The organism is Streptomyces sp. NPDC101178, from assembly GCF_044767965.1.
Taxonomy (GTDB): domain Bacteria; phylum Actinomycetota; class Actinomycetes; order Streptomycetales; family Streptomycetaceae; genus Streptomyces.
Window position 1 is genome coordinate 134,291 of sequence record NZ_JBIWOZ010000011.1, and the last position, 93,157, is coordinate 227,447.

Consider the following 93,157-nt stretch of genomic DNA (forward strand, 5'->3'; position numbering starts at 1 on the left):
GGCGCCGTCGACGTCGGGCTGCGCCATGATGGCGGCCACGTTGCCGGACTTCACCGAGCCGCCGTACTGGATGCGGACGGCGTCGGCCAGCTCCTGCGAGTACAGCTCGGCCAGCCGGCGGCGGATCGCACCGCAGACCTCCTGGGCGTCCTCGGGGGTGGCGACCTCTCCGGTCCCGATGGCCCAGACCGGCTCGTAGGCGATGACGATGGTCTCTGCCTGCTCGGCCGGGATGTCCTTCAGGGCGCCGTCGAGCTGCGCGAGGGTGTAGGAGACCTGGTCACCGGCCTTGCGGATGTCCAGGCCTTCGCCGACGCAGAGGATCGGGGTCAGGCCGTGCTGGTAGGCGGCCTTCACCTTGGCGTTGCAGATCTCGTCGTTCTCGCCGTGGTACTGGCGGCGCTCGCTGTGGCCGACGGCCACGTACGTGCAGCGCAGCTTGGCGAGCATCGGGCCGGAGATCTCGCCGGTGTACGCACCGGACTCGTGCGCCGAGATGTCCTGGGCGCCGTACTTGATCTTCAGCTTGTCCCCGTCCACCAGGGTCTGCACGGAGCGCAGGTCGGTGAAGGGCGGCAGGACGGCGACCTCGACGGCGTCGTAGTCCTTGTCGGTCAGGGCGAAGGAGAGCTTCTGGACGTGGGCGATGGCCTCGAGGTGGTTGAGGTTCATCTTCCAGTTGCCCGCCATCAGCGGGGTGCGGGTGGTCATTGAGGTTCAGTCCTCCAGTGCGGCGAGGCCGGGAAGCGTCTTGCCCTCAAGGTATTCGAGGCTGGCGCCGCCACCGGTCGAGATATGTCCGAAAGCATTCTCGTCGAAGCCCAGGATGCGAACGGCCGCGGCGGAGTCGCCACCGCCGACGACGCTGAAGGCCGGGGAGTCGACGAGCGCCTGGGCGACCGCGCGGGTGCCGTCGGCGAAGTCGGGGTGCTCGAAGACGCCCATCGGGCCGTTCCAGAAGACGGTGGCCGCGTCGGCGAGCTTCGATGCGTAGAGCTTGTTGGTCTCCGGCCCGTTGTCCAGACCCATCTGACCGGCCGGGATGGCGTCGGCGGCGACGGTGGTGGCGTCGGCCGGGGCCTTGGTCTTCAGGTCGGGGAAGGCGGGGGCGACGACGACGTCGACCGGGAGGACGAACTCCACGCCCTTCTCCTCCGCGCGCCGCAGGTACTCCTGCACCGCGGGGATCTGGTCCTCCTGGAGCAGCGAGCTGCCGACCTCGTGGCCCTGGGCCTTGAGGAAGGTGTACGCCATGCCGCCGCCGATCAGGATGCGGTCGGCCCGCTCCAGCAGGTGGTCGATGACGCCGAGCTTGTCGGAGACCTTGGCCCCGCCGAGGACGACGGCGTACGGCCGCTTGACGTCGGTGGTGAGCTTCTTCAGGACGCCGACCTCGGTGGCGATGAGGTAGCCCGCGTAGTGCGGAAGCCGCGCCGGGAGATCGTAGACCGAGGCGTGCTTGCGGTGTACGGCCCCGAAGCCGTCGCCCACGTACACGTCCGCCAGCTCGGCCAGCTGGTCGGCGAAGGCGCCGCGCTCGGCGTCGTCCTTGGAGGTCTCACCGGCGTTGAAGCGGAGGTTCTCGACGACGGCGACCTGGCCGTCGGTGAGGCCGGCGACGACCGAGCGGGCGGAGTCGCCGACGGTGTCGGTCGCGAAGGCGACGTCCGCACCGAGGAGTTCACCGAGCCGCGCGGCGGCGGGCGCCAGCGAGAACACCGGGTCCGGGGCGCCCTTGGGGCGGCCCAGGTGCGAGGCGACGACGACGCGCGCGCCGGCCTCGGCGAGCTTGGCGACGGTCGGCAGGACGGCGCGGATGCGGCCGTCGTCGGTGATGGTGGTGCCGTCGAGCGGCACATTGAGGTCGGCGCGGACGAATACCCGCCTGCCGGCGACCCCTTCGGTGAGAAGTTCGTCGATCGTCTTCATCTGGTCTTCCGTTACTCCTTGCAAGGACGGATGAACATGCTAAGAGGCTCGACCGGCGCCTCGTTGCGCCGGTCGAGCCCCTTCACTCACATCGTTGTGCCTGCCGACCCGAAGGTCAGAGCTGCTCGCCGACGAAGACCGTGAGGTCGACGAGGCGGTTGGAGTAGCCCCACTCGTTGTCGTACCAGCCGAGGATCTTCACCGTGTTGCCCTCCTGGACCATGGTCAGGGAGGAGTCGAAGGTGCAGGACGACGGGTCGCCGACGATGTCCGAGGAGACGATCGGGTCCTCGGTGTACGTCAGGAAGCCCTTGAGGGCGCCGTCGTCGGCGGCCTTCTTGAACGCGGCGTTGACCTCGTCCTTGGTGACCTCGCGGTCCAGGGTGACGACGAGGTCGGTGGCGGAGCCGGTCGGGACCGGGACGCGCATCGCGATGCCGTCGAGCTTGCCCTTGAGCTGCGGGAGGACCAGAGCGGTGGCCTTGGCGGCACCGGTCGTGGTCGGGATGATGTTCTCGGCGGCGGCGCGGGCGCGGCGCAGGTCCGAGTGCGGGAAGTCCAGGATGCGCTGGTCGTTGGTGTACGCGTGGACCGTCGTCATCAGGCCCTTGACGATGCCGAAGTTCTCGTCGAGAACCTTGGCCATCGGCGCCACACAGTTGGTGGTGCAGGAGGCGTTGGAGATGACGTGGTGGCTGGCCGCGTCGTACTTGTCCTGGTTGACGCCCATCACGATGGTGATGTCCTCGTCCTTGGCCGGAGCCGAGATGAGGACCTTCTTGGCGCCACCGGCGATGTGCTTCTCGGCGTCGGCCTTCTTGGTGAAGATGCCGGTCGACTCGATGACGATGTCGACGCCCAGCTCACCCCAGGGGATGTCGGCCGGGTTGCGCTCGGAGAGCACCTTGATGGTGTGGCCATCGACGGTGATGGTGTCGGCGGTGTGGCTGACCTCTGCCTTGAGACGACCCAGGATGGTGTCGTACTTCAGCAGGTGGGCCGTGGTCGCAGTGTCACCCAGGTCGTTGACAGCCACGATCTCGATGTCCGCACCCTGCTCCAGCAGCGCGCGGAAGTAGTTACGACCGATGCGGCCAAAGCCGTTGATGCCTACGCGGATCGTCACGAACCGATCTCCTCGTATAGGTACGCCGGTTTATGACGCCGGCGAGGGTGTATAGGGATGTCCCCGACCGCTGTCGACCCTACCTCTACGAGGGCCCGGGGGTGACATCGACAGGGGCCGTACGCGCCAGCGGAATACGACGGGAGGCCCGTACTCCCCAGTAGGGTGCACGGGCCTCCGCACGGCCGCGGGACCTTCGCCCCGGTACGGCCCGGGACCTTGGTCCCGGGCCCGCCGACGGATCAGCCGACCAGGCCGTCCGCCAGCTCCTCGCTGAGCGTGGCTTCCGTGCCCGGAATGCCGAGGTCCTGGGCGCGCTTGTCGGCCATGGCCAGCAGGCGGCGGATCCGGCCGGCGACGGCGTCCTTGGTCAGCGGCGGGTCGGCGAGCGCTCCCAGCTCCTCCAAGGAGGCCTGCTTGTGCTCCATGCGGAGCCGGCCGGCCGCCGCGAGGTGCTCGGGGACCTCCTCGCCGAGGATCTCCAGCGCGCGTCCGACCCGGGCGCCGGCGGCGACCGCCGCGCGGGCCGAGCGGCGCAGGTTGGCGTCGTCGAAATTGGCCAGCCGGTTGGCCGTGGCGCGGACCTCGCGCCGCATCCGGCGCTCCTCCCAGGCCAGCACCGACTCATGGGCGCCGAGCCGGGTGAGCAGGGCGCCGATGGCGTCGCCGTCGCGGACGACGACCCGGTCCACGCCGCGGACCTCGCGGGCCTTGGCGGCGATGGAGAGCCGACGGGCCGCGCCGACCAGGGCGAGGGCGGCCTCCGGGCCGGGGCAGGTGACCTCCAGCGAGGAGGAGCGGCCGGGCTCGGTGAGCGAGCCGTGGGCCAGGAAGGCCCCGCGCCAGGCGGCCTCGGCGTCGCAGGTGGCCCCCGAGACCACCTGCGGCGGCAGACCGCGGATGGGGCGGCCGCGGCCGTCCACCAGGCCGGTCTGGCGGGCCAGCTGGTCGCCGCCCGCCACCACCCGTACGACATAGCGCGAGCCGCGCCGCAGTCCACCGGGTGCCATCACGATCAGCTCCGAGCTGTGCCCGAAGATTTCGAGGATGTCGCGCTTGAGCCGGCGCGCCGCCATCGCGGTGTCCAGCTCCGCCTCGATCACAATGCGGCCGCTCACCAGGTGCAGCCCGCCCGCGAACCGAAGAATCGCCGAGACCTCTGCTTTCCTGCAGCAGGTCCGGGTGACGGGAAGCCGAGAGATTTCGTCCTTCACCGCTGGCGTCATCGCCATGGGCCGATCCTTCCATGCATCCGAAAAATACGGTCGTACGCGGCGGCCAACAGCTCCTGATCATGGACCGGAACGCCGTCGGGCGATGCCACCGGCGCCAGCTCGACCGCCGCCCCGAGCCGCTGGGCGGCGTCGTCGAGCGATGCGCGGTCGGGCACGGCTGCCTCGTCGGCCAGCACCACGTCCAAGGCGAGTTTAGGGGCGTGTCGTCCCAAAACCTCCAAATGACGCTGCGGTGAGAACCCCTCGGTTTCACCGGGTTGTGGTGCGAGATTCAACGACAGGACCTTGCGTGCCTTCGTGGTGACCAGAGCGTCGAGCAGATCCGGCACCAGCAGATGCGGGATCACCGAGGAGAACCAGGAGCCCGGGCCGAGCACCACCCAGTCCGCGTCGAGGACCGCCGCGACGGCCTCCGGGACGGCCGGCGGGTCGGGCGGGACGACGTGCACGGACTGCACCTCGCCCGGCGTGAGCGCCACCGTGGCCTGCCCGCGCACGGTGACGATCGCGTCGGGCAGCTCCGGGTCGTGGCCCTTGACCAGCGCCTGGAGTTCCAGCGGCACAGCGGACATGGGCAGCACGCGGCCCTGCGCGCCGAGCAGCTTGCCGACGAGGTCGAGGGCCTGGACATGGTCGCCGAGCTGCTCCCAGAGAGCCACGATCAGCAGGTTGCCGACCGCGTGCTCGTGGAGGTCGCCCTTGGACTCGAACCGGTGCTGGATGACCTGGGCCCAGGTGCGGCCCCAGTCGTCGTCGCCGCAGAGCGCGGCGAGCGCCTTGCGCAGGTCTCCGGGCGGCAGGACGCCCAGCTCCTCACGGAGCCGGCCGCTGGAGCCGCCGTCGTCGGCGACGGTGACCACGGCCGTGAGGTCGCCGGTGATCCGGCGCAGCGCCGCCAGGGACGCCGAGAGGCCCATGCCGCCGCCGAGCGCGACGACCTTGGGCTGTGCACCGCGTTTGCGGCCGGAGAGCGCCGAGGTGGCGCGGCTCAGCCGCCGCATCCGCAGATTGCGACCGGTCACTCTCGCCCCATGTCCCGGTGGACGAGGACGGTCTCGATGCCTTCGGCGGCCAGGCGGGCGGAGAGCTTCTCCGACATGGCGACGGAGCGGTGCTTGCCGCCGGTGCAGCCCACGGCGATGGTCACGTACCGCTTGCCCTCGCGGCGGTAGCCGGCGGCGATCAGCTGGAGCAGCTCCGTGTACTGGTTGAGGAACTCCTTGGCCCCGGGCTGGTCGAAGACGTAACCGGAGACCTCCTCGTTGAGGCCGGTGAAGGGGCGCAGCTCCGGGACCCAGTGCGGGTTGGGCAGGAAGCGGCAGTCGACGACGAGGTCGGCGTCGACGGGCAGGCCGTACTTGTAGCCGAAGGACATCACCGTGGCCCGCAGCTCCGGCTCGGACTCGCCCGCGAACTGGGCGTCCATCTTGGCCCGCAGCTCGTGCACGTTGAGGCTGGAGGTGTCGATGACGAGGTCGGCGTCGCCGCGCAGCTCGCGCAGCAGGTCGCGCTCGGCGGCGATGCCGTCGACGATGCGGCCGTCGCCCTGGAGGGGGTGCGGGCGGCGGACGGACTCGAAGCGGCGGACCAGCGCGTCGTCGGAGGACTCCAGGAAGACGATCCGCCGGGTGACGTGCTTGGCCTCCAGGTCGGCGAGGGACTCGCGGAGGTTGTCGAAGAAGCGGCGGCCGCGCACGTCGACGACGACGGCGATCCGCGCCACGTTGCCCTGCGAGCGGGCGCCGAGCTCCACCATGGTGGGGATCAGCGCGGGCGGCAGATTGTCGACGACGAACCAGCCGAGGTCCTCCAGACACTTGGCGGCGGTGCTGCGTCCGGCGCCGGACATGCCGGAGATGATCACCAGCTCGGGGATGGCCGGCGCGATTGCCTCGCCCGTCTCGTTCGTGGTGTTCGTACTCACGTCTGCTCCGTCTGCTCGGTCTGTTCGTTCGTGCTGCTGGTGGTGCTGGTCGTGGTCGCCGGGGTGGGCGCCGCCTTGCCCGGTGGCCCGGCGGGTGTGCTCGGTCATGGCGTGCCCCCGTCGTCCTCTTCCATGATCTCTCCTGTGGCCGTGTTCACGGCAGGGGCCGCGGGAGCGGCCGAGGCGAGGGCGGCCGCCACCGATTCGGCCGTCCTGCGCCCTATCCCGGGGACCTCGCAGATCTCCTCGATTGTCGCCTGCCGGAGCTTCTTCACGGAGCCGAAATACTTGATCAGGGCCTGTTTACGGGTCTCGCCGAGCCCGGCCACGTCGTCCAGAGGGCTCGTACGGATGCGCTTGGCCCGCTTGGCGCGCTGGTAGGTGATGGCGAAGCGGTGGGCCTCGTCCCGGACGCGCTGGAGGAGGTAGAGGCCTTCGCTGGAGCGCGGCAGGACGACGGGGTCGTCGTCATCGGGGAGCCAGACCTCCTCCAGCCGCTTGGCCAGGCCGCAGACGGCGATGTCGTCGATGCCCAGCTCGTCGAGGGCGCGCTTGGCGGCGGCGACCTGCGGCTGACCGCCGTCGACCACGACGAGCTGCGGCGGGTACGCGAACCGCTTGGGGCGGCCGTCGTCCTCACGGGGCTCGATCTCGTCGGCCGGGGAGGCGGGGGTGAAGGCGGGGGCCTCGACGGGGCCGGTTGGAGCGGGGCCGGTGACCTCGGCGACGGGGCCGGGAGCGGCCTCCTGCGGCACCTGGTCCCACTCCCCCGTGCGCTCCTTCTCCTGGAGGTAGCGCTTGAAGCGGCGGCCGATCACCTCGTGCATCGAGCGGACGTCGTCCTGGCCCTCGAAGCCCTTGATCTGGAAGCGGCGGTACTCGCTCTTGCGGGCCAGGCCGTCCTCGAAGACGACCATGGAGGCCACCACGTCGTCGCCCTGGAGGTGCGAGATGTCGTAGCACTCGATGCGCAGTGGCGCGGTGTCCAGGCCGAGCGCCTCCGCGATCTCCTCCAGGGCCCGGGAGCGGGTGGTGAGGTCGGAGGCGCGCTTGGTCTTGTGCAGGCCGAGTGCCTGCTGGGCGTTGCGCTGGACCGTCGCCATGAGGTCCTTCTTGTCGCCGCGCTGCGGGATGCGCAGGCTGACCTGGGAGCCCCGGCGCTCGGCGAGCCACTGGGAGACCGCCTCGGTGTCCTCGGGCAGGGCCGGGACCAGGACCTCCTTGGGGACGGCGTCGCCGCGCTCCTCGCCATACAGCTGCTGGAGCGCGTGTTCGACGAGGCCGGCCGTGTCGACCGCCTCGACCTTGTCGGTGACCCAGCCGCGCTGGCCGCGCACCCGGCCGCCGCGCACGTGGAAGATCTGGAGGGCGGCCTCCAGCTCGTCCTCGGCGACGGCGATCAGGTCGGCGTCGGTGGCGTCGGCGAGGACGACGGCGCTCTTCTCCATGGCCCGCTTGAGGGCCCCGGCGTCGTCCCGGAGGCGGGCGGCGCGCTCGTACTCCATCTCCTCGGCCGCCTGCGCCATGTCCTTCTCCAGGCGCCGGATGTACGTGCCCGTGCGCCCGGCCATGAAGTCGCAGAAGTCCTCGGCCAGCTCCCGGTGTTCCTCGGGGGTGACGCGGCCGACGCAGGGGGCCGAGCACTTGTCGATGTAGCCGAGGAGGCAGGGGCGGCCGGTGCGGGCGGCGTTCTTGAAGACGCCGGCGGAGCAGGTGCGGACGGGGAAGACCCGGAGCATCAGGTCGACGGTCTCGCGGATCGCCCAGGCGTGCCCGTACGGACCGAAGTAGCGCACGCCCTTCTTCTTGGCGCCGCGCATCACCTGGACGCGGGGGAACTCCTCGTTCAGCGTGACGGCCAGATAGGGATAGCTCTTGTCGTCCCGGTACTTGACGTTGAACCGGGGGTCGAACTCCTTGATCCAGGTGTACTCCAGCTGGAGCGCCTCGACCTCGGTGGAGACCACCGTCCACTCCACGGAGGCGGCGGTCGTGACCATCGAGCGCGTACGCGGATGGAGATTGGCCAGGTCCTGGAAGTAGTTGGCCACGCGCTGGCGGAGGTTCTTGGCCTTCCCGACGTAGATCACCCGGCGGTGCTCGTCGCGGAACTTGTAGACCCCCGGGGAGTCGGGGATCTGCCCCGGGCTGGGGCGGTAGCTGGAGGGGTCTGCCATGGTTCACACCCTACTTGCGGGGTGTGACAGGACGTCGTCCGCGAGGTGACCGGTGCGCTCCGGGCCCGCCGGTGGTACCGGCGGGCCCGGAGCGCGGCTTCATGAACGGCCGCTCCGGGGCGTGCGCGCCCCGGAGCGGTCCGCTCAGGCGTCCGGCGCGGGGTTGCGCCGGGCGCGGGTCCGGTGGCGTACGGCGGCGGCTCCGCCGAGCGCCAAGGCGAGCAGGGCCCCGGCTCCGGCCATCGTGGAGACGGCGGTCAGCGCGGTGTCCGGGGTGCCGGTGCCGGCCGCGTCGGCGAGCGCGGGGCCGGGGGCCGGCGCCTGCCCGGTGTCCGCGCCCGCCGCCCCGGGGCCGTAGCCTCCCGCCTTGCCGGACTCCGCGTATCCGGAGCCGGGCAGCTTGTCGCCGTACGCCTCCCGCACGCGCGCCCGGTACGCGTTCAGGCTGGTGCCCTTCGCGCCCACGGCCGCCGCCGCGTCCTCGTCCAGCGGCAGCACGCGGTAGGCGTCGTGGACGTACCAGGCGTCGATCTGCGGCTCCCGGAAGACCGTGCCGCCGGGGAGCGCGCGGGCCCCTTGCGCGGTGTAGCGGGCCTCGTCGTCGCCGGTGGCGATGTTCACCACCTGCCACTCCCCGCTGCCGCCCGAACCGGGGACGGTCCACAGGGAGGCCTTCTGGCCGTCGGAGGAGACGGCGGTCGCGGCGAGGTAGTCCAGGGTGCTGGGCTCGGCCCCCGGCTTCCCGGCGACGAACGCGGCCGAGAGTGTGCGTACGGGAACGGTCCTCGCGTCGATGCGCGGCGCGGCCGCCGTACGCGCCACCGCCCCCTCCCGGGCGAAGAACCGGGACAGGGTGTCCAGGGTCGCCGGTGCGGAGGCGGCCTCGTGGGCCGCTTCGAGGGTGGCGGCGGTCAGCTTCGGCGGGGCGGGCGCCTCGTCGGCGGAGGCCACGGGGGCCGCGGCGAGCAGGGCGGTGGCGGCGAGTGCGGTGGCGACGGCGAGGCGCCGGGTGGTCGCGGTCATGTCCTCACGCCCCGATCCGGTAGAGCGAGTGGGTCCAGGAGAACTGGTTGTTGTTCACGTACCAGGAGTGCGAGGCCCAGTTGTAGCGGTCGCTGGAGGGCCACGGGTCGCCCCAGTAGACCCAGCTGTTGGCGTCGTCGTAGCCGTAGATCACGTGCATGTGGCCGCCGCCGGACGACCACTGGATGCGGGTCTCGATGGGCCGCTGGGCGGCTATCTCGGCCTGCACGGTCGGGTAGCGCAGCCAGCCGGTGACGTAACTGCCGGGCCGCACACCGGCCCAGGAGAGGCCGGTCTGGACGTTGCCGAGGGTGGCCTGCGAGTTGGGGCACTCGGTGTTCTGCGAGCGGTTGAAGGAGGCGTTGCAGAACTGGTTCTGGGAGTAGCTGCGGCCGAACCAGGCGGCGATGGTGTTGCCGCCTGCCGCCCAGCACCAGTTGCTCTTCGCTTGCGCCTGCATGGTGATGTCGAGGCGCTGCGCGGCGGCGACGGAGACACCGTCCCGGGACGCGGGCTCGGCTGCCGTGGCGGTGGCGGTGGCCGCGGGGACGGCGAGGAGGGCGGCGGCCAGAAGGGCGGTGAAGGACAGCCTTCGGGGACGGATTCTTCGGTTGCGCATGGCGTTCCTCCCAAGGCGGGGGGCGGGGATCGGAGGAGCGCGTCCGGACGCTGATGAGGAGCATCGACCGTTGTCCGGAACAGGTCAACACGCTTCAATGCGGAGTGACATCACGGTGTGAACGGCGCGACGCCCGTGTGAACGGCGCAGCCCCGTCACCTGCTCCCCCGCATCTCCCGGGGCGGTGTCGCCTCTCCCCCACGTGAACGTTCACCGGAGGCCCCCATGCGGCACACCGAGAGAGAACTGGACCGGGTGCTGGACACCGGCCCCTTCCATCTGGCCCTGCGCACCGCCCTCTCGGTGCGCGGGCTGCCGCTCCACCGGGTGCAGCACCATCTGGCGCACCGGGGCGTCAAGCTCGGGGTGACCAGCCTGAGCTACTGGCAGCAGGGCGTACGCCGTCCGCGCCGCCCGGAGTCGCTGCGGGCCGTCCGCGCGCTGGAGGACGTGCTCGCGCTGCCGGGCGACTCCCTGCTGCGGCTGCTGCGGGACGACGGTTCCGGTGGCACGGACGGGGAGCGCCCGGCGGCACGCTCGTACCGCTCGCTGCTGGAGTCCTCCGGCGCGGTGGAACGGCTGCTGGCGGCGATGGAGTCACCGGTGGACGGCGGGCTGCACACGGTGGACCACCAGGAGCGGGTCCGGATCGGGGCGCGGCGCGAGCTGGCGGGCCGCACCTCGCTCCACGTCGTACGCGCGCACCGGGACGGCGTCGACCGCTATCTGGCGGTCCACCGGGGCGATCCGGGGTGCGACCCGTCGCGGATCGCGGTGCGGGCGGGAGAGAACTGCCGGACCGGACGGGTGCGCTGGGACGCGGAGGCGGGCGTGCTGGTGGCGGAGCTGCTCTTCGACACCCGGCTGCGGTCGGGCGAGACGTACGTCTTCGGCTACGGCTTCGAGGACGGTACGGGCGGCCCCAGCGGCGAGTACGTGCGCGGCTTCACCTTCGGCGGCGGGCAGTACGTGCTCCAGGTCGGCTTCGACGGCACCGCGCTGCCGGTGCGGTGCCGCCGCTTCGAGCAGTCGTCGGCCGCCGCGGCCCGCGCGGCCCGCCGGGACCTGACGCTCACCGGCCTGCACCGGACGGTGCACGTGGTGGAGGAGGGGGTGCGGCCGGGGCTCGTGGGGATCGACTGGGACTGGGAGTGAGGACAGGCGGTACGGGGGTGGGGTCAGGCGGCGTGGCCGTACGGCTCGTCAGACGTCGTACGGCTTGTCAGGCCTCGTACGGCTTGTCAGGCGTCCGGGCCCGCGACGAGCTTTCCGCCGTCGGCCGTGACCGGGACCGCGGGCAGCGGGACGGTCGCCGGGCCCTGGATGACCTCGCCGGTGGTCGTGTCGAAGCGGCTGCCGTGGCAGGCGCAGTGGCCCTCGGTGCCCTCGATCTTGGTCAGGACGCAGCCGCCGTGCGTGCACTGGGCGCTGAACGCCTTGTACTCGCCCTTCGCCGGGCAGCTGACGACCAGGCGCTGCTCGCGGTAGAGCTTGGCACCGCCGACGGGGACCTCGGAGGCCTCGCCGAGCGCGACGGGTGCCGTGGGCGTGGGCGACTTGGCGTGGCCGAGCTTGGACTCGGTGGAGCAGGCGGCCGCTCCCAGCCCGGCGGCACCGGCGAGCGCGGCGCCCTTCAGCACGGTACGGCGGGCGGCGGGCAGGCCGGGCATGCGGACTCCACGGATCGTTGTTCGGGGTGGGACGGGTGTCGCCGGGCGGGGGCGGAGGTTGGTGCGGCCGGTGACGGAACCGACGATACCGGCGGCGAACGGACGGCCTGCGGCCGGGCCCGGCCCTGGTCCTGGTTCATGGCGGTGGCTCACCGGTCGCGGCGGTAGCTCCCGGTCTCGGCGGTGGGCTCACCTGTCATGGCGGTGGGCTCACCTGTCATGGCGGTGGCCCCCTCCCGGGCGGGAGGGGGCCACCGCCATCGGCTCATGCCTTGCGGGCGCGCGTCGCCTTCTTCGCGGGGGCGGCCTTGGTCGCCTTGGTGGCGGTGGCCTTCTTGGCCGCCGTCGCCGTGGTCTTGGTGGCAGCCGCCTTCCCGGGCGCTGCCGCCTTCTTCGCCGTGGTGGTCTTCCGGGCGGCGGCCTTACGAGCCGTCCCCCGTCCCGACGGCACCGCGGCCTCGCTGATCCGGTCCGCGTCCAGGATCCCCTGGAGGAACTTCCCGGTGTGGCTGGCCGGGACCGAGGCGACCTGCTCCGGCGTGCCCTCGGCGACGACCAGTCCGCCGCCGTTGCCGCCTTCGGGGCCCATGTCGATGACCCAGTCGGCGGTCTTGATGACGTCCAGGTTGTGCTCGATGACGATCACCGAGTTGCCCTTGTCGACCAGGCCGGAGAGGACCGTGATCAGCTTGCTGATGTCCTCGAAGTGGAGCCCGGTGGTCGGCTCGTCCAGGACGTAGACCGTGCGGCCGGTGGAGCGCTTCTGGAGCTCGCTCGCCAGCTTGACCCGCTGCGCCTCACCGCCGGAGAGGGTCGGCGCGGACTGGCCGAGCCGGACGTATCCGAGGCCGACGTCGTTCAGCGTACGGAGGTGGCGGGCGATGGCCGGGACGGCCTCGAAGAACTCCAGGCCCTCCTCGATCGGCATGTCCAGCACCTCGGCGATGGACTTGCCCTTGTAGTGGACCTCCAGGGTCTCCCGGTTGTAGCGCGCACCGTGGCAGACCTCGCACGGAACGTACACATCGGGCAGGAAGTTCATCTCGATCTTGATCGTGCCGTCGCCGGAGCAGTTCTCGCAGCGGCCGCCCTTGACGTTGAAGGAGAAGCGGCCCGGCAGATAGCCGCGCACCTTCGCCTCCATCGTCTCCGCGAACAGCCGGCGGACGTGGTCGAAGACGCCGGTGTACGTCGCCGGGTTGGACCGGGGCGTCCGGCCGATCGGCGACTGGTCGACGTGGACCACCTTGTCGACCAGGTCGTCGCCGTCGACCCGGGTGTGGCGGCCGGGGACCGACTTGGCGCCGTTCAGCTCGCGGGCCAGGTGGGTGTAGAGGATGTCGTTGACCAGGGTCGACTTCCCGGACCCGGAGACGCCGGTGACCGCCGTGAGCACGCCGAGCGGGAAGGAGACGTCGATGTTGTGCAGGTTGTTCTCGCGGGCACCGTGCACCGTGAGGCTGCGGGCCGGGTCGACCGGGCGGCGGATGTCCGGCGTCGGGATGGCCCGCTTGCCGGACAGATACTGGCCGGTGATCGACCCCTTGTTGGTCAGCAGCTCCTTGAGCGAGCCGGAGTGGACGACCTTGCCGCCGTGCTCACCGGCGCCGGGGCCGATGTCGACGACCCAGTCGGCGACCTTGATGGTGTCCTCGTCGTGCTCGACGACGATGAGCGTGTTGCCCATGTCGCGGAGCCGGACCAGGGTCTCGATCAGCCGGTGGTTGTCGCGCTGGTGGAGGCCGATGGACGGCTCGTCCAGGACGTACAGCACGCCGACCAGGCCGGAGCCGATCTGGGTGGCGAGCCGGATGCGCTGGGCCTCGCCGCCGGAGAGAGTGCCGGCCGCGCGGTTCAGCGAAAGGTAGTCCAGGCCGACGTCGACCAGGAACTTCAGCCGCTCGTTGACCTCCTTGAGGACCCGCTCGGCGATCTTCTTGTCGCGGGCGTTCAGCTTGAGGCGGCCGAGGAACTCGGCGCACTCGCTGATCGACATCGCGGAGACCTCGGCGATGGACTTCTCCATCACCGTCACAGCGAGGACGATCGGCTTGAGCCGGGTGCCCTCACAGGTGGGGCAGGGCACCTCGCGCATGTAGCCCTCGAAGCGCTCCCGGCTGGAGTCGCTCTCGGCCTCGGTGTGGCGCCGCTTGACGAACTGGACCGCGCCTTCGAAGGCGGGCGTCGTGTAGGCGCGCTCGCGCCCGTAACGGTTGCGGTAGCGGACCTCGGTCTGGATCTTGTGTCCGTACAGCAGGGCCTTCTTGGCGCGCTGCGGGAGTCCGGCCCACGGGATGTCCGTGCGGAAGCCGAGCGCCTTGGACAGCGCGCCGATCAGCCGGCCGAAGTACTCCTTGGTGTGGCCGTGCGACCAGGGGTGGATCGCGCCCTCGTCGAGCGACTTCTCCTCGTCCGGAACGATCAGCTCCGGGTCGACCTCCATGCGCGTACCGATACCCGTGCAGTCGGGGCAGGCGCCGAAGGGCGAGTTGAAGGAGAAGGAGCGCGGCTCCAGCTCCTCGAAGGAGAGGTCGTCGTAGGCGCAGTAGAGGTGCTCGGAGTACATCCGCTCGCGCTCGGGATCGTCCTCGGGGAGGTCGACGAAGTCCAGGACGACCATGCCGCCGGAGAGGCCGAGCGCGGTCTCGACCGAGTCGGTGAGCCGGCGCTTGGCGCTGTCCTTGACGGTGAGGCGGTCGATGACCACCTCGATGGTGTGCTTCTCCTGCTTCTTGAGCGTGGGCGGCTCGGAGAGCTGGATGGTGGTGCCGTCGACCCGGGCGCGGCTGTACCCCTTGGTCTGGAGGTCGGCGAAGAGGTCGACGAACTCGCCCTTGCGCTCGCGCACGAGCGGCGAGAGCACCTGGAAGCGGCTGCCCTCGGGGAGGCCGAGGACCTTGTCCACGATGGCCTGCGGCGACTGGCGGGCGATGGGACGGCCGCACTCGGGGCAGTGCGGCTTGCCGATCCGGGCGAAGAGCAGGCGGAGGTAGTCGTAGACCTCCGTGATGGTGCCGACCGTCGAGCGCGGGTTGCGCGAGGTCGACTTCTGGTCGATGGAGACGGCCGGGGAGAGACCTTCGATGAAATCGACGTCCGGCTTGTCCATCTGGCCGAGGAACTGCCGGGCGTACGAGGAGAGGGACTCCACATAGCGCCGCTGGCCCTCGGCGAAGATCGTGTCGAACGCGAGGGACGACTTGCCCGACCCGGAGAGCCCGGTGAAGACGATGAGGGAGTCACGGGGGAGATCGAGCGAGACGTTCTTCAGGTTGTGCTCGCGCGCGCCACGGACGATGAGACGGTCGGCCACGCCGGTCCGCACCTTTCTAGAGAGAAACGGGGAACTCAGCCCCCGGTCCAGGTTATGGGGGGCGCCACAGCGATGTGGGAAGCTTTGACTTCTCCGAGCGTATAGCACGCACATTCGATTTACGGTCGCGCTAGGACACCTTCACCCGAATGAGTGGCGGAGCTAGGCTCGGCCGCATGATGGATCATGCGCATGACCTGGGAGCCGTACGCGAAGCGACCGATCGATTGCTAGACGAAGCGGGTAAGTGGGACAACGCCGCACTCGCCGAGCCGTCACGGCTGCCGGGATGGAGCCGGGGCCATGTCCTGACCCACTTGTCACGTAACGCCGACGCGATCGGAAATGTTCTCCGGGGACTGCCGATGTACGCGAGCAGCGAAACGAGGGACGCCGACATCGCGGCCGGCGCCTCGCGCCCGCTGGACGAGCAGCTGGCCGATTTCCGGGAGAGCGCGGACCGTCTGCGGGCGGTGGCCGACGAACCGGCCGACTGGTCCCGTACGGTCGCCCTCCGCAACGGCGTGACGGACTCCGCGTCCCGGGTCCCCTTCCGACGCCTGATCGAGGTGGAGATCCACCATGTCGACCTGGACGTCGGCTACGAGCTGGAGGACCTGCCGGCGGACTTCACGGAGCGGGAGATCGCCTTCCTCACCGACCGCTTCGCCGGCCACCCGGACGTCCCCGCCACCACGGTGACCGCAGAGGACGGCCGCACCTGGACCACGGGCGGCGGAGCGGACGGCCCGGCCGTGTCGGTACGGGGTACGGCCGCCGATCTCCTCGGCTGGCTGGCCGGCCGCCGCGACGGCTCGGCGCTGACCGTGAGCGGTGGCGCGCTGCCGGGGCTGCCGCCGTTGTAGCGGCTGTCCGGACTCCGTCCCCGCTGTACGTCGTACGGATTAGGGTGATCCGTATGACGTACAGCGGAGCGGTGAAGGTCGGCGGACCGGCGAGCGTGCACGAACTGACGGATCTGATGATCTCCAAGGTTGCCGTCGGCGCGATGAACAACAACGCCTATCTGCTGCGCTGCCGGGCCACCGGCGAGCAGCTCCTGATCGACGCGGCGGCCGAGCCCGCCACCCTGCTGGCGCTGATCGGCGACGACTCCATCGCGTCCGTCGTCACCACCCACCGCCACGGCGACCACTGGCAGGCGCTGGCCGAGGTGGTGGCGGCGACCGGCGCCCGGACGTACGCGGGCCGGTACGACGCCGAGGGCATCCCGGTCGCCACGGACGTGCTCGTGGCGGACGGCGACACGATCACGGTCGGCCGGGTGGAGCTGACCGCCCGCCACCTGGTCGGCCACACGCCCGGCTCCATCGCGCTGGTCTACGACGACCCGCACGGAGCCCCGCACCTGTTCACCGGGGACTGCCTCTTCCCGGGCGGCGTCGGCAACACGCACAAGGACCCCGAGGCCTTCGCGAGCCTGCTGCACGACGTGGAGACGAAGCTGTTCGACCGGCTTCCGGACGAGACCTGGGTCTACCCGGGCCACGGCAACGACACGACCCTCGGGGACGAGCGGCCGCACCTGCCGGAGTGGCGGGCGCGCGGCTGGTAGTCGACGGCCCCCTTGCGCTGCGGGCCGCGTCGGACCCGCACAGCAGGGTCCCGGCATGGCCTTCACCGTCCACGGTGTCCGCAGCTCCACCCTCTCTCCCGGGCACGCCCAGGCCATGGCGGACCGCCGCCCGCACACCGGCCTTGTCCACCTGCACGCGTCACACGGTCCACGAGACCGATCCCGTGGGCTTCGCCGTCGCTGTCCGTGCGTTCCTCGGAGAGCTTCCGCTCCTCGGGGAGCTCTGACGGAGGTGCACGCACAGCGGCCGGGGTGGTCGGGCTCGCGCCCTTCCGCCCCGGCCGCTGCCGGTGAGTCCCTGTGCCGCCCTCGGCGGCCCGGGGTCAGCTGCTGACGCTCTCCGGCTGCTCGTCGGACGCGTCGATGCTCTTCGCCTTGGCCGCCGCCTCGGCCTCGGCCGCCTCCTGCTTCTTGTTGGCGATCAGGCTGGTGATCGTGGTGACCACCAGGACGCCGCAGATGACGGTGAGGGAGAACGGGATGGAGATCTCGGGCACGTGCACCCCGGACTCGTGCAGGGCGTGCAGCACCAGCTTCACGCCGATGAAGCCGAGGATCACCGACAGGCCGTAGCTGAGGTGGACCAGCTTCTTCAGCAGACCGCCGATGAGGAAGTACAGCTGGCGCAGACCCATCAGCGCGAACGCGTTGGCCGTGAAGACGATGTACGGGTCCTGGGTCAGGCCGAAGATCGCCGGAATCGAGTCCAGCGCGAACAGGACGTCGGTCATACCGATGGCGAGCATGACCACCATCAGCGGGGTCATGATGCGCTTGCCGTTCTTCTGGATGAAGAGCTTCGTGCCGTGGTACTGGTCGGCGACGCCGAAGCGCTGCTCGATCTTCTTGAGAAGACGGTTCTCCTCGAACTCCTCTTCCTCCTCGCCGGCCCGGGCCTCCTGGATGAGCTTCCAGGCGGTGTAGATCAGGAACGCGCCGAAGATGTAGAACACCCACGAGAAGTTCGCGATCACGGCCGCACCGGCGGCGATGAAGATCGCCCGGAGCACCAGGGCGATGAGCACACCGATGAGCAGCACGCGCTGCTGGAGGTGCGAGGGCACCGAGAACTTCGCCATGATCAGGACGAAGACGAAGAGGTTGTCGACGCTGAGCGACTTCTCGGTGATGAATCCGGCGAAGAACTCTCCGGATGCCTGGCTGCTGCCGAACACCAGCAGGCCGAGTCCGAAGATGATGGCCAGGGCTATCCAGACGGCCGTCCAGATACCGGCTTCCTTGGTCGACACGTCATGGGGCTTGCGCCCGATGAAGAAGTCGACGGCGATCAAGGCTGACAGACCAATGATGGTCACAGCCCAAAGGGTCCATGAAACGTCCACTGCGCCTCCGGCAGTTCGCTACGGCTACTGATCAGCGTCGTCGCTGCCGGAGGTCTCTTCCGCCCTGGCACACGGGATGCGTGCCGGGCCGACGCCCCGGGACCGGTCACGGTCCGTACTGACGGGAACGTCGCGTAAGGAGTACTCCCCTCCGTGGTCAGTACAGTACATGTACTGCCAAGGATAGGTAAAGAAAAAGGTAAAGATAAGGCAAAATAACCAGGTCAGATGCGGTTCTGCGGTCAACGGCCGGCGGCTCTGCGCGCGGCTGTGACCGCCGCGAGGACTTGCTCCAGGACCCGGCTGCCCGGTGGTGTCACCGGCGGCTCGTATGTCCAAGCGTGACCGACCCAGGGGTCGGCGAGGTGGCTGTCGGCGACCGGAGTGATCCGCAGCAGCGACCGCCAGAGCGGGTCGAGCACCGGACCGTACGCACTCGCATCTTCGCGGTCCGCCACCATCAGCAGATGTACGCCGACGGCCGGGCCCTCGTCCGCGAGGTAGCGGAGCTGGGTCACGGCCCGGTCGTCGAAGCCGTGCGGGAAGTCGTTGACCACCAGGAGCTGCTCGCCGGTGTCCAGGTCGGGCGGGAGCGAGTCGGCCGCGCCGGCCCGCACCGCCATCTGCACCAGGTCCACGCGGCGGGTGAGGTGGGCGAGGACCGCGGCCACGCCCTGAGGTCCGGCGGCTGGTGGTCCGGCGAGGACGCCCGCGTCGACCAGCGGCGCCAGCGGTCCCGCCGCCGAACCGGCCGGGTCGATGACGTGCACCGAGAACTCGCCGGGCGGATACACCGCGAGCAGCCGGGCCGCGTGCAGGACGGCGGTCTCCATCGCGAGGCGGCGGAGCCGGTCGCCGTCCATGAGCGCTGCGGCCTCGGAGGCCGTACGCCCGCTGTCCACCCACATCCCCCGCTCCAGCGGCAGCCGGACCAGCAGCGGGATGCGCAGGTCGGTGCGCTCGGGCAGATGGAGGTCGCCCAGGCGCAGAGCCATCGGCAGCTCCATCGGGATGCGGTGGGCGTGCCAGACGGGGTTGTCCCAGCCGGCGTACGCGGCGGGGAGCGCGGGTTCGACGACGGCGGCCTCTGCGGCCAGCTGGGCGAGGTCGCGGTCGAGGACCTCACGGGCCCGGGCGGTCAGCTCGTCGCGTTTGGCACGGGCCTCCTCGCGGGCGCGGTCGCCCGCGCCGCCGATCCGGTTGCGCGGGTCGGAGAGCGACCGGTCGAGTTCCTGGTCCATACGGGACTCGGCGAAGTCCACGGCGCTGCGGTAAGCCGCGGCGGCCCGTGCCAGGTCCTCGAACATGCCCCAGATCTGGTTGTAGAGCCGCTCGTCCATCGACCAGCCGGTGGCGTCCCCTGCCACCGGCTGCGCGGCCTGCCCGGGCTGGGCGGGGGGCGCGGCGGGCGGCGGCGACGGCGGGGCGGCGTGCTGGCGTCGCGGGTGCGCGTAGTTGATGGGGCCGCCGGCGCTGGGGGCGGCGGCCGTGTCGGTGCTGATGGCGGCCGGCGGTTGCGCGGGGGTGGCTGCCGGTGGCGTGGCGGGCGCGGGGCCGGGGTCCGGCGGCCCGGACGCCTGTCGTACGCGGTCGCCTTCGGGTGTGCGGGGCGGTGGCGGGGCCACCGAGCGGGCCAGGGAGCGGGCCACCGCCTCCTGGATGGACGCGGCCAGCTCGGCCGCATTGGACAGGCCCTGGTCGGCGAGCATCTCGGCCAGCCCGGCCGCGTACCCCTGGCCGACGGCCCGGACCTTCCAGACGTCCTGGCGGCGGTAGATCTCCAGGGCGGTGACCGCCGACTCGGTGTCCAGGCCGGTGAGGGTGAAGGTGGCGATCTCGGTGCCGTCGAGCCCGGTGACGGCGACGAAGGGCGCGGCGGTGGCGCCGAACCGGGCCGGGCCGCCCACACCGACCGGGAGGGCGAGCAGCACGGTGACCCGGTGCACGGCCTCTGGCAGCGCCTCCAGGTCGACGGCGAGGCGGTGGCCGGCCGCGGCCTGCTGGGAGACTTCGAGGCCGGGGAGCTGGGGCGAGCCGGGGTGGGCGATCCACTCGGCGCCGCGCACCACGCCCCTCTCGTCGCCGAGGGTGGCGCCGGCCACGACGGGTGAGCCCGCGGACACCCGGATCTCCAGACGGGTCCGGGGCAAGGTGTGGTTCTGCCCGCGGACCAGTTCGGCCGTCATTGCGCTGTCCCCCTCGACGATGTGTGCTGTGCCCGCGCACCACGCGCGGTGCGGCTCCCGGAGGCGGGTGCCTCCGGGAGCCGCAGGTGCCGGTGCCGGCCTGAATCCGGTCCGGCCGTCCTACAGGTGGGGCAGGATGGACGGCATCAGGTCCTGGAAGGTGCGGCCGTTGGCCGGGTTCCCGAGGGCCGTCATCTGCCAGCCGCCGCCCGCGCGGTGCACCTTGGCCATGATCTGGGCGGTGTACTGGCCGCCGCCGTCCAGCGTGTACCGGGCGAGCTCCTGGCCGTTGGTCTCGTCCACGATGCGACAGAAGGCGTTCTGCACCTCCTGGAACGTCTGGCCGGTGAAGGAGTTCACCGTGAAGACGATCTGGTCGATGTGGACCGGGACGCGCTGGAGGTCGACGAGGATCGCCTCGTCGTCGCCGCCGGAGCCGGCGCCGCCTACCAGGTTGTCGCCGGTGTGCTTGACCGAGCCGTCGTCGCTGACGAGGTGACGGAAGAACACGACATCGACCGGCTGCTTGTCGGCGAAGAGCACCGCCGAGGCGTCCAGGTCGATCTCGCGGGTGCGTGAGCCGAACAGACCGCGGCGCGGAGCCGCCTGCCAGCCGAGCCCCATCCGTACCGCCGTCAGGGTCCCCCCGTCGCTCTTCTGCAGGCTGATGGCCTGACCCTTGGTCATGTTGACCGTCACGCGCTGTCCCCTCTCGGCATTGCCCCGCAACCGTCGGTGTGCGGTTTCCCCGCACCCTACGCATTCCCCCCGGCGCGGCAGCAGGTTCGGTCCGTTTTTGTGTCGGTCTTGCAACACACCGGGCCCTGGGCCTCAGGCGAGGCCCGCCTCCTTCATCTGGCGGAGCTCCTTCTTCAACTCGCCCACCTCGTCACGCAGCCGGGCGGCGACCTCGAACTGCAGGTCGGCGGCGGCGGCCCGCATGCGGTCGGTCATCTCCTCGATGATTCCGGCCAGTTCGGCCGCGGGACGGTCGCTGACGACCGCACCGGCCGAGGCGCCCTTGGCCTTCGCGCCGCCCTTGGCCGCCTTGGCGCCGAGCGTCGGCACCGGCGTCTTGGCCTCCTTGCCCTGCCGGTAGCCGGTGCCGAGGAGCTGCTCGGTGTCGATCTCCTCGCGGGCGATGGTGGCGACGATGTCGTTGATCTTCTTGCGCAGCGGCTGCGGGTCGAGGCCGCGCTCGGTGTTGTACGCGATCTGCTTCTCGCGGCGGCGGTTCGTCTCGTCGATGGCCTGCGCCATCGCCGGGGTGACCTTGTCGGCGTACATATGGACCTGGCCGGAGACGTTTCGGGCGGCGCGGCCGATGGTCTGGATGAGCGAGGTGCCCGAACGCAGGAAGCCCTGCTTGTCGGCGTCGAGGATGGCCACGAGGGAGACCTCGGGGAGGTCGAGGCCCTCGCGCAGCAGGTTGATGCCGACCAGGACGTCGTACTCACCGGAGCGCAGCTCGCGCAGCAGCTCGATGCGGCGCAGGGTGTCGACGTCGCTGTGGAGATACCTGACCTGGATGCCGAGCTCCAGGAAGTAGTCGGTGAGGTCCTCCGACATCTTCTTGGTGAGCGTGGTGACCAGGACCCGCTCGTCGCGCTCGGTCCGCTTGCGGATCTCGTGCACCAGGTCGTCGATCTGGCCCTCGGTCGGCTTGACGACGATCTCGGGGTCGACCAGGCCGGTGGGACGGATGATCTGCTCGACGAAGCCGTCGCCGCGCGAGAGCTCGTACTTGCCCGGGGTGGCGGAGAGGTAGACGGTCTGGTCGATGCGCTTCAGGAACTCCTCCCACTTCAGCGGGCGGTTGTCCATGGCGGACGGCAGCCGGAAGCCGTGGTCGACGAGCGTCCGCTTGCGGGAGGCGTCGCCCTCGTACATCGCGCCGATCTGCGGCACGGTGACGTGCGACTCGTCGAGGACGAGCAGGAAGTCCTCGGGGAAGTAGTCGAGGAGGGTGTTGGGTGCGGTGCCGGGGGCCCGCTCGTCGAAGTGCATCGAGTAGTTCTCGACGCCGGAGCAGCTGCCGATCTGGCGGAGCATCTCGATGTCGTACGTGGTGCGCATCCGCAGCCGCTGGGCCTCCAGCATCTTGCCCTGCTTCTCCAGCTCGGCCAGGCGCTCCTCCAGCTCCTGCTCGATGCCCCGGACGGCCTTCTCCAGCCGCTCGGGCCCGGCCACGTAATGGCTGGCGGGGAAGACGTGGAGAGACCGGTCCTCGCTGATGACCTCGCCGGTCAGCGGGTGGAGCGTGGAGAGGGCCTCGATCTCGTCGCCGAACATCTCGATGCGGACGGCGAGCTCCTCGTAGACCGGGAAGATCTCGATGGTGTCGCCGCGCACCCGGAAGGTGCCGCGGGTGAAGGCGAGGTCGTTGCGCGTGTACTGCATCTCCACGAACCGGCGAAGCAGTTGGTCGCGGTCGATCTCCTCGCCGACCTTGAGCTGGACCATGCGGTCCACGTACTCCTGGGGCGTACCGAGGCCGTAGATGCAGGAGACGGAGGCGACCACGACGACGTCGCGCCGGGTGAGCAGCGAGTTGGTCGCGGAGTGGCGCAGCCGCTCGACCTCCTCGTTGATCGAGGAGTCCTTCTCGATGTAGGTGTCCGACTGCGGGACGTACGCCTCGGGCTGGTAGTAGTCGTAGTACGAGACGAAATACTCCACCGCGTTGTTCGGCAGGAGCTCGCGGAACTCGTTGGCCAGCTGGGCGGCGAGCGTCTTGTTCGGCGCCATCACCAGGGTGGGGCGCTGCAGCTTCTCGATCATCCAGGCGGTGGTCGCCGACTTGCCGGTGCCGGTCGCGCCGAGCAGGACGACATCCTTCTCGCCTGCGCGGATACGCCGGTCCAGCTCGGCGATGGCCGCCGGCTGGTCGCCGCTGGGCTGGTAGGGACTGACGACCTCGAAGGGCGCCACCGAACGTTCGATCTTGGAAACGGGCCGCATGCAACCACCGTACGGTCCCCCACTGACAACGGCCTCGGATCGGCGCGACAAGGACCGTCCGGTGGCCTCGCGGGGGTGCGGCGGGAGGCGCTCAGTCAGGTGTGTGGTGGTCGGAGGTGAGGCCGGGAGCGGTCGGGTGCAGCTGCACACCGAGCGCGGCCATCCCGGTGTAGTGCATACCGGTCACCGCGACGGCCATCATGGCGCCCGCGCCCAGTCCGGAGAGGAGGACGCGGGCGGAGAGGGCGGCGCGGAGCGCGGCCGTGGCGGCGGTCGCGGCGATCAGGACCGAGAGGACGACGAGCGGCGTCTCGTACGTGAAGTGCCCCCGGAAGCGGATGCCCGCCATGCCCAGGTAGTGCGTGGAGGCGATGCCGAGGCCGGTGAGGGTGCCGCCGGTGATCAGCGCCATGCGGGTCGCGCCCCGGTACCCGACAATGAAGAGGCCGACGCCGGCCATCACGACGGCCACGGCCAGACCGGCGAGGACGTGGGGCTTGTCGTGCGAGAGCGGTGCCTCCACGACGGTGAAGCCCGTCATCGCCACGTAGTGCATGGTCCAGATCCCGGAGCCGATGGACAGCGCACCGAGCGCCAGCCGGCCGGCCTTGAAGGAGCGCGTCGTGCGGGGAGACCTGACGGTGAAGCGGAGCCCCAGAGCGGCTCCCAGGCAGGCCACGAGGAAGGCCAGGACCGGAATGACCGGGCCATGGGTGAATCCGTCAACCGTTCCCTGCACTCCGGCACGCCCTTCGAGAAAGCCCGGGTTCGATGGGGATCTCCCAGGGCCCGACAGGCATATGTAGGGAACACATTTTATCGGCACGGGACGGTGCTCCTGGCCGTCGGGTGTGTTCCCCGTGCCACTCCGGTGGCTCTCTTTCCCGGTCGCTCCGGTGACTCTGCTTCCTGGTCACTCAGGTAGCTCTCTCCTGGCCGGTGCGGCGGCACGGATCCCGTGATTCCGTTCACCCCGCGGCCATCGCCGCCCCGCCCGGCGTTGGTGGGCCGCTGCCAGTCTCGTCGTGTCCGCACACTCCGATACGAGGAGTCCACGTGTCCGTACGCACCGCAACCGCCTCCGCCGCCGCGGCCGTACTCGGCGCCGGCGCCCTGCTGCTGCCCGCCGCCGCCCAGCCGCAGGAGACGGCGACCACCCTGACCTCCGACCGTCGGACGGGCCCGGTCGTCGTGGCCCACCGTGGCGCGTCGGGCTACGCGCCGGAGAACACGCTCGCCGCGGCGGACGCAGCGAAGGCGCTCGGGATCGAGTGGGTGGAGAACGACGTCCACCGCACCAGGGACGGTGTGCTGGTCGTCCTGCACGACACCGACCTGAAGCGCACGACGAACGTCGAAGAGGTCTTCCCCGGCCGCGCGCCCTGGGCGGTCAAGGACTTCACCGCCGCGGAGATCGCGAAGCTCGACGCCGGCAGCTGGTTCGGGGAGCAGTTCGCCGGAGCCGGGGTGCCGACGCTCACCCAGTTCGTGGACCGTCTGGAGCGCAACCGGCAGAAGCTGCTCCTGGAGATCAAGAGCCCGGCCGTCTACCCGGGCATCGAGCGGGACATCCTGCGCGTGCTGCGCCAGGAGGGGTGGCTGGACCGCTCGCACGTACGGGACCGGCTGGTCATCCAGAGCTTCGGTGCCGACAGCGTCAAGAAGGTGCACGCTCTGCGCCCCGACATCACCACCGGCTTCCTCGGCACCCCGGCGGTGGCCGACCTCCCCGGGTACGCGGCGTTCACCGACCAGATCAACCCCTCGTACACGACGATCGACGCCGACTACGTGGCGGCCGTCCAGCGGCTCAAGGGCCCGCACGGCAAGCGGCTGCGGGTCAACACCTGGACAGTCAACGACGCGGCGAACGCGGCCAAGGTCCACGCCTACGGCGTGGACGGCATCATCACCAACTTTCCCGACGTGGTGCGCGACGCGACGCGCTGACGCGGCGGAGGCGGGCGCCGGGCCCGCCGGTCTCCGCCGGCGGGCCCGGCGTTGTCAGTGGCCGGTCGTACCGTGGACGGCATGAACAGTTACCGGTCCGGAGAGCCGGCCGTCGAGTGGTCCGTCGCGGAGAGCGCGATCGGGCCGCTGCTGCTCGCCGCGACCTCCGCCGGTCTGGTGAGCGTGGCCTTCCACGCCCGTCCCGACGTGCGGGACGCGGCGCTCGCCCAGCTCCGGACCCGGCTCGGCACGGAGCCGGTGGAGGCGCCCGGCTCGGAGCGGCTCGCCGAGCCGATACGCAGGCTCGCGGCCTACTTCGCGGGGGATCGGCAGGACTTCGGCCTGGAGCTGGACTGGTCGCTGACGGCCGGTTTCCACCGTGAGGTGCTCCGCGAGCTGGAGTCCGGAGTGCCGTACGGGACGGTCGTGGGGTACGGGGAGCTGGCCGCGCGGGTCGGACGACCGGAGGGCGCACAGGCGGTGGGGGCCGCGATGGGGTCGAACCCGTTGCCGGTGGTGGTGCCGTGCCACCGGGTGGTGGAGAGCGACGGCGGCCTCGGCGGGTTCGGGGGCGGGCTGGAGACGAAGCGGCGGCTGCTGGCGCTGGAGGGGGTGCTGCCGCAGCCGCTGTTCTAGGGCCCACTGCTCCAGGCCCCAATGTTCCAGGCCCCGCCGCTCCAAGGCCCGCTGCTTCAGGACTCGCGGCTCCAGGGCCCGCCGCTCCGGCGCATCGGCCGCCGGTTCACTCGTACGGGTGCAGCACGCCGTTCGTCTGATGGCACACTGCGCCGGTGACACCATCACTCCCCCGGCCCACCGCACCACCGCTCACCGCCGCCGAACTGCCCGCGCTCCAGCGCCGGACCTCGGCCGTGCTCGTCGTCAGCCAGATACTCGGCGGCCTCGGTGTGGCCATCGGCATCGCGCTGGCCCCGATGCTGGCCACCGAGGTGACCGGCTCCGAGGCACTCTCCGGGCTGGCTCCGACCGCGTCCGTCGCCGGTACGGCGCTGCTGTCGCTGCCGCTGGCCGCCCTGATGACCTCGCGCGGCCGGCGCCCCGGTCTGGTGCTCGCCTATCTGATCGGCGCGCTCGGCGGCGCTCTGGTGGTCCTCGGCACGGTGGTGCGCAGCTTCCCGCTGCTGCTGCTCGGGATGGCCGCGTTCGGCGCCGGGTCCTCCGCCAACCTCCAGGCCCGGTTCGCTGCGGCCGACCTGGTCGGGCCGGAGCGGCGGGGCCGGGCGATCTCCACCGTCGTCTGGGCCACCACCATCGGCTCGGTGGTGGGCCCCAACATCGCGGCCCCGGCGGGCCGGGTGTTCCGCGGCGGTCCGGTGCCCGAGACCGCGGGCCCCTACCTCTGGTCGGCCGTCGCCTTCCTCCTCGCCGGAGTGATCGTGGCCGTACTTCTGCGCCCTGACCCGCTGCTCACGGCCCGTGCCCTGGCCCCGCAGAGCCCGCGAGGAGTGCGGAAGCCGTCCCTGCACGCCGGGGTCGCGGCCGTCCGCGAGTCGCCGATGGCCAAGCTGGCGCTCGGGACCGTCACCGTGTCGCACACTGCGATGGTGTCGATCATGGTCATGACCCCGGTCCACCTGGGCGGGCACGGCGCCGGTCTCCAGCTGATCGGGCTGGTCATCAGCGGCCACATCGCGGGCATGTACGCGTTCTCGCCGGTGATGGGATGGCTGGCCGACCGATTCGGCCGGCTCTCCGTGATCGGCCTCGCGGTCGGTCTGCTCAGCTGCGCCGCGCTGCTCGCCGGCACCGCCGGGCCCCGGCACGGCCAGACCGCGCTGGGCCTGTTCGTGCTCGGTCTCGGCTGGTCGGCGGGCATGATCGCGGGTTCGGCGCTGCTCACCGACTCCGTGGCGCAGGACGACCGGGCCGCCGTCCAGGGCCTGTCGGACCTGACCATGAACGCGGCGGCGGGCGTCGGCGGAGCGACGGCCGGAGTGATCGTCGCCCAGTGGGGGTACGGCCCGCTCAACGCGGTCGGCGCCGCCCTGCTGCTGCCGGTGGCCGCGCTCGCGCTGCGCCGGAGCGTGAAGCCACCGGCCGCCGGAGCCTGAAGCCGTCCCGCCGCGGAAGCCTGAAGCAGCCCGCCACGGGAGCCTGGACCACCCGAGCCTCAGAGGCTGATGTGGTACGCCTTGCGGAGTGTCTCGTGGACCGTCCACGTCGTCCGGTCACCTTCCCGCAGGACGCAGGCGTCCCCCGGGCCGATCCGCAGCGTCGCGCCGCCTTCCACCGCCACGGTCGCCCGCCCGCTGACGACGACGAACAGCTCGTTCGCCTCGGTGTCGGTGACCACGCCCGGCGTGATCTGCCAGATCCCGCGGATCTGCGTGCCGTCGGCGGACTCCCACAGCACCTTGCCCGTCACCACGGGCTCGCCCGAGACGATCTGGGCCGGATCCAGCGGCTCCGGTTCGAGCTCGGCGTCCGGGATGTGTACGGCGAAGGAGGCGGGGGCCTGGTCGTTTGTCGTCATGGCCGGTCACCTTAGCGACCACTTCCGGCCGACCCGTCACCAGGACCGGCCGGAACCCGCCTCTCCATGGTTTGCGGCCCACCCGCCCGCGACAGGGATGGGGACATGCCACAGAACAGCGATACCTCGTACGAGCCGGTCCTCTCCGCCGAGGTACGGGCGGCGCTGGTCGGCGGACTGCCCGTCGTGGCCCTGGAGTCGACGATCATCGCGCACGGGCTGCCGCGCCCGCGCAACCTCAAGGTGGCCATCGAGCTGGAAGGGATCGTCCGGTCGGCCGGCGCCGTCCCGGCCACCATCGCCGTCCTGGAGGGACGGGCCCATGTGGGTCTGGAGAAGGACCAGTTGGAGCGGGTGGCCGGGGACCCTGCGGTCCGGAAGCTGGGCCACCGCGATCTCGCCCCCGCCCTCGCGCTCGGGGCGAGCGGAGCGACGACGGTCTCCGCGACGGCGTTCCTGGCGGCGCGGGCGGGCCTGCGCTTCTTCGCCACCGGCGGACTCGGAGGCGTACACCGTGAGTGGGCCGACAGCCAGGACGAATCCGCCGACCTGCGGCTGCTCGCCCGCACCGGGATCACGGTGGTCTGCGCGGGCGTGAAATCGATCCTCGACGTCCCCGCGACGCTCCAGCGGCTGGAGACCCTGGGAGTGGGCATCCTCGGTTACGGCACCGGCCACTTCCCCGGCTTCTACCTGAGCAGTTCCGGGCAGCCGGTCGACTGGACCGTGCACAGCCCGGAGGAGGTGGTGGAGGTGGTCCGGGCGAGGGAGGCGCTTGGCGGCCCGGAAGCGGCGCTGATCGTCGCCAACCCCGTACCGGAACAGGACCAGTTGGATCCCGCGCTGCACGACCGGGTGCTCGCGGAGGCGCTCGACGCGTGCCGGGAGCGCGGGATCTCCGGGCAGGGCGTCACCCCGTTCCTGCTGGAGGAGCTGATGCGGCGGACCGAGGGGGCGTCGCTGGAGGCGAACCTGGCGGCGGTACGCGGGAACGTGCGGCTCGCGGCGCGGATCGCGGCGGCCGTACGGTGACCGACGCCGGCCCCTCGACCGGGCGCGGGCTCCTCGTGGTCGGCGAGGTGGTCACCGACGTCGTGGCGAGGCACAGCTCGCCGCTCGTCCACGGCACGGACACCACCGCCCGCATTCGGAGCGTGCCGGGCGGCGCGGGGGCCAACGTGGCGTGCTGGGCGGTGCGTTCGGGTTGCCGGGACGTGGCGCTGGTGGCGCGGGCCGGCGTGGAGTCCGCCGACTGGCACCGGGAGGCGCTGGAGCGGGCCGGGGTGCGGGCGCTGCTGGCGGTGGACGACGAGGTGGCGACCGCGACCGTCATCGCGCTGGTGGACGCCGCCGCCGAGCGGACGTTCCTCACCGACAGCGGGGCCGTACTGCGCCTGGCCACCGAGGACTTCGCGCCGTCGATGCTGGACGGCGTGGGGCGGCTGCACCTGTCCGGCTACCTCCTGTTCGCCGCGGGCGGCCGCGCAACGGCGCTGCTCGCTCTGCGTACAGCCGTGGCACGAGGCGTTCCGGTGAGCGTGGATCCGGCGTCGGCGGGATTCCTCGCGGAGCTGGGGCCGAAGCGGTTCCTGGAGCTCGCGGAGGGGGCCGAGCTGCTGCTGCCGAACGCGGACGAGGCCCGGCTGCTGACCGGGCTGCCCGAACCGGAGGAAGCGGCGGCCGAGTTGAGCCGTACGTTCCCCCGGGTCGCCGTCACCTTGGGCGGGCGGGGTGCGGTGGTCGCCGCCGGGGGTGTGGTGACGGGGCGGGTCCTGGCCCGGCCCGTCCGGGAGCCGGTCGACTCGACGGGCGCGGGCGACGCGTTCACCGGCGGGTTCCTCGCGGCTCTGCTGGCCGGGGCCGACGACGAGGCAGCGGCGGCGGAGGGCTGCCGGGCCGGGGCCGAGGCGGTGACCACGGTGGGCGGCCGCCCGCCCCTCAGCTAGGGCCTTTCAGCCCCGACCACGCCGGATGGCCCGGGTCGTCCGCGCGCACGACCACGTCCGCCGCGTCGGCCGGCGCCACCTCCTCCTCGTACCGCGCGAAAGCCGGCAGCGTCCACCGCGCCGCCTCCGCCGTACGCCGCCGCAACGCGCCCGGTGAGAGCCGCACGTGGACGCTCAGCGCGAACGGGAACCAGTGGCCGAGCAGCAGCGGCCCGTGCACGATCACCACGCCGCCCTGCGGCAGTCGGTGGTACGGCGTGCGCGTGGCCCGGTCCGTCACCGGGTCCCACAGATCGGGCAGCACCCGCCCGGTGCCGCCCGCCTCCAGCGGCCCGAAGACCTCGCGCCAGAGCGCGCCCGTGTCGAACCAGCTGTCGGCGTACGCGTCCGGGTCCTCCTTCCCGTACTCGAACCGCAGGCTCGCCGGCCGCAGGAAGCCCTCGGTGGAGACCACGAGCACCGAACGGCCGCGCAGCCTCAGCTCATCGGCGAGGCGTTCCGCCAGGTCACCGGTGCGGGCGGCCGGGGCGCCGTCGATGCCGACGGCGAGCCAGGGTGATCCGTCGGCGGCGGTCAGGCCGTCGCTGTGCCGGGCCAGCTCGCCGGCCAGCCGCTCCCAGGTGATCGGTTCGAGTCGCACGCCTCCATCATCCACGCCGGAGCACACCGCCCCGGAAGCCTCACCCGCCCCGCAGCTCGGCGGCGAGCGATCCATCGCCCGTCACCTCGATCCGCCCGTCCTTGACCGCCTGCGCGAACGTGACCTCGCCGCGTCCCAGCTCCAGGCACAGCTCCGCGTCCAGGGTGATGCGGGCGTCGGGCCGCGGAGCCGGACCGAACCCGTACGGCTCGACCGCCGCGCCCACTCCCGTACGGACATGGAACTCACCCTCGTCCAGCCGCACTTCGAGCACGCCCTCCTGAGTGAGTCCGGTCAGCGCGCGCAGCAGCGGCAGGGCGAACCAGTGGGCGCGTACGGCGTCGGTGGGACGGCGTTCGGTGAGCGCGGGCGCTCCCCACTCGGCCAGGGCGGCGAGGACCGGGAGCAGGCCGTGGCCGCGTTCGGTCAGCTCGTACACCGAGGCGGCGGCGGGCGGCGGGAGTCTGCGGCGTACGGCGAGGCCGCCCTGTTCCATGTCCTTGAGGCGGGAGGCCAGGACGTCGGTGGAGACGCCGGGCAGGTCGGCGTGGAGGTCGGTGTAGCGGCGGGGGCCGGCGAGCAGTTCGCGGACGATCAGCAGCGTCCACCGGTCGCCGACGGAGTCGAGGGCGCGGGCGGAGGCGCAGAACTGGTCGTAGCTCCGGCGTCTGACGGGGCGTTGGGCGGCGGGCTGCTGACGTGGCATGCGACGCAGTCTAGACATGTTGTTGGACTTTCCAAGCTCTCACTTGGTAAAACCAAGTATCGCAGTTCGGCTCGGGGAGGCACCGCATGGAGTTCCGGCAGTCCAGCAAGCTCAACGAGGTCTGTTACGAGATCCGGGGCCCGGTCATCGAGCACGCCAACGCCTTGGAGGAGGCGGGCCACAGCGTGCTCCGGCTCAACACGGGCAATCCGGCGCTCTTCGGGTTCGAGGCGCCGGAGGAGATCGTCCAGGACATGATCCGGATGCTGCCGCGGGCGCATGGCTACACCGATTCGCGCGGCATCCTCTCCGCGCGGCGGGCGGTGGCCCAGCGCTACCAGGCCATGGGGCTGACCGAGGTCGGCGTGGACGACATCTTCCTCGGCAACGGGGTCTCCGAGCTGATCTCGATGGCCGTACAGGCGCTGCTGGAGGACGGCGACGAAGTGCTGATCCCGGCCCCGGACTTCCCGCTCTGGACGGCGGTGACCACGCTCGCGGGCGGCAAGGCCGTGCACTACATCTGCGACGAGGAGTCCGACTGGAACCCGGACCTCGCCGACATGGCGTCGAAGATCACCGACCGGACCAAGGCCGTCGTGATCATCAACCCGAACAACCCGACCGGCGCGGTCTATCCGCGCGAGATCCTGGAGGGCATCCTCGATCTGGCCCGCCGGCACGGGCTGATGGTGTTCGCCGACGAGATCTACGACCAGATCCTGTACGACGGCGCCGAGCACCACAGCGCCGCCGTCCTCGCCCCGGACCTGGTCTGCCTCACCTTCAGCGGGCTCTCGAAGACGTACCGCGTGGCCGGGTTCCGCTCCGGCTGGATGGTCGTCTCCGGTCCGCGGCAGCACGCGCGCAACTATCTGGAGGGCCTCACCATGCTGGCCTCCATGCGCCTGTGCCCCAACGCGCCCGCGCAGTACGCCATTCAGGCCGCGCTCGGCGGACGGCAGTCGATCCGCGAGCTGGTGGCGCCGGGCGGCAGGCTGCACGAGCAGCGCGACCGGGCCTGGGAGCGGCTGAACGAGATCCCCGGCGTCTCGTGTGTGAAGCCGAAGGGCGCGCTGTACGCGTTCCCGCGCATCGACCCGAAGGTCCATCCGATCGTCGACGACGAGAAGTTCGTCCTGGACCTGCTGCTGCGCGAGAAGATCCAGGTGGTGCAGGGCACGGGCTTCAGCTGGCCGCGCCCGGACCACTTCCGCATCCTGACCCTTCCGTACGCTGATGATCTCGACGCGGCGATCAGCCGCATCGGCCGCTTCCTGAACGGATATCGCCAGTGACGTGTGCTCTCTGCCCCCTCCCCGTCCACACGCAGTTCGCCACGGCCGAGTTGGTCGGGGCGATCGTGGAGGGCGGGCTGGATCCGGCCGAGGACCCGGGCTGGGCGGAGTCGGGAGCGGGTTCGCGTGAGGAGTACGCGCGGTGGGCAGGTCATCTGTGCGGTATGACCTGCCTGCGCATGGCGCTCGGCGCCGACGCGCCCCCGCTCTTCGAACTGCGCGACGGAGCGCTGAAGTACGGGGCGTACACGGAGGACGTGGAAGGTGTGATCCGGGGCCTGGTCTACACGCCCTTCGCGGAGTACGTCAGCGAGGTGTACGGGCGTGAGGCCACGGTCCACCGGCATCTGGAGGTGGACGAGATCCCTGAGCTGCTGGACGCGGGCCGGACGGTGCTGGCCTCCGTCCACTACGGGATCCGGCATCCGGAGCGGCCGGCTCCGGGACGCGGCGGGCATCTGGTGCTGGTGACCGCGCGGACGGCCAACGGGGCCGGCCTCCACTTCCACAACCCGTCGGGGACGGACGCCGGGACGCGGGCGGCCGTACTGCCGACGGCGGAGTTCGAGCGCTTCTTCGCGGGGCGGGGCGTGTCGCTGGGAGCAGCGGAGGTGCCGGGATGGGGAGCGGGCCCGGAGGCGTAGCCGGCCTCCGGGCCCTGGGTTGCCGCCCATCTCGCACGCCGGCACGTTTAAGGGTCCGGGTCAGTCATGATGTCGTCGCGTCCTGCCTTTGGACCACCGCAGATCGGAGCTCTGCGGGCCGGACTTGAACCGGCATCTCGACGCGCGCGGGCCCGGGCCCGTTCGATCCGGCGATCGGCGGCGAATGCTGAGTCTGGAGCAAGAGTCTGAGATTGACGGCGGTCTGCCTCTGCCTGCTTGGGCTACTCCGGCCCGTGCCGGAGGGAGGAGTCGAACCTCCACTGGAACCGCGCCTTCACGACAAGCTTCAGTTTCAGCTTGCGCTCCTCGCGCACCCCGGTCACCGTCATCGGCGGCCGGGGAATCCATGGTCGGTCACCCGAGGAGATGACCGAGGCCGGTCACCCGAAGAGGTAACCGAATACCGCATCACCCACCCGCTGGTCGGTGACCTCGACGCCGTTGGCCTCCTCGCGGGCGAACTTCACGGCCTGCTGGAGCTTCTCGACCCGGTCCAGCAGCTCGTTGACGCGCCGCGCGGGCAGTGCGCCGGAGAACTTGACCGTCGTCCAGTAACCGATCGGGATGTCCTCGTAGTACACCTCGACCTGCGCCGGGTGCTTCTCGGTGGCCTCCGCCTTCACATGGTTGCGGGGCACCTTCTTCGTCCGGAGCGTGCGGACCGGCTCGGTCTTCCAGGAGTCGGTGGACGGGTCCTGCACCCACGCCTCGGCGGCGTCCAGCACCGGCAGCTTGCGGATGAAGGTGTTGAGGTCGGTGAGCTGCTTCTCCAGGAAGAGCAGGTAGGACACCGGCACCTCGGCCACCAGCACCCGGCCGTCGACCTTCACATCGGCCCGGGCCGAGCAGTTCGCCCAGTCCTTCGTGGCGGTCACATCGAAGAGCCGGGTGAGGGTGCTCGCGGTGTCCCGCAGCACGTCCTCGGCCTTGACCTGGACCAGCGTCGACTCGGGCGGAAGCTGCTCGCCCTCCTCGTCCTTGGGCTGGTAGGTCCGGGAGATCCCGGCGAGCAGTCCGGCCTTCTGCAGGCCGTGGTGGGCCGCCGTCAGGTCCTGGTGCGCCTTGGACTTGACGCCCTTCTCCACTGCGATGATCTGATTGAGTTTCGCCACGTCGAGGACGGTAACAGCGCCCACTGGGCCATGGCCAAAGGTTTTGTCGTCCGTAGGTGTCATCTGACGTACGACGGGTCGATGCCGTCCGGGGCCGTGGTGTCCGTGTCGCCGGCCAGCAGTCCTTCGAGGGCGGCGACCGGGTCGGGGTCCGGCGTGGCACGGGGCCACCAGTCCTCGGCGCCGGGGTCGGACTCGTAGCCGTACCAGCGGGCGTCGTGGCCGAAGCGGAGCTGGAGCGTGCCGGCCGGGTGGGTGAGGTGGTTGCGCCAGGGTGTGAAGCGCGGGAACTCGGCGGCGGCCAGCAGCGGCCTGGCCCGGTCGAACGGGCCGGCCGGCGGGTCCCAGGGCTCCTCCAGGACCGCGAGGCCCTCGGCGCCGCCCTGCCGCCAGGCGGCCACCGCGCGGGCCAGGTCGGTGGTGTTGCGGCCGGTGGCACGGGCCAGCTCCCGGTAGAGCGCGCGGGTGGTGGCGGTGAGCCCGGCGGTCGGTCGGGAGGCGGCGATCCGGACGGCGTCCTGCCAGGCGGTGAGCCCGGCGAGCGGGTCGCGGCCGGTGGTCAGGAGCGCGTGGGCGCGGGCGGCGGCGTCGGTGGCGAGGTGGTCCAGGCCCAGCGGGTCGCGTGCGCCCGGCAGGTTCGGGTAGGACGGCGGCTGGCCCGGACACGGCGGTACGGGAAGGGGCGGCGGGAGCGGCGGCAGGTAGCGGTCGGCGAGGGCGTCCGCCGCCGGGACCGAGGGGACAGCGGGGGCTGCGGGGCGCTCGCGGGCGGTGTGGACGGCGTTGCGGCGGCCCAGCTCGTCCAGCAGCTCGCGCTCGCCCCGGCCCCGCATCAGCAGCAGGACGAACGGGTCGCTGTCGAGCAGCCGTGCGCTCTGGTAGCAGAGGGCGGCGACATGCTTGCAGGGCCGGCCGTGGTCGGGGCACGTACAGCTCGGGTCCAGGTCGTCGGAGCCGGGCAGCAGCCGGACGTCGGCCTCCCGCGCGGTGTCGGCGAGGGAGTGCGGCATCTCCTTGGCCAGCAGCGCGGAGAGGTGTCCCGGGTGGGCGGCGACCGCGTCGAGCAGGGTGTCCCAGCCGGTGTCGGTGAAGGTGCGCAGGCGCAGCTCGGCGCGGTAGGGACGGGCGCGGCTGCCGTGCACATAGGCGACGACGCGTCCGGGGGTGACGGTGATCGCGGCGACCTTGCCTTCGTCGGCGTACGCGCGGCCGCGGGCGAGCCGGGCCTCGTCCATCGACAGGGACTCCAGCGCGGCCACCCAGGCGCGGCCCCACCAGCTGTCCGCGAAGGGCTCGCCCTCCGGGGAGGTACTGGCGGGCACCGCTTCGAAGGTACGCCGCAGATCGTCGGGGCCGGGGCGGGCGCGGGGGGCCGACCTCCGGGCGGCCGGGCCGGTGGTCGGGCGCGGGCTCACGCGGGCCTCCGCGGTGACGGGCTCATGCGGGCCTCCGCAGGGAGACGAGGTCGGCGAGGTCGCGATCGCTCAGCTCGGTGAGGGCGGTCTCGCCGGTCGAGAGGACCGCGTCGGCGAGGGCGCGCTTGGACTCCAGCAGCTCGGCGATCCGGTCCTCCACCGTGCCCTCGGCGATGAGGCGGTGGACCTGTACGGGCTGGGTCTGGCCGATGCGGTACGCCCGGTCGGTGGCCTGCTCCTCCACGGCCGGGTTCCACCAGCGGTCGTAGTGGATGACGTGCGCGGCGCGGGTCAGGTTGAGCCCGGTGCCGGCGGCCTTGAGGGAGAGCAGGAAGACGGGGATCTCGCCGGCCTGGAAGCGGTCCACCATCCGCTCCCGCTCGGCCACCGGCGTACCGCCGTGCAGGAGTTGGGAGGGGATCGCGCGGGAGGCCAGGTGCGCGGAGAGGAGCTTGGCCATCGTCACGTACTGCGTGAAGATCAGGACCGAGCTGTCCTCGGCGAGGATCGTGTCCAGCAGCTCGTCCAGCAGGGCGAGTTTGCGGGAGCGGCCGGTGAGCCGGGTGGGCTCCTCCTTCAGATACTGCGCCGGGTGGTTGCACACCTGCTTGAGCGAGGCCAGCAGCTTCATGACCAGCCCGCGGCGGGCGATGCCTTCGGCCGCCTCGATCTGCGCCATCGTCTCGCGCACCGCCGCCTCGTAGAGCGTTGCCTGCTCGCGGGTGAGGGAGACGGGGTGGTCGGTCTCCGTCTTGGGCGGCAGCTCGGGGGCGATACCGGGGTCGGACTTCTTGCGGCGGAGCAGGAAGGGTCGGACCAGCCGGGAGAGCCGCTCCACGGCCTCGTCGTTGCCGAGGCCGGCGGCCGTACCGGTGTTCTCCACGATCCGGGCGTGCCGGGCCCGGAACGCCTTGAGCGGGCCGAGCAGTCCGGGGGTCGTCCAGTCGAGCAGGGCCCACAGCTCGGAGAGGTTGTTCTCCACCGGGGTGCCGGTCAGGGCGACCCTGGCCGGGGCCGGGATGGTGCGCAGGGCCTTGGCGGTGGAGGAGTGCGGGTTCTTGACGTGCTGGGCCTCGTCGGCGACGACCAGACCCCAGGTGTGCGCGGCGAGTCGGGGCGCGCTGGAGCGCATGGTGCCGTACGTGGTGAGGACGAAGCCGCCGTCCATCTCGCCGAGGGTCCGGTCGGTGCCGTGGAAGCGGCGGACCGGGACGCCGGGGGCGAAGCGGTTGATCTCCCGGTGCCAGTTGCCGAGGAGGGAGGCCGGGCAGATCACCAGGGTGGGGGCTTTCCGCGCGCGGTGGAGATGGAGGGCGATGAGGGTGATCGTCTTGCCGAGGCCCATGTCGTCGGCGAGGCAGCCGCCGAGGCCGAGCGAGGTCATCCGGTCCAGCCAGGCCAGGCCGCGCAGTTGGTAGTCGCGCAGCGTGGCGCCGAGGCCGGGCGGCGGTGCGATCGCCGTGTCGTCGGCGAGGATCCGCGTACGGAGCGCGGCGAGGGCTCCGACCGGAACGGCCTCGACCTGCTCCCCGTCCACCTCGGCACTGCCGGTCAGGGCGACGGCCAGCGCGTCCACCGGGTCCAGCAGCCCCAGCTCCCGCTTGCGCGCCTTCCGTACGAGGGCGGGGTCGACGACCACCCACTGGTCGCGCAGCCGGACCACCGGGCGGTGGGCCTCGGCGAGGGTGTCCATCTCGGCCTCGGTGAGCCGCTCGTCGCCCAGGGACAGCTGCCAGTTGAAGGCGAAGAGCTGCTCGGCGTCGAAGAACGAGGTGCCGTCGGTGGCCGATCCGGGCGCGGGCCGCACGACGGCGGCCGCGGTGAGCGAACGGGCCAGCTCGCGGGGCCAGTGGACATGAACCCCGGCGGCCGCCAGCCGGGCTCCCGCGTCGCTCAGCAGCTCGTACAGCTCGTCCTCGGTGATCGCGAGCACATTGGGCACGTCCTGGTCCAGCAGCCGCTCCAGCGCTCCCCAGACCCGGGCGGCCCGGCGCAGCGCCAGCACCGCGTCGACCCGGGCGCGCGGCCCGAACGGCTCGCCCGCGAGCCCGTTCCAGAGGGCGGCGGCGTCGACCACGTACGTCGGGTCGGCGAGGCTGTGCACCTGGACGACGGCCGCGGCGGCGTGGCGGAGCGCCGGGTCGGCCGGGTGTGCCGGGGCGCTCTCGTCGCCCCCCTCACCGGAGGCCGTGACGGCGTAGGTGTCGGCGGTGTCGAACAGCTCGTAGGCGGAGAGGTCGAGCCGGAGCGAGACCCGCACCCCAGCGTCCAGGCCGGAGGCCACCTCGACGGCCCAGGCGGCGGCGTGGGGCAGGTGCTGCGGCTCCCGGGCGGCGAAGGGCGCACCCATCGCGAAAGCGGCGGCCGGGGTGCGCGGGAGCGTGTCGGCGACCGCGTCCAGGAAGGACCCGATCAGCGCCTCCGGGTCGGGGAGCCGGGGCGGGTCCTGCTCCGGGAGCGGCGTCGCGTACCCCTCGTACGGCATCGCCGCCGCGGTGGCCCGCAGGTGTGCCACGTCCTCGGCGTCCCGTGGGCCCGCGCGCCAGGCGTCGTGGCCGTCCGCCGTGAGTCCGGGCAGGAGCCTGCCGCGCGCGACCAGGTGGAGTGCGTGCAGCGCGGCAGCGCCCCAGCAGCGGGTGGCGGGATGCGCGGACGGCTGGTGGCGGGCGCGGACGAGCACGGGGAGCGCGTCGGCCACGGAGAGCAGCGCGGCGGGCACCTCGGCGCTCCGGATACCGGGGGGTGGCGCGGCCCCGTCCCGCCGGAGGACGGCGAGCTGGTCCGGGATGTACGGCACGGCGTCGGCCGGGGCCCGGTCGTCGGCGTGGGCACCGTCCGCGTAGGCGAAGGAGGACCCGCCAGGCGCGTCCGCGTGCGGGTCCCAGAAGGCGATCCGGCCCTCACGCGGGACCGGGCCCGGCAGGAAGACCGCCGCACAGCGCAGCAGGCGGCCGACGTCCGCGGTGCGCGGCCCGCCGCCGCGCGGGTCCTTCGCCGTCATTCCGGCCACCCCCTCCCACCTGCTCCGATGAGTCAGTCAGCCAGCACCGTTCATGCTGACTCTGCGAGTCTAGGCGGGAGGTCTGACAACGCTTCCCGCGGTCACGTCATCGCAGCTCAGGGCCGTATGCGGGGCTCCTGCGGCCGACCCGGCACCGGTCACGCCCAGTGATGGACGAGCGGCTCCCGGTCCAGGTTCGAGGTGCGCTCCCCCGTTCCGGCCCTCGCCCGGTCGGCCGCGCACCGGATGCCGGGGCGGTGGGGAGCGGGCAGGGTGGCCAGCGCCAGCACGTCTTCCCGGCGTTTCGATGAGGGCCGGAGACGTACCGAACGAGCCGGACGAGCACCGGTGAGAGCCGGACGAGCACCGGACGAGCAGACGAGGACCCGCCCATGTCCGTGACCGCGCCCGATCCCCGCCGACGCCGTCTCGGCGCCGTCGCCGCCGCCTCGCTCCTCGCCCTCACCGTCTCGGGCTGCTCCGGTCTCGGCCGCACCGCGGTAGGCCCGGTGACCTACCACACCGACCGCGACGCGGTGGTGCAGGTGAACAGCCCCTCCGTGCGCGGCTGCCACCGGCTGGCGCCCGCCGGAGCCCGTGAGCTGGAGAACGGCACGCTGGTCGACATCGTCCTCTACCCGACCCGCGACTGCTCCGGGCAGGGCACGGCGTACGTGGCGACCCGGTTCAGCGACGTGGCGCCCGAGAGCGGCCCGCCGTGGCGCAGCTACACCTTCGTGCACTGAGCGATTCACCCACCGGGACCTGGGAAGGACCAACGGTCCACGCCGGGTATCGGTTCCCGCCGCAGGGCTCACGGGTCCATGCTGGAGGTGAGGTGGTGGCCATGCGTACCGGCAGTGAGCCCGCGACCGCCCGCAGTCCGCTGCGGATGCGGCTCTGGCTGAGTCTCTGGGGGACGTTCTGGGCGCTCTTCGGCCTGGTGGCGTTCTTGCTGGTCGGGCGGGTGGGATGGGCGGCGGCCTGCGCGGTGCTCCTGGCCCTCACGCTCCTGGACCTCTGCGTGGTCACGTACCGCATGCGCCAGGGAGCGCACTTCCAGCCGGGCCGGGACGTGCCGCCGTACGAACCCGACCGCGGCGGGCGTCCTCGGTGGCGGAGGCCGGACCCCGGGGACCGTACGAAACCGCCGTGACGGCCCCGGGACCTCCGCGTCGGGCCCGGCCCTGGGCGCTCACTCGTCCGCGTCGAACCTGGCCGCCTTCAGGTACTCCGGCTTCGGATCCAGCGCCGCCGCGAGCCGGAAGTGACGCGTCGCCGCTTCCGGACGGCCCGCCCGCTCGAAGGTGCGGGCCAGTGCGTAGTGGGCGAACGCGTTGTCCGGTTCGCGCTCCAGCACCAGCTCGAACTCCAGCTCGGCCGGGCGAAGTTGGGCGGCGGCGAAGAAAGCGCGGGCCCGGAGCAGCCGGGCGGCGGTGTTCTCCGGGTGGGCGGCGATCACCGAGTCGAGCAGTTTGACCGCGCCCCGGGGGTCCCGGGCCTCCAGCAGCTGCTCGGCCGCGCGGAAGTCGATGACATGGGTTTCCGGGTTGCTCTCGGGCACGGTCGCATCCTTCCCTTCGCTTCCGGATTTCCAACGTCCACCCGGGAGCGGGTATTCCGGTACGGCGGTCAGCGCGTGGCGGCGGCCCTGCGGAGCAGTTCCTCCCACACTCCGCGGACCTGCGGCTCCAGCGCCTCCAGCGGCCCGTCGTTGTCCACGGTCAGATCGGCGACGGCGAGGCGTTCCTCGCGGGTCGCCTGGGCGGCCATCCGGGCGCGGGCGTCGGACTCGGTCATTCCGCGTACGTTCACCAGCCGGTCCAGCTGGGTGCCGGGCGAGGCGTCCACGACGACGACCAGGTCGTAGAAGGACGCGAGGCCGTTCTCAGCCAGCAGCGGTACGTCGTGGACGACGACGGCGTCCGCAGCCGCCTCCCGCTCCAGCTCGGCGGCGCGGGCGCCGACCAGCGGGTGGATGATCGCGTTGAGCGCGGCCCGGCGGTCCGGGTCGGCGAAGACGATGCGGCCGAGCGCCGGGCGGTCCAGCGTGCCGTCGGCCGCCAGGATGTCCGGCCCGAACTCCTCGACCACGGCCGCGAGCCCGGGGGTGCCGGGCTCGACGACCTCGCGCGCGATCCGGTCGGAGTCGATCAGGACGGCACCGTACGCGACGAGCCGCCGTGACACTTCGCTCTTGCCGGCGCCGATCCCGCCGGTCAGGCCCACTTTCAGCATGGGCCGCAGCCTACGGGCCCCACCGGGACCCCCGACCGCCGCCCTCCCGGTCACAGGCGGCCCGGCAGCTCAGCCGTCGCCCTCCCGCTCCGCGAGGAAGCGCTCGAACTCTCGGCCGATCTCGTCGGCGGACGGCAGGTCGACCGGTTCGGCGACCAGGTTGCCCCGGGTCTCGGAGCCGGCGACCGCGTCGTACTGGTGCTCAAGGCCCTCGACGAGCGCGACCAGCTCCTCGTCGCCCTGGCCGATCTGCCGGTCGATCTCGGTCTGCGTGCGGTGCGCCTCGGTGCGCAGGGAGTGCGCCAGGGCGGGCAGGACCAGGCCGGTCGCGGCGGTGATGGCCTCCAGCGCGGTCAGGGCCGCGTCCGGGTAGGCGGAGCGGGCCACGTAGTGCGGGACGTGGGTGGCGACTCCGAGGACGTCGTGGCCGGACTCCATCAGCCGGTACTCGACGAGGGACTCCGCCGAACCCGGGACCTGCGCCTCGTCGAAGGGGCTGCGGTGGCCCGGCATCAGGTCGGTGCGGTTGCCGTGCGGCGTGATGCCGACGGGCCGGGTGTGCGGGACACCCATCGGGATGCCGTGGAAGTTGACCGTGAGGCGGACGCCGAGGCGCTCGACGATCTCCTCGACGGCGGCGGCGAACCGCTCCCACTCCACGTCCGGCTCCGGGCCCGACAGCAGCAGGAAGGGCGCTCCGGTGGCGTCCTGGACGACCCGGACCTCCAGGGTCGGGGCCTCGAAGGAGGTCCAGCGGTCGCGCCGGAAGGTCAGCAGGGGCCGGCGGGCGCGGTAGTCGACGAGCCGGTCGTGGTCGAAGCGGGCCACGACCTGGTGGGGCAGCGTTTCGAGCAGGCCCTCGACGATCTGCTCGCCGGTCTCGCCCGCGTCGATGTATCCGTCGAAGTGGTAGAGCATGACCAGGCCGGCCGACTCCTGGGCCAGCGCCATGTCGACGACGGCCAGGCCCTTCGGCTCCCATTCGTACAAACTCTGCGGATCAGGCACGGTTACCGCTCCTCCTCGTGTTCCCTGAGAAGAACACGGCCGGCCGCATGAGCATTCCCCGCGACCCCACTTTCCGGCAACGGGGCTTCACGGCGCGTCAGTTGCCGATCCGGGCCGGGAAGTTGTTGGTCCAGACCTTGACGGGCCCGATCGCCGTCCCTACCGTCACTGGGCGACACGTTCAGAGATGCGACCTCTATTCACGTACAGGAATGTACGGGAATGTACGGGCCGCCTCTGGACCCCTCCGACGGGAAGGCCTCCCCCCATGCGCCCCCGCACTCCCCTCACCGCCCTGCTCGCCGCCGTCCTCGCCTCCGGCGGGCTGGTCCTGACCGGTGCCGGGCCCGCGCACGCGGCCGTCATCGACGTGTCCACCGCGGCCCAGCTCAAGTCGGCGCTCACCACCGTCTCCCCCGGCGACACGATCCGGCTCGCCGACGGCACGTACACCGGCAACTTCAAGGCCACCCGCCCCGGCACCTCCGGCGCCCGGATCATCCTCACCGGCTCCAGCAGGGCCGTCCTGACGGCGGGCGGCGGCTACGGGCTGCACCTGAACGGCGCCTCGTACTGGACGGTCCACGGGGTCACGATCAAGGGCGGGCAGAAGGGGATCATGGCCGACGCGGCGAACGGCGTCGTCATCGACTCGGTGACCGTCCACGACCTGGACATGGAGGGCGTCCACTTCCGCAAGTCCAGCCGCGACGGCGTACTGAAGAACTCCCGCATCCACGACACCGGGCAGAACGGACGGGGCATGGGCGAGGGCGTGTACGTCGGGACGGCGAACGACCTCTCCGACCGGAGCGACAACGCGCAGATCCTGAACAACACGATCGGGCCGGATGTCCGCGGCGAGAACGTCGACATCAAGGAAGGCACCACCGGCGCCCGCATCGTCGGCAACACCTTCGACGGCAACGGGCTCACCGGGGCCAACTTCGACGACTCCTGGGTCGACGTGAAGGGCAACAACGTCCTGGTGGAGGGCAACCGGGGCTCCCGTACCACCAACAACGGCTACGAGACCCACACCCAGCAGAGCGGCTGGGGCTGCGGCACGGTCTTCCGGAACAACACCTCGAACCTGACCGGCGCCACCGGCGACCGGCAACTCGCCATCAACGTCACCAACAACAGCGCCACCTGCCGCACCACGGTCCACGCGAGCAACACCGTCACCGGCGGCAAGGGCCTCACCAACGTCACCATCGCCCCGTAGACGTCTCCTTACGCGAGTGAGGCCCGCCCCCCGAAGGGAACGGGCCTCACACTTACCGCTCTACAGCTTTACCGCAGCCGATGAGCCGTCGGGATCCGGAGCGTCAGCTCTGGCCGCCCGCCAGCTTCTCGCGCAGGGCAGCGAGGGCCTCGTCCGACGCCAGGGCGCCGGAGTTGTCCGCCGACTCCGAGGAGTACGAACCGCCACCGGAGCCACCCGAGGCGGCCGGAGCGGCGCCGGCCGGGGCGGCAGCACCCTCGGCAGCGGCGGCCTCGTCGGCCTCGCGGGACTTGATGACCTGGGCCTGGTGCTGCTCGAAGCGCTGCTGCGCCTCGGCGTACTGCGTCTCCCAGACCTCACGCTGCGACTCGAAGCCCTCGAGCCAGTCGTTGGTCTCGGGGTCGAAGCCCTCGGGGTAGATGTAGTTGCCCTGGTCGTCGTAGGACGCGGCCATGCCGTACAGGGTCGGGTCGAACTCGACCGAGGCCGGGTCGCCACCGAAGGACTCGTTGGCCTGCTTCAGCGAGAGGCTGATGCGGCGGCGCTCGAGGTCGATGTCGATGACCTTGACGAAGATCTCGTCGTTGACCTGGACGACCTGCTCCGGGATCTCCACGTGGCGCTCGGCCAGCTCGGAGATGTGGACCAGACCCTCGATGCCCTCGTCGACGCGGACGAACGCACCGAACGGAACGAGCTTGGTGACCTTACCCGGGACGACCTGACCGATCTGGTGCGTCCGGGCGAACTGCTGCCACGGGTCTTCCTGCGTCGCCTTGAGCGACAGGGAGACGCGCTCGCGGTCCATGTCGACGTCGAGAACCTCGACGGTGACTTCCTGGCCGACCTCGACAACCTCGGAGGGGTGGTCGATGTGCTTCCAGGAGAGCTCGGAGACGTGCACGAGACCGTCGACGCCACCCAGGTCCACGAAGGCACCGAAGTTGACGATCGAGGAGACGACGCCGGAGCGGACCTGACCCTTCTGGAGGGTGGTGAGGAACGTCTGGCGCACCTCGGACTGGGTCTGCTCGAGCCAGGCACGGCGGGACAGGACCACGTTGTTGCGGTTCTTGTCCAGCTCGATGATCTTCGCCTCGAGCTCCTTGCCCACGTAGGGCTGGAGGTCGCGGACACGACGCATCTCGACGAGCGACGCCGGGAGGAAGCCACGGAGGCCGATGTCGAGGATGAGACCACCCTTGACGACCTCGATGACGGTACCGGTGACGATGCCGTCCTCTTCCTTGATCTTCTCGATGGTGCCCCAGGCACGCTCGTACTGAGCGCGCTTCTTCGAGAGGATCAGGCGGCCTTCCTTGTCCTCCTTCTGGAGAACCAGGGCCTCGATCTCGTCGCCGACCTTGACGACCTCGTTCGGGTCGACGTCGTGCTTGATCGAGAGCTCGCGGCTCGGGATGACACCTTCGGTCTTGTAACCGATGTCGAGGAGAACCTCGTCCCGGTCAACCTTGACGATGACACCGTCAACGATGTCGCCGTCGTTGAAGTACTTGATCGTCTCGTCGATCGCCGCGAGGAACGCGTCCGCGTCGCCGATGTCGTTGACCGCAACCTGCGGAGTGGTGGCGGTGGTCTCGGTGCTGCTCGTCATGTGGGAAAGGGCTCCGGTACGGACAGAGAGTCGTAGGTACTGCTACGCCGAAAGCCCGTATCGCCTCTGCAGAAGCCGGACAGCCTGGAAAGCGCGCAATCCGTTTCCGGAGAGACGCCTCGACAACCGAGGGGACATGCAACAGACGCGAGCGCGGCCTGCTAGGTCTGAGGCGCGCAGGCTCGCAGCGCAACTTGTAGCATACGGGGGCAGCCGGACAGGGTCAATGCGCGCAGGCGCGAACCGGGGGCACCACGGCCCCGTAGCGGCCCTGTACCGGAGCAACTCCTGTTCTCCGAGGCGCGTTCGGGCCGATCGACCCGTACACAATACGGCAGTGCGGCAAGGCGTCGCGCACACACGTGTCCGACCCGGTACCACCTCTGGTCCGTACCGCGTGCGGCGAGTGAAGGCAAACTACAACGACGGGCACGATGAGCCAAGAGATCCACGGGACCTACACAGAGGAACCCGCAGAACCCGAAGCGACCCGCCGCGCGGCGGACGAGGCCGAGAGCAGCCGGGCCAGCCGCGGCTGGTGGGACCGGAACGCCGACGAGTACCAGATGGACCACGGCGGCTTCCTCGGCGACGACCGCTTCGTCTGGGGCCCCGAGGGGCTCGACGAGGCGGAGGCCGGCCTGCTGGGACCCGCCGCCTCCCTCAAGGGACTCGACGTACTGGAGATCGGTGCCGGGGCCGCGCAGTGCTCGCGCTGGCTGGCCGGACAGGGCGCCCGGCCGGTGGCGCTCGACCTCTCCCACCGCCAGCTCCAGCACGCGCTGCGCATCGGCGAGGGCCTGCCGCTGGTCGAGGCGGACGCGGGCCGGCTGCCGTTCCGCGACGCCTCCTTCGACCTGGCCTGTTCCGCGTACGGGGCGGTGCCCTTCGTCGCCGAACCCGTACAGGTCTTCCGCGAGGTGCACCGGGTGCTGCGGCCCGGCGGGCGCTGGGTCTTCTCCGTGACGCACCCGATCCGCTGGGCGTTCCCGGACGAGCCGGGGCCCGAGGGCCTCTCCGTCGCCGCCTCCTACTTCGACCGCGTCCCCTACGTCGAGCAGGACGAGGCCGGTGACGCCGTCTACGTGGAACACCACCGCACGCTCGGCGACCGGGTGCGGGATGTGGTGGCGGGCGGGTTCCGGCTGGTCGACCTCGTCGAACCGGAATGGCCTGAGTGGAACGACCAGGAGTGGGGCGGCTGGTCGCCTCTCCGGGGCAACCTGATCCCGGGCACAGCGATCTTCGTGTGCGAGCGGGACTGAGGTTGTTCGGGTGCGGGCGGGACTGAGGTTGTTCGGGTGCGGGCGGGACTGACCGTCCGTACCGGAGGCTCCCGTACGACACTGGGACCGTGATCCGCACCGAAGCCCTGGACCGCCTCCCCGTCCGCACCGCCGTCCCCGCCCTCCGGCGCGCGCTCGACGACCGTGGCGTCGCGGTCCTCTGCGCCCCGCCCGGTACCGGCAAGACGACCCTCGTGCCGCTGGTCCTGGCCGGGCTGACCGGCGACGGACCGGTGCGCCGCGTCGTGGTCGCAGAGCCGCGCCGGATCGCCGCACGGGCGGCGGCGCGGCGGATGGCGTGGCTGCTCGGCGAGCAGCCGGGCCGGCGGATCGGCTTCACCGTGCGCGGCGAGCGCGTGGTGGGCCCGGAGACGGTGGTGGAGGTCGTGACCACCGGGGTGCTGCTCCAGCGGCTCCAGCGGGACCAGGAGCTGGCCGGGGTCGATGTGGTGATCATCGACGAGTGCCATGAGCGCCACCTGGACGCGGACACGGTGGCCGCCTTCCTCCTGGACGTACGGGAGGCGATCCGGCCCGATCTGCGGCTGGTGGCGGCCTCCGCGACGACGGACGCGCAGGGGTGGGCGCGGCTGCTGGGCGATGCGCCGGTGGTCGAGGCCGAGGGGGTCTCGCACCCGGTGGAGGTCGTCTGGGCCCCGCCCGCGCGGCCGGTGAGGCCTCCGCACGGGATGCGCGTCGATCCCGCGCTGCTGACGCATGTGGCCGCGACCGTGCGGCGGGCGCTGGCCGAGCGGGAGGGGGACGTGCTCTGTTTCCTGCCCGGTGTCGGGGAGATCGCGCGGGTGGCCGGACAGCTCGCGGGGGTGGACGCGGAGGTGCTCCAGGTGCACGGGCGCGCTCCGGCCGCCGTGCAGGACGCGGTGCTGGCCGGGTCGTCCGAGAGGCGGCGGGTGGTCCTGGCGACCTCGGTGGCGGAGTCGTCGCTGACGGTGCCGGGTGTGCGGGTCGTCGTCGACTCGGGCCTGGCCAGGGTGCCCCGTACCGACCATGCCCGGGGCCTGAGCGCGCTGACCACCGTACGGGCCTCGCAGGCGGCCGGCCGGCAGCGTGCGGGCCGGGCGGGGCGGGAGGCGGCCGGGGCGGTGTACCGGTGCTGGGAGCAGGCCGAGGACGGGCGGCTCGCGCGGTTCCCGGCCCCGGAGATCAAGGTGGCCGACCTCGCGGCGTTCGCGCTCCAGGCCGCGCGCTGGGGCGATCCGGATGCCTCCTCGCTCGCCCTGCTGGACCCGCCGCCCGCCGGGGCGATGGCCGCCGCCCGCGAGGTGCTGGGCGCGATCGGCGCGGTGGACGAGACGGGCCGGGTCACCGACCGGGGCGTACGGATGTCCCGCCTCGGGCTGCATCCCCGGCTGGCGCGGGCGTTGCTGGACGGCGCCTCGGAGGCCGGGGCGCGGCGGGCCGCGGAGGTGGTGGCGCTGCTCAGCGAGGAGCCGCCGAGGGAGTACGGGGACGATCTGGCGGCGGCGCTGCGGACGGCCCGCCGGGGCCAGGACGGGTACGCGGCACGCTGGAAGCAGGAGGTGCGGCGGCTGTCGGCCCAGGTGAGCGGGGCTTTTGGACATGGCTCCGACGACGCCGTCGTCGGGCTCGTCGCCGCCCTGGCCTTTCCGGAGCGGGTGGCGCGGGCCCGGGGTGACGGGGCGTTCCTGATGGTGTCGGGTACGGGCGCGGAGCTGCGGGAGACCTCGCGGCTGCGCAGCGCGCCCTGGCTGGCCGTCGCCGTCGCGGACCGGCCCTCCCACGCGGCCTCGGCCCGGGTGCGGCTGGCGGCGGTGGTCGACCAGGAGACCGCGCTGCTGGCCGCCGGGGAGCTGCGGGTGCGGGGCGAGGAGGTCCGCTGGGTGGACGGCGAGGTGGTGGCCCGGTCGGTGGACCGGGTCGGGGCGGTGGAGCTGGCGGTGCGGCCGCTGAGGCAGCCGGATCCGGAACTGGTGCGCGGGGCACTGGTGGAGGGGCTCGCGCGGGAAGGGCTCGGGCTGCTGCGGTGGAGCCGGGACAGTGAGCAGGTGCGGCTGCGGCTGGCGTTCCTGCACCGGGTGGTGGGCGCGCCGTGGCCGGATGTGTCGGACGGGGCGCTGCTCGCGGACCCGGGGGCCTGGCTGGAGCCGGAGCTGTCGCGGGCCCGGCGGCGCGCGGACCTGGGCCGGATCGACGCGGGGCAGGCGCTGCGCCGGCTGCTGCCGTGGGCGACGGGTGAGGCGGTGCGGCTGGACGAGCTGGCGCCGGAGCGGATCGAGGTGCCGAGCGGCTCCCGTATCCGGGTCGAGTACGGCGGCGAGCAGCCCGTACTCGCCGTGAAGCTCCAGGAGTTGTTCGGGCTGAGCGAGACGCCCCGGGTGGCCGGCGTGCCGGTCCTGGTCCATCTGCTCTCCCCCGCCGGCCGTCCCGCCGCCGTCACGGCCGACCTGGCGTCGTTCTGGCGGGACGGCTACACGGCCGTACGGGCGGAGCTGCGCGGCCGCTACCCGAAGCATCCGTGGCCGGAGGACCCCGCGACCGTACCGGCGACGCGCTACACCTCGGCGCGGCTCAAGCGCTCGTAGCGCTCCCAGGGGCCGCCGGGCTTTCAGGGACCGGCGGGCTCTCAGCGACCGTGGCGCTCTCCGTAGCCGCCGGCCGCCGCGACCGCGCCTCCAGCCACAGCGCGAGCGCCAGCAGGCCGATGCCGAGGCCGAGGAAGCCCCACGGCAGGTACGAGGTGAGCAGGAGGACCAGGACGCGCTGGGACTTCACCAGTTCGACGGTGTCGACGATGTAGTCCTCGCGCATCTTCACATGGCCGGAGAACGCGGTGACGGTGTCCTCGGACATGCCCATCTTCTTCGCGTTCCGCAGCTCCTCCTGGTGGATCTCCTCGCCGTTGACCGGGGCTCCGGTGACCGGCTCGACCCAGAACATGCGCTGGGTGGTGTACCAGCGGGTGATGCCGGTCTGCGCGATCTGCTCGGCGGTGACGCCTTCGATGGGCATCTTCTTCGGCATCGGGACCTCGGTCCACGGGATGGTCTGCTCGAAGTAGTAGACCTCCAGGCCGCGGAAGGTGCGGGTGCCCTTGTAGTGGATGGGCGCGGTGGTACGGGACTGGGCGTCGAAGTACTCGTAGTCCCGCTTCTCGGTGAGGAAGGGCCACTTGAACTCGATGCCGGTGCGGCGGACCGGGTCGCCGTCGACCATCTCACCGGTGGCGTTGACCGGGTCCTGGGTGTGGGCGTCGAAGATGTAGCGCTCGGGGATCTCGGAGACCATCTCGCCGTCGGGGCCCTCGATGTAGGAGAGCGCGTCCCAGACGACGACGTCCCGTCCGGCGCTGCGTTCAATCTTCTCGGACTCCTCCACGTTGCCTTTGAGCGTCTGGACGATGGTGACCTTCTCGACCTCCTTCGCCTTGAGCGTCGTGTAGTCGAGGAGCGTGGCGGGCTTCGCCTCCAGCACGACCTCCTGGTACTGGTTCGGCGGCACCTTGGCCAGGCGGGGAAAGGCGTACCAGCGCAGCAGCGGGGACAGGGCGGCGAAGAAGACGGCGAAGGCCAGGAGTACGAGACCGGCTCGGCGGCGCATGGTGGTGGTGACCTCTCCCTCTGCGGTACTACCTCTTGGGGCCCGGGACCGTGGTGAGCAGGGGTTTCGGCGAGGTCTCGCCGGGCGGTGAGCCGACGGCGGAGAGGGTGGACACGAGCGCGAAGGCTGCGGCCAGCCCGATGGCGGCGGCGACGAGGGCGCGCATGCTCGACCTCCCGGGACGGTGGGCTGACGGCGCGTCAGGGGTGGGGCACCGTAGCAACCGGGGCGTGAGATGAGAACAGCGCGGACAGCCCCCGCGCCGGGTGGGCGCGGGGGCTGTCGGTGGGAGCGGTGAGATCTTCGGGCGGCCGGGTCAGGCTTCGGGGGTTGCGGTCTCCTCCGGGGCCGTCTCCTCCGGGGCCTGGACGGTCAGCTCGATGACGACCGAGCCGCCGCCTTCGGTGGTGAGCCGCAGCTTGTACGTGCCCGGGTTCTCGTCGGCGAAGACTTCCGGGAGCTGGAGCAGGCCGTCGGCGTCGGTGGTGAGCTCCAGGGTCCGCAGCGGCTTTCCGGCCGCGTCCTTGAAGTACGGGCCCTTGTCGTTGTCGATGAGCCCGAGGCTGTCCTTGACCATGGTGGCGGTGACGGCCACCCCGGCTGCGGCGGCGCCCTTGTGGGTGGCCTTGACGGTGACGGCGTCGGCGAACTTCTCGCCGGGCGCGGTGACGAGCGCCTCCTCGCCGACCCGGACGATCGTGTCGGCCTGGCGGGCGGTGACGCTCGCCGCGTACGTCAGGGTGCGCGGCCGGGTGGTGCCGGCCGTGGCGGTCACGCTGAACTCGCCGGTCTTCTCGCCCGCCTTGAGCACCGGTGCGGTGGCGGTGCCGTCGGCCCTGCTGACGACCGTGACCGTCTTCCTGCCGCCGTCGAAGAGCGTGCCGGTGGTCCCGGTGACCGTGAAGGTGACGGGCACCTTGGCCATCGGTGCGCCGAGGGCGTTGCGGGCGCGGACGGAGATCCGCTGCTCGAACGAGGAGCCGGCGGTGGCGCGGAGGGGGCCGGTGCCCGCGTTCTCCAGGGAGCCGAAGGTGTCGGACGGGGACGGGGACGGGCTCGGCGGCGGTGTCGGCTTCGGGGGCGTGGTGGGCGGCACCGGCGTCGGCGTCGGGCTGGTGGAGCCGCCGCCGGGCTTCGAGGGGCCCGGGCTCGGCTTCGTACCGCCGGGCGTGGACGGGGACGGGGAGGGCGTCGGGCTCGTCGTCCCGCCGGGGGTGGGGATCGGGCTCGGCACCGGGGTGCTGGGCGCGGTCGGGAGGACACCGCTGCCGTCGGGTACCTCGTGCGTACCGCGCTGGTAGTACGCGAACCAGGACCGGACCGTACGCAGGTACTCCGTCGACTGGTTGTAGCTCAGCACCGCCCGGTCGAGGTCGGCGGCGACGGCGAGGTTGCGGCCGCCCGCGCAGAGGTAGCGGCCGGCGGCGAGCGCCGCGTCGTAGATGTTGTTGGGGTCCTTGCGTCCGTCGCCGTTCGCGTCCTGGCCCCAGACCGCCCAGGTCGACGGGATGAACTGCATCGGGCCGACCGCGCGGTCGTGGACGGCGTCGCCGTCGTACGCACCGCCGTCGGTGTCCTTGATGAGCGCGAAGCCCTGGCCGTTGAGGGCCGGGCCGAGGATCGGGGTGGGGGTGGTGCCGTTCGCGTCGACCTGGCCGCCGCGGGCCTGGCCGGACTCGACCTTGCCGATCGCGGCGAGCAGCTGCCAGGGCAGCCGGCAGGCCGGGTCGGTGGTCGTGACGGTCCGCTCGGCCTGCTTGTACGCGGCCAGGACCGAGGCCGGAATGCCCGCTTCCGCACTGCCGGTGGCGGCCGGGAGATTACTGGACGAACCGGGCCGGTTGGGTGTGACGAGGGGCGGGAGGTCGGTGTAGTACGGCGAGTTGCCGGTGGCGGCGCCGTCGTCCGGGCCGCCCGACTCGCCGCCGGCGGTCTGCTGGTCGCCGCCCGCGGCCACCTCGGCCAGCGGGGCCGCGGGTGCCTGGGACGCCGCGAGTGCCGCCACGGCGGCCGCCGCCACCGCGGTGGTCGTCGCTCCCTTGCGCAGCCGTCGGCGCATGTGCGCTGCCATACGTTCCGGTCCCTCCCCCTCGAAGGCTGATCGCGCTCCCCAGCGCAGGACTCAAGCGACCCTACGGCACCTCGTGGCGCCCGGGCACCGCACCCTGACCGCTTCTTACTGTTTTTTCACGTTCCGGCGCACACGGTGTCCGGGAGGGCAACGGAGGCTGCCCCCGCCGTCCGGTTACGGCGCTCCCGCATACTTGCCGCCATGCCGTTCACCCTCAGCCATGCCGCAGCCGTGCTCCCGGCGATCCGCCGGAACGGGACCGCCCGCTCGGGGCTGTTTCCCTCGGCCCTGATCGCCGGTTCGTTCGCGCCCGATGTCACCTACTTCGCGGACACCGTGATCCCCGGGGCCATGAGGTTCGGCGACTTCACACACACCTTCCTCGGTGTCGTCACGGTGAACGTGCTGATCGCCGCCGTGCTGGTGGCGGTCTGGGCGGCGCTGCGCGAGCCGCTGGTGGCGCTGCTCCCGGTACGCGTACGGGGCCGCGTCCACACGCTCGTACGGGGACAGCGGTGGAACCGGGAGTCGTTCGGGCCGCACGCCTGGCTGGTGTTCGTGGGATCGGCCGCACTCGGCGCGGCCACGCACGTGGTGTGGGACGCGTTCACCCATCACAGCCGGTGGGGCACGGAGTTGCTGCCCGTCCTGAACCGGAGCGTCGGCGGCTTCCCGCTCTACCAGTTCGCGCAGTACGGCAGTTCGGTCCTGGCGCTGGTGGTGCTCGGCTGGTTCCTGCTCACCGCGCTGCGGCGCACGGTCGTGACCCCGGTGCCGGAGGCGCTCCCGGAGCTCGGCCGGGGCGAGCGGTGGGGTGCGCTCGGGCTGCTGGGCGGCTGCATGGCGGTCGGGATCCTCCACCGGTGCCTGCGCTTCTACGCCCACTTCGGGCGCATCGAGAACCCGCTCGACATCATCCCGACCGCCTGCTTCGGCGCGGGCGCGGGGCTGGCGGGCGGACTGCTGCTGTACGGGGTGTGGATGCGGCTGCTGCGCGGGCGCCGGCGGCCGGGGAAGAGCCCGGAAGCCCTATCCGTACCGTCCGTGGCGGACGGATCCCGTGCGGAGCGGTCCGCCGCCGACCGGGCGTAGGGCGTGTCCGGCGGGAAGCCGCAGGGCCCGGAACCGCGTCCCGGTTCCGGGCCCTGCGCCGTCGGTCAGTGAGCCGCCGACTCCCAGTCCTTGCCGACGCCGACCGAGACGTCCAGCGGGGCGCGCAGCTCGACCGCGCCCGCCATCTCGCGGCGCAGGATCTCCTCCACCTGCTTCCGCTCGCCCTTGGCGATCTCCAGCACGATTTCGTCGTGGACCTGGAGCAGCATCCGCGAGGTCAGCTCCGCCTCCCGCAGCGCCTTGTCCACCCGGAGCATGGCCACCTTCACGATGTCCGCCGCGGTGCCCTGGATCGGGGCGTTGAGCGCCATGCGCTCGGCGGCCTCGCGGCGCTGGCGGTTGTCGCTGTTGAGGTCGGGGAGGTAACGGCGGCGGCCGAGGATCGTCTCCGTGTAGCCGGTGGCCCGCGCCTCCTCGACGACCCGGTGGAGATAGTCCCGTACACCGCCGAACCGCTCGAAGTAGGTGTCCATCAGCACCCGCGCCTCGGCCGGGTCGATGTTCAGCTGCTGGGAGAGGCCGAACGCGGACAGGCCGTAGGCCAGGCCGTACGACATGGCCTTGATCTTGCGGCGCATCTCCGGGTCGACGGCGTCCTTGTCCACGCCGAAGACCTGCGAGGCGACCGTGGTGTGCAGGTCCTCGCCGGAGGTGAACGCCTCGATGAGACCGGCGTCCTCGGAGAGGTGCGCCATCACCCGCAGCTCGATCTGGCTGTAGTCCGCCGTCATCAGCGTCTCGAAGCCCTCACCGACGACGAACCCGCGGCGGATGGCCCGGCCCTCGTCGGTGCGGACCGGGATGTTCTGCAGGTTGGGATCGGTGGAGGAGAGGCGGCCGGTCGCCGCGACCGTCTGGTTGAACGTGGTGTGAATGCGGCCGTCGGCGGCGATCGTCTTGATCAGGCCCTCGACCGTGACCCGGAGCTTGGCCTGCTCGCGGTGGCGCAGCATCAGCACCGGCAGCTCGTGCTCGGTCTGCGCGGCCAGCCAGGCCAGCGCGTCCGCGTCCGTCGTGTATCCCGTCTTGGTCTTCTTCGTCTTCGGCAGGCCCAGCTCGCCGAAGAGGATCTCCTGGAGCTGCTTGGGCGAACCGAGGTTGAACTCGCGGCCAACCGCCGCGTGCGCCTCCTTCACCGCCTGCTGCACGGTCCCGGCGAACTGCTGCTCCATGGATTCCAGATGGGCCCGGTCCGCCGCGATGCCGTGCCGCTCCAGACGGGCCAGCAGGATCGAGGTCGGCAGCTCCATGTCATGGAGCAGCTCGGTGGCGTTGACCTCCTTCAGGCGGGTCGTGAACGCGTCACCCAGGTCGAGCACGGCGCGGGCCTGCGCCATCAGGGCGTCCGCCTCGGCCCGGTCGTCCGCGCCGAAGGCCAGCTGCCCGTCGGAGGCGGCGGCCGGGGCCAGCTCACGGCCCAGATACTCCACGGCCAGCGCGTCCAGGGCGAAGGAGCGGCGGCCCGGCTTCACCAGATACGCGGCGAGCGCGGTGTCCATCGTGACGCCTTCGAGCTGCCAGCCGTGCTCCGGGAAGACCCGCATCACGTTCTTCGCGTTGTGCAGGACCTTCGGCCGCCGCGGGTCAGCGACCCAGGCGGCGAACGCCCGCTCGTCGGCCTCCTCCAGCTGCGCCGGGTCCAGCCAGGCGGCGGTCCCGTCGGCGGCGGCGAGCGCGACCTCGGTGACCGTACCGGCGCCGAGCGACCAGGTGTCGACGGTCATGACGCCGAGCGGCTGCGCGCCGTGCGCCTCCAGCCACGGGGCGACCTCACCCGAGCCGAGGACCGTGCCGTCCAGCTCGATACCGGCGGCGGGCGCGGGCGGCTCGGCCTCCGCGGCGCCCGGGTCGACGGCGAGGAGACGCTCGCGCAGGCTCGGGTTGCGGATCTCCAGTATGTCCAGGATGCCGGTGACCGCCGAGCGGTCGTACGGAGCGCGCTCCAGATCGGTCGCGGACTTCGGCAGCTCCACGTCCCGGACCATCTCGGTCAGCACCCGGTTCATCTTCACCGCGTCCAGGTGGTCGCGGAGATTCTGCCCGGCCTTGCCCTTGACCTCCTCGGCCCGCTCCATCAGCTCGGTGAACGAACCGAACTGGTTGATCCACTTCGCGGCCGTCTTCTCACCGACGCCGGGAATGCTCGGAAGGTTGTCCGACGGGTCTCCGCGCAGAGCGGCGAAGTCCGGGTACTGCTGCGGGGTGAGCCCGTACTTCTCGACGATCTTCTCCGGGGTGAACCGGGTCAGCTCGGAGACGCCCTTCGTGGGGTACAGCACGGTCACGTTCTCCGTGATCAGCTGGAAGGAGTCCCGGTCGCCGGTGACGATCAGCACCTCGAACCCGGCCGCCTCTGCCTGGGTCGCCAGCGTCGCGATGACATCGTCCGCCTCGAAGCCGTCCACCGCGAACCGGTCCGCGCGCATCGCGTCCAGCAGCTCGCCGATCAGCTCGACCTGCCCCTTGAACTCGTCGGGGGTCTTGGATCGGTTCGCCTTGTACTCCGGGAACTCCTGCGCCCGCCACGTCTTGCGGGACACGTCGAACGCGACCGCGAAGTGCGTAGGGGCCTCGTCACGCAGGGTGTTCGCCAGCATCGACATGAAGCCGTACACGGCGTTCGTCGGCTGCCCCACCGCCGTCGTGAAATTCTCCGCGGGCAGGGCGAAGAACGCCCGGTACGCCAGGGAGTGCCCGTCCATGAGGAGCAGGCGCGGTCGGTTGTCTGCCGTCTTCTTCGATGCCGTCTCAGCCACGCCCCCGATCCTGCCACGGCCCACTGACAATCCGGACCGGCACGGCCTTGCGGAGGCGTGACAGGATCGATGGTGAGGACACACGACCGCCGAAGAAGCGCTCGAAGGGGAGCAGCATCATGGCCAGCAAGCCGCCCACAGGTGACCCGGTCCAGGACGCCCCGCAGGTCGGACCGGCCCCGCACGCCGCCGCCGGGCTGCCCGCCGTCGCCCACTCCCTGCGCATCGCGCAGCAGCAGATGGGCGTGCGCCGCACCGCGCAGACCCTCCTCAAGGTCAACCAGAAGGACGGCTTCGACTGTCCCGGCTGCGCCTGGCCCGAAGGCGACAAGCGGCACACCGCCGAATTCTGTGAGAACGGCGCCAAGGCCGTCGCCGAGGAAGCGACCCTGCGCCGCGTCACGCCCGGCTTCTTCGCCGCGCACCCGGTCGCCGACCTCGCCGAACGCAGCGGCTACTGGCTCGGCCAGCAGGGCCGGATCACCGAGCCGGTGTACCTCCCCGAAGGCGCCGACCGGTACGAGGCCATCACCTGGGAGCGGGCCTTCGCGATCATCGCCGAGGAGCTGACCGCCCTCTCCTCACCCGACGAGGCCCTCTTCTACACCTCCGGGCGTACGAGCAACGAGGCCGCCTTCCTCCTCCAGCTCTTCGCCCGCGAGTTCGGCACCAACAACCTGCCCGACTGCTCCAACATGTGCCACGAGTCCTCCGGCTCGGCGCTGGGCGAGACCATCGGCATCGGCAAGGGCAGCGTCTCCCTGGAGGACATCCACCAGGCCGACCTGATCATCGTCGCCGGACAGAACCCCGGTACCAACCACCCTCGGATGCTCTCGGCCCTGGAGAAGGCCAAGAACGCGGGCGCGAAGATCATCTCGGTGAACCCTCTGCCCGAGGCCGGCATGGAGCGGTTCAAGAATCCGCAGACACCGCACGGCATGCTCAAGGGCACACCGCTCAACGACCTCTTCCTGCAGATCCGCATCGGCGGCGACCAGGCCCTCTTCCGCCTCCTCAACAAGCTGATCCTCGCCGCCGAAGGCGCCGTCGACACCGCGTTCGTCACCGAACACACCCACGGTTACAAGGAGTTCGCCAAGGCCGCCGAAGCCGCCGACTGGGACGAGACCCTCACCGCCACCGGCCTCACCCGCGCCGAGATCGAGCAGGCCCTCGCCCTGGTCCTCGCCTCGGAACGCACCATCGTCTGCTGGGCCATGGGCCTCACCCAGCACAAGCACTCCGTGCCCACCATCCGCGAAGTCGTCAACTTCCTTCTCCTGCGCGGGAACATCGGCCGCCCCGGCGCCGGCGTCTGCCCGGTGCGCGGCCACTCCAACGTCCAGGGCGACCGCACGATGGGCATCTTCGAACGGCCCGCACCGGCCTTCCTGGACGCCCTCGACAAGGAGTTCGGCATCACCTCGCCGCGCCACCACGGCTACGACGTGGTGCGCTCCATCCAGGCGCTGCGCGACGGCGAGGCCAAGGTCTTCTTCGCGATGGGCGGCAACTTCGTCGCCGCCACCCCCGACACCGCCGTCACCGAGGCCGCGATGCGCCGCGCACGCCTCACCGTCCACGTCTCCACCAAGCTCAACCGCTCCCACGCCGTCACCGGCACCCGTGCCCTGATCCTGCCGACGCTCGGCCGCACCGACAAGGACGTCCAGGCGAGCGGCAAGCAGTTCGTCACCGTCGAGGACTCCATGGGCATGGTCCACGCCTCCCGAGGCAACCTCACCCCCGCGAGCCCCCACCTCCTCTCCGAGCCCGCCATCGTGGCCCGCCTCGCCCGCGCGGTCCTCGGCGCCGACTCCCGTACGCCGTGGGAGGAGTTCGAGCGCGACTACGCCACCATCCGCGACCGGATCTCCCGCGTCGTCGCCGGCTTCGAGGACTTCAACACCCGCATCGCCGCCCACCCCGGCGGCTTCGCCCTCCCCCACGCCCCCCGCGACGAACGCCGATTCCCCACCGCCACCGGCCGCGCCAACTTCACCGCCGCCCCCGTCGAGTTCCCCGAACTCCCCGCAGGCAGGCTCCTGTTGCAGACCCTGCGCTCCCACGACCAGTACAACACCACCATCTACGGCCTCGACGACCGCTACCGCGGCATCAAGGGCGGCCGCCGCATCGTCATGGTCAACCCCGACGACGCCGCCGCGCTCGGCCTCGCCGACGGCTCCTACACCGACCTCGTCAGCGAGTGGAAGGACGGCGTCGAGCGCCGCGCGGAGGGCTTCCGCGTCGTCCACTACCCCACCGCCCGAGGCTGCGCCGCCGCCTACTACCCGGAGACCAACGTCCTGGTCCCGCTGGACTCCACCGCCGACACCAGCAACACCCCGGCCAGCAAGTCCGTCGTCATCCGTTTCGAAAAGGCAGAGGCCACCGGCTGAAAACCGCCACCCCCTAAGCGTCCGCTCAGCACTCTGGTAAGAACAGTGCACACAGCAATGAACCAGCGCAGACGATCGGAGCCGGACCCATGGGCGATCACACCGCACCCCTCTTCCCGCAGGAAGTCATCGACGAGTACGCGGCACTCGGCATCGACCTGCCCGCCCTCTTCTCCGCCGGCCACCTCGGCGAACGCATGGGCGTGACCATCGTCGAAGCCGCCGCCGACCGCGTCGTCGGCACCATGCCCGTCGAAGGCAACACCCAGCCCTACGGCCTCCTGCACGGCGGCGCCTCCGCCGTCCTCGCCGAAACCCTCGGCTCCATCGGCTCCATGCTCCACGGCGGCGCGAACAAGATCGCCGTCGGCGTCGACCTCAACTGCACCCACCACCGCTCCGCCCGCAGCGGCCTCGTCACCGGCGTCGCCACCCCCGTACACCGCGGTCGCTCGACGGCCACGTACGAGATCGTCATCACCGACGAACAGGACAAGCGGGTCTGCACCGCCCGCCTCACCTGCCTCCTCCGCGACGCCCCCCGCCCCGACGCCGGCTGACCGCCCGCGCCCCGGAAGCACGCCGCACCACCGCCGCAAGACCGCCTGCCCGGCCGGAATCGCCCCCCGCATTCCGGCCGGGCAGCGCCATATCCCCACCAAACCCAACGACGTTGATCACCACCCTCGGTCAACACCCTTGACGGCGAACGACGTTCCATGAGCCACTCAGCAGCCACATTGGCCTCATCGGACTCGAACGCACCTTCGCCGTTGTAACACTGCGTAACAAGTACGAAATGTGAAAACCAGCCGCCCACCCCGGCCCGAGGCCCCCGGGGCACCCCGGCACGCCCGACGCCACCCCCACCCCGCGTCAGCACCAAGATCAACCCAAGCCCCTTAGCAGAGCTGCGCGTTCTCAGCATGTGGTCATTTCGCACTCCGTGCCAAAGCCACACATCCACACCCGGAAACCTCAAGCCTTGCTCAACGGCATAACAAGAGCGTCACATCCGTCGCCGACCCGTCCCGGACACCCCCAGCTGCGCTTAGAGTCACCGCCAGTCACCGCGCCGCCGGGCACGTCTACAGCACAGCCCCCCGTACGACCCCAGTACGACCCGGCGACCGACACGGCACCTCAAGCAGAGGAGGCCGCGCCAGGGAAAGGACTTTTCGTGCGACACCGTTCTTTGCTCATACTCACCGCCGTGCTCACCACCGGAGCACTCACCCTCACCGCCTGCGGTTCGCGCGACGACAGCAACAACAGCAGCGGCAGCGACGGCGGCACCACCACCGTCGTCATCGGCGTCGACGCCCCGCTCACCGGCGACCTCTCCGCCCTCGGCCTCGGCATCAAGAACGCCGCCGACCTCGCCGCCAAGCAGGCCAACGCCAAGAAGTACGTCGACGGCGTCACCTTCGAGATCCAGGCCCTCGACGACCAGGCCCAGCCCTCGTCCGGCCAGCAGAACGCGAGCAAGTTCGTCGCCAACAAGGACGTCCTCGGCACCGTCGGCCCCCTGAACTCCTCCGTCGGCGAGTCCATGCAGAAGGTCCTCGCCGACGCCAAGCTCGTCCAGGTCTCCCCCGCCAACACCTCGCCCTCCCTCACCCAGGGCCAGAAGTGGAACGAGGGAACCAAGGAGCGCCCCTTCGCCTCCTACTTCCGCACCGCCACCACCGACGCCGTCCAGGGCCCCTTCGCGGCGCAGTACCTCTTCAACGACGCGAAGAAGAAGAAGGTCTTCGTCATCGACGACAAGAAGACCTACGGTGCCGGCCTCGCCGGCACCTTCAAGGCCGAGTTCACCAAGCTCGGCGGCAAGGTCGTCGGCACCGAGCACATCGACCCCGAGACCAAGGACTTCTCCTCGGTCGCCACCAAGGTCAAGAGCGCCGGCGCCGACGTCGTCTACTACGGCGGCGAGTACCCCGCGGCCGGCCCGCTCAGCAAGCAGATCAAGAAGGCCGGCGCCAAGATCCCGCTCGTCGGCGGCGACGGCATCTACAGCGCCGAGTACATCAAGCTCTCCGGCGCCGAAGGCGTCGGCGACCTCGCCACCTCCGTCGGTGCGCCGATCGAGACCCTCCCGTCCGCCAAGGAGTTCGTGGCGAACTACGAGAAGGCCGGCTACAAGGAGCCCTTCGAGGCCTACGGCGGCTACTCCTACGACGCCGCCTGGTCGATCATCGAGGCCGTCAAGGCCGTCGTCGACGCCAACGACGGCAAGCTCCCGGACGACGCCCGCGCCAAGGTCGCCGAGGCCGTCGGCAAGGTCGACTTCGAAGGCGTGACCGGCAAGGTCTCCTTCGACGAGTACGGCGACACCACCAACAAGCAGCTCACCGTCTACGAGTACAAGGACGGCGCCTGGGCCGCGGTCAAGTCCGGCGAACTCACCAGCTGACACCACCCAGCCTGACCTACCACCGGCAGCGCGGGGCGCCGCACACCATGCGCCCCGCGCTGTTCTATACCCGGCGAAAGACACGGAGGACCCGCGGTGAACGAACTGCCGCAACAGCTGGTCAACGGCCTGCTACTCGGATCGATGTACGGGCTCGTCGCCATCGGCTACACGATGGTCTATGGCATTGTCCAGCTCATCAACTTCGCCCACGGCGAGATCTTCATGACCGGCGGCTTCGGGGCCCTCACGGTCTGGCTCATACTCCCCAGCGGCACCAGCGTGCTGCTCGCACTCCCCCTCATGCTCATCGGCGCCATCCTCGTCGCCACCCTCATAGCCGTCGGCGCGGAACGATTCGCCTACCGACCGCTCCGCGGCGGACCACGCCTCGCCCCCCTCATCACCGCCATCGGCCTCTCGCTCGCCCTCCAGCAAGCCGTATGGGCCTGGTACCCGGGCGCCAAGTCCGCCCGCACCTTCCCCGAAATCCCCGGCGGCCCCTTCGAGCTCGGCCCCGTCACCATCCAGACCGGTGACGTCTTCCTGCTCATCGCCGCCCCCCTGTCGATGGCCGTCCTCGGCTACTTCGTCATCAAGACCCGCACCGGCCGCGGCATGCAGGCCACCGCACAGGACCCCGACACCGCCAAGCTCATGGGCATCAACACCGACCGCATCATCGTGGTCGCGTTCGCCCTCGGCGCCACCTTCGCCGCCATCGGAGCCGTCGCCTACGGCCTCAAGTACGGCGAGGTCCAGTTCCGCATGGGCTTCCTGCTCGGCCTCAAGGCCTTCACCGCAGCCGTCCTCGGCGGCATCGGCAACATCTACGGCGCCATGATCGGCGGCCTCACCCTCGGCGTCGCCGAGACCATGGCCGCCGCCTACATCGCCGAAGTCCCCGGCCTCGAACAGCTCGGCGGCCAGTCCTGGGCCAACGCCTGGGCCTTCGTACTCCTCATCCTCGTGCTCCTCTTCCGCCCCCAAGGCATCATGGGCGAGCGCGTCGCGGACAGGGCGTGACCACCATGACCACCACACAGACCACCACCACGGTCACCGCACCCGCACCGACCGCACCCACCACCCGCGGCCCGCTCACCCTCCCGCCGCACATCGCCCGGGCCACCGCCACGGCCGGCGGCGCACTCACCGTCGTCTCCGCCTTCCTCGCCTGGACCTGGACCTCCGCCTTCCCCGGCGACCTCACGGTCTACGGCTACCCCGGTGGCCTCCAGTGGCTCGTCCTCGTCAGCGGCGCCCTCCTCGCCCTCTTCGGCCTCTCCTCCTACGGGATCAAGGGCCTCACCTGGCTCACCCCCCAGGGCGCCGACCCCGCGATCCGGCTCGCCTCCTACGCGGCCCTCGCCACCGCCTGGTTCTCGATCATCGCCATCAGCGCCAGCCTCGGCGGCGTCGTCAACCTCGAACCCGGCGCCTACGTCGCCGCCATCGCCACCCTCATCGGCTGGATCGGCGCCCGCTCCCTGCCCTACGAGCGGCCCGAGAACCACCCGGCCGACCCCGAAGACAGCGGCTACGACCAGTTCAAGCACAACCTGAGCAACCGCTGGACCACCTACAAGAGCGCCTTCGCCACCGACAGCGCCCGGCCCGCGAAGCCGCTCCCCTCGTACCTCGAGATCCTGATCGTCGCGGTCGTCCTGGCCCTCGGACTCGTCGTCTTCACCTACGGCATCAGCACCGAGTACGACGAACTCTTCATCGGCTTCCTCATCACCGCCGGCTTCGGCTTCGCGGCGATCCAGAAAGCCGGCCTCATCCAGCGCGTGACCACCCTCACCGCACGCCACCGCAACGTGACCCTCGTCGGCGCCTTCGTCGCCGCCGCGGCCTTCCCGTTCACCCAGTCCGACGACCAGTACGCGACCATCGGCGTCAACATCCTCATCTTCGCCACCGTCGCCCTCGGCCTCAACATCGTCGTCGGCCTCGCCGGCCTCCTCGACCTCGGATACGTCGCCTTCCTCGGCGTCGGCGCCTACGCCGCCGCCCTGGTATCCGGCTCCCCGACCTCCCCGCTCGGCATCCACCTGCCGTTCTGGCAGGCCATCCTGGTCGGCGCCGCCGCATCCATGGTCTTCGGCGTCCTCATCGGCGCCCCCACCCTGCGACTGCGCGGCGACTACCTCGCCATCGTGACCCTCGGCTTCGGAGAGATCTTCCGCATCGCCGTCCTCAACCTCGACGGCACCTCCGGCCCCGACGTCACCAACGGCTCCAACGGCATCTCCTCGATCCCGAACCTCTCCCTCTTCGGCTTCGACTTCGGCGCCACCCACACCATCGGCGGATTCACCATCGGCCGCTTCGCGAACTACTTCTTCCTGATGCTGCTGGTCACCCTCATCGTGGTGGTGGTCTTCAGGCGAAGCGCCGAATCCCGCATCGGCCGCGCCTGGGTCGCCATCCGCGAGGACGAGACAGCCGCAGAAGCCATGGGCATCAACGGCTTCCGCACCAAGCTCATCGCCTTCGCCCTCGGCGCCACCCTCGCCGGCCTCGCCGGAGCCGTACAGGCACACGTCACCTACACCGTGACCCCCGAGCAGTACCAGTTCGCCCACGCCGTCCCGCCCAACTCGGCCTTCCTCCTCGCAGCGGTCGTCCTCGGCGGCATGGGGACCATCAGCGGCCCCCTCATCGGCGGCGCACTGCTCTTCCTCATCCCGAACAAACTCCAGTTCATGAGCGACTTCCAGCTCCTCGCCTTCGGCCTCGCACTGGTCCTCCTCATGCGCTTCCGCCCCGAAGGCCTCATCGCCAACCGCCGCCAGCAACTCGAATTCCACGAGAAGGACGAAGCGCCCGCCACTCTCACCAAGGCAGGGGCCTGACGATGACCACCGACACCACCACCGCCGAGGCCACAGCCGTGAGCACACCCGGCGAAACCGTCCTCGACGCCCGCGGCGTCACCATGCGATTCGGCGGCCTCACCGCCGTCCGCTCCGTCGACCTCACCGTCAACGCCGGTGAGATCGTCGGCCTCATCGGCCCCAACGGCGCCGGCAAAACCACCTTCTTCAACTGCCTCACCGGCCTCTACACCCCCACCGAGGGCGAGGTCCGCTACAAGGGCGACGTCCTCCCCGCCAAATCCTTCAAGATCACGGCGACCGGCATCGCCCGCACCTTCCAGAACATCCGGCTCTTCTCCAACATGACCGTCCTGGAGAACGTCCTCGTCGGACGCCACACCCGCACCAAGGAAGGCCTCTGGTCCGCCCTCCTCCGCGGCCCCGGCTTCCACCGCGCCGAAGCCGAATCCAAGGCCCGCGCCATGGAACTGCTGGAGTTCATCGGCCTCGACCACAAGGCCGAACACCTCTCCCGCAACCTCCCCTACGGCGAACAGCGCAAGCTGGAGATCGCCCGGGCCCTCGCCAGCGAACCCGGACTCCTCCTCCTCGACGAGCCCACCGCAGGCATGAACCCGCAGGAGACCCGAGCGGCCGAAGAACTCATCTTCGCCATCCGCGACAAGGGCATCGCCATCCTCGTCATCGAGCACGACATGCGGTTCATCTTCAACCTCTGCGACCGCGTCGCCTGCCTCGTCCAGGGCGAGAAACTGGTCGAAGGCACCGCCGCCGAGGTCCAGGGCGACGACCGCGTCGTCGCCGCCTACCTCGGCGAACCCTTCGAAGGCGACCCCGGCGCGGCCGAAGTCGCCGAAGTCGAAGCCGCCGAAGCCGCCGCCGCACCGGAGACCACCACCCCGGGAACCACCACCCCCGAGGCACCGGCCACTCCGGCCACCCCCGGCGAAAGCACCAGCAAGGAGAACGACCGATGACCGCACTTCTCGAAGTCGAGGACCTGCGCGTCGCCTACGGCAAGATCGAGGCCGTCAAAGGAATCTCGTTCAAGGTCGAAGAAGGCGAAGTCGTCACCCTCATCGGCACCAACGGCGCCGGCAAGACCACGACACTGCGCACCCTCTCCGGACTGATCAAGCCCCTCGCCGGCCAGATCAAGTTCAACGGCAAGTCCCTCCGCAAGGTCCCGGCCCATCAGGTCGTCTCCCTGGGACTGGCCCACTCCCCCGAGGGCCGCCACATCTTCCCTCGCATGTCCATCGAGGACAACCTGCGCCTCGGCGCCTTCCTCCGCAAGGACAGCGACGGGATCAACAAGGACATCCAGCGCGCCTACGACCTCTTCCCCATCCTCGGGGAACGCCGGAAGCAGGCCTCCGGAACCCTCTCCGGCGGCGAGCAGCAGATGCTCGCCATGGGCAGGGCCCTGATGTCCCAGCCGAAGCTGCTCATGCTCGACGAGCCCTCCATGGGCCTCTCCCCGATCATGATGCAGAAGATCATGGCGACCATCACCGAACTGCGTGCCCAGGGCACCACCATCCTGCTCGTGGAGCAGAACGCCCAGGCGGCGCTCTCGCTCGCCAACCACGCGCACGTCATGGAGGTCGGCAGCATCGTCCTCTCCGGCACCGGCCAGGACCTGCTGCACGACGACTCGGTCCGCAAGGCGTACCTGGGCGAGGACTGAGGTCCTTTCTCCTCTGTATGAGAAGAGGCCCGTACCCGGTTCTTCCCGGGTGCGGGCCTCTCGCTTGGATACGTACGCGGCTACTCGGCCGCCTTCTTCTTCTCATCGGCGTCCGCGATCAGCGCCTCCGCCAGCTGCTGCATCGACATCCGGCGGTCCATCGACGTCTTCTGGATCCACCGGAACGCGGCCGGCTCGGAGAGCCCGTAATCCGTCTGCAGGATGCTCTTGGCCCGGTCCACCAGCTTCCGGGTCTCCAGCCGCTGGGACAGGTCCGCGATCTCGCTCTCCAGCGCCTTCAGCTCCGCGAACCGGGAGACGGCCATCTCGATGGCCGGCACCACGTCGCTCTTGCTGAACGGCTTCACCAGGTACGCCATCGCCCCGGCGTCCCGGGCCCGCTCGACCAGGTCGCGCTGCGAGAAGGCGGTGAGCATGAGGACGGGCGCGATGGACTCCTCGGCGATCTTCTCGGCGGCGGAGATCCCGTCGAGGACCGGCATCTTCACGTCCAGGATCACGAGGTCCGGCTTGTGCTCCCGGGCCAGCTCGACGGCCTGCTGCCCGTCACCCGCCTCCCCGACGACGGAGTAGCCCTCCTCCTCCAGCATCTCCTTGAGGTCGAGGCGGATGAGGGCCTCGTCCTCGGCGATGACGACGCGGGTCGTCAGCGGCGGGACGTGCGACTTGTCGTCGTCGACGGCGTCTACGGGCTGGGGCGACTCGGGGGTGGTCACGGGGCTCCTTGATTCAGGGCAGGCACTGCTGCGAAGCAGCCTACCTACCTGCTGCTGCCTTCTGTCACCAGGTACACTGCTGATCGGTCACCACGCCGGGTTGGCGCAATTGGTTGACGCGGAGGTCTCAAACACCTCTGTCCGAAAGGACATGTGGGTTCGAATCCCATACCCGGTACCGGCTCGCAGGGCGGATGTTCACTTTCGCGTGAACATCCGCTTTTTGCTGCCCATGTTCGACCCTCTTCACGAAGAGTGGCCGAGTGAACGTACAGAGCGCACAAGTGCGCAGCAAGACCCACACGCCCCCGTGCCACCGGTGCGACGGCACGGCACTCGATGAGCCCACCTATGCCTACCTGCTGGGCCTCTACCTGGGCGACGGCCATATCAGCCAGTACGCAGGACACCGGGCGCCGAGCCTCATGATCACGCTGGACGACGCCTGGCCCGGTATCCAGAACGAGGCGGAGGCCGCGTTACGCAAGGTGTTCCCGGAGAACGCCACGTGCCGGGTCCGCAGGACCGGCTGCCACAACATCAAGGTCTACTCGAAGCACCTCGTCTGTCTCTTCCCCCAGCACGGCCCCGGCCGGAAGCACGAGCGCGACATAGCCCTGGAGCCCTGGCAGCGGGCGATCGTCGACGCACACCCCTGGCAGCTCGTACGGGGGCTCATCCACTCCGACGGCTGTCGCATCACCAACTGGACCACGCGCATGGTCGGCGGCGAACGCAAGCGCTACGAATACCCCCGGTACTGGTTCACCAACGTCTCCGACGACATCCGCCGCCTCTACACCGACACCCTCGACGCGCTCGGCATCGTCTGGACGCACTGCACACGGGCGGGCAAGCCCTACAACATCTCCGTAGCCCGACGGGCATCCGTCGCCCTCATGGATGCGCACGTCGGGCCGAAATACTGAGCCGCCCTACTTCGGGCTGTCGTCCTCGCCCACGTGGTGGACGCGGACCAGGTTCGTGGAGCCCGAGACGCCGGGCGGGGAGCCGGCCGCGATCACCACGATGTCGCCCTTCGCGCAGCGGCCGATGCGCAGCAGTTCCTCGTCGACCTGGGCGACCATCGCGTCCGTGGAGTCGACGTGCGGGCCGAGGAAGGTCTCGACGCCCCAGGTGAGGTTGAGCTGGGCGCGGGTCGCTTCGTCGGGGGTGAAGGCGAGGAGCGGGATGGGTGAGCGGTAGCGGGAGAGGCGCTTGACCGTGTCGCCGCTCTGGGTGAAGGCGACGAGGAACTTGGCGCCGAGGAAGTCGCCCATCTCGGCGGCGGCCCTCGCGACCGCGCCGCCCTGGGTACGGGGTTTGTTGCGTTCGGTGAGGGGCGGGAGGCCCTTGGCGAGGATGTCTTCTTCTGCTGCTTCGACGATGCGGGACATGGTGCGGACGGTCTCGATGGGGTACTTGCCGACGCTGGTCTCGCCGGAGAGCATCACCGCGTCGGTGCCGTCGATGATCGCGTTGGCGACGTCGGAGGCTTCGGCGCGGGTGGGGCGGGAGTTGTCGATCATCGAGTCGAGCATCTGGGTGGCGACGATGACCGGCTTGGCGTTGCGCTTGGCGAGCTTGATGGCGCGCTTCTGGACGATCGGGACCTGTTCGAGGGGCATTTCGACGCCGAGGTCGCCGCGGGCGACCATGATGCCGTCGAAGGCGGCGACGATGTCGTCGATGTTCTCGACGGCCTGGGGTTTTTCGACCTTGGCGATGACGGGGAGGTGGCGGCCTTCTTCGTCCATGATGCGGTGGACGTCGTCGATGTCGCGTCCGGTGCGGACGAAGGAGAGGGCGATGAGGTCGGCGCCGGTGCGCAGGGCCCAGCGGAGGTCGTCGATGTCCTTCTCGGAGAGGGCGGGGACGGAGACGGCGACGCCGGGGAGGTTGAGGCCTTTGTTGTCGGAGACCATGCCGCCTTCGATGACGGTGGTGTGGACGCGGGGGCCGTCGATGCCGGTGACTTCGAGGGTGACGCGGCCGTCGTCGACGAGGATGCGTTCGCCGGTGGTGACGTCGGCGGCGAGGCCGTCGTAGGTGGTGCCGCAGATGTCGCCGTTGCCTTCGTTTTCGAGGGGTTCGACGGTGATGGTGAAGGTGTCGCCGCGTTCAAGGAGTACGGGGCCTTCGCGGAAGCGTCCGAGGCGGATCTTCGGGCCTTGAAGGTCGGCGAGGATGCCGACGCTGCGGCCGGTCTCTTCGGCGGCTTTGCGTACGTGGTGGTATCGCTGCTCGTGTTCGGCGTAGGAGCCGTGGCTGAGGTTGAAGCGGGCGATGTCCATTCCCGCTTCGACCAAGGCCTTGATCTGGTCGTATGTGTCGGTTGCGGGTCCCAGGGTACAAACGATTTTTGCTCGGCGCATGGTTCGAGCCTAAACCTTACCTACGGGTAGGTATTTGGCTTGGCATGACACCTCAACAACCTTTGGGTGAAGGGTTATTGACAAGTGTTGAATTGTGCGGCGGTCCGCTCTGATGAGCGTTTATCCGAGGTTCGGCGGGATGAGGGTGAAGGACGCTTCGACTTGGGCGTCGATGGTCTGGCGTACGGGTTCGAGGTCGAGGGGTGGGGCGTCGGCGGCCTCCGCTCCGCCTGCCGCTGCCGCGTAGGGCATGGATTCGGCGAAGGCGGCGCGGCCGAGGGGGGTGTGGTGGGTGCCGGTGTCGTTGAGTTCGAGGAGGGCGCCGAGGCGGGTGTCGAGGGCTTCGGCGTATTCGCGGGCGCGTTGGAGGGTTTCGCGAACGGCTTGGCGGCGTGCGGTGGCGTGGTGGGGTGAGGTGGGGCGGAGGGACCACCAGGGGCCGTCGATGCGGGTGAGTTCCTGGTCGGCGAGGCGGGTGATGAGTTCGCCGAGGGAGGCGAAGTCGTTGATGGTGAGAGTGAGTTGGATGTGGCCGTGGTAGGCGCGGATGCGTTCGGCGCGGCCGTGGCGGGTGAGTTCGGGGTTGATGGTGAGGGTGCCGGTTTCGAGTTTTTCGATGGTGTCGCCGTAGCTCTTGATGAGGTCGAGGGTGGCGGTGTTGCGGCGGGTGAGGTCGTCGAGAGTGGTGCGGCGGTCGGTACCTCGGGCGGTGGTGGTGAGGGTGATGTGGGCGAGTTCGGGGTCGACTTCGAGGTGGGCTTCGCCTCGGACGGTGACGTGGGGGGTGTCGGGGGTGCCGTAGGGGTGGTGGGCGGGTGCGGGCGTGGGGGTGGGAGTTTCGGTCATGCGTTCACTGTGGCATGGCGGGCGGGGGTGGTTGTGGAGGAGGTGTGTGGGGTGGTCATCGGATCCTCATCTGCCGGGGGTGTCGCGTGCAACGGGGGCGGGTCAGAATCTACGCGCGTTGCCCTACTGAACGAGGAGTGAGAAGCATGGCGTTGGAGCGGTGGGACCGTAGGACGTTTCTGGGCCGTTCGGCCGCTGTCGGTGCGGGTGCCGCCGGTGTGGTGGTGGCGGGTGGTGAGGCTCGGGCGCAGGGCCGGGAGCGTGGTGGCGGTCATGGGCGGCCGGGCCGGCGGTACTCCTTCACCGTCATGGGCACGACCGATCTGCACGGGAACGTCTTCAACTGGGACTACTTCACCGACAGGGAGTACGACGACGCGGCCCGCAACGACATCGGTCTGGCGAAGATCTCGACGCTGGTGGATCAGGTGCGCCGGGAGAAGGGGCGCCGGAACACGTTGCTGATCGACGCGGGTGACACGATCCAGGGCACGCAGTTGTCGTACTACTACGCGAAGGTCGATCCGATCACCGCGCGGCGTGGTCCGGTGCATCCGATGGCGAAGGCGATGAACGCGATCGGCTATGACGCGGCAGCGCTGGGGAATCACGAGTTCAACTACGGGATTCCGGTGCTGCGGAAGTTCGAGGAGCAGTGTGATTTTCCGCTGCTGGGGGCGAACGCGCTGGATGCGAGGACGTTGCGGCCGGCGTTCGCGCCGTATGTCATCAAGCGGTTGCGGACGCCGTTCGGGCGTGATGTGCGGGTGGCGGTGCTCGGGTTGACGAATCCGGGGATCGCGATCTGGGACAAGGTGAATGTGGGTGGGAAGATGGTGTTCCCGGGGTTGGAGGAGCAGGCGGCGAAGTGGGTGCCGAGGCTGCGGTCGATGGGTGCTGATGTGGTGATCGTGTCGGCGCATTCGGGTTCGTCGGGGACGTCGTCGTACGGGGATCAGTTGCCGTACGTCGAGAATGCGGCGGGTCTGGTGGCGGAGCAGGTGCCGGGGATCGACGCGATTCTGGTGGGGCACGCGCATGTGGAGATCGCCGAGCATTTTGTGGTGAACAAGGAGACCGGAAAGCGTGTGGTGCTCTCGGAGCCGGCGAAGTGGGGGCAGCGGCTGACGGTTTTCGATTTCGATCTGGTGTGGGAGAAGGGGTGCTGGACGGTCGAGAAGGCCGGTTCGCAGGTGCTGAACTCGAATGCGGTGGCCGAGGACCGGAAGGTGGTCTCGCTGTTGCGGGGCGAGCACCGGAAGGTGGTGGCGTACGTCAATCAGGTGATCGGTACGTCGGTGGTGGCGATGTCGACGGCGGACGCGCCGTGGAAGGACGAGCCGATCATCGATCTGATCAACCAGGTGCAGACGGAGACGGTGGCGGCGGCGCTGGCGGGTGGGGAGTACGCGGAGCTGCCGGTGTTGTCGCAGGCGTCGTGCTTCTCGCGTACGGCGGGGATTCCGGCGGGTGAGGTGACGATCCGGGATGCGGCGGGGCTGTATCCGTTCGAGAACACGTTGGAGGCGCGGCTGCTGACGGGTGCGCAGTTGAAGGAGTATCTGGAGTATTCGGCGCGGTATTACGTGCGGACGCCGGTGGGTGGTCCGGTGGATACGGCGAAGCTGACGAATGCGGACGGGATTCCGGATTACAACTACGACGCGGTGTCGGGGGTGACGTACGACATCGATATCGCGCAGCCGGTGGGGTCGCGGATCGTGGGGCTTTCGTTCGAGGGGAAGCCGGTGGATCCGGCGGCGCGGTTCGTGTTCGCGGTGAACAACTACCGGGCGAGCGGTGGGGGCAATTTCCCGCATGTTCCGGGGGCGAAGCAGCTGTGGGCGAATTCGGACGAGATCCGGAACACGATCATCGGGTGGGTGCAGGCGAAGGGGTCGGTGGATCCGGCGGCGTTCGCTTCGGTGGGGTGGCGGCTGACGCGTGAGGGGACGCCGGTGTTCCCGTAGCTCTGTGCGCTGTGCTGTTCGTTCGGCCCGGGTTCCTTCGGTGGGGTCCCGGGCCGTTTCGCGTCGCGGTGGTCAGACGGACTGGCTGAGGGGAATGAGGGCGGGGGTCTGGGCGGGGACGCGGGGGTGGCCGGTGGTGAGGCCGAAGGTGGTGAAGGCGGTGCGTTCGGGGAGGGGGTAGGGGGTGGTGCCGGTGAGGTTGTTGAGGATGGTGGCGCTGCGCCAGGCGGCGAGGCCGAGGTCGGGGGCGCCGACGCCGTGGGTGTGGCGTTCGGCGTTCTGTACGTAGACGTGTCCGGTGACCGCGCGGTCGAGGATCAGGCGGTACTGGTCGTCGATGCGGGGGCGGTGGGAGGCGTCGCGGCGGAGGTAGGGGTCGAGGCCGCCGAGGAGGGCGTCGAGGGGGCGTTCGCGGTAGCCGGTGGCGAGGATGACGGCGTCGGTGGTGAGGCGGGAGCGGGTGCCTTGCTGGGTGTGTTCGAGGTGGAGTTCGACGCGGGTGTTGGCGAGGCGTCCGGCGGTGCGGACGTGGACGCCGGGGGTGAGGGTGGCGTCGGGCCAGCCGCCGTGGAGGGTGCGGCGGTAGAGCTCGTCGTGGATGGCGGCGATGGTGTCGGCGTCGATGCCTTTGTGGAGCTGCCATTGGCGGGGGACGAGTTCGTCGCGGGCGGTTTCGGGCAGCGCGTGGAAGTAGCGGCTGTAGTCGGGGGTGAAGTGCTCCAGGCCGAGCTTGGAGTATTCCATGGGGGCGAAGGCCTGGGTGCGGGCGAGCCAGTGGATCTTTTCGGCGCCTTCGGGGCGGGCGCGCAGGAGGTCGAGGAAGACTTCGGCGCCGGACTGGCCGGATCCGATGACGGTGATGTGGTCGGCGGCGAGGAGTTGTTCGCGGTGGCGGAGGTAGTCGGCGGAGTGGAGTACGGGGACGGATTCGGCTTCGGCGAGGGGGCGGAGGGGTTCGGGGACGAAGGGTTCGGTGCCGATGCCGAGGGCGATGTGGCGGGCGTAGGCGCGGCCGAGGGCTTCGGCTTCGCCGTCGGGGTCGAGTTGGGTGAAGTCGACTTCGAAGAGGGCGCGTTCGGCGTTCCAGCGGACGGCGTCGACCTGGTGGCCGAAGTGGAGTCCGGGGAGTTGTTCGCTGACCCAGCGGCAGTAGGCGTCGTATTCGGCTCGTTGGATGTGGAAGCGCTCGGCGAAGTAGAAGGGGAAGAGGCGGTCGCGGGTGCGGAGGTAGTTGAGGAAGCTCCAGGGGCTGGAGGGGTCGGCGAGGGTGACGAGGTCGGCGAGGAAGGGGACTTGGAGGCTGGCGCCGTCGAGGAGGAGGCCGGGGTGCCAGTGGAAGGCGGGGCGTTGTTCGTAGAAGGTCGCGGCGAGGGGGCGGGGGTCGTCGTCGGGGGTCGCGGGGATGTTGTGGGCGAGGGCGGCGAGGGAGAGGTTGAAGGGGCCGATTCCGATGCCGACGAGGTCGTGGGGCCGGTCGGGGGCGGGGGCGGGCCGGTCGGTCATCGCGGGGTGTCGCCTTCTGTGCGGGGGGTGGGGTGGGGGGTGGTGGCGGTGGTGACTGCCAGGTCGGTGGTGGTGGCGGTGATCAGGTCGATGAGGGCCTGGAGGTCCTGGGGGGTGGTGTGGGGGTTGAGGAGGGTGGCCTTGAGCCAGAGGCGGCCGGCGGCGTGGGCACGGCCGAGGACGGCGTGGCCGCGGTTGAGGAGGGTGCGGCGGAGGGTGGCGACGGTGTGGTCGTCGGCGTCGGTGGGGCGGAAGAGGACGGTGGAGATGGTGGGGCGCTGGTAGAGGTCGAGGGTGGGGGTTTGGGTGATGAGGTCGGCGAGGTGGCGGGCGGTGGCGAGGGTGCGGTCGATGAGGTCGGCGAGGCCGGTGCGGCCGAGGGCCTGGAGGGTGACGGCGATCTTGAGGGCGTCGGGGCGGCGGGTGGTGCGCAGGGAGCGGCCGAGGAGGTCGGGGAGGCCGGCTTCGGTGTCGTCGTCGGCGTTGAGGTAGGGGGCGTGGTGGTGGAGGGGGGCGAGGTGGTGGCGCTCGGGGACGGCGAAGAGGCCTGCGGATGCGGGTTGCCAGCCGAGTTTGTGCAGGTCGAGGGTGACGCTGTGGGCGCGGTGGAGGCCGTGGAGGAGGGTGCGGTGGGTAGGGCTGAAGAGGAGGGGTCCGCCGTAGGCGGCGTCGATGTGGAGTTCGGCGCCGTGGGTGGTGCAGAGGTCGGCGATGGTGTCGAGGGGGTCGATGGCGCCGGTGTCGGTGGTGCCGGCGGTGGCGACGACGAGGAGGGGCCGGTCGAGGCGGGTGAGGGCGTCGTCGAGGGCGGCGGGGTCCATCGTGCCGTCGGGGGCGGGGACGGCGACGGGTTCGGGGAGGCCGAGGAGCCAGGCGGCGCGGGCGACGCTGTGGTGGGTGTTGGTGGCGCAGACGGTCTGGACGGGGCCGTGGCGTTCGCGGGCGAGGAGGAGGGCGAGTTGGTTGGCTTCGGTGCCGCCGGTGGTGATGACGGCGTCGGGTGAGGGGGTGTGGGGGTAGATCTCGGTGGCGAGTGCGGTGGTGAGGTCGGCTTCGAGGGTGGCGGCGGCGGGGGCCTGGTCCCAGGAGTCCATGGAGGGGTTGAGGGCGCTGGCGGCGAGGTCGGCTGCGGCGGCGAGCGCGAGGGGTGGGGTGTGGAGGTGGGCGGTGCAGTGGGGGTGGGCGGGGTCGGCGGCGCCTTCGGTGAGGGCGGTGACGAGGGCGCGGAGGGCGTGGTGGGCGCCGGTGCCGTGGTCGGGGATGAGGGGGTGGGTGGCGGTGCGGGTGCGGGGGGTGACGGTGTCGGGTCCGCCTGCGGGGAGGGGGCCGTCCCGGAGGGCCGCGCCGTCGTGGAGTGCGGTGAGCACGGTGTCGATGAGGGGGCGCAGTGCGGCGGGCCCTGCGGTGCCTCCGGCGAGGGGTGGGGTGGGCATGGGTGGGGTCGTCCTTCGGGAGGGCGGGGGTGGACATGCCAGCTTGTCCCGGGTTTCGGGCGGGGCGGCCGAAGAGGTCAACGATCTGAACTCGAAAGGGGTACTGGTGGCCGGTGTGGGCCCTTTGCCGGGGGTTCAGGTGGTATAGATGTGCGGTTTCGGGACGGGCGTACGGGGGTGCCTTGCGGGGTGCGCCTCGCGGGGTGGCGTCGGTGAGGGGCGGTTCCGGTGGGGACGGTTCCGGTGGGGGCGGTCCCGGTGGGGATGGGGGTGCGCTTTAGGCGGAGGCCGGGCGGCTTCCGGCGGAGGTGGCGTCCCGGGGCGGCTTCCGGTGGAGCGGAGGCCGGGGTGGCTTCCGGTGGAGGCGGAGGTCGGGGCGGCTTCAGGCGGAGGTGGAGGCCGGCGGCTTCCGGCGGAGGTGGCGTCCCGGGGCGCGGCGGCGCGAGGGGACGCGGGCGATCCTGACCGAGGCGCTGACAGGGCAGGCGGGGCCGCCGGCGGTTCTGCGGGCGGCCGGTCGGGGGCAACCGGTTCAGGGACGGCCGGTCCGCCGACGGCCGGTCCACCGACGGTCCATCCCTCGGTGGTCGGTCTGTCGGTGGGGCGTCCGTCGGCGGTCAGTCGCGGGGCCGTCGGTGCATGACCGGCTGAAAAGCCTGCGGGCGCGCGAAGGGTGTCTTCGCGCGCCCGCCGGTCCTCCCCCGGGTATGCCGGGTCAGTGCTCCGTCGCCCGTACGGCCAGGGCCCGGCGGAGGTCGTCGAGCTGGTCGACCAGCTTGCGGCGCAGCGCCGGGATGAGGGCCGGGTCCTTGAGGGCCCGGGTGCCGGTGGCGAGGCTGTCGGGGTCGATGGCGTACGCGGGGAATGCGTACCGTCCGGCGGCCTCCGCGATGGCCGGGCCCCGGCGGGCGGCGAGTGCGGTGGCGTCGGGGTAGAAGCGGTCGACGTACGCGGTCAGGAGCTCGTCCTGGCCGGGCTGCCAGAAGCCCTGGGCCGTGGCGGTGAACAGGTAGTTGGAGAGGGTGTCGTCGCCGAACATGGCCTGCCAGGCCGCCGCTTTGGCCTCGGGCGTGGGCAGCGCGGCCCGGCAGCGGGCGGCTCCTTCGCGGCCGGTGGCGCTGGGGTCGGCGGCGAGTTCGGCGTCGATGGCCCGCTCGTCGGTGGCGCCGAGGACGGCGAGGCGGGTGAGGATGCGCCAGCGCAGCTCGGGGTCGAGTTCGGGTCCGCCGTGGACGGTTCCTTCGGTGAGCCAGGCCTGGAGGGTGTCGGGCTGGGTGGCGGCGTCGATGAAGTGGCGTACGGCGGTGAGGCGCAGGCCCGGGTGGGAGCCGTCCTCCGTGCGGCGGATCAGGTCGCGGCAGAGGCTGGTGAGGGTGGCGAGGGCGGCCGGGCGGGCCTCGGGGGTGACGTAGCGGTCGGCGATCTGGCCGCCCGCGAAGGCCAGGACGCCTTGGACGAGGGCAAGGTCGCTCTCGTGCGGGAGGTGGGTACGGGCGGCGGTGAGGTAGCGCGCGGGGTCGAGCTCGCCGTCGCGGACCATGTCGCGGGCGGCGTTCCAGATGACGGCGCGGGTCAGGGCGTCGGGGATGGCGGAGAGGTGGTCGAGGGCGGTCTTCCAGGAGGTGGTGTCGAGGCGGATCTTGGCGTAGGTGAGGTCACCGTCGTTGAGGACGACGAGGGCGGGGCGGCGGCCGGTGCGGACGGTGGGGGTGGAGTCGCCGGGGATGTCGAGTTCGAAGCGGTCGCGGGGGGCGAGGTGGCCGGGGCCGGCCTGGGTGTTGAGGGCGTGGTCGAAGGTGGCGACGGTGATGCGGTGGGGTCGGCTGCCGTCGCGCTCGACGGCGAGCGCCCAGGACTGGCCGGCCTCGGTGGGTCCGGTGGGTTCGTGGACGTCGGCGGTGAGGGTGTCGACGCCGGTGGTGCGCAGCCACTGCTCGGCCCAGGCGTGGACGTCGCGGTCGGTGGCGGAGGCGAGGTTGTCGATGAAGTCGGCGAGGGTCGCGTTGGCGAACTTGTGCCGGGCGAAGTGGGTGTTGATGCCGGCGAGGAAGTCCTTCTCGCCGAGCCAGGCGACGAGTTGGCGGAGTGCGGAGGCGCCCTTGGCGTAGCTGATGCCGTCGAAGTTGAGGAGGGCGGAGGCGGTGTCGGGGACCGCGTCGGGGTCGGGTGCGACCGGGTGGGTGGAGGGGCGCTGGTCGGCGTCGTAGCCCCAGCCCTTGCGGGCGACGCCGAACTCGACCCAGGTGTCGGTGAAGGCGGTGGCTTCGGTGAGGGTCTGGTAGCCCATGTACTCGGCGAAGGACTCGTTGAGCCAGATGTCGTCCCACCAGCTGAGGGTGACGAGGTCGCCGAACCACATGTGGGCCATCTCGTGGGAGACGACCATGGCGCGGGTCTGGCGTTCGGTGTCGGTGACGGCCGAGCGGTAGATGAACTCGTCGCGGAAGGTGACGAGTCCGGGGTTCTCCATGGCGCCCGCGTTGAACTCGGGGACGAAGGCCTGGTCGTAGGAGTCGAACGGGTAGGGCTCGTCGAACTTCTCGTGGTAGCGGTCGAAGCAGGCGCGGGTGATACCGAGGATCTCGTCCGCGTCGGTGTCCAGGTGGGGCGCGAGGGAGCGGCGGCAGTGGAGGCCGAAGGGCAGTCCGGCGTGCCGGGTGGTGACCGAGTGCCAGGGGCCGGCGGCGACGGCGACGAGGTAGGTGGAGATGAGCGGCGTGGGCGCGATGGTCCAGTGCCCGTCCTCGGTGCGGTCGGCGATGCCGTTGCCGAGGACGGTCCAGCTTTCGGGGGCGGTCACGTCGATGGCGAAGACGGACTTGAGGTCGGGCTGGTCGAAGGCGGCGAAGACGCGCTGGACGTCCTCCATGAACAGCTGGGTGTAGACGTACGTCTCGCCGTCGGCGGGGTCGGTGAAGCGGTGCATGCCCTCGCCGGTGCGCGAGTAGCTCATCACGGCGTCGACGTGCAGTTCGTGCGGGCCGGCGGCGAGTCCGGTGAGGGGGTAGCGGTTGCCGTCGAGGAGGGCGGGGTCCAGGGGCTGTCCGTCCAGGCTGATCGAGCGCAGGGTGGCGGGCTTGACCTCGACGAAGGTGTCTCCGGCCACGTGGGCGGTGAACCGGATCGCGGCCCGCGAGTCGAAGGTCTCCTCGCCGGTGGTGAGGTCGAGGGCGATCGTGTACCGCTCCACGTCGATGATCTGGGCTCGGGTCTGCGCTTCGTCGCGCGTCAGTACGGACATGGGCCCATGCTGCCGTACGGGATCGGGCGCGGGCAGGGGGGTTCTCCCTGGGCGTACGGGAAGGGGGGCCTGCCCCAGGAGGGGGTGAGGTGTGCCGGTGTACGGGAGGGGGCGTATACCCCCTGGGGGCTGTTGCCGCTTACCATCTCCTCGGCGCGGCACACCGAGTACCGAGGACGTCCTCATGACGCTCACGCCTGCGCGCGCGACCGCCACCGACCGCTTTCCTGACCTGGTTCCTTCCCGGTTCCCCGGCCCGCCGGCCCCCTCCCCTTCCTCCTCCCCCGGCCTGATGTGCCGTGCCGTCTGCGAGTTCGGGCTGACCGCGCTGCTGCTCCTGGCCGTGGTGAGCGGTGTGCGGTGGCTCTTCGCGCCGGACGGGTACGGAGGCGGCGGGGCGGCGTTCGCGCTGCTCGGGGCGGGGGTCGGCGCGTTGCTCGCCGTCCTCATGCTCTCCGCGCCGGGGCGGTGGTCGGGCGGGCATCTGAATCCGGCCGTCACCGTCGCCCTGTGGCGGCTCGGGGCGTTTCCGGGGCGGGAGGTGGTGCCGTACGTCGTAGCGCAGGTGGGCGGCTCGGTGGTGGGGACGTGGCTGGCGGAGCTGGTGTGGGGGTCCGTGGTCGTCCGGCCTCCGGTCGTGCACGCGGTGGTGCGGCCCGGTCCCGGCTGGAGCGAGGGGGCCGTGCTGGTGGCGGAGGCCGGGGTGATGGCCGGGTCGACGCTGCTGCTCGCGGGGCTCCTGGGGCATCCGGTGGGCCGGAGGCTCCTCCCGTACGCCGTCGGTCTGGTCACCGCGCTCGTGATCGCGGTGCTGGGTCCGCTGAGCGGCGGATCGGCCAGTCCCGCGCGGCAGTTCGGCCCTGCGCTGCTGTCCGGGGAGGCCGGGCTGCTGTGGGTGTACGTGGCCGGGCCGGTGCTGGGTGCGGTGGCCGGGGCGGGGCTGGTGGCGGTGGTGCGCGGGAGGCCGGGCGCGGGGCTCGCGGTGGTGGCGTACAGGAGGCTCGGCGGTCGTCCGCCCGTCAGGCCCCGAAGGCCTTAGCGCCCCTGCCCGTCAGGCCTCGAAGCCTTGGCATCCCCGCCCGTCAGGCCCCGGAGACCGTGGCGTCCGTCAGGCCCCGGCGGCCTTGGCGTTCCCGTCGGCGGCGGCAGCGTTCCCGTTGCCCGTCTCCTCCGCGATGCGCTCGTGGTGGCGGATGACCTCGGCGATGATGAAGTTCAGCAGCTTCTCGGCGAAGGCCGGGTCCAGGTTGGCGCTCTGCGCGAGCTGTCGCAGGCGGGTGATCTGGCGGGTCTCGCGGGCCGGGTCGGCGGGCGGCAGCTGGTGGTCGGCCTTGAGGCGGCCGACCTGCTGGGTGGCCTTGAAGCGCTCGGCGAGCATGTGGACGACGGCGGCGTCGATGTTGTCGATGGACTCGCGCAGCCGGTTCAGCTCCGCCTGGACGGACGGGTCGGTCAGCTGGGACGCGGACGCGTCGTTCTCGCTCGTACTCATGGTCAGCGAGCTTAGACGTCCTTCCTCACGGCCCGATCATCGGCGGGTGGTCCGGGTCGGGCACCTGGTCGCTCCAGCCGCCGGGCACGCTGCGGCCCTGCTGTTCGCGGAAGCGGACGGGGGCGGTGCCGACGCGGCGGGCGAAGAGGCGGGAGAAGTAGGCGGGGTCGTCGTAGCCGACGCGGCGGGCGACGGCGGCGACCGGGAGGTCGGTGGCGGCGAGGAGTTCCTTGGCCCGGCCGAGGCGGATGGTGAGGAGGTAGTCCTTGGGGCTGCATCCGGCGCCGCGGCGGACGGCGGTGCGCAGTTCGGCGGGGGTCATGCCGTGTTTCGCGGCGTGTTCGGCGACGGTGAGCGGCTGGTAGGCGTCGCGGGCGAGCGCCTGGAGGACCGGATCGCCGTCGGGGCCGAGGTCGGCGCGGGCGCGGCGCAGTGAGACGAGGAGCTCGTGGACGGCGGCCGCGGTCTCGACCTCCAGGAGGGGGTTGCCGCGGCGGGCGGCGCGCACGATGCGGCCGACGGCGGCGCGCGGGGCGGCGGTGTCGGAGAGCGGGACGAGGGGGCGGTCGGGTTCGATGCAGCCGAGCTCGGTGTAGGTGGTGGTGGCGGGGCCGGTGAAGTCGACGAAGCTCTCGTCCCAGCCGGTGCCCGGATCGGCGCCGTAGTGGTGCGGGGTGCCGGGCGTGAGCCAGATGAGGGTGGGGCCGGTGACGGGGGTGCGGCGGCCGTCGGGGCCGCTGAACCAGCCGGTGCCGGAGTTGACGATGACGGCGACGTGGTGGTCCAGGGTGCGCGGGCCGACGGTGGGCAGTGCGCCGTGCTGGAGGCCGACGCCGAGGCAGACGAGGCCGAGGCGGTGGTGGAGCGGGCTGGGCGTGAAGAAGCGCATCCAGGTGTGGTACATCGCGGCCTTCCCCTCCCAGGGTCCTTGAAGACGTCACGCCCGACGGGTCCGTCACGCCCGACGGGTCCGTCGCGTCCGACCGTCCCTTGCGTCCGACCGTCCCTTGCGTCCAATCAGCAGCGATCTTTGTCCATGGACCGTCGTAACACCAGAGGTCACAGTGGTCGGACCATTGCCCGCCCGGGCCGCCGGGTGGACCGAGCGCAGGAGCGTACGTACACGATGTCCGACGTCACCGTGGGGACCGACCACTTCCGGCTGGACGGGAAGCCCGTACGGCTGCTGTCGGGTGCGCTGCACTACGCCCGGGTGCACGAGGACCAGTGGGAGCACCGGCTGGCGATGCTGGCGGCGATGGGGCTGAACTGCGTCGAGACGTACGTGCCGTGGAATCTGCACGAGGAGCGCGAGGGGGCGTACCGGGATGTGGGGGCGCTGGGGCGATTCCTGGACGCGGTGCGGCGGGCGGGGCTGTGGGCGATCGTGCGGCCGGGTCCGTACATCTGTGCCGAGTGGGAGAACGGCGGGCTACCGGTCTGGGTGACGGGCCGGTTCGGGCGGCGGGTGCGGACGCGGGACGCGGGGTTCCGGGCGGTGGTGGAGCGGTGGTTCCGGGAGCTGCTGCCGCAGGTGGTGGAGCGGGAGATCGGCCGGGGTGGTCCGGTGATCCTGGTGCAGGCGGAGAACGAGTACGGGAGTTACGGCAGCGACGCGGTGTATCTGGAGTGGCTGGCGGGGTTGTTGCGGGAGTGCGGGGTGAGCGTCCCGCTGTTCACGTCGGACGGGCCGGAGGACCACATGCTGACCGGCGGGTCCGTGCCGGGGCTGCCGGCCACGGCGAACTTCGGCTCCGGTGCGCGGGAGGCGTTCGAGGTGCTGCGCCGCCATCAGCCGGAGGGGCCGCTGATGTGCATGGAGTTCTGGTGCGGCTGGTTCGACCACTGGGGTGCGGAGCCGGTCGTACGGGATGCGGCTCAGGCGGCCGGGGCGCTGCGGGAGATCCTGGAGTGCGGGGCGTCGGTGAACATCTACATGGCGCACGGCGGGACGAACTTCGCCGGGTGGGCGGGGGCGAACCGGGGTGGGCCGGTGCAGGACGGGGAGTTCCAGCCGACGGTGACGTCGTACGACTATGACGCGCCGGTCGACGAGTACGGGCGGGCCACGGAGAAGTTCCACCTGTTCCGGAAGGTGCTGGAGGGATACGTGGAGGGCCCGCTGCCCGCGGTGCCGCCGGAGCCGGTGGGGCTGGCCGGACCGCCGGTGCGGGTGGAGTTGGACGGGTGGGCCGGGCTCGGTGACGTACTGGAGGCGCTGGGTGATCCGGAGGGGCCGGAGACGGGGGTGGCGCCGACGTTCGAGGAGCTGGGCGTGGGCCGGGGGCTGGTGCGCTACCGGGTGGCGGTGCCGGGGCCGCGTATGCCGTATCCGCTGACGGTGGCGGGGTTGCGGGACCGGGCGGTGGTGTACGTCGACGGGGTGCGGGCGGGGGTGCTGACCGAGGAGGGCCCGACGCTGCCGGAGCCGGTGGCGGGTCCGGCAGAGGTGGAGCTGTGGGTGGAGTCGCTGGGCCGGGTCAACTACGGGCCGCGCCTGGGTGAGCCGAAGGGGATCACGGGCGGGGTGCTGCACGAGCGGCAGTACCTGCACGGTGTACGGGCCCGGGGGCTGCGGCTGGACGCGTTCGAGGAGGCGGGTGCGGTGGCGGGGGTGCCGTTCGGGCCGGTGCCTTCGCCGATGGACGAGGGAGTGGAGCGGACCGGGCTGTTCCGGGGGGCGTTCACCGTCGGTACGGCGGAGGGCGTCGGTCACGCGGGGGTGCGGCTGCCGGGCTGGACGCGCGGGTTCGTCTGGGTGAACGGTTTCTGCCTGGGCCGGTACTGGTCGGTGGGCCCGCAGGAGACGCTGTACGTACCGGGTCCGGTGCTCCGGGACGGCGTCAACGAGGTGTGGGTGCTGGAGCTGGAGGGTGCGGGCGAGGCGTGGGTGGAGCTGGGCCCGGGGGCCCCCGCACGGTGCTCGGGCGCCCCCGGGGTGGTTCAGCCGTGATCGTCCCCGGGTGGATCAGTCGTGATCATCCGCGGGATGGTTCAGCCGTGACCACCACCCGCGGGGTGGCGGGTGGTGGTCACCGGCGTCAGAGCGTGCGGGCCGCGGAGGCGATGGCGGAGGCGAAGGTCGAGACCTCGGTGTAGACGCCGGGGTAGCCGGGCCGGGCGCAGCCGTAGCCCCAGCTGACGATGCCGACCTGGACCCACTCGTTGGCGTTGTCCTTGCGGAACATCGGGCCGCCGGAGTCACCCTGGCAGGTGTCGATGCCGCCGGTGTCGGGGTAGCCGGCGCAGATCTCCTCGTTGGCGACCAGCTCGTTGCCGTAGGCGGAGCGGCAGGCGGCGTCGGAGACGAACGGGACGTTGGCCTTGAGCAGGTAGCGCTGCTGGCTGCCGCCCTCGCGGTTGGCGCCCCAGCCGGCGACGGTGAAGGTGCCCTGGTTGTACGCGGTGGTGGTGGCGATCTTGAGGGTCGGCTGGTTGATGGGCTGGGCGAGCTTGATCAGCGCCCAGTCCTTGCCGGTGCCGTTGTAGCCGGGGGCCTGGAGGACCTTGGTGGAGCGGACCTTGACGGCGTTGGGCGACTGGAGGTCGACGACGCCGCCGGTGGCGGTGATCGAGGTGTTGTTGCCCGATCCGTTCACGCAGTGGGCGGCGGTGAGGACGATGTCCTTGGCGTAGAGGGCGCCGCCGCAGCCCATGGAGAGCCGGACCATGAAGGGGAACTCGCCCTGGGCGGCGCGGGTTCCGCCGACGACGGGGTTGGGGGCGGCCGAGGCGGTGACGGGCTGGAGGCCGACGACGGCGATCGCGACGGTGGCGACGACGACGGAACATCTCTTCAGCGCACGCAGGAGTTGCTTCACGGACTGCCTTCTTTCGTGGGGGGTTGCGGTGGGAACCACGACGGGACGACTCCATGACTTGGTCATGAACCCGTCAAGGCAATCCGATTATCGGGAGCCGTTCACCGCTGCCACAAGGCGCACTTTTCGGCCAAGCTCGCCCCCGGCGATTCCCGCGGCCCTCGGACACCCCGGCCTACAGTGGAGACCGGCCGGGGACGGGGGTTCCCGGCCGGAGCGGATGGGGGTACGGACATGAGCAACGGCAGTCCGGGCGCACCGGTCGTCCACGGCTTTCCGCATCTGGAGACGGTCCGGTCCGCGATCACCGCGCTGTACCGGCGCCTCTCCTCCGACGGCGTCCACTCCTACGGCACCAGCCTGGTACCGGCCGACGCCGCCTTCTCCGACGCGGACGACCTCCATCTCGGCGCCCAGCGGGTGGCCCGGGCCCTGGTCCAGCACCTCCGCCTGCCAGACGCCCGCATGATCGTCGGCTTCCGCACGATGGAGCACGCGGCGAGCGTGGAACTGACCGCGGGTCCCGAGTACTTCATCGAGCTGAACGACCGCTTCCGCACCCACCGCAGGGACATCGGCGCGGCGCTCGCGCATGAGATCACCCATGTCCTGCTGCACCGGCTCGGCCTGGAGTTCCCCGGCACACGGGACAACGAGATCCTGACCGACACGGTGACCGCCTACCTCGGCGCGGGCTGGCTGCTGCTGGACGCCTTCCGGGAGGACGCGGCCTCCCGGCAGAAGCTGGGGTATCTGACGCCGGAGGAGTTCGGATACGTCCTGGCCAAGCGGGCGTTGGCGTTCGACGAGGACCCTTCGCCGTGGTTCACCAGCCCGCAGGCGTACACGGCGTACACCAAGGGCCGGGCGCAGGCGCTGCACGATCTGCGCCGGCCTCCGCTGACGGCGGCGGGCTGGGCGGGACGGCGTCGGTACGCCAAGGACCGCCGGTACGCCCAGGACCATCCAGGTACGGCCGCGGCCCCGGATGTTCCGTACGCCTTCGAGTCCGGCGGCGAGGGCCTGCGGGTCTCCTTCGCCTGCCCCACCTGCCACCAGCGCATCCGGCTCCCGGTGCGGGGGCGGGTGGTCGCGCGGTGCGGGCTGTGTCGTACGCGACTGGAGTGCGACACCTGAGCATCATTTCGGCCACCGTAGGGTCGAAGCATGACGAACGAGCCGATCAGGGACGAACCAAGCCTGTTCGATGCGCTGTACGAGGACGAGAACGCTGTCGTTCGGGCGCTGCGCGCGGGTGCGCAGGCGGAGGCGAGCGACGAGGAAGGCACGACGGCGCTCTATCTGGCGGCGGTCCAGGACCTGCCCGGAACAGTACGGCTGCTGCTGGCGGCGGGCGCCGACCCCGACCGGGCGAGCGGCCCCGAGGCGGGCGATCTGCCGCTGTGCGGGGCGGCGTGCGGCGGGCACACCGAGGTGGTGGAGGCGCTGCTGGCCGCCGGGGCGCGGCCGGATCTGCCCGAGGAGTTCGGGTTCACGGCGCTGCGCTGGGCGGTGGGTCTCGGCCACGCCGCCACGGTGGAGGCGCTGCTCGCGGGAGGTGCCGACCCGTTGCTGCCGGGCCCGCAGGGCGAGCCGATGCTGGTCCTGGCGGCGCAGCGCGGCTCGGTGCGGACGGTGCGGGCGCTGCTGGAGTACGGGGCCGGGGCGCGGGGTCAGGAAGCGGTGGCCGGGGTGGCGCTGGCCGAGGCGCGGCGGCCGGCTGGGGTGGACCTGGAGCGGGAGCTGCTGGGGCAGCTGGAGGAGGCGTACGGGACCGGGCTCGACGCGGTGGTGCGGCGCGAGGTGGTCGACGGCGAGGAGACGGTGACCGTGGAGCTGCTGCGGGACGGGGAGCCGGCGGCGGGGGTGGACCGGCACACGGGGCACGCGGAGATCGCGGCGCTGCTGGAGGAGGTGGTGCGTGGTGGTGGAGCCGGTCCGGCCGACGGTGCTACCGGCCCGGCCGACGGGCCTCCCACTCCGCCCGCGTGAGCACGTACTCCACCTCACCGTGCTCCGAACCCGCGATGGCGTCCGGCCAGTCCTCGGTGTAGGCGCGGAGGAAGGTCAGACCCGCCTTCTCCATCACCCGCCGGGATCCCGCGTTGACGGCCATGGTGTTGGCGGTCACGCGCTCCGCCCCGAGGCCGGTGAACCCCTTGTCCACCAGGGCCCGCGCGCCCTCGGTGGCGTAACCACGGCCCCAGGCGGCCCGGTTGAGCCGGTAGCCGAGCTCGACGACGGTGGGGTCGTGGTCGGCGAGGGGCCGGAGTTCGAACCAGCCGAGGAAGGTGCCGCCGGCCTTCTCCTCCGCGGCCCAGAACCCACGGGTGCCGGTGCAGGGGTGGTCGTGGAGGAGCCTCGGCAGGGTCCGTTCCCGGATGGCGTCGGCGGTGGTGGGCCGGCCGCCGTTGATGTACCGCATGACCTCGGGGTCGTTGTCGAGGGCGAGCAGATGAGGGGCGTCGGCGGCGGTGAACGGGCGCAGCACCAGGCGGTCGGTCTCCAGGAAGGCGGGCATGTGGTGATCCTCTCGGTACGCGGCCGGGTCGCGCCACCGGACGGGCGCGGGGCTCACAGGCCCAGCGGGTGGATGCGGAAGGTCGGCCCCTGCGGGCTCCTCAGCCGCGCGCGGGGCCGGCCGCACTCGTGGGTCTTGAGGTCCATCCAGCAGAACTCGTTCAGCGGGCCGTGCCGTGTCATCGTGCGCTCCTCGGTGTCCTGTGCTGGATACCGGGAGCGCGGACGCCTCCGCAAGCGAGTTTCGCCGTGACCCGTGGTCCGCGCCTTCCCTTACGACGCCCCGTACACCCGTTGCGGCGCCTCCGCGTCCGCCAGCAGCCGGCGCACCGCCTCACCCGCCTCGGCCGGGGACCTGCGCACACCCCGGTCGTCGGTGGGGCCGGGGCGCCAGCCCTCCATGACGGTGATGCGGCCCGCCTCGGCCTCGAAGACGCGGCCGGTCACGCCGTCGCTGGCCGATGAGCCGAGCCAGACGACGAGGGGCGAGACGTTCTCGGGGGCCATCGCGTCGAATCGACCTTCTACCGGGGCCGCCATCGTCGCGGCGAAGGTCTGCTCGGTCATCCGGGTCCGGGCCGCCGGGGCGAGGGCGTTGACGTGGACTCCGTAGCGGCCGAGTTCGGCGGCCGCGACCAGGGTCAGGGCGACGATTCCGGCTTTGGCGGCCGCGTAGTTGCTCTGACCGACGCTGCCGAGGAGTCCGGCGCCGGAGCTGGTGTTGACCACCCGGGCGGCGGGCGGGCGGCCCGCCTTGGCCTCGGCGCGCCAGTGGGCGGCGGTGTGTTTCAGCGGCAGGAAGTGGCCCTTGAGGTGGACGCGCATGACCGCGTCCCAGTCGTCCTCCTCCAGGTTGACGAGCATCCGGTCGCGGAGGAAGCCCGCGTTGTTGACCAGGGTGTCGAGGCGGCCGAAGGCGTCCAGTGCGGTGGTGACGAGGGAGGCGGCGCCTTCGGTGGTGGCGATGTCGCCGTCGTGGACGACCGCTTCGCCACCCGCCGCCACGATCTCCGCGACGACCCGGCGGGCGGGTCCCGCGGAGGGGCCGTCGCCGCCGGGGCCGACGCCGAGGTCGTTGACGACGAGCCGGGCGCCTTCGGCGGCGAAGGCGAGCGCGTGGGCCCGGCCGAGGCCGCGTCCGGCGCCGGTGACGGCGACGACCCGGCCCGCGCAGAGCCGTCCGCTGGTGGATGAGGTCATCGCATCTCCCGTTCGCGTGGGCCTGGTTGGCGGCCGGAGGCGTGACTGCTACCGTCCACCTAACAAATGTTTGGTGGAAAGGTAGCTGATCCTCCGATGACTGTCTCCACCGCACATCCGGCCGGCGCCGAAGGCGTGTGTGTCGTCACCGTCGACCATCCGCCCGTCAACGCCCTTCCCGTACAGGGCTGGTACGACCTGGCCGACGCCGTCCGGGCCGCGGGCCGCGACCCGGACGTACGGTGTGTCGTCCTGGCCGCCGCCGGGCGCGGCTTCAACGCCGGTGTGGACATCAAGGAGTTGCAGCGCGACCCGGGAGCCGGCTCCCTGATCGGCGTCAACCGGGGCTGCGCGGAGGCGTTCGAGGCCGTGTACGCGTGCGAGGTCCCGGTCGTCGCCGCCGTGCGGGGGTTCTGCCTCGGCGGCGGTGTCGGCCTCGTCGGGAACGCCGACGCGATCGTGGCGAGCGAGGACGCGGTCTTCGGCCTGCCGGAGCTGGACCGGGGCGCGCTCGGGGCGGCGACCCATCTGGCCCGACTGGTCCCGCAGCATCTGATGCGGACGCTGTACTACACCGCCCGCACGGTGACGGCGGCCGAGCTGCTGTCCCACGGCTCGGTCTGGCGGGTCGTCCCGCCGGATGAACTACTGGACGTGGCACTGGAGTTGGCCGTGGAGATCGCGCGTAAGGACGGACACCTGCTGCGGCTGGCGAAGGCCGCGCTCAACGGCATCGATCCCGTCGACGTACGCCGGAGCTACCGCTACGAACAGGGCTTCACCTTCGAGGCGAGCCTGTCCGGCACCGCCGACCGGGTCCGTGACACCTTCGGCAAGGAGGCCTGAGAGATGAGCGCCGACCGAGCCCGCTCCCGTACGGTGTCCGCCGCGCGCGACAAGACCATGACGCCCGACGAGGTGGCCGCCCGGCTGCGCAGCGGCATGACGATCGGCATCGGCGGCTGGGGCTCGCGCCGCAAACCGATGGCTCTGGTGCGGGCGTTGCTCCGCTCCCCCGTCACCGATCTGACGGTGGTCTCCTACGGCGGCCCGGACGTCGGACTGCTCGCCGCCGCCGGCCGGATCTCCCGCCTGGTCACGGCGTTCGTGACGCTCGACTCGATCCCGCTGGAGCCGCACTACCGGGCGGCCCGGCAGCGCGGGGCGTTCGCCCTGACGGAGATCGACGAGGCGATGTTCCTGTGGGGGCTGCAGGCGGCCGCCAACCGGCTGCCGTTCCTGCCGGTGCGGGCGGGGCTCGGCTCCGATGTGATGCGGGTCAACCCGGATCTGCGCACGGTGACTTCACCGTACGAGGACGGCGAGGAGCTCGTCGCGATGCCGGCCCTGCGGCTGGACGCGGCACTGGTCCACCTGAACCGGGCGGACCGGCTGGGCAACGGCCAGTACCTGGGCCCCGACCCGTACTTCGACGATCTGTTCTGCGAGGCGGCGGACGAGGCGTACGTCTCCTGCGAACGCCTGGTGGAGACCGCGGAGTTGACGAAGGGGTCCGTGGCGCCGCAGACCCTCCTCGTCCAACGGCACTCCGTCACCGGGGTGCTGGAGACCCCGGGCGGCGCGCACTTCACCTCATGTGTTCCCGACCAGCCGCGCGACGAGCCGTTCCAGAAGGCGTACGCGGCCGCGGCGGCCGATCCGGGGGCCTGGGCCGAGTTCAGCGCGCGTTTCCTGCCTCCGGACGGCGACGAGACGAGCTACCACCAGGCGGTCCGCACATGGCACGAGGAGCAGAAATGACCCCGTCCGCCGTCAAGGACATCACCCGCGCCGAGTACTGCGTGATCGCCTGCGCGGAGGCCTGGCGCGGCGACGGCGAGATCCTGGCCAGCCCGATGGGCGCGGTCCCGTCCGTCGGCGCGCGGCTGGCCCGGCTGACCTTCGCACCCGGACTGCTGCTCACCGACGGCGAGGCGATGATCGTCGGCGCGGACGGCGAGGTGGAGGGCTGGCTCCCGTACCGCAGGCACCTCACCCTGGTCACCGGCGGGCGGCGGCACGTGATGATGGGCGCGAGCCAGATCGACCGGTTCGGCAACCAGAACATCTCCTGCATCGGCGACTGGGACCAGCCCACGCGTCAACTCCTGGGCGTACGCGGAGCACCGGTCAACACATTGAACAACCCGGTGAGTTACTGGATCCCCCGGCACTCGGTCCGGGTCTTCGTCGAGCGGGTCGACATGGTCTGCGGGGTCGGTCACGACCGGGCAGAGGTGGCGGGCCCTTCCGCCACGCGCTTCCACCGCATCCCTCGAGTCGTCAGCGATCTCGGGGTGTTCGACTTCGCGACCCCGGACCGTTCGATGCGGCTGGTCTCGGTCCACCCGGGCGTCACGGTGGACCAGGTCCGCGAGGCGACCGGCTTCGCCCTGACCGTACCCGCCGACGTCCCGTACACCCGCGAACCCTCCCCCGCGGAACTCGCCCTGATCCGCGAGGTCATCGACCCCTCGGGCACCCGGAACCGCGAGGTGCGGGCCTGATGCGCACGGCGCTCACGGACCTCACGGGGGTCCGCCACCCGATCGTGCAGACGGGCATGGGGTGGGTCTCCGGCCCCCGCCTGGTCACCGCGACCGCGCGGGCCGGGGCGCTCGGGATCCTGGCCTCCGCGACGATGACGCCGGATCAACTGCGTTCCGCCGTACGGGAGGTGAGGTCCCGGACGGACGCTCCGTTCGGGGTGAACCTGCGCGCCGACGCCGGGGACGCGCGGGAGCGGGTGCGGATCATCGTGGAGGAGGGCGTACGGGTGGCGTCGTTCGCGCTGGCCCCGTCGAAGGAGCTCATCGCGGAGCTGAAGGACGCCGGCGTGGTGGTCGTCCCGTCGGTGGGGGCCCGGCGGCATGCGGAGAAGGTGGCGGCGTGGGGCGCGGACGCGGTGATCGTGCAGGGCGGCGAGGGCGGCGGCCACACGGGGAACGTGGCGACGACGGTGCTGCTGCCCCAGGTGGTCGACGCGGTGGACATCCCGGTGGTCGCGGCGGGCGGCTTCCACGACGGGCGTGGGCTGGTGGCGGCGCTGGCGTACGGGGCGGCGGGCGTGGCGATGGGGACCAGGTTCCTGCTGACCTCGGACTCGACGGTGCCGGATGCGGTGAAGGCGCGGTATCTGGCGGCCACGGTCAGGGACATCACGCTGACGACGGCCGTGGACGGGCTCCCGCACCGGATGCTCCGTACGGAGATGGTGGCGCGGTTGGAGGGTGCGGGGCGGGTCCGTGCCCTGTCCCGAGCGGTGCGGCAGGCTGCCCGCCTCCGGCGGATCTCGGGGCTGAGCTGGCCGGGGATGGTGCGGGACGGTCTGGCGCTGCGGCACGGCAAGGAGCTGGCCTGGAGCCAGGTTCTGATGGCGGCGAACACGCCGATGCTGCTGAGGGCGGCGATGGTGGACGGCCGCGCGGATGCGGGCATCATGGCGTCCGGCCAGGTGGCGGCCCTGATCGAGGACCTGCCGAGCGTGGAGGTGCTGGTGGGGCGGGTGATGGCGGAGGCGGAGCGGACCCTGACGGCTCTGGGCACGCAATCCAGCCCGTCCGCCAACCCCAGCCCGTCCGGCGCTTGAGGACGGACCCGACACATCCAGCCCGTCCGGCGCTTGAGGACAGCCCCGTCCGGGGCCTTCGGGGCTCTGCCCCGGACCCCGGTCCTCAATCGCCGGACGGGCTGGAAGTGGCCCCGGTCCTCAAGCGGCGCCGGACGGCTGGGTGCGTGCCGGACGGCCGGAAATGCCGCTACGCGGCGCGACGCCCCCGCGTAGGCGCACCGGAGCGGCCCGCACCACGGGACTCGCCACCGGCACGCGCGGCGCCGCCGGAACGACCCGCGCCACCTCCCTGGGCACCGCCACCGGCGCCACCCGCACCAGAACCGCGCCGTCCCCGGCCCCGGCTCCCGGAGCGCACCGTGCCGCCGCCGGAACCGGCAGAACCCGAACCGCCCGACCGCGTCCGCTGCTTCGGCGGCGTCGGCTGCGGGACCTCGACCACGATCGCGATCCCCGACGGTTCACGCGCGCCGGTGATGCGGGAGAGCTCCTCGTCGCTGGAGGTGACCCGCGTGGTGCGCGGCGCGATGCCCGCGTCCTGCATCAGCCGGGTCATCTCCCGCTTCTCCTCGGGCAGCACCAGCGTGACGACGCTGCCGGACTCCCCGGCGCGGGCCGTGCGGCCACCCCGGTGGAGGTAGTCCTTGTGGTCCGTCGGCGGGTCCACGTTGACGACGAGGTCGAGGTCGTCGACGTGGATGCCGCGGGCGGCGACGTTCGTCGCGACGAGCGCGGTGACCTGGCCGTTCTTGAACTGGTCGAGCGTCCGGTTGCGCTGCGGCTGGGAGCGCCCGCCGTGCAGCGCGGCAGCCCGTACACCGCTGGCGAGAAGCCGCTTGGCGAAGCGGTCGGCGGCGCGCTTGGTGTCGACGAACATGATCACGCGGCCCTCGCGGGCGGCGATCTTCGTGGCGACGGCCTTCTTGTCCGTCTCGTCCATCACGTGGAGCACGTGGTGCTCCATCGTGGTGACCGCACCGGCGGACGGGTCGACGGAGTGGACGACCGGGTCGGTGAGGAACATCTTGACGAGGCGGTCGATGTTCTTGTCCAGGGTCGCGGAGAACAGCATCCGCTGCCCGTCCGCCTCCACCTGCTTGAGCAGGGCGACGACCTGCGGCATGAACCCCATGTCGGCCATCTGGTCGGCCTCGTCGAGGACGGTGATCGAGACCTGGTCCAGCCGGCAGTCGCCGCGCTCGATGAGGTCCTTGAGCCGGCCCGGAGTGGCGACGAGCACTTCGGCGCCGCGCCGCAGCGTGGCGGACTGCCGGGTGATCGACATGCCGCCGACGACGGTGGCGAGCCGCAGGTTCACGGCGGTGGCGTACGGGGTGAGCGCGTCGGTGACCTGCTGGGCCAGCTCACGGGTCGGGACGAGGACCATCGCCAGCGGGGCGCGCGGCTCGCTGCGGCGCCCGGCGGTGCGGGCGAGCAGGGCCAGGCCGAAGGCGAGGGTCTTGCCGGAGCCGGTGCGGCCACGGCCGAGGATGTCCCGGCCGGCCAGCGAGTTCGGCAGGGTCGCGCCCTGGATCGGGAACGGCTCGGTGACGCCCTGCGCGGCGAGGGTCTTCAGCAGCGCGGCCGGCATGTCGAGGTCGGCGAAGGCGTCGACGGAGGGCAGCGCGGGGGTCACCGTCTCCGGCAGCGCGAACTCGCCCTGCGGCGGAGTGGCGCGGCGACGGGCCGGAGCCTTGGAGCGGGCGCCGCCACCCCGGTTGCCCGACGGTGCCTGAGCGCCGCCGCCACGGGCCGGGCGGGAGCGGGGGGTGCGGTCCTGGCGTTCGAAACGGGTCATACGGAATTGCCCTCCTGGGGGATTCCTGGGCAACTACGGATTCGGATCACTGCCGATGTGCTTGTCCTGCCGCTTTTCGTGCGCCCCCAGGATGCGCGCACAGAACGGGTTGTTGCTCGGACAGCACAAACCGGGGCCCGCACCTTCACGGTGCGGGCCCCGGTCAGCGAGGTACGCGTCGCGGCAATTAGGCCGGGACGATGTTCTCCGCCTGCGGGCCCTTCTGGCCCTGCGTGACGTCGAAGGAGACCTTCTGGCCCTCCTGGAGCTCACGGAAGCCCGAGGTGGCGATGTTGGAGTAGTGGGCGAAGACGTCGGCGCCGCCGCCGTCCTGCTCGATGAAGCCGAAGCCCTTTTCCGAGTTGAACCACTTCACGGTGCCGGTGGCCATGTCATTCTCCTAAAACAGGTGCAGTGCCGAGAACCCGCACTTTACGGATTCCAAGTCGCCGCATTGAGCCCCATCCGGAGAAAGCCGGAAAACAATAAAGCGCCTGAGGAAGCATTCCCGTCAGGCGCACATAAAGTTCATGGGTACCAAAACTGCAACGGGAACACCGTAGCACGTCCTCCCCGCCGGTGGTGGATCACGCCACGCCGCAGCGGGAGGAGGGCGTCACAGGCGCTCGACGACGGTGACGTTGGCCTGGCCGCCGCCCTCGCACATGGTCTGGAGCCCGTACCGGCCGCCGGTGCGTTCCAGTTCGTGCAGGAGCGTGGTCATCAGCCTGGCGCCGGTCGCGCCGAGCGGATGGCCGAGCGCGATGGCCCCGCCGTTGACGTTGACGCGCTCGGGGTCCGCGCCGGTCTCCTTCAACCAGGCGAGGACGACCGGCGCGAAGGCCTCGTTGATCTCGACGAGGTCGATGGCGTCGATGGTGAGGCCGGTCTTCTTGAGGGCGTACGCGGTGGCGGGGATCGGCGCGGAGAGCATGCGGATCGGGTCCTCGCCCCGTACGGAGAGGTGGTGGATCCGGGCGCGCGGGGTCAGGCCGTGTTCGGCGACGGCACGCTCTGAGGCGATGAGGAGGGCTGCGGCCCCGTCGGAGACCTGCGAGGAGCAGGCGGCGGTGATCGTGGAGCCGGGCAGGACGGGGCTGAGGGCGGCCATCTTGGCCAGGGTGGTGTCGCGGCGCGGGCCCTCGTCCACGGTGACGTCCCCGTACGCCACGGTCTCGCGGGCGAAGCGGCCCTCGTCGATGGCGCGGACGGCGCGGCGGTGGGAGGTGAGCGCGAACTCCTCCATGTCCCGGCGGCTGATGTCCCACTTCTCGGCGATCAGCTGGGCGCCGTGGAACTGGTTGACGGGCGCGTCGCCGTACCGGGCGCGCCAGCCCTCGCTGCCCGCGTACGGGCCCTCGGTGAGGCCGAGGGGTTCGGCGGCCTGGCGGGAGGCGAAGGCGATGGGGATCTGGGTCATGTTCTGCGTGCCGCCCGCCACCACGAGGTCCTGGGTGCCGGAGAGGACGCCCTGGGCCGCGAAGTGGAGTGCCTGCTGCGAGGAGCCGCACTGCCGGTCGACGGTGACGCCCGGCACCTCCTCGGGGAGCCCGGCGGCCAGCCATGACGTACGCGCGATGTCGCCGGCCTGCGGTCCCACGGTGTCCAGGCAGCCGAAGACGACGTCCTCCACGGCCGCCGGGTCGACGCCCGAGCGGGCGATCAGCTCGCGCAGCACATGGGCGCCGAGGTCGGCGGGGTGGACGGTCCCGAGGCCTCCCTTGCGCCGTCCGACGGGTGTCCGTACCGCTTCGACGATGTAGGCCTCGGCCATGGCTGCTGCTCCTCGGTCATCGAGAGGGGGCTAGGTGCGCAGAGCGATCCCGTCCAGCACCATCGACAGGTACTGGCGGGCGATCTCCTCGGGGCTGTGGTGTCCGCCGGGCCGGTACCAGGAGGCGGCGACCCAGACGGTGTCGCGGACGAAGCGGTAGGTGAGGCGGATGTCCAGGTCGTGGGGGGGGGGGGGGGCCGCGGCGCCCCCCCCCCCCCAGGCGCGCCAGGCCGGCGCGAACCACCTCCGCGCGGCGGAGAGGGAGGCGCCGCGCGGCGGGGTCGCGAGGGGCGTG

Annotated in this window: 77 protein-coding genes, 1 tRNA gene and 2 pseudogenes (1 of these 80 only partly in view); 34 read left to right on the top strand and 46 right to left on the bottom strand. The window is 71.4% G+C overall.

Annotated features, from left to right (window positions below; genetic code table 11):
• From tpiA to ACIRR8_RS28045, 9 genes are all read right to left on the bottom strand, one after another.
• Positions 1-711, bottom strand: partial view of a triose-phosphate isomerase gene (gene tpiA / locus ACIRR8_RS28005; RefSeq protein WP_404069969.1) — the 5' portion only. 66 nt of this gene lie to the left of the window's left edge; 711 of the gene's 777 nt are visible here — the first part of the coding sequence; it begins with the start codon at positions 709-711; the stop codon falls past the left edge of the window.
• Positions 712-717: 6 nt separating this feature from the next.
• Positions 718-1,929: a phosphoglycerate kinase gene (locus ACIRR8_RS28010; RefSeq protein ID WP_404069971.1), complete on the bottom strand. Its 1,212-nt coding sequence runs from the start codon at positions 1,927-1,929 to the stop codon at positions 718-720.
• Between the two features lie 115 nt (positions 1,930-2,044).
• Positions 2,045-3,055 carry a type I glyceraldehyde-3-phosphate dehydrogenase gene (gene gap / locus ACIRR8_RS28015; RefSeq protein WP_355867433.1) on the bottom strand — a complete coding sequence of 337 codons (1,011 nt, stop codon included), beginning with the start codon at positions 3,053-3,055 and terminating at the stop codon, positions 2,045-2,047.
• A gap of 242 nt (positions 3,056-3,297) precedes the next feature.
• Positions 3,298-4,287, bottom strand: coding sequence for a DNA-binding protein WhiA (whiA, locus tag ACIRR8_RS28020; RefSeq protein ID WP_084745309.1), 990 nt, complete (start codon positions 4,285-4,287; stop codon positions 3,298-3,300).
• Positions 4,278-5,312, bottom strand: a complete 1,035-nt coding sequence (gene yvcK / locus ACIRR8_RS28025; RefSeq protein WP_404069974.1) for a uridine diphosphate-N-acetylglucosamine-binding protein YvcK — start codon at positions 5,310-5,312, stop codon at positions 4,278-4,280. Before yvcK ends, whiA begins: the two co-directional genes overlap by 10 nt.
• The gene (gene rapZ, locus ACIRR8_RS28030) at positions 5,309-6,322 is read right to left on the bottom strand and encodes an RNase adapter RapZ (protein WP_404069976.1); all 1,014 of its coding nucleotides are present in this window, start codon (positions 6,320-6,322) and stop codon (positions 5,309-5,311) included. The genes yvcK and rapZ overlap by 4 nt, the downstream gene beginning before the upstream one ends.
• Positions 6,319-8,391, bottom strand: a complete 2,073-nt coding sequence (gene uvrC / locus ACIRR8_RS28035; protein ID WP_404069978.1) for an excinuclease ABC subunit UvrC — start codon at positions 8,389-8,391, stop codon at positions 6,319-6,321. The genes rapZ and uvrC overlap by 4 nt, the downstream gene beginning before the upstream one ends.
• A 144-nt stretch (positions 8,392-8,535) precedes the next feature.
• A complete protein-coding gene (locus ACIRR8_RS28040) occupies positions 8,536-9,414 on the bottom strand; it encodes a hypothetical protein (RefSeq protein ID WP_404069980.1) in 879 nt (292 codons plus the stop codon).
• 4 nt (positions 9,415-9,418) lie between these two features.
• Positions 9,419-10,033, bottom strand: a complete 615-nt coding sequence (locus tag ACIRR8_RS28045) for a papain-like cysteine protease family protein (RefSeq protein WP_404069982.1) — start codon at positions 10,031-10,033, stop codon at positions 9,419-9,421.
• A gap of 225 nt (positions 10,034-10,258) precedes the next feature.
• Here ACIRR8_RS28045 and ACIRR8_RS28050 point away from each other — a divergent pair, with 225 nt between their 5' ends.
• Positions 10,259-11,188 (top strand): hypothetical protein, encoded by a 930-nt coding sequence (locus ACIRR8_RS28050; RefSeq protein ID WP_404069984.1) that lies wholly within the window; start codon positions 10,259-10,261, stop codon positions 11,186-11,188.
• An 86-nt stretch (positions 11,189-11,274) separates the two neighbouring features.
• Here ACIRR8_RS28050 and ACIRR8_RS28055 read toward each other — a convergent pair whose 3' ends face one another.
• The gene (locus ACIRR8_RS28055; RefSeq protein ID WP_356748619.1) at positions 11,275-11,703 is read right to left on the bottom strand and encodes a Rieske (2Fe-2S) protein; all 429 of its coding nucleotides are present in this window, start codon (positions 11,701-11,703) and stop codon (positions 11,275-11,277) included.
• 265 nt (positions 11,704-11,968) lie between these two features.
• A complete protein-coding gene (gene uvrA / locus ACIRR8_RS28060) occupies positions 11,969-15,016 on the bottom strand; it encodes an excinuclease ABC subunit UvrA (protein ID WP_404069986.1) in 3,048 nt (1,015 codons plus the stop codon).
• Between the two features lie 176 nt (positions 15,017-15,192).
• Here uvrA and ACIRR8_RS28065 point away from each other — a divergent pair, with 176 nt between their 5' ends.
• Together ACIRR8_RS28065 and ACIRR8_RS28070 are read left to right on the top strand one after the other, a co-directional pair.
• Positions 15,193-15,882 (top strand): maleylpyruvate isomerase family mycothiol-dependent enzyme, encoded by a 690-nt coding sequence (locus tag ACIRR8_RS28065; protein ID WP_404069988.1) that lies wholly within the window; start codon positions 15,193-15,195, stop codon positions 15,880-15,882.
• Between the two features lie 53 nt (positions 15,883-15,935).
• Positions 15,936-16,592, top strand: a complete 657-nt coding sequence (locus ACIRR8_RS28070; RefSeq protein ID WP_404069990.1) for an MBL fold metallo-hydrolase — start codon at positions 15,936-15,938, stop codon at positions 16,590-16,592.
• 344 nt (positions 16,593-16,936) lie between these two features.
• On the opposite strand, the gene ACIRR8_RS28075 is transcribed toward ACIRR8_RS28070, so the two are convergent.
• The 5 genes and pseudogenes from ACIRR8_RS28075 to ACIRR8_RS28095 form a co-directional block, all read right to left on the bottom strand.
• Complete coding sequence (locus ACIRR8_RS28075; RefSeq protein WP_404069992.1) at positions 16,937-17,956, bottom strand: TerC family protein; 1,020 nt, start codon at positions 17,954-17,956, stop codon at positions 16,937-16,939.
• 242 nt (positions 17,957-18,198) lie between these two features.
• Positions 18,199-20,142: a TerD family protein gene (locus tag ACIRR8_RS28080; RefSeq protein ID WP_404069994.1), complete on the bottom strand. Its 1,944-nt coding sequence runs from the start codon at positions 20,140-20,142 to the stop codon at positions 18,199-18,201.
• A gap of 120 nt (positions 20,143-20,262) precedes the next feature.
• Positions 20,263-20,841, bottom strand: coding sequence for a TerD family protein (locus tag ACIRR8_RS28085; RefSeq protein ID WP_026237542.1), 579 nt, complete (start codon positions 20,839-20,841; stop codon positions 20,263-20,265).
• Between the two features lie 132 nt (positions 20,842-20,973).
• Positions 20,974-23,103, bottom strand: coding sequence for an excinuclease ABC subunit UvrB (gene uvrB, locus ACIRR8_RS28090; RefSeq protein ID WP_404069997.1), 2,130 nt, complete (start codon positions 23,101-23,103; stop codon positions 20,974-20,976).
• A gap of 124 nt (positions 23,104-23,227) precedes the next feature.
• Positions 23,228-23,842 (bottom strand): annotated as a pseudogene (locus tag ACIRR8_RS28095) (MHYT domain-containing protein); the annotation flags it as partial.
• Between the two features lie 317 nt (positions 23,843-24,159).
• Between ACIRR8_RS28095 and ACIRR8_RS28100 the strand changes: the two are divergent.
• The 3 genes from ACIRR8_RS28100 (at position 24,160) to ACIRR8_RS28110 (ending at position 27,125) form a co-directional block, all read left to right on the top strand.
• Positions 24,160-25,053 carry a glycerophosphodiester phosphodiesterase family protein gene (locus tag ACIRR8_RS28100; protein ID WP_404069999.1) on the top strand — a complete coding sequence of 298 codons (894 nt, stop codon included), beginning with the start codon at positions 24,160-24,162 and terminating at the stop codon, positions 25,051-25,053.
• 81 nt (positions 25,054-25,134) lie between these two features.
• Complete coding sequence (locus ACIRR8_RS28105; protein WP_404070001.1) at positions 25,135-25,689, top strand: methylated-DNA--[protein]-cysteine S-methyltransferase; 555 nt, start codon at positions 25,135-25,137, stop codon at positions 25,687-25,689.
• A 155-nt stretch (positions 25,690-25,844) separates the two neighbouring features.
• On the top strand, positions 25,845-27,125 hold the full coding sequence (locus tag ACIRR8_RS28110) for an MFS transporter (RefSeq protein WP_404070003.1): 1,281 nt from the start codon (positions 25,845-25,847) through the stop codon (positions 27,123-27,125).
• A 59-nt stretch (positions 27,126-27,184) separates the two neighbouring features.
• Here the strand turns inward: ACIRR8_RS28110 and ACIRR8_RS28115 are convergent, their stop codons facing one another.
• A complete protein-coding gene (locus tag ACIRR8_RS28115; RefSeq protein WP_404070005.1) occupies positions 27,185-27,547 on the bottom strand; it encodes a cupin domain-containing protein in 363 nt (120 codons plus the stop codon).
• A gap of 105 nt (positions 27,548-27,652) precedes the next feature.
• On the opposite strand from ACIRR8_RS28115, the gene ACIRR8_RS28120 reads away from it, so the two are divergent.
• Together ACIRR8_RS28120 and ACIRR8_RS28125 are read left to right on the top strand one after the other, a co-directional pair.
• Complete coding sequence (locus tag ACIRR8_RS28120; RefSeq protein ID WP_404070007.1) at positions 27,653-28,579, top strand: pseudouridine-5'-phosphate glycosidase; 927 nt, start codon at positions 27,653-27,655, stop codon at positions 28,577-28,579.
• Entirely contained in the window at positions 28,576-29,493 is a 918-nt protein-coding gene (locus tag ACIRR8_RS28125; protein WP_404070009.1) for a carbohydrate kinase family protein, read from the top strand. Before ACIRR8_RS28120 ends, ACIRR8_RS28125 begins: the two co-directional genes overlap by 4 nt.
• Here ACIRR8_RS28125 and ACIRR8_RS28130 read toward each other — a convergent pair.
• Both ACIRR8_RS28130 and ACIRR8_RS28135 read right to left on the bottom strand, forming a co-directional pair.
• Positions 29,486-30,133, bottom strand: a complete 648-nt coding sequence (locus ACIRR8_RS28130) for a uridine kinase (RefSeq protein WP_404070011.1) — start codon at positions 30,131-30,133, stop codon at positions 29,486-29,488. The two genes, ACIRR8_RS28125 and ACIRR8_RS28130, sit on opposite strands and share 8 nt — an antisense overlap.
• Positions 30,134-30,173: 40 nt before the next feature.
• Positions 30,174-30,839 carry a winged helix-turn-helix transcriptional regulator gene (locus ACIRR8_RS28135; RefSeq protein WP_404070013.1) on the bottom strand — a complete coding sequence of 222 codons (666 nt, stop codon included), beginning with the start codon at positions 30,837-30,839 and terminating at the stop codon, positions 30,174-30,176.
• Positions 30,840-30,925: 86 nt separating this feature from the next.
• Here ACIRR8_RS28135 and ACIRR8_RS28140 point away from each other — a divergent pair, with 86 nt between their 5' ends.
• Both ACIRR8_RS28140 and ACIRR8_RS28145 read left to right on the top strand, forming a co-directional pair.
• Positions 30,926-32,137, top strand: coding sequence for a pyridoxal phosphate-dependent aminotransferase (locus ACIRR8_RS28140; protein ID WP_404070015.1), 1,212 nt, complete (start codon positions 30,926-30,928; stop codon positions 32,135-32,137).
• Complete coding sequence (locus ACIRR8_RS28145; RefSeq protein ID WP_404070017.1) at positions 32,134-32,781, top strand: peptidase; 648 nt, start codon at positions 32,134-32,136, stop codon at positions 32,779-32,781. The genes ACIRR8_RS28140 and ACIRR8_RS28145 overlap by 4 nt, the downstream gene beginning before the upstream one ends.
• Before the next feature lie 401 nt (positions 32,782-33,182).
• Here the strand turns inward: ACIRR8_RS28145 and ACIRR8_RS28150 are convergent, their stop codons facing one another.
• From ACIRR8_RS28150 to ACIRR8_RS28160, 3 genes are read right to left on the bottom strand one after another with little or no spacing between them, the layout of a single operon-like run.
• Entirely contained in the window at positions 33,183-33,914 is a 732-nt protein-coding gene (locus ACIRR8_RS28150; protein ID WP_404070019.1) for a hypothetical protein, read from the bottom strand.
• Between the two features lie 59 nt (positions 33,915-33,973).
• Positions 33,974-35,329, bottom strand: coding sequence for an SWIM zinc finger family protein (locus ACIRR8_RS28155; RefSeq protein ID WP_404070021.1), 1,356 nt, complete (start codon positions 35,327-35,329; stop codon positions 33,974-33,976).
• Between the two features lie 22 nt (positions 35,330-35,351).
• On the bottom strand, positions 35,352-38,330 hold the full coding sequence (locus tag ACIRR8_RS28160) for an SNF2-related protein (protein WP_404070023.1): 2,979 nt from the start codon (positions 38,328-38,330) through the stop codon (positions 35,352-35,354).
• 392 nt (positions 38,331-38,722) lie between these two features.
• Here ACIRR8_RS28160 and ACIRR8_RS28165 point away from each other — a divergent pair, with 392 nt between their 5' ends.
• Together ACIRR8_RS28165 and ACIRR8_RS28170 are read left to right on the top strand one after the other, a co-directional pair.
• Positions 38,723-39,076, top strand: a complete 354-nt coding sequence (locus tag ACIRR8_RS28165) for a hypothetical protein (RefSeq protein WP_404070025.1) — start codon at positions 38,723-38,725, stop codon at positions 39,074-39,076.
• 101 nt (positions 39,077-39,177) lie between these two features.
• Positions 39,178-39,486, top strand: a complete 309-nt coding sequence (locus ACIRR8_RS28170; protein ID WP_404070027.1) for a DUF6343 family protein — start codon at positions 39,178-39,180, stop codon at positions 39,484-39,486.
• Positions 39,487-39,525: 39 nt separating this feature from the next.
• Here ACIRR8_RS28170 and ACIRR8_RS28175 read toward each other — a convergent pair whose 3' ends face one another.
• The 3 genes from ACIRR8_RS28175 to ACIRR8_RS28185 form a co-directional block, all read right to left on the bottom strand.
• Positions 39,526-39,894: a tetratricopeptide repeat protein gene (locus ACIRR8_RS28175; RefSeq protein ID WP_404070029.1), complete on the bottom strand. Its 369-nt coding sequence runs from the start codon at positions 39,892-39,894 to the stop codon at positions 39,526-39,528.
• Positions 39,895-39,962: 68 nt separating this feature from the next.
• Entirely contained in the window at positions 39,963-40,568 is a 606-nt protein-coding gene (gene coaE / locus ACIRR8_RS28180) for a dephospho-CoA kinase (RefSeq protein ID WP_404070031.1), read from the bottom strand.
• A 69-nt stretch (positions 40,569-40,637) separates the two neighbouring features.
• Positions 40,638-41,576, bottom strand: a complete 939-nt coding sequence (locus ACIRR8_RS28185; RefSeq protein ID WP_404070033.1) for a PAC2 family protein — start codon at positions 41,574-41,576, stop codon at positions 40,638-40,640.
• A gap of 268 nt (positions 41,577-41,844) precedes the next feature.
• Here ACIRR8_RS28185 and ACIRR8_RS28190 point away from each other — a divergent pair, with 268 nt between their 5' ends.
• Positions 41,845-42,804 carry a right-handed parallel beta-helix repeat-containing protein gene (locus ACIRR8_RS28190; protein ID WP_404070035.1) on the top strand — a complete coding sequence of 320 codons (960 nt, stop codon included), beginning with the start codon at positions 41,845-41,847 and terminating at the stop codon, positions 42,802-42,804.
• Positions 42,805-42,907: 103 nt separating this feature from the next.
• On the opposite strand, the gene rpsA is transcribed toward ACIRR8_RS28190, so the two are convergent.
• Positions 42,908-44,419 (bottom strand): 30S ribosomal protein S1, encoded by a 1,512-nt coding sequence (rpsA, locus tag ACIRR8_RS28195; RefSeq protein WP_018488074.1) that lies wholly within the window; start codon positions 44,417-44,419, stop codon positions 42,908-42,910.
• 434 nt (positions 44,420-44,853) lie between these two features.
• Between rpsA and ACIRR8_RS28200 the strand changes: the two genes are divergently transcribed.
• Together ACIRR8_RS28200 and hrpB are read left to right on the top strand one after the other, a co-directional pair.
• On the top strand, positions 44,854-45,684 hold the full coding sequence (locus ACIRR8_RS28200; RefSeq protein ID WP_404070037.1) for a class I SAM-dependent methyltransferase: 831 nt from the start codon (positions 44,854-44,856) through the stop codon (positions 45,682-45,684).
• An 89-nt stretch (positions 45,685-45,773) separates the two neighbouring features.
• Positions 45,774-48,269, top strand: coding sequence for an ATP-dependent helicase HrpB (hrpB, locus tag ACIRR8_RS28205; protein ID WP_404070039.1), 2,496 nt, complete (start codon positions 45,774-45,776; stop codon positions 48,267-48,269).
• Here hrpB and ACIRR8_RS28210 read toward each other — a convergent pair.
• From ACIRR8_RS28210 to ACIRR8_RS28220, 3 genes are all read right to left on the bottom strand, one after another.
• Positions 48,256-49,284, bottom strand: coding sequence for a DUF3068 domain-containing protein (locus tag ACIRR8_RS28210; RefSeq protein WP_404070041.1), 1,029 nt, complete (start codon positions 49,282-49,284; stop codon positions 48,256-48,258). The two genes, hrpB and ACIRR8_RS28210, sit on opposite strands and share 14 nt — an antisense overlap.
• A gap of 28 nt (positions 49,285-49,312) precedes the next feature.
• Positions 49,313-49,450 carry an SPW_0924 family protein gene (locus tag ACIRR8_RS28215; protein ID WP_404070043.1) on the bottom strand — a complete coding sequence of 46 codons (138 nt, stop codon included), beginning with the start codon at positions 49,448-49,450 and terminating at the stop codon, positions 49,313-49,315.
• A gap of 150 nt (positions 49,451-49,600) precedes the next feature.
• Positions 49,601-51,355: a lytic transglycosylase domain-containing protein gene (locus tag ACIRR8_RS28220; RefSeq protein ID WP_404070045.1), complete on the bottom strand. Its 1,755-nt coding sequence runs from the start codon at positions 51,353-51,355 to the stop codon at positions 49,601-49,603.
• A 201-nt stretch (positions 51,356-51,556) separates the two neighbouring features.
• Here ACIRR8_RS28220 and ACIRR8_RS28225 point away from each other — a divergent pair, with 201 nt between their 5' ends.
• A complete protein-coding gene (locus ACIRR8_RS28225; protein ID WP_404070047.1) occupies positions 51,557-52,447 on the top strand; it encodes a DUF4184 family protein in 891 nt (296 codons plus the stop codon).
• Positions 52,448-52,512: 65 nt separating this feature from the next.
• Here ACIRR8_RS28225 and polA read toward each other — a convergent pair whose 3' ends face one another.
• Positions 52,513-55,224 carry a DNA polymerase I gene (gene polA, locus ACIRR8_RS28230; protein ID WP_404070049.1) on the bottom strand — a complete coding sequence of 904 codons (2,712 nt, stop codon included), beginning with the start codon at positions 55,222-55,224 and terminating at the stop codon, positions 52,513-52,515.
• A 119-nt stretch (positions 55,225-55,343) separates the two neighbouring features.
• Between polA and ACIRR8_RS28235 the strand changes: the two genes are divergently transcribed.
• The 7 genes from ACIRR8_RS28235 to ACIRR8_RS28265 all read left to right on the top strand — a co-directional run bounded on the left by ACIRR8_RS28235 (position 55,344) and on the right by ACIRR8_RS28265 (position 64,581).
• Positions 55,344-57,629, top strand: coding sequence for an FdhF/YdeP family oxidoreductase (locus ACIRR8_RS28235; RefSeq protein ID WP_404070051.1), 2,286 nt, complete (start codon positions 55,344-55,346; stop codon positions 57,627-57,629).
• An 89-nt stretch (positions 57,630-57,718) separates the two neighbouring features.
• Complete coding sequence (locus ACIRR8_RS28240) at positions 57,719-58,189, top strand: PaaI family thioesterase (RefSeq protein ID WP_404070053.1); 471 nt, start codon at positions 57,719-57,721, stop codon at positions 58,187-58,189.
• A gap of 620 nt (positions 58,190-58,809) precedes the next feature.
• Positions 58,810-60,045 (top strand): branched-chain amino acid ABC transporter substrate-binding protein, encoded by a 1,236-nt coding sequence (locus ACIRR8_RS28245; RefSeq protein ID WP_404070055.1) that lies wholly within the window; start codon positions 58,810-58,812, stop codon positions 60,043-60,045.
• A 96-nt stretch (positions 60,046-60,141) separates the two neighbouring features.
• Positions 60,142-61,071, top strand: a complete 930-nt coding sequence (locus tag ACIRR8_RS28250; protein WP_030567936.1) for a branched-chain amino acid ABC transporter permease — start codon at positions 60,142-60,144, stop codon at positions 61,069-61,071.
• Entirely contained in the window at positions 61,068-62,906 is a 1,839-nt protein-coding gene (locus tag ACIRR8_RS28255) for a branched-chain amino acid ABC transporter permease (protein WP_404070057.1), read from the top strand. The genes ACIRR8_RS28250 and ACIRR8_RS28255 overlap by 4 nt, the downstream gene beginning before the upstream one ends.
• Before the next feature lie 2 nt (positions 62,907-62,908).
• On the top strand, positions 62,909-63,868 hold the full coding sequence (locus ACIRR8_RS28260) for an ABC transporter ATP-binding protein (RefSeq protein ID WP_161268475.1): 960 nt from the start codon (positions 62,909-62,911) through the stop codon (positions 63,866-63,868).
• Positions 63,865-64,581 carry an ABC transporter ATP-binding protein gene (locus ACIRR8_RS28265; RefSeq protein ID WP_237325321.1) on the top strand — a complete coding sequence of 239 codons (717 nt, stop codon included), beginning with the start codon at positions 63,865-63,867 and terminating at the stop codon, positions 64,579-64,581. Before ACIRR8_RS28260 ends, ACIRR8_RS28265 begins: the two co-directional genes overlap by 4 nt.
• 80 nt (positions 64,582-64,661) lie before the next feature.
• Here ACIRR8_RS28265 and ACIRR8_RS28270 read toward each other — a convergent pair whose 3' ends face one another.
• On the bottom strand, positions 64,662-65,318 hold the full coding sequence (locus ACIRR8_RS28270; RefSeq protein ID WP_404070060.1) for an ANTAR domain-containing response regulator: 657 nt from the start codon (positions 65,316-65,318) through the stop codon (positions 64,662-64,664).
• 94 nt (positions 65,319-65,412) lie between these two features.
• Between ACIRR8_RS28270 and ACIRR8_RS28275 the strand changes: the two genes are divergently transcribed.
• Together ACIRR8_RS28275 and ACIRR8_RS28280 are read left to right on the top strand one after the other, a co-directional pair.
• Positions 65,413-65,496, top strand: a tRNA-Leu gene (locus tag ACIRR8_RS28275).
• Between the two features lie 106 nt (positions 65,497-65,602).
• Positions 65,603-66,247 carry a helix-turn-helix domain-containing protein gene (locus ACIRR8_RS28280; RefSeq protein ID WP_404070062.1) on the top strand — a complete coding sequence of 215 codons (645 nt, stop codon included), beginning with the start codon at positions 65,603-65,605 and terminating at the stop codon, positions 66,245-66,247.
• Between the two features lie 6 nt (positions 66,248-66,253).
• Here the strand turns inward: ACIRR8_RS28280 and pyk are convergent, their stop codons facing one another.
• Positions 66,254-67,693 (bottom strand): pyruvate kinase, encoded by a 1,440-nt coding sequence (gene pyk / locus ACIRR8_RS28285; protein WP_404070064.1) that lies wholly within the window; start codon positions 67,691-67,693, stop codon positions 66,254-66,256.
• Positions 67,694-67,813: 120 nt separating this feature from the next.
• On the bottom strand, positions 67,814-68,539 hold the full coding sequence (locus ACIRR8_RS28290) for an SIMPL domain-containing protein (protein WP_404070066.1): 726 nt from the start codon (positions 68,537-68,539) through the stop codon (positions 67,814-67,816).
• 146 nt (positions 68,540-68,685) lie between these two features.
• Here ACIRR8_RS28290 and ACIRR8_RS28295 point away from each other — a divergent pair, with 146 nt between their 5' ends.
• The gene (locus ACIRR8_RS28295; RefSeq protein WP_404070068.1) at positions 68,686-70,509 is read left to right on the top strand and encodes a bifunctional metallophosphatase/5'-nucleotidase; all 1,824 of its coding nucleotides are present in this window, start codon (positions 68,686-68,688) and stop codon (positions 70,507-70,509) included.
• Positions 70,510-70,581: 72 nt separating this feature from the next.
• Here ACIRR8_RS28295 and ACIRR8_RS28300 read toward each other — a convergent pair whose 3' ends face one another.
• The 3 genes from ACIRR8_RS28300 to pepN form a co-directional block, all read right to left on the bottom strand.
• Positions 70,582-72,012 (bottom strand): lysine N(6)-hydroxylase/L-ornithine N(5)-oxygenase family protein, encoded by a 1,431-nt coding sequence (locus ACIRR8_RS28300; RefSeq protein WP_404070070.1) that lies wholly within the window; start codon positions 72,010-72,012, stop codon positions 70,582-70,584.
• Positions 72,009-73,445, bottom strand: a complete 1,437-nt coding sequence (locus ACIRR8_RS28305; RefSeq protein ID WP_404070072.1) for a pyridoxal phosphate-dependent decarboxylase family protein — start codon at positions 73,443-73,445, stop codon at positions 72,009-72,011. The genes ACIRR8_RS28300 and ACIRR8_RS28305 overlap by 4 nt, the downstream gene beginning before the upstream one ends.
• A 715-nt stretch (positions 73,446-74,160) precedes the next feature.
• The gene (gene pepN, locus ACIRR8_RS28310; RefSeq protein ID WP_404070074.1) at positions 74,161-76,686 is read right to left on the bottom strand and encodes an aminopeptidase N; all 2,526 of its coding nucleotides are present in this window, start codon (positions 76,684-76,686) and stop codon (positions 74,161-74,163) included.
• A gap of 184 nt (positions 76,687-76,870) precedes the next feature.
• Between pepN and ACIRR8_RS28315 the strand changes: the two genes are divergently transcribed.
• Positions 76,871-77,725, top strand: coding sequence for an MIP/aquaporin family protein (locus tag ACIRR8_RS28315; protein WP_404070076.1), 855 nt, complete (start codon positions 76,871-76,873; stop codon positions 77,723-77,725).
• 69 nt (positions 77,726-77,794) lie between these two features.
• Here ACIRR8_RS28315 and ACIRR8_RS28320 read toward each other — a convergent pair whose 3' ends face one another.
• Both ACIRR8_RS28320 and ACIRR8_RS28325 read right to left on the bottom strand, forming a co-directional pair.
• Positions 77,795-78,178 (bottom strand): chorismate mutase, encoded by a 384-nt coding sequence (locus ACIRR8_RS28320; protein ID WP_404070078.1) that lies wholly within the window; start codon positions 78,176-78,178, stop codon positions 77,795-77,797.
• Positions 78,179-78,203: 25 nt separating this feature from the next.
• A complete protein-coding gene (locus tag ACIRR8_RS28325; RefSeq protein WP_404070080.1) occupies positions 78,204-79,082 on the bottom strand; it encodes an AraC family transcriptional regulator in 879 nt (292 codons plus the stop codon).
• Between the two features lie 222 nt (positions 79,083-79,304).
• Here ACIRR8_RS28325 and ACIRR8_RS28330 point away from each other — a divergent pair, with 222 nt between their 5' ends.
• A complete protein-coding gene (locus ACIRR8_RS28330; protein WP_404070082.1) occupies positions 79,305-81,131 on the top strand; it encodes a beta-galactosidase family protein in 1,827 nt (608 codons plus the stop codon).
• Positions 81,132-81,219: 88 nt separating this feature from the next.
• Here the strand turns inward: ACIRR8_RS28330 and ACIRR8_RS28335 are convergent, their stop codons facing one another.
• The gene (locus ACIRR8_RS28335) at positions 81,220-81,999 is read right to left on the bottom strand and encodes a S1 family peptidase (protein ID WP_404070084.1); all 780 of its coding nucleotides are present in this window, start codon (positions 81,997-81,999) and stop codon (positions 81,220-81,222) included.
• A 234-nt stretch (positions 82,000-82,233) separates the two neighbouring features.
• Between ACIRR8_RS28335 and ACIRR8_RS28340 the strand changes: the two genes are divergently transcribed.
• Positions 82,234-83,136 carry a hypothetical protein gene (locus ACIRR8_RS28340; RefSeq protein ID WP_404070086.1) on the top strand — a complete coding sequence of 301 codons (903 nt, stop codon included), beginning with the start codon at positions 82,234-82,236 and terminating at the stop codon, positions 83,134-83,136.
• Between the two features lie 30 nt (positions 83,137-83,166).
• Positions 83,167-83,991, top strand: a complete 825-nt coding sequence (locus ACIRR8_RS28345; protein ID WP_404070088.1) for an ankyrin repeat domain-containing protein — start codon at positions 83,167-83,169, stop codon at positions 83,989-83,991.
• On the opposite strand, the gene ACIRR8_RS28350 is transcribed toward ACIRR8_RS28345, so the two are convergent.
• The 3 genes from ACIRR8_RS28350 to ACIRR8_RS28360 form a co-directional block, all read right to left on the bottom strand.
• Positions 83,951-84,520 carry a GNAT family N-acetyltransferase gene (locus tag ACIRR8_RS28350; protein WP_404070090.1) on the bottom strand — a complete coding sequence of 190 codons (570 nt, stop codon included), beginning with the start codon at positions 84,518-84,520 and terminating at the stop codon, positions 83,951-83,953. The genes ACIRR8_RS28345 and ACIRR8_RS28350 overlap by 41 nt on opposite strands.
• A gap of 53 nt (positions 84,521-84,573) precedes the next feature.
• A complete protein-coding gene (locus ACIRR8_RS28355; protein WP_404070092.1) occupies positions 84,574-84,702 on the bottom strand; it encodes a hypothetical protein in 129 nt (42 codons plus the stop codon).
• 90 nt (positions 84,703-84,792) lie between these two features.
• Positions 84,793-85,719 carry an SDR family oxidoreductase gene (locus ACIRR8_RS28360; protein WP_404070094.1) on the bottom strand — a complete coding sequence of 309 codons (927 nt, stop codon included), beginning with the start codon at positions 85,717-85,719 and terminating at the stop codon, positions 84,793-84,795.
• Between the two features lie 96 nt (positions 85,720-85,815).
• Between ACIRR8_RS28360 and ACIRR8_RS28365 the strand changes: the two genes are divergently transcribed.
• From ACIRR8_RS28365 to ACIRR8_RS28380, 4 genes are read left to right on the top strand one after another with little or no spacing between them, the layout of a single operon-like run.
• Positions 85,816-86,565, top strand: coding sequence for an enoyl-CoA hydratase family protein (locus ACIRR8_RS28365; protein ID WP_404070096.1), 750 nt, complete (start codon positions 85,816-85,818; stop codon positions 86,563-86,565).
• Positions 86,566-86,568: 3 nt separating this feature from the next.
• Complete coding sequence (locus tag ACIRR8_RS28370; protein WP_404070098.1) at positions 86,569-87,480, top strand: CoA transferase subunit A; 912 nt, start codon at positions 86,569-86,571, stop codon at positions 87,478-87,480.
• Positions 87,477-88,226 carry a CoA-transferase subunit beta gene (locus tag ACIRR8_RS28375; RefSeq protein WP_404070100.1) on the top strand — a complete coding sequence of 250 codons (750 nt, stop codon included), beginning with the start codon at positions 87,477-87,479 and terminating at the stop codon, positions 88,224-88,226. Before ACIRR8_RS28370 ends, ACIRR8_RS28375 begins: the two co-directional genes overlap by 4 nt.
• Positions 88,226-89,308, top strand: coding sequence for an NAD(P)H-dependent flavin oxidoreductase (locus ACIRR8_RS28380; RefSeq protein WP_404070102.1), 1,083 nt, complete (start codon positions 88,226-88,228; stop codon positions 89,306-89,308). Before ACIRR8_RS28375 ends, ACIRR8_RS28380 begins: the two co-directional genes overlap by 1 nt.
• 169 nt (positions 89,309-89,477) lie before the next feature.
• Here the strand turns inward: ACIRR8_RS28380 and ACIRR8_RS28385 are convergent, their stop codons facing one another.
• From ACIRR8_RS28385 to ACIRR8_RS28400, 4 genes and pseudogenes are all read right to left on the bottom strand, one after another.
• Positions 89,478-91,088, bottom strand: a complete 1,611-nt coding sequence (locus ACIRR8_RS28385; protein ID WP_404070104.1) for a DEAD/DEAH box helicase — start codon at positions 91,086-91,088, stop codon at positions 89,478-89,480.
• A 187-nt stretch (positions 91,089-91,275) separates the two neighbouring features.
• A complete protein-coding gene (locus ACIRR8_RS28390; protein ID WP_003969786.1) occupies positions 91,276-91,479 on the bottom strand; it encodes a cold-shock protein in 204 nt (67 codons plus the stop codon).
• 225 nt (positions 91,480-91,704) lie between these two features.
• Positions 91,705-92,862, bottom strand: a complete 1,158-nt coding sequence (locus ACIRR8_RS28395) for an acetyl-CoA C-acetyltransferase (RefSeq protein WP_404070106.1) — start codon at positions 92,860-92,862, stop codon at positions 91,705-91,707.
• A gap of 30 nt (positions 92,863-92,892) precedes the next feature.
• Positions 92,893-93,157 (bottom strand): annotated as a pseudogene (locus ACIRR8_RS28400) (TetR family transcriptional regulator); the annotation flags it as partial.

Excerpts from the sequence above, each read along its gene's own strand:
- ACIRR8_RS28350 (WP_404070090.1), bottom strand. The coding sequence starts at position 84,520 with ATGCCCGCCTTCCTGGAGACCGACCGCCTGGTGCTGCGCCCGTTCACC.
- ACIRR8_RS28370 (WP_404070098.1), top strand. The coding sequence starts at position 86,569 with ATGAGCGCCGACCGAGCCCGCTCCCGTACGGTGTCCGCCGCGCGCGAC.
- pepN (WP_404070074.1), bottom strand. The coding sequence starts at position 76,686 with ATGTCCGTACTGACGCGCGACGAAGCGCAGACCCGAGCCCAGATCATC.
- ACIRR8_RS28200 (WP_404070037.1), top strand. The coding sequence starts at position 44,854 with ATGAGCCAAGAGATCCACGGGACCTACACAGAGGAACCCGCAGAACCC.
- ACIRR8_RS28325 (WP_404070080.1), bottom strand. The coding sequence starts at position 79,082 with ATGTACCACACCTGGATGCGCTTCTTCACGCCCAGCCCGCTCCACCAC.
- ACIRR8_RS28135 (WP_404070013.1), bottom strand. The coding sequence starts at position 30,839 with ATGCCACGTCAGCAGCCCGCCGCCCAACGCCCCGTCAGACGCCGGAGC.
- ACIRR8_RS28365 (WP_404070096.1), top strand. The coding sequence starts at position 85,816 with ATGACTGTCTCCACCGCACATCCGGCCGGCGCCGAAGGCGTGTGTGTC.
- ACIRR8_RS28355 (WP_404070092.1), bottom strand. The coding sequence starts at position 84,702 with ATGACACGGCACGGCCCGCTGAACGAGTTCTGCTGGATGGACCTCAAG.
- ACIRR8_RS28320 (WP_404070078.1), bottom strand. The coding sequence starts at position 78,178 with ATGAGTACGAGCGAGAACGACGCGTCCGCGTCCCAGCTGACCGACCCG.
- ACIRR8_RS28380 (WP_404070102.1), top strand. The coding sequence starts at position 88,226 with ATGCGCACGGCGCTCACGGACCTCACGGGGGTCCGCCACCCGATCGTG.
- ACIRR8_RS28040 (WP_404069980.1), bottom strand. The coding sequence starts at position 9,414 with ATGACCGCGACCACCCGGCGCCTCGCCGTCGCCACCGCACTCGCCGCC.
- ACIRR8_RS28115 (WP_404070005.1), bottom strand. The coding sequence starts at position 27,547 with ATGACGACAAACGACCAGGCCCCCGCCTCCTTCGCCGTACACATCCCG.
- ACIRR8_RS28105 (WP_404070001.1), top strand. The coding sequence starts at position 25,135 with ATGAACAGTTACCGGTCCGGAGAGCCGGCCGTCGAGTGGTCCGTCGCG.
- ACIRR8_RS28225 (WP_404070047.1), top strand. The coding sequence starts at position 51,557 with ATGCCGTTCACCCTCAGCCATGCCGCAGCCGTGCTCCCGGCGATCCGC.
- ACIRR8_RS28055 (WP_356748619.1), bottom strand. The coding sequence starts at position 11,703 with ATGCCCGGCCTGCCCGCCGCCCGCCGTACCGTGCTGAAGGGCGCCGCG.
- ACIRR8_RS28080 (WP_404069994.1), bottom strand. The coding sequence starts at position 20,142 with ATGACGGCCGAACTGGTCCGCGGGCAGAACCACACCTTGCCCCGGACC.
- ACIRR8_RS28390 (WP_003969786.1), bottom strand. The coding sequence starts at position 91,479 with ATGGCCACCGGCACCGTGAAGTGGTTCAACTCGGAAAAGGGCTTCGGC.
- ACIRR8_RS28235 (WP_404070051.1), top strand. The coding sequence starts at position 55,344 with ATGGCCAGCAAGCCGCCCACAGGTGACCCGGTCCAGGACGCCCCGCAG.
- ACIRR8_RS28190 (WP_404070035.1), top strand. The coding sequence starts at position 41,845 with ATGCGCCCCCGCACTCCCCTCACCGCCCTGCTCGCCGCCGTCCTCGCC.
- ACIRR8_RS28215 (WP_404070043.1), bottom strand. The coding sequence starts at position 49,450 with ATGCGCGCCCTCGTCGCCGCCGCCATCGGGCTGGCCGCAGCCTTCGCG.
- ACIRR8_RS28360 (WP_404070094.1), bottom strand. The coding sequence starts at position 85,719 with ATGACCTCATCCACCAGCGGACGGCTCTGCGCGGGCCGGGTCGTCGCC.
- ACIRR8_RS28045 (WP_404069982.1), bottom strand. The coding sequence starts at position 10,033 with ATGCGCAACCGAAGAATCCGTCCCCGAAGGCTGTCCTTCACCGCCCTT.
- rpsA (WP_018488074.1), bottom strand. The coding sequence starts at position 44,419 with ATGACGAGCAGCACCGAGACCACCGCCACCACTCCGCAGGTTGCGGTC.
- ACIRR8_RS28050 (WP_404069984.1), top strand. The coding sequence starts at position 10,259 with ATGCGGCACACCGAGAGAGAACTGGACCGGGTGCTGGACACCGGCCCC.
- ACIRR8_RS28375 (WP_404070100.1), top strand. The coding sequence starts at position 87,477 with ATGACCCCGTCCGCCGTCAAGGACATCACCCGCGCCGAGTACTGCGTG.
- ACIRR8_RS28170 (WP_404070027.1), top strand. The coding sequence starts at position 39,178 with ATGCGTACCGGCAGTGAGCCCGCGACCGCCCGCAGTCCGCTGCGGATG.
- ACIRR8_RS28010 (WP_404069971.1), bottom strand. The coding sequence starts at position 1,929 with ATGAAGACGATCGACGAACTTCTCACCGAAGGGGTCGCCGGCAGGCGG.
- ACIRR8_RS28385 (WP_404070104.1), bottom strand. The coding sequence starts at position 91,088 with ATGACCCGTTTCGAACGCCAGGACCGCACCCCCCGCTCCCGCCCGGCC.
- whiA (WP_084745309.1), bottom strand. The coding sequence starts at position 4,287 with ATGGCGATGACGCCAGCGGTGAAGGACGAAATCTCTCGGCTTCCCGTC.
- uvrB (WP_404069997.1), bottom strand. The coding sequence starts at position 23,103 with ATGCGGCCCGTTTCCAAGATCGAACGTTCGGTGGCGCCCTTCGAGGTC.
- ACIRR8_RS28210 (WP_404070041.1), bottom strand. The coding sequence starts at position 49,284 with ATGCGCCGCCGAGCCGGTCTCGTACTCCTGGCCTTCGCCGTCTTCTTC.
- ACIRR8_RS28395 (WP_404070106.1), bottom strand. The coding sequence starts at position 92,862 with ATGGCCGAGGCCTACATCGTCGAAGCGGTACGGACACCCGTCGGACGG.
- pyk (WP_404070064.1), bottom strand. The coding sequence starts at position 67,693 with ATGCGCCGAGCAAAAATCGTTTGTACCCTGGGACCCGCAACCGACACA.
- ACIRR8_RS28300 (WP_404070070.1), bottom strand. The coding sequence starts at position 72,012 with ATGACCGACCGGCCCGCCCCCGCCCCCGACCGGCCCCACGACCTCGTC.
- ACIRR8_RS28290 (WP_404070066.1), bottom strand. The coding sequence starts at position 68,539 with ATGACCGAAACTCCCACCCCCACGCCCGCACCCGCCCACCACCCCTAC.
- ACIRR8_RS28160 (WP_404070023.1), bottom strand. The coding sequence starts at position 38,330 with ATGACGGCGAAGGACCCGCGCGGCGGCGGGCCGCGCACCGCGGACGTC.
- ACIRR8_RS28220 (WP_404070045.1), bottom strand. The coding sequence starts at position 51,355 with ATGGCAGCGCACATGCGCCGACGGCTGCGCAAGGGAGCGACGACCACC.
- ACIRR8_RS28330 (WP_404070082.1), top strand. The coding sequence starts at position 79,305 with ATGTCCGACGTCACCGTGGGGACCGACCACTTCCGGCTGGACGGGAAG.
- ACIRR8_RS28315 (WP_404070076.1), top strand. The coding sequence starts at position 76,871 with ATGACGCTCACGCCTGCGCGCGCGACCGCCACCGACCGCTTTCCTGAC.
- ACIRR8_RS28345 (WP_404070088.1), top strand. The coding sequence starts at position 83,167 with ATGACGAACGAGCCGATCAGGGACGAACCAAGCCTGTTCGATGCGCTG.
- rapZ (WP_404069976.1), bottom strand. The coding sequence starts at position 6,322 with ATGACCGAGCACACCCGCCGGGCCACCGGGCAAGGCGGCGCCCACCCC.
- ACIRR8_RS28295 (WP_404070068.1), top strand. The coding sequence starts at position 68,686 with ATGGCGTTGGAGCGGTGGGACCGTAGGACGTTTCTGGGCCGTTCGGCC.
- ACIRR8_RS28165 (WP_404070025.1), top strand. The coding sequence starts at position 38,723 with ATGTCCGTGACCGCGCCCGATCCCCGCCGACGCCGTCTCGGCGCCGTC.
- ACIRR8_RS28120 (WP_404070007.1), top strand. The coding sequence starts at position 27,653 with ATGCCACAGAACAGCGATACCTCGTACGAGCCGGTCCTCTCCGCCGAG.
- ACIRR8_RS28305 (WP_404070072.1), bottom strand. The coding sequence starts at position 73,445 with ATGCCCACCCCACCCCTCGCCGGAGGCACCGCAGGGCCCGCCGCACTG.
- coaE (WP_404070031.1), bottom strand. The coding sequence starts at position 40,568 with ATGCTGAAAGTGGGCCTGACCGGCGGGATCGGCGCCGGCAAGAGCGAA.
- ACIRR8_RS28070 (WP_404069990.1), top strand. The coding sequence starts at position 15,936 with ATGACGTACAGCGGAGCGGTGAAGGTCGGCGGACCGGCGAGCGTGCAC.
- ACIRR8_RS28265 (WP_237325321.1), top strand. The coding sequence starts at position 63,865 with ATGACCGCACTTCTCGAAGTCGAGGACCTGCGCGTCGCCTACGGCAAG.
- uvrC (WP_404069978.1), bottom strand. The coding sequence starts at position 8,391 with ATGGCAGACCCCTCCAGCTACCGCCCCAGCCCGGGGCAGATCCCCGAC.
- ACIRR8_RS28240 (WP_404070053.1), top strand. The coding sequence starts at position 57,719 with ATGGGCGATCACACCGCACCCCTCTTCCCGCAGGAAGTCATCGACGAG.
- ACIRR8_RS28340 (WP_404070086.1), top strand. The coding sequence starts at position 82,234 with ATGAGCAACGGCAGTCCGGGCGCACCGGTCGTCCACGGCTTTCCGCAT.
- ACIRR8_RS28140 (WP_404070015.1), top strand. The coding sequence starts at position 30,926 with ATGGAGTTCCGGCAGTCCAGCAAGCTCAACGAGGTCTGTTACGAGATC.
- ACIRR8_RS28260 (WP_161268475.1), top strand. The coding sequence starts at position 62,909 with ATGACCACCGACACCACCACCGCCGAGGCCACAGCCGTGAGCACACCC.
- ACIRR8_RS28065 (WP_404069988.1), top strand. The coding sequence starts at position 15,193 with ATGATGGATCATGCGCATGACCTGGGAGCCGTACGCGAAGCGACCGAT.